The sequence below is a fragment of the Spirosoma agri genome (genome assembly GCF_010747415.1).
GTDB lineage: Bacteria > Bacteroidota > Bacteroidia > Cytophagales > Spirosomataceae > Spirosoma > Spirosoma agri.
This window is the reverse complement of sequence record NZ_JAAGNZ010000002.1, coordinates 1-115,343: the sequence shown is the minus strand read 5'-3', so window position 1 is coordinate 115,343 and position 115,343 is coordinate 1. Positions and strand designations below refer to the sequence as shown.

General features: G+C 50.6%; 97 protein-coding genes and 2 tRNA genes (1 of these 99 running past the window's edge). 51 read left to right on the top strand and 48 right to left on the bottom strand.

Annotated elements, in window-relative coordinates:
- The 8 genes from rimO to GK091_RS17140 form a co-directional block, all read left to right on the top strand.
- A protein-coding gene (rimO, locus tag GK091_RS17175) for a 30S ribosomal protein S12 methylthiotransferase RimO (RefSeq protein WP_164041054.1) crosses the window boundary here: on the top strand, positions 1-981 show its 3' portion. The gene continues 330 nt to the left of window position 1, outside the view; only the last 981 of its 1,311 coding nucleotides appear in the window; its start codon lies beyond the left edge, outside the window; its stop codon occupies positions 979-981.
- Positions 982-1,077: 96 nt separating this feature from the next.
- The gene (gene bshC, locus GK091_RS17170) at positions 1,078-2,637 is read left to right on the top strand and encodes a bacillithiol biosynthesis cysteine-adding enzyme BshC (RefSeq protein ID WP_164041052.1); all 1,560 of its coding nucleotides are present in this window, start codon (positions 1,078-1,080) and stop codon (positions 2,635-2,637) included.
- Positions 2,638-2,673: 36 nt separating this feature from the next.
- A complete protein-coding gene (locus tag GK091_RS17165; RefSeq protein WP_164041049.1) occupies positions 2,674-3,258 on the top strand; it encodes a 5-formyltetrahydrofolate cyclo-ligase in 585 nt (194 codons plus the stop codon).
- Between the two features lie 109 nt (positions 3,259-3,367).
- Positions 3,368-4,381, top strand: a complete 1,014-nt coding sequence (locus GK091_RS17160) for an aspartate-semialdehyde dehydrogenase (protein WP_164041046.1) — start codon at positions 3,368-3,370, stop codon at positions 4,379-4,381.
- A 174-nt stretch (positions 4,382-4,555) separates the two neighbouring features.
- A complete protein-coding gene (locus GK091_RS17155) occupies positions 4,556-5,326 on the top strand; it encodes an ABC transporter ATP-binding protein (protein WP_164041044.1) in 771 nt (256 codons plus the stop codon).
- Between the two features lie 70 nt (positions 5,327-5,396).
- Positions 5,397-7,064 (top strand): hypothetical protein, encoded by a 1,668-nt coding sequence (locus GK091_RS17150; RefSeq protein ID WP_246202305.1) that lies wholly within the window; start codon positions 5,397-5,399, stop codon positions 7,062-7,064.
- 120 nt (positions 7,065-7,184) lie between these two features.
- Positions 7,185-7,820, top strand: coding sequence for an OmpH family outer membrane protein (locus GK091_RS17145; protein ID WP_164041041.1), 636 nt, complete (start codon positions 7,185-7,187; stop codon positions 7,818-7,820).
- A gap of 558 nt (positions 7,821-8,378) precedes the next feature.
- A complete protein-coding gene (locus tag GK091_RS17140; protein ID WP_164041039.1) occupies positions 8,379-8,558 on the top strand; it encodes a hypothetical protein in 180 nt (59 codons plus the stop codon).
- Between the two features lie 157 nt (positions 8,559-8,715).
- Here the strand turns inward: GK091_RS17140 and GK091_RS17135 are convergent, their stop codons facing one another.
- The 13 genes from GK091_RS17135 to GK091_RS17080 all read right to left on the bottom strand — a co-directional run bounded on the left by GK091_RS17135 (position 8,716) and on the right by GK091_RS17080 (position 24,044).
- Positions 8,716-9,864, bottom strand: coding sequence for a Gfo/Idh/MocA family protein (locus GK091_RS17135; RefSeq protein ID WP_164042858.1), 1,149 nt, complete (start codon positions 9,862-9,864; stop codon positions 8,716-8,718).
- 97 nt (positions 9,865-9,961) lie between these two features.
- Positions 9,962-10,918, bottom strand: coding sequence for a transketolase family protein (locus GK091_RS17130; protein WP_164041037.1), 957 nt, complete (start codon positions 10,916-10,918; stop codon positions 9,962-9,964).
- 15 nt (positions 10,919-10,933) lie between these two features.
- On the bottom strand, positions 10,934-11,791 hold the full coding sequence (locus GK091_RS17125; RefSeq protein WP_164041035.1) for a transketolase: 858 nt from the start codon (positions 11,789-11,791) through the stop codon (positions 10,934-10,936).
- 122 nt (positions 11,792-11,913) lie between these two features.
- The gene (gene xylA / locus GK091_RS17120) at positions 11,914-13,245 is read right to left on the bottom strand and encodes a xylose isomerase (RefSeq protein WP_164041033.1); all 1,332 of its coding nucleotides are present in this window, start codon (positions 13,243-13,245) and stop codon (positions 11,914-11,916) included.
- Between the two features lie 188 nt (positions 13,246-13,433).
- A complete protein-coding gene (locus tag GK091_RS17115) occupies positions 13,434-14,135 on the bottom strand; it encodes an NUDIX hydrolase (protein ID WP_164041031.1) in 702 nt (233 codons plus the stop codon).
- Between the two features lie 180 nt (positions 14,136-14,315).
- Positions 14,316-16,076, bottom strand: a complete 1,761-nt coding sequence (locus tag GK091_RS17110) for an ATP-binding protein (RefSeq protein ID WP_164041029.1) — start codon at positions 16,074-16,076, stop codon at positions 14,316-14,318.
- A 940-nt stretch (positions 16,077-17,016) separates the two neighbouring features.
- Entirely contained in the window at positions 17,017-17,862 is an 846-nt protein-coding gene (locus tag GK091_RS29445) for an ATP-binding protein (RefSeq protein ID WP_212592981.1), read from the bottom strand.
- Positions 17,863-17,901: 39 nt separating this feature from the next.
- Positions 17,902-18,690 carry an ATP-binding protein gene (locus tag GK091_RS29440; RefSeq protein WP_212592980.1) on the bottom strand — a complete coding sequence of 263 codons (789 nt, stop codon included), beginning with the start codon at positions 18,688-18,690 and terminating at the stop codon, positions 17,902-17,904.
- A 216-nt stretch (positions 18,691-18,906) separates the two neighbouring features.
- Positions 18,907-18,990: transfer RNA gene (locus tag GK091_RS17100), tRNA-Leu, on the bottom strand.
- A gap of 82 nt (positions 18,991-19,072) precedes the next feature.
- Complete coding sequence (locus tag GK091_RS17095) at positions 19,073-20,410, bottom strand: dihydroorotase (RefSeq protein WP_164041026.1); 1,338 nt, start codon at positions 20,408-20,410, stop codon at positions 19,073-19,075.
- Positions 20,407-21,378: a porphobilinogen synthase gene (hemB, locus tag GK091_RS17090; protein ID WP_164041023.1), complete on the bottom strand. Its 972-nt coding sequence runs from the start codon at positions 21,376-21,378 to the stop codon at positions 20,407-20,409. Before hemB ends, GK091_RS17095 begins: the two co-directional genes overlap by 4 nt.
- Before the next feature lie 6 nt (positions 21,379-21,384).
- Positions 21,385-22,095: a response regulator transcription factor gene (locus GK091_RS17085; protein ID WP_164041021.1), complete on the bottom strand. Its 711-nt coding sequence runs from the start codon at positions 22,093-22,095 to the stop codon at positions 21,385-21,387.
- Between the two features lie 41 nt (positions 22,096-22,136).
- Positions 22,137-24,044 (bottom strand): sensor histidine kinase, encoded by a 1,908-nt coding sequence (locus GK091_RS17080; RefSeq protein ID WP_164041018.1) that lies wholly within the window; start codon positions 24,042-24,044, stop codon positions 22,137-22,139.
- A gap of 212 nt (positions 24,045-24,256) precedes the next feature.
- On the opposite strand from GK091_RS17080, the gene GK091_RS17075 reads away from it, so the two are divergent.
- Complete coding sequence (locus tag GK091_RS17075; protein ID WP_164041015.1) at positions 24,257-25,069, top strand: T9SS type A sorting domain-containing protein; 813 nt, start codon at positions 24,257-24,259, stop codon at positions 25,067-25,069.
- A 180-nt stretch (positions 25,070-25,249) separates the two neighbouring features.
- Positions 25,250-25,498, top strand: a complete 249-nt coding sequence (locus GK091_RS17070; protein ID WP_164041011.1) for a hypothetical protein — start codon at positions 25,250-25,252, stop codon at positions 25,496-25,498.
- A 1-nt stretch (position 25,499) separates the two neighbouring features.
- Here the strand turns inward: GK091_RS17070 and GK091_RS17065 are convergent, their stop codons facing one another.
- On the bottom strand, positions 25,500-26,000 hold the full coding sequence (locus GK091_RS17065; protein ID WP_164041009.1) for a rhodanese-like domain-containing protein: 501 nt from the start codon (positions 25,998-26,000) through the stop codon (positions 25,500-25,502).
- A 276-nt stretch (positions 26,001-26,276) separates the two neighbouring features.
- Between GK091_RS17065 and GK091_RS17060 the strand changes: the two genes are divergently transcribed.
- The 7 genes from GK091_RS17060 to GK091_RS17030 all read left to right on the top strand — a co-directional run bounded on the left by GK091_RS17060 (position 26,277) and on the right by GK091_RS17030 (position 35,899).
- Positions 26,277-29,342, top strand: coding sequence for a glycoside hydrolase family 3 N-terminal domain-containing protein (locus GK091_RS17060; protein ID WP_164041008.1), 3,066 nt, complete (start codon positions 26,277-26,279; stop codon positions 29,340-29,342).
- Between the two features lie 229 nt (positions 29,343-29,571).
- Positions 29,572-32,712: an Ig-like domain-containing protein gene (locus GK091_RS17055; protein ID WP_246202304.1), complete on the top strand. Its 3,141-nt coding sequence runs from the start codon at positions 29,572-29,574 to the stop codon at positions 32,710-32,712.
- 101 nt (positions 32,713-32,813) lie between these two features.
- Complete coding sequence (locus GK091_RS17050) at positions 32,814-33,251, top strand: nucleoside deaminase (RefSeq protein WP_164041003.1); 438 nt, start codon at positions 32,814-32,816, stop codon at positions 33,249-33,251.
- Positions 33,252-33,308: 57 nt separating this feature from the next.
- Positions 33,309-33,923, top strand: coding sequence for a superoxide dismutase (locus GK091_RS17045; protein WP_164041001.1), 615 nt, complete (start codon positions 33,309-33,311; stop codon positions 33,921-33,923).
- A gap of 96 nt (positions 33,924-34,019) precedes the next feature.
- A tRNA-His gene (locus GK091_RS17040) sits at positions 34,020-34,095 on the top strand.
- A gap of 71 nt (positions 34,096-34,166) precedes the next feature.
- Complete coding sequence (locus GK091_RS17035) at positions 34,167-34,823, top strand: carotenoid biosynthesis protein (protein WP_164041000.1); 657 nt, start codon at positions 34,167-34,169, stop codon at positions 34,821-34,823.
- A gap of 197 nt (positions 34,824-35,020) precedes the next feature.
- The gene (locus GK091_RS17030) at positions 35,021-35,899 is read left to right on the top strand and encodes a MerR family transcriptional regulator (RefSeq protein ID WP_164040998.1); all 879 of its coding nucleotides are present in this window, start codon (positions 35,021-35,023) and stop codon (positions 35,897-35,899) included.
- Positions 35,900-35,940: 41 nt separating this feature from the next.
- Here GK091_RS17030 and GK091_RS17025 read toward each other — a convergent pair whose 3' ends face one another.
- Positions 35,941-36,912, bottom strand: coding sequence for a YheT family hydrolase (locus GK091_RS17025; RefSeq protein WP_164040996.1), 972 nt, complete (start codon positions 36,910-36,912; stop codon positions 35,941-35,943).
- Positions 36,913-36,964: 52 nt separating this feature from the next.
- Between GK091_RS17025 and GK091_RS17020 the strand changes: the two genes are divergently transcribed.
- A complete protein-coding gene (locus tag GK091_RS17020) occupies positions 36,965-37,411 on the top strand; it encodes a hypothetical protein (protein ID WP_164040994.1) in 447 nt (148 codons plus the stop codon).
- Between the two features lie 52 nt (positions 37,412-37,463).
- Here the strand turns inward: GK091_RS17020 and GK091_RS17015 are convergent, their stop codons facing one another.
- The 7 genes from GK091_RS17015 to GK091_RS16985 all read right to left on the bottom strand — a co-directional run bounded on the left by GK091_RS17015 (position 37,464) and on the right by GK091_RS16985 (position 45,604).
- Positions 37,464-38,234: a glycosyltransferase family 2 protein gene (locus GK091_RS17015; RefSeq protein WP_164040992.1), complete on the bottom strand. Its 771-nt coding sequence runs from the start codon at positions 38,232-38,234 to the stop codon at positions 37,464-37,466.
- 81 nt (positions 38,235-38,315) lie between these two features.
- Positions 38,316-39,272 carry a glycosyltransferase family 2 protein gene (locus tag GK091_RS17010; RefSeq protein WP_164040990.1) on the bottom strand — a complete coding sequence of 319 codons (957 nt, stop codon included), beginning with the start codon at positions 39,270-39,272 and terminating at the stop codon, positions 38,316-38,318.
- Positions 39,273-39,417: 145 nt separating this feature from the next.
- A complete protein-coding gene (locus tag GK091_RS17005) occupies positions 39,418-40,350 on the bottom strand; it encodes a glycoside hydrolase family protein (RefSeq protein ID WP_164040989.1) in 933 nt (310 codons plus the stop codon).
- A 71-nt stretch (positions 40,351-40,421) separates the two neighbouring features.
- Complete coding sequence (locus GK091_RS17000) at positions 40,422-42,101, bottom strand: hypothetical protein (protein ID WP_164040987.1); 1,680 nt, start codon at positions 42,099-42,101, stop codon at positions 40,422-40,424.
- A 61-nt stretch (positions 42,102-42,162) separates the two neighbouring features.
- On the bottom strand, positions 42,163-43,236 hold the full coding sequence (locus tag GK091_RS16995; protein ID WP_164040984.1) for an NAD-dependent epimerase/dehydratase family protein: 1,074 nt from the start codon (positions 43,234-43,236) through the stop codon (positions 42,163-42,165).
- A gap of 244 nt (positions 43,237-43,480) precedes the next feature.
- Positions 43,481-43,759 (bottom strand): hypothetical protein, encoded by a 279-nt coding sequence (locus GK091_RS16990; RefSeq protein ID WP_164040982.1) that lies wholly within the window; start codon positions 43,757-43,759, stop codon positions 43,481-43,483.
- A gap of 96 nt (positions 43,760-43,855) precedes the next feature.
- A complete protein-coding gene (locus GK091_RS16985; RefSeq protein ID WP_164040981.1) occupies positions 43,856-45,604 on the bottom strand; it encodes a M3 family oligoendopeptidase in 1,749 nt (582 codons plus the stop codon).
- Positions 45,605-45,768: 164 nt separating this feature from the next.
- Here GK091_RS16985 and GK091_RS16980 point away from each other — a divergent pair, with 164 nt between their 5' ends.
- Together GK091_RS16980 and GK091_RS16975 are read left to right on the top strand one after the other, a co-directional pair.
- Positions 45,769-46,137, top strand: a complete 369-nt coding sequence (locus GK091_RS16980) for a BlaI/MecI/CopY family transcriptional regulator (protein ID WP_164040979.1) — start codon at positions 45,769-45,771, stop codon at positions 46,135-46,137.
- 27 nt (positions 46,138-46,164) lie between these two features.
- Positions 46,165-48,318 carry a M56 family metallopeptidase gene (locus GK091_RS16975; RefSeq protein WP_212592979.1) on the top strand — a complete coding sequence of 718 codons (2,154 nt, stop codon included), beginning with the start codon at positions 46,165-46,167 and terminating at the stop codon, positions 48,316-48,318.
- A 107-nt stretch (positions 48,319-48,425) separates the two neighbouring features.
- Here the strand turns inward: GK091_RS16975 and GK091_RS16970 are convergent, their stop codons facing one another.
- The 3 genes from GK091_RS16970 to GK091_RS16960 all read right to left on the bottom strand — a co-directional run bounded on the left by GK091_RS16970 (position 48,426) and on the right by GK091_RS16960 (position 50,783).
- Positions 48,426-49,496, bottom strand: a complete 1,071-nt coding sequence (locus tag GK091_RS16970) for a ferredoxin--NADP reductase (RefSeq protein WP_164040977.1) — start codon at positions 49,494-49,496, stop codon at positions 48,426-48,428.
- A gap of 93 nt (positions 49,497-49,589) precedes the next feature.
- Positions 49,590-50,444 (bottom strand): N-acetylglucosamine kinase, encoded by an 855-nt coding sequence (locus GK091_RS16965; RefSeq protein WP_164040975.1) that lies wholly within the window; start codon positions 50,442-50,444, stop codon positions 49,590-49,592.
- Positions 50,445-50,534: 90 nt separating this feature from the next.
- Positions 50,535-50,783, bottom strand: a complete 249-nt coding sequence (locus GK091_RS16960) for a cytochrome b5 domain-containing protein (protein WP_164040972.1) — start codon at positions 50,781-50,783, stop codon at positions 50,535-50,537.
- Between the two features lie 108 nt (positions 50,784-50,891).
- On the opposite strand from GK091_RS16960, the gene GK091_RS16955 reads away from it, so the two are divergent.
- The 4 genes from GK091_RS16955 (at position 50,892) to bla (ending at position 54,332) form a co-directional block, all read left to right on the top strand.
- Positions 50,892-51,338 carry a hypothetical protein gene (locus GK091_RS16955; protein WP_164040971.1) on the top strand — a complete coding sequence of 149 codons (447 nt, stop codon included), beginning with the start codon at positions 50,892-50,894 and terminating at the stop codon, positions 51,336-51,338.
- A gap of 148 nt (positions 51,339-51,486) precedes the next feature.
- Complete coding sequence (gene thiL / locus GK091_RS16950; RefSeq protein WP_164040968.1) at positions 51,487-52,515, top strand: thiamine-phosphate kinase; 1,029 nt, start codon at positions 51,487-51,489, stop codon at positions 52,513-52,515.
- A gap of 83 nt (positions 52,516-52,598) precedes the next feature.
- Positions 52,599-53,486, top strand: a complete 888-nt coding sequence (locus GK091_RS16945; RefSeq protein ID WP_164040966.1) for a cyclase family protein — start codon at positions 52,599-52,601, stop codon at positions 53,484-53,486.
- Between the two features lie 96 nt (positions 53,487-53,582).
- Positions 53,583-54,332: a subclass B1 metallo-beta-lactamase gene (bla, locus tag GK091_RS16940; RefSeq protein WP_164040964.1), complete on the top strand. Its 750-nt coding sequence runs from the start codon at positions 53,583-53,585 to the stop codon at positions 54,330-54,332.
- An 8-nt stretch (positions 54,333-54,340) separates the two neighbouring features.
- Here the strand turns inward: bla and GK091_RS16935 are convergent, their stop codons facing one another.
- The 7 genes from GK091_RS16935 to GK091_RS16905 form a co-directional block, all read right to left on the bottom strand.
- Complete coding sequence (locus GK091_RS16935) at positions 54,341-54,877, bottom strand: hypothetical protein (protein ID WP_164040962.1); 537 nt, start codon at positions 54,875-54,877, stop codon at positions 54,341-54,343.
- A gap of 166 nt (positions 54,878-55,043) precedes the next feature.
- Positions 55,044-56,114, bottom strand: a complete 1,071-nt coding sequence (locus GK091_RS16930) for a mannose-1-phosphate guanylyltransferase (RefSeq protein ID WP_164040960.1) — start codon at positions 56,112-56,114, stop codon at positions 55,044-55,046.
- Between the two features lie 193 nt (positions 56,115-56,307).
- Positions 56,308-57,819: a TolC family protein gene (locus tag GK091_RS16925; RefSeq protein ID WP_164040958.1), complete on the bottom strand. Its 1,512-nt coding sequence runs from the start codon at positions 57,817-57,819 to the stop codon at positions 56,308-56,310.
- Positions 57,816-58,916, bottom strand: a complete 1,101-nt coding sequence (locus GK091_RS16920; protein WP_164040955.1) for an efflux RND transporter periplasmic adaptor subunit — start codon at positions 58,914-58,916, stop codon at positions 57,816-57,818. The genes GK091_RS16925 and GK091_RS16920 overlap by 4 nt, the downstream gene beginning before the upstream one ends.
- Positions 58,913-59,236 (bottom strand): DUF952 domain-containing protein, encoded by a 324-nt coding sequence (locus tag GK091_RS16915; protein ID WP_164040953.1) that lies wholly within the window; start codon positions 59,234-59,236, stop codon positions 58,913-58,915. The genes GK091_RS16920 and GK091_RS16915 overlap by 4 nt, the downstream gene beginning before the upstream one ends.
- A 17-nt stretch (positions 59,237-59,253) precedes the next feature.
- Positions 59,254-62,418: an efflux RND transporter permease subunit gene (locus GK091_RS16910; RefSeq protein ID WP_164040951.1), complete on the bottom strand. Its 3,165-nt coding sequence runs from the start codon at positions 62,416-62,418 to the stop codon at positions 59,254-59,256.
- Between the two features lie 169 nt (positions 62,419-62,587).
- Entirely contained in the window at positions 62,588-63,520 is a 933-nt protein-coding gene (locus GK091_RS16905) for an AraC family transcriptional regulator (RefSeq protein ID WP_164040949.1), read from the bottom strand.
- A gap of 399 nt (positions 63,521-63,919) precedes the next feature.
- Between GK091_RS16905 and GK091_RS16900 the strand changes: the two genes are divergently transcribed.
- Complete coding sequence (locus tag GK091_RS16900; RefSeq protein ID WP_164040947.1) at positions 63,920-64,366, top strand: peptidylprolyl isomerase; 447 nt, start codon at positions 63,920-63,922, stop codon at positions 64,364-64,366.
- A gap of 92 nt (positions 64,367-64,458) precedes the next feature.
- Here GK091_RS16900 and GK091_RS16895 read toward each other — a convergent pair whose 3' ends face one another.
- Both GK091_RS16895 and GK091_RS16890 read right to left on the bottom strand, forming a co-directional pair.
- Positions 64,459-65,265 carry a tryptophan-rich sensory protein gene (locus tag GK091_RS16895; RefSeq protein WP_164040944.1) on the bottom strand — a complete coding sequence of 269 codons (807 nt, stop codon included), beginning with the start codon at positions 65,263-65,265 and terminating at the stop codon, positions 64,459-64,461.
- A 106-nt stretch (positions 65,266-65,371) separates the two neighbouring features.
- Positions 65,372-67,372: an OmpA family protein gene (locus GK091_RS16890; protein ID WP_164040943.1), complete on the bottom strand. Its 2,001-nt coding sequence runs from the start codon at positions 67,370-67,372 to the stop codon at positions 65,372-65,374.
- A gap of 201 nt (positions 67,373-67,573) precedes the next feature.
- On the opposite strand from GK091_RS16890, the gene glpK reads away from it, so the two are divergent.
- Positions 67,574-69,073 (top strand): glycerol kinase GlpK, encoded by a 1,500-nt coding sequence (gene glpK / locus GK091_RS16885; protein ID WP_164040941.1) that lies wholly within the window; start codon positions 67,574-67,576, stop codon positions 69,071-69,073.
- 103 nt (positions 69,074-69,176) lie between these two features.
- On the opposite strand, the gene GK091_RS16880 is transcribed toward glpK, so the two are convergent.
- The 5 genes from GK091_RS16880 to GK091_RS16860 all read right to left on the bottom strand — a co-directional run bounded on the left by GK091_RS16880 (position 69,177) and on the right by GK091_RS16860 (position 76,623).
- Positions 69,177-69,806 carry a hypothetical protein gene (locus GK091_RS16880; protein WP_164040939.1) on the bottom strand — a complete coding sequence of 210 codons (630 nt, stop codon included), beginning with the start codon at positions 69,804-69,806 and terminating at the stop codon, positions 69,177-69,179.
- A gap of 115 nt (positions 69,807-69,921) precedes the next feature.
- Positions 69,922-71,031 carry a mechanosensitive ion channel family protein gene (locus GK091_RS16875; protein WP_164040937.1) on the bottom strand — a complete coding sequence of 370 codons (1,110 nt, stop codon included), beginning with the start codon at positions 71,029-71,031 and terminating at the stop codon, positions 69,922-69,924.
- Between the two features lie 98 nt (positions 71,032-71,129).
- Positions 71,130-71,489, bottom strand: coding sequence for a VOC family protein (locus tag GK091_RS16870; protein WP_164040936.1), 360 nt, complete (start codon positions 71,487-71,489; stop codon positions 71,130-71,132).
- Positions 71,490-71,631: 142 nt separating this feature from the next.
- Positions 71,632-73,122, bottom strand: a complete 1,491-nt coding sequence (locus GK091_RS16865; RefSeq protein ID WP_164040934.1) for a DUF1501 domain-containing protein — start codon at positions 73,120-73,122, stop codon at positions 71,632-71,634.
- 36 nt (positions 73,123-73,158) lie between these two features.
- Complete coding sequence (locus tag GK091_RS16860) at positions 73,159-76,623, bottom strand: DUF1553 domain-containing protein (RefSeq protein ID WP_164040932.1); 3,465 nt, start codon at positions 76,621-76,623, stop codon at positions 73,159-73,161.
- Between the two features lie 346 nt (positions 76,624-76,969).
- On the opposite strand from GK091_RS16860, the gene GK091_RS16855 reads away from it, so the two are divergent.
- From GK091_RS16855 to GK091_RS16825, 7 genes are all read left to right on the top strand, one after another.
- On the top strand, positions 76,970-78,229 hold the full coding sequence (locus GK091_RS16855; protein WP_164040931.1) for an efflux RND transporter periplasmic adaptor subunit: 1,260 nt from the start codon (positions 76,970-76,972) through the stop codon (positions 78,227-78,229).
- 44 nt (positions 78,230-78,273) lie between these two features.
- Complete coding sequence (locus GK091_RS16850) at positions 78,274-79,734, top strand: TolC family protein (protein WP_164042853.1); 1,461 nt, start codon at positions 78,274-78,276, stop codon at positions 79,732-79,734.
- 142 nt (positions 79,735-79,876) lie between these two features.
- A complete protein-coding gene (locus GK091_RS16845) occupies positions 79,877-80,566 on the top strand; it encodes an ABC transporter ATP-binding protein (protein WP_164040929.1) in 690 nt (229 codons plus the stop codon).
- A 4-nt stretch (positions 80,567-80,570) separates the two neighbouring features.
- On the top strand, positions 80,571-81,821 hold the full coding sequence (locus tag GK091_RS16840) for an ABC transporter permease (RefSeq protein WP_164042851.1): 1,251 nt from the start codon (positions 80,571-80,573) through the stop codon (positions 81,819-81,821).
- A gap of 76 nt (positions 81,822-81,897) precedes the next feature.
- Positions 81,898-83,052, top strand: coding sequence for an ABC transporter permease (locus GK091_RS16835; RefSeq protein ID WP_164040927.1), 1,155 nt, complete (start codon positions 81,898-81,900; stop codon positions 83,050-83,052).
- A 153-nt stretch (positions 83,053-83,205) separates the two neighbouring features.
- Positions 83,206-84,576, top strand: a complete 1,371-nt coding sequence (locus GK091_RS16830) for a sigma-54-dependent transcriptional regulator (RefSeq protein ID WP_164040925.1) — start codon at positions 83,206-83,208, stop codon at positions 84,574-84,576.
- The gene (locus tag GK091_RS16825) at positions 84,573-85,856 is read left to right on the top strand and encodes a sensor histidine kinase (RefSeq protein WP_164040923.1); all 1,284 of its coding nucleotides are present in this window, start codon (positions 84,573-84,575) and stop codon (positions 85,854-85,856) included. The genes GK091_RS16830 and GK091_RS16825 overlap by 4 nt, the downstream gene beginning before the upstream one ends.
- 30 nt (positions 85,857-85,886) lie before the next feature.
- Here GK091_RS16825 and GK091_RS16820 read toward each other — a convergent pair whose 3' ends face one another.
- The 7 genes from GK091_RS16820 to GK091_RS16790 all read right to left on the bottom strand — a co-directional run bounded on the left by GK091_RS16820 (position 85,887) and on the right by GK091_RS16790 (position 92,361).
- Positions 85,887-87,422, bottom strand: coding sequence for a c-type cytochrome domain-containing protein (locus GK091_RS16820; RefSeq protein ID WP_164040921.1), 1,536 nt, complete (start codon positions 87,420-87,422; stop codon positions 85,887-85,889).
- Positions 87,423-87,435: 13 nt separating this feature from the next.
- Positions 87,436-88,503, bottom strand: coding sequence for an NHL repeat-containing protein (locus tag GK091_RS16815; RefSeq protein ID WP_164040919.1), 1,068 nt, complete (start codon positions 88,501-88,503; stop codon positions 87,436-87,438).
- A gap of 169 nt (positions 88,504-88,672) precedes the next feature.
- Positions 88,673-89,116 (bottom strand): DUF4890 domain-containing protein, encoded by a 444-nt coding sequence (locus tag GK091_RS16810; RefSeq protein ID WP_164040917.1) that lies wholly within the window; start codon positions 89,114-89,116, stop codon positions 88,673-88,675.
- A 118-nt stretch (positions 89,117-89,234) separates the two neighbouring features.
- The gene (locus GK091_RS16805) at positions 89,235-89,717 is read right to left on the bottom strand and encodes a GAF domain-containing protein (protein WP_164040915.1); all 483 of its coding nucleotides are present in this window, start codon (positions 89,715-89,717) and stop codon (positions 89,235-89,237) included.
- Between the two features lie 75 nt (positions 89,718-89,792).
- On the bottom strand, positions 89,793-90,299 hold the full coding sequence (locus tag GK091_RS16800; protein WP_164040913.1) for a hypothetical protein: 507 nt from the start codon (positions 90,297-90,299) through the stop codon (positions 89,793-89,795).
- 72 nt (positions 90,300-90,371) lie between these two features.
- Positions 90,372-91,208 (bottom strand): rod shape-determining protein MreC, encoded by an 837-nt coding sequence (gene mreC / locus GK091_RS16795; protein WP_164040911.1) that lies wholly within the window; start codon positions 91,206-91,208, stop codon positions 90,372-90,374.
- Between the two features lie 127 nt (positions 91,209-91,335).
- Entirely contained in the window at positions 91,336-92,361 is a 1,026-nt protein-coding gene (locus GK091_RS16790; protein WP_164040909.1) for a rod shape-determining protein, read from the bottom strand.
- A 252-nt stretch (positions 92,362-92,613) separates the two neighbouring features.
- Here GK091_RS16790 and GK091_RS16785 point away from each other — a divergent pair, with 252 nt between their 5' ends.
- The 8 genes from GK091_RS16785 to GK091_RS16750 all read left to right on the top strand — a co-directional run bounded on the left by GK091_RS16785 (position 92,614) and on the right by GK091_RS16750 (position 102,023).
- On the top strand, positions 92,614-94,116 hold the full coding sequence (locus GK091_RS16785) for a GH3 auxin-responsive promoter family protein (RefSeq protein WP_164040907.1): 1,503 nt from the start codon (positions 92,614-92,616) through the stop codon (positions 94,114-94,116).
- A 3-nt stretch (positions 94,117-94,119) separates the two neighbouring features.
- The gene (locus tag GK091_RS16780; RefSeq protein WP_164040904.1) at positions 94,120-94,431 is read left to right on the top strand and encodes a nucleotidyltransferase family protein; all 312 of its coding nucleotides are present in this window, start codon (positions 94,120-94,122) and stop codon (positions 94,429-94,431) included.
- A gap of 28 nt (positions 94,432-94,459) precedes the next feature.
- Positions 94,460-94,858, top strand: coding sequence for a HepT-like ribonuclease domain-containing protein (locus GK091_RS16775; protein WP_164040902.1), 399 nt, complete (start codon positions 94,460-94,462; stop codon positions 94,856-94,858).
- The gene (locus GK091_RS16770; protein WP_164040900.1) at positions 94,851-96,023 is read left to right on the top strand and encodes a 1-deoxy-D-xylulose-5-phosphate reductoisomerase; all 1,173 of its coding nucleotides are present in this window, start codon (positions 94,851-94,853) and stop codon (positions 96,021-96,023) included. Before GK091_RS16775 ends, GK091_RS16770 begins: the two co-directional genes overlap by 8 nt.
- 165 nt (positions 96,024-96,188) lie before the next feature.
- Entirely contained in the window at positions 96,189-97,505 is a 1,317-nt protein-coding gene (gene rseP, locus GK091_RS16765; protein ID WP_164040898.1) for an RIP metalloprotease RseP, read from the top strand.
- Positions 97,506-97,535: 30 nt separating this feature from the next.
- On the top strand, positions 97,536-98,048 hold the full coding sequence (locus tag GK091_RS16760; RefSeq protein ID WP_246202303.1) for a DUF6702 family protein: 513 nt from the start codon (positions 97,536-97,538) through the stop codon (positions 98,046-98,048).
- A gap of 184 nt (positions 98,049-98,232) precedes the next feature.
- Positions 98,233-100,722, top strand: coding sequence for an endopeptidase La (gene lon, locus GK091_RS16755; protein WP_164040896.1), 2,490 nt, complete (start codon positions 98,233-98,235; stop codon positions 100,720-100,722).
- 98 nt (positions 100,723-100,820) lie between these two features.
- The gene (locus GK091_RS16750) at positions 100,821-102,023 is read left to right on the top strand and encodes an AGE family epimerase/isomerase (protein WP_164040894.1); all 1,203 of its coding nucleotides are present in this window, start codon (positions 100,821-100,823) and stop codon (positions 102,021-102,023) included.
- Positions 102,024-102,030: 7 nt separating this feature from the next.
- Here the strand turns inward: GK091_RS16750 and GK091_RS16745 are convergent, their stop codons facing one another.
- Positions 102,031-102,588 (bottom strand): hypothetical protein, encoded by a 558-nt coding sequence (locus GK091_RS16745; protein WP_164040891.1) that lies wholly within the window; start codon positions 102,586-102,588, stop codon positions 102,031-102,033.
- Positions 102,589-102,682: 94 nt separating this feature from the next.
- Positions 102,683-103,483: an N-acetylmuramic acid 6-phosphate etherase gene (gene murQ, locus GK091_RS16740; RefSeq protein WP_164040889.1), complete on the bottom strand. Its 801-nt coding sequence runs from the start codon at positions 103,481-103,483 to the stop codon at positions 102,683-102,685.
- Positions 103,484-103,608: 125 nt separating this feature from the next.
- Between murQ and ilvD the strand changes: the two genes are divergently transcribed.
- The 10 genes from ilvD to GK091_RS16690 all read left to right on the top strand — a co-directional run bounded on the left by ilvD (position 103,609) and on the right by GK091_RS16690 (position 115,293).
- A complete protein-coding gene (ilvD, locus tag GK091_RS16735; protein ID WP_164040887.1) occupies positions 103,609-105,309 on the top strand; it encodes a dihydroxy-acid dehydratase in 1,701 nt (566 codons plus the stop codon).
- Positions 105,310-105,395: 86 nt separating this feature from the next.
- Complete coding sequence (gene ilvB / locus GK091_RS16730; RefSeq protein ID WP_164040885.1) at positions 105,396-107,156, top strand: biosynthetic-type acetolactate synthase large subunit; 1,761 nt, start codon at positions 105,396-105,398, stop codon at positions 107,154-107,156.
- Positions 107,157-107,192: 36 nt separating this feature from the next.
- Positions 107,193-107,726 (top strand): acetolactate synthase small subunit, encoded by a 534-nt coding sequence (ilvN, locus tag GK091_RS16725; RefSeq protein ID WP_164040882.1) that lies wholly within the window; start codon positions 107,193-107,195, stop codon positions 107,724-107,726.
- A gap of 43 nt (positions 107,727-107,769) precedes the next feature.
- Positions 107,770-108,813, top strand: a complete 1,044-nt coding sequence (gene ilvC, locus GK091_RS16720) for a ketol-acid reductoisomerase (RefSeq protein WP_164040880.1) — start codon at positions 107,770-107,772, stop codon at positions 108,811-108,813.
- Positions 108,814-108,889: 76 nt separating this feature from the next.
- Positions 108,890-110,161 (top strand): threonine ammonia-lyase, encoded by a 1,272-nt coding sequence (gene ilvA / locus GK091_RS16715; RefSeq protein WP_394351881.1) that lies wholly within the window; start codon positions 108,890-108,892, stop codon positions 110,159-110,161.
- Between the two features lie 5 nt (positions 110,162-110,166).
- Positions 110,167-111,570 (top strand): 3-isopropylmalate dehydratase large subunit, encoded by a 1,404-nt coding sequence (gene leuC / locus GK091_RS16710; protein ID WP_164040876.1) that lies wholly within the window; start codon positions 110,167-110,169, stop codon positions 111,568-111,570.
- 12 nt (positions 111,571-111,582) lie between these two features.
- Positions 111,583-112,191: a 3-isopropylmalate dehydratase small subunit gene (gene leuD / locus GK091_RS16705; RefSeq protein WP_164040874.1), complete on the top strand. Its 609-nt coding sequence runs from the start codon at positions 111,583-111,585 to the stop codon at positions 112,189-112,191.
- A gap of 44 nt (positions 112,192-112,235) precedes the next feature.
- Positions 112,236-113,312 carry a 3-isopropylmalate dehydrogenase gene (gene leuB, locus GK091_RS16700; protein WP_164040872.1) on the top strand — a complete coding sequence of 359 codons (1,077 nt, stop codon included), beginning with the start codon at positions 112,236-112,238 and terminating at the stop codon, positions 113,310-113,312.
- Between the two features lie 260 nt (positions 113,313-113,572).
- On the top strand, positions 113,573-114,712 hold the full coding sequence (locus GK091_RS16695; protein ID WP_164040870.1) for a 2-isopropylmalate synthase: 1,140 nt from the start codon (positions 113,573-113,575) through the stop codon (positions 114,710-114,712).
- 119 nt (positions 114,713-114,831) lie between these two features.
- Positions 114,832-115,293, top strand: coding sequence for a hypothetical protein (locus GK091_RS16690; RefSeq protein WP_164040868.1), 462 nt, complete (start codon positions 114,832-114,834; stop codon positions 115,291-115,293).
- Positions 115,294-115,343: the final 50 nt, after the last annotated feature.

Here is a 115,343-nt window from a genome sequence, read left to right as displayed (position 1 = left end):
GGCACGAACGAACTACCCCGGATGCTGAAAACGCTACGGGCCGATTACAAACACGAACTGGTTGGTGAGCGACTCCTGACGACGCCCGCGCACTACGCTTACCTCAAGATTGCCGAAGGCTGCGACCGTCCCTGCTCGTTCTGTGCGATTCCGCTGATGCGCGGAGGACACGTATCGCGCTCGATTGACGAATTGCTCACCGAAGCCCGTTCGCTGGCCCGACGTGGTACGAAAGAATTGATTCTGATTGCGCAGGACCTGACCTACTACGGTTTGGATCTGTATAAAAAGCGGAACCTCGCCGATCTTGTCAACCAACTGGCCGACGTTGAGGGCATCGACTGGATTCGGCTGCAATATGCTTACCCATCCGGTTTTCCACTGGAGGTGCTGGACGTTATGCGCGACCGGCCAAACGTGTGCAATTACCTGGATATGCCTCTGCAAACGGGCTCTACCGAGCTGTTAAAGCTGATGCGTCGGGGGATAACGCGGGAACGAACCGAATCACTGATTTACACGATCCGGGAAAAAATACCCGATATTACCCTTCGTACAACGCTGATCGTGGGTCACCCCGGCGAAACAGAAGCCATGTTCGAAGAAACCTATGACTTCGTGGAACGGATGCGTTTTGACCGACTGGGTGTGTTCACGTATTCACACGAAGAAAATACTCATTCGTTCTCGATGCCCGACAATATTCCGGCCGACATCAAGCAGGAGCGCGCCGACGCACTGATGGAAGTACAGCAGGGTATTTCGCATGAACTGAACCAGAAAAAAGTCGGTCAGACCTACAAAGTGCTTTTCGATCGGAAGGAAGGCGGCTATTTTATCGGTCGTACGGAATCTGACTCACCAGAGGTTGACAATGAAGTACTTATTCCAGCCACGCAGTACGTTCGCCTAGGCGACTTCGCCAATGTACGGATTAATCGGGCTGAAGACTTTGATTTATACGGAGAAGTTGTCTCCTGAGTTTTTATAAACCCGCAAGGTTCAGGCTCGCTCAGAACGATTGAGCCCGAACCTTGCGGGTTTTTCCATTGTTGAGCCGAATAAATCCCAACCTGCATGGACTGTCAGTACCTGCCACTAGCCTCAACCGGCCAGTTCTCTCAACTATTCCTCGATTACATCAACAAAAAAGATACAGTACAGCCCTTTTACAGTCGTTTCCCCGAGCGATCAGCTTTTCAGGAACAGATAAAGGATAAGGTGTTTGACGATGCCAAACGCCGGGTATTGGTTGATGCACTCGATCGGCAGTACGCACAGCTTGCGAATAAACCCGATTTTTCGATACTCCTCCAGCCGAACACGTTTACGGTTACGACGGGGCACCAACTGAATATTTTTTCCGGTCCGCTGTACATCATCTACAAGCTGATCACGACCATCAACCTGGCGCGTCAGCTGAAAGAAGCCTATCCAGACTATAATTTCGTGCCGGTCTACTGGATGGCTACCGAAGACCACGACTTCGCCGAAATCAATCACTTTTCGTTTTTCGGTCGACAGTATGCCTGGACAACGGAGCAACGTGGCGCTGTTGGGCGCATGAACCCGCAGGAACTGGAAACGCTCTTCAACCAAATTCCGGAAAAACTGACGCTGTTCGAAGAAGCCTATCTAAAGCACGCGACCCTGGCCGATGCCGCCCGGTATTACGTCCATGAACTGTTCGGAGCCGAGGGACTGATTTGTCTCGATGCCGACGATGCCGCGCTGAAACGCGTTTTTGCTCCGGTTATGCGGGACGAACTTGTCTATCAACGGGCGGGTGAATTAGTGGCGGAACAAACCAAACTACTAGAAGATCTTGGCTACAAGACCGTAATCACACCCCGCGACATCAACCTGTTTTATCTGGATGAGCAACTCCGCGAGCGCATCGAACAAACGGAAGATGCTGTGCAGGGTAAAACGTACCGCGTGCTACATACTAAACTGCGGTTTACGGAAGCGGAATTGCTGACGCTACTCGATGAACATCCCGAACGGTTCAGCCCCAATGTCGTCTTGCGCCCCTTGTATCAGGAAACCATCTTGCCCAATTTGGCTTACATCGGTGGACCGTCGGAAGTGCCGTACTGGTTGCAGTTAAAGCCGGTCTTTGATCATTTTCAGACGACCTTTCCAATTTTGATGCCGCGCAACTTTGCCATGTACGTACCCGCGGTGAATGCAAAACGCATCCGCAAACTGGGTCTGACACCCGAAGAGTTGTTCAAAGATACACTGCTGCTGAAACGGGAATACGTCGAAAACCACGCTCGCCATACACTTAAGTTCGACAACGAAAACAAGGTCGTCAACAAAGCGCTGGACAATATTCTTCATAAGGCACAAATGGTTGATCCTACGCTCGAACGAGCCGTGCTAGCCGAAACAAAGCGATTTGCCAATGCCATAGCCCGGCTGGAGAAGAAGATGCGTCGGGCCGAAGAACACAATCAGGAAGTGGGCGTTCGGCAGTTGCTCACCGTTAAAAATGAGCTGTTTCCGAACGGTGGGTTGCAGGAGCGGAGTGAAAACTTCCTGACGTTTTACCTGAATGACCGGGAATTTCTGACGAAGATGCTATCCATGTTCGATCCGTTCGATTATCGGATGCAACTCTGTCTGGAATAAATCACGTCATTCGCGCCAGATCGTTTAGCTTCTCACATGACCAAAGCCGAACTGCGTCGCCAATACCTTGCGCTGCGAAAAGGATTATCAGCGGAGGTCGTCACCGAGCGAAGTCAGCAAATCTGCCAGCGTTTTTTTGAGCAGGACTGGCTGGATGGGGAAGATACAGTCCATGTGTTCCTTCCCATCCAGCGCCAGAACGAAGTCAATACGTGGCCGATCGTTCACCGGATCTGGCATGACTTTCCGCAGAAGCAGGTCGTTGTTTCCGTCACCGATCCCGAAGCGCATCGCCTTACGCATTACGCACTTACTCCCGACACGCGACTGATTGACAATCGCTGGGGTATTCCTGAACCTATTGCTCCCGAATCGGCAGCCATCAGCACCAAGCATATCGACGCTGTGTTGGTGCCATTGCTACTTTTTGACCAGTTGGGCCACCGCATTGGCTACGGTGGTGGTTTCTATGACCGCTTTCTGGCTGACTGTCGGCCCGACTGTTTATCAATGGGCCTGTCACTGTTCGAGCCAGTTGATAAAATTGAATCGATCGAGCCAACCGACGTACCGATGACGGGCTGTGTTACCCCGGACCGAATCTGGTTTTTTTCTAAATGACTATACTGTGCGTCAAACTTTTACCTTACTTTTGCACTCCAAAACGTAGTGCGGGTGCAAATCCCGTTTTTTATTAACCCGTTAACAGCGGATTCTCCGCATTGTAAAGATGAAAATCGCAGTCGTTGGCGCTACTGGCCTGGTCGGTGGCGAAATCCTGAAGGTTCTGGCAGAACGTAACTTCCCCGTGTCTGAGCTCATTCCCGTTGCTTCCGAGCGGTCGGTTGGTAAACAGGTTGAGTTTAAGGGTAAATCCTACACGATTGTTAGCTTCGAGGATGCCATTGCCGCCAAACCTGCCGTTGCGATTTTCTCCGCGGGTGGCAGCACATCGCTGGAACTGGCCCCTAAGTTTGCCGAAGCTGGTATCACCGTTGTCGACAACTCATCAGCCTGGCGGATGGACCCAACCAAAAAACTGGTTGTTCCCGAAATCAATGCCAACACGCTGACACCGGACGACAAAATCATTGCCAATCCAAACTGCTCGACCATTCAGATGGTTGTCGCGCTGAAGCCATTGCACGACCGGTTTACGGTTAAGCGGGTTGTCGTTTCGACCTATCAGTCTGTGACGGGTACGGGTAAAGCGGCTGTCGATCAGCTTTTTGCGGAGAGGAACGGTGACTCCAGCGTATCGAAAGTGTATCCACACCCAATCGACCTGAATGTGCTTCCCCATATCGACGTGTTCCTTGACAATGGTTATACCAAAGAGGAAATGAAGATGGTCAATGAGACCAAAAAAATCATGGGTGATGACTCGATCCAGGTAACGGCGACTACGGTTCGGATTCCGACCATTGGTGGTCATTCGGAATCAGTTAACATCGAATTTGAGAACGAGTTCGACCTGAACGAAGTCATCGATATCCTCAGCAACGCCGAAGGTATCATTGTCCAGGATGACCCAAAAAATAAAATTTACCCAATGCCGCTGACGGCGCACGGTAAGGATGAGGTTTTTGTGGGCCGTATCCGCCGTGATGAAAGCCAGCCTAAAACATTGAACATGTGGATTGTGGCCGATAACCTCCGGAAAGGAGCCGCCACCAACGCCGTTCAGATCGCCGAGTATTTACTGGCGCATAATCTGGTTGAAGCAGGTGAAGTAGCTGCATAACCGCCCTTCCCGAATAATTACCCAAAGTCCCGTTCGGCTTGCTGCCGGGCGGGACTTTTTGCGTACCTTGACGTATAAACACACGCCCTGCGGTTTCTTCCCAAAACAGGTAAATCTGTCCTTTCTGTAAAGAACTCTACGGTAAGGGCGGCCGCATTTATTTTCTAAACGAGCATGGACCCAGTCATTCAGCTTCAAACTATTCATAAATCCTACGGATCAACGCCCGTTCTGAAAGGTATCGATCTAAGCGTATCAGCCGGGCAGGTTGTTGGTTATATTGGCCCGAACGGTGCCGGGAAATCAACGACCATTAAAATCCTGATTGGTATGTTACCCGACTATTCGGGTGAGGCTACAGTGCTTGGTATGGACGTAAGAACCAACTCGCTCGACGTAAAGCGCCGGATTGGTTACGTGCCCGAAAATGCCGCCTTGTACGATACACTGACCCCTTTGGAATACCTGCAATTCGTTGGGCAACTGTACGAGCTGGACCCGAACCAGATCGATCGGAAAGCCCTCGAATTACTCCGACTATTTCAGCTCAGCGACCATGCCGATGCTCGGATGACCACCTTCTCGAAAGGTATGCGCCAGAAAGTATTGCTCATTTCAGGATTACTGCATAACCCGGATGTTATCTTTCTGGACGAACCTCTGTCGGGCCTGGATGCCAACGCGGTTGTGCTGGTGAAGGAGATTATCCGGCAGCTGGCTACGAGTGGCAAGACGATTTTCTACAGTTCACACATTATGGACGTTGTCGAGAAGATTTCGGATCGGATCATTATCATCAATCAGGGTCAGATCATCGCGGATGGCACATTTGCTGAATTACAGCACCAGCGTCCCGAATCGCTCGAACAGCTTTTTGCGGAACTTACCGGCAGCGAAGGCCAGACGGGCGTAGCCGAAGAATTTATTCATACCCTCAAACTTTGACTTACTGGATCATGGATTTGTTCGATACACGTCCGGCATTTACAGATCCAGTCTCCTGAACCTTATGCCTATGTTAATCCTCTGGCTCCTCGACCGTTGTCAACCCTTATGGCGAACGCTGGGCGCTGATTATGGGCAATTGCGCGCCATTGTACAGGTAAAACTGATGATGGATAACCGCCGGAGTACCATAACGCTCGGGCGATATGGCAAAGCGTCGGCGGAAAACAACAGTAATTTCACGCGTACGCTCGGACTCTATGCGTTCATAGGCGGGTTGATCAGCCTGGCGATGCTAGCCGCTCCCGACAAAGACAGGCTGTTCTTTCCGCTCACGCTTCAGTTCTCGTATATCATGGCCCTATGTGCCATGACGCTCATTTCTGATTTTTCGTCCGTCATTCTGGACTCATCCGACAATCAGATTATTCTGCCCCGACCAGTCAGTAGCCGAACGCTCTGGCTGGCTCGCGTCGTGCACATCACGAGCTATCTGTTTGCCATTGCCTTATCGTTGTCGGTCGTAGCGATCCTGTTTGTGTCGTATCGATTTGGGGCGCTGGCCGGCCTGTTATTTTTGGCGATGAGCCTCCTTTCGGCGGTGCTGATGGTCTTTCTGACCAATATTTTCTACTTGCTACTGATGCGGTTTACTAGCGAGGAAAAGCTACGCGAGGTCATTAATTATTTTCAGATTGTGATGGCGGTACTTTTCTACGGAGGCTATCAGTTTCTGCCACGCCTGATCGGGGAACAAACATTGAATCAGGCTTTTGCGCATCAATGGTGGCATTACCTGGTGCCACCCATGTGGATGGCCGGAACCGTTGAGGCTGTAATTCGACCTGTACTGGATTCAACCCATCTGGTTTTTGCGCTGCTGGCCGTCTTCACCCCGATCGCAGGCTTATGGTTTATGAACCGATTCCTGACCACCGATTTTACGCAGAAGCTAAGCAGTATCGATCAGGAAAGCCAACCGGCACAGACCACCCAAACAACCTTCTCTCAACGAACGCAATCGAACAAGGCAAACTGGGCCGAACGCTTATCGACCTTGTTTACGGGCAACACGCTCGAACGGGCCGCCTTTGCGTTCACCTGGCGAATCACCGGGCGCGATCGAAAATTCAAACTCAAGACGTATCCGCAATTGGGCTTTGGCTTAGCCTACGTAGTCGTGATGTCGTTTCGAGGGTCCAGCTTCGGCTCGACGGGGTTTTTCTACCTGTTCGCGCTGTACTTTGCGGGGTTGTATGTTATGGTGGCGCAATACCAATTAAGTATTTCGGATAGTTACCGGGCCTCCTGGATTTATGGCAGCGCACCCATCCAGAATCCCGGCGATGTGCTGGCGGGCTCTCTAAAAGCACTGATTGTCAAACTAATGACGCCCTTTTACAGCTTACTGGCCATCTACATCCTTTACCGGTATGGCATCGATAAAATCAGTGATGTTTTGTTGGCATTTAGTAACTCGCTCGTCATGTTATTGAGCGCAGCCTTGCTCTCGGTTCGTCACATGCCGTTTTCAGTTGCACAGGACGCCCTGAAGCAGAGTAATACCGCTCGTAGTTTACTCACCAGCTTTGTGCTGGGTATCGTTGGTTTCTCGCACTACGGCCTGACCTACATCCCCTACGGAACCTGGATTGCGCTTCCCTTTTCGATGCTCGCCTGCGGGGTTTTACTCCGGCAGTATAAGCAAACAGGTTGGGAACAGATTCGGATGGGCTAGTCTGAAAAACCAGGTCAGCGTCGTTAAAAATTGTTAAAGCTATTTTGGTATTAGCTATTGCCTTTACTTTGCATCGTTTACCCATAGCTTGGTAAACGTTAGCCATTTTTCTAGTCACTCATGAATAAGTCAATTACCTTATTTCGATTCTCTATCAATACGGCACATACTGCATTATGGTCAGGCCTATTCCTCCTTTTTTGCCTGAACACCCAGGCTCAGTCATTAAAAGTGGGCTTCACCCGAATCGATTATATTATCGCTCAAACCCCTGAAGCAAAAGCAGTATCGAATCAATTGTCGGTTCAGCAAACCCAGGTCGAGGGTGAGTATAAACGGATGCAGAAAGAATTCGACGAAAAATATGCAACGTACCAGAAAGGGTCGGCTCAGATGACGGAAACGATCCGTAAAGACAGAGAAACGGAGCTGCAAAATTTACAAACCCGTATTCAGGAATTTGGCCGCTCGGCCCAGGAATCGCTACAGGCTAAGTATAAGCAGTTGATGGGTCCGGTTTTGAGTAGAGTCCAGCAAGCTATCGATACCGTTGCGAAGCAGAAAGGGTACGCGTTTGTGTTGAGCGCCGGCGCGGGAAACTCGTCGAACATCCTTTACGCATCGGAAGAGAATGATGTTACGGACGCTGTTCTCAAGCAATTAGGTATCGTACCGGGTCAAGTCACAAAAGCACCGGAAAAGCCGGCTAAAGCGCCAGCAAAGCCTGTGAGTGCTGGTACTCCCAAAAAGAAGTAAATTAACGTCGGCCAAACTCGTTTTGTCAGTACCACTGTCGTAATTCAGGCACGGCTGACAGGTCTTGGCGCAACGAACTGACTTTGCGCTTTCTTCGATAACCGATGAATAACGCATCTGACGGCATGCACGGCAGTTGAGCGACTAGCAGGAACACACCAGCATTTTTCCAACCAGTTTGCCTGACCCATCATAATCAACCTGGTAGTAGTGCGTCTTGGACTGGAATATGTTCCCCGTCACTGATCGAACCTGAATTGATTTACCTTCTACAGTAATTCGAATAGGAAATTTTCTGGGACGTGGCATTCTAAATGACAATGTGTATTTTATACATATAGTCATTTAGAAACGCCTTCGTACGCCCCGTGTTTAAACATTCATTTAATAGTACTATACATCCTTCTTTACTTCTAGATTTAGCGAAAATAGGTCTCTTGTCCCGGTCAACTTAATCGTTTCGACTTTTGTACGATTTACCGTTGGGTTGGTTTCTATACCAACTCTACGTATTCGTCAGTTATAGTAGTCTAATCAACGTTGTCGATACATTAAGTTATGAATTATAAGTCCATTATAATTCGAGAGCGCACAGTAGACGGTATCAAAGGAAAAGTAGTAGCCTATGAACTTGTTGATCCCACTACGGGTCACACACTGGGTCTTTATGGAAGCCTGGAACGAGCAAAGCAGATAATCGATAAAAACGGCCAGCGCTGGCTAAAATTCGGAAGCTAGTTCGACAGCGGCCACTAGTCGGTGAGTCTGTTGTAAGAAGCCTGATTGACGTTCTATGTACCTCTGGAAAACGGCCGAAGCCAGCAAATTTGCTGGCTTCGGCCGTTTTCTTACCAAAAAACTATCTGTGAATTGTTCCAGTGCAAGGTCAACTCACTTACACCGTGAAGGCGGTCCACTTTTCAGTGCTTTGATGGCTTTTCACCACGTTATCAATAAAGGCCATTCCCCGGATTCCTTCATCAACCGATGGGTAATCCAATGCTTCGGGAGACGGTGTTGTACCATCGATACGAGCGGCCAGCGTGAGCGAAAAATTTCGGTACAAGTTGCCAAAGGCTTCCAGATATCCTTCGGGGTGTCCACCGGGCGTACGGCAGTTCTGCAACGCGTACGACGACAGCGTATCTTTGTAGCCTGTACCGGCGCGGTAGATCTGCGTTGGTTTATCATACCATTTCACCAACAACGTGTTTGGCTCCTGCTGTGCCCATTCGACCCCTCCTTTTTCGCCATAAACACGAATTTTCAGCGCATTTTCTTCACCAGCTGCTACCTGAGAAGCCATCAAGACACCCGTAGCGCCGTCTTCGAATTTAAGGAGTACGTTGCCATCGTCATCTAGTGCGCGTCCTTCTACCATAATTGACAGATGGGCACATAAGTCAGTAATTTTCAGGCCAGATACATATTCGGCCAGGTGAGCCGCATGTGTTCCAATATCACCCATACAGCCACTTTTGCCGGATCGCTTTGGGTCAGTTCGCCAGGCCGCCTGCGCGTTACCCTCCCGCTCGGATAGTTGACTCAGCCAGCCTTGTGGGTATTCAACCCAGATCTTGCGGATCTTACCCAGCTCACCCGCCTGAATCATTTGACGCGCCTGCTTCACCATCGGGTAACCCGAATAGGTATGCGTAAGCAGCAGCAACTGTCCCGTTTCTTCTACTTTTTGCTTTAATTGTTTGGCCTCATCAAGGGTAAAGGTGATGGGCTTTTCGATCACTACATGAAATCCCTTTTCCAGTGCCAGCATAGCCGGGGCGAAATGGGCGAAGTTCGGGGTTACGATCGTCACGAAGTCCATGCGTTGATCGGCGGGCAGCGCGCTTTCCTTTTCCAGCATTTCCTGGTAGGTCAGATAGGTCCGATCGGCGGGTAGAAACAAGGACTGAGCGCTGTCCTGAGCAACTTCCGGGTTGATACTAAGTGCACCACAAACTAACTCAATGGCGCTATCCAGGTTAGCCGCATGCCGGTGAATGGCGCCGATGAAGGCATCCTTACCCCCACCAATCATCCCCATTCGCAATTTTCTGTTCATAATGTCTACGCGTTTTTAGTCGACCTGTTGGGTCTTAAGTAGGCAGACCATCAGGTGATGGCCCAAAGTAGGGTGTAATTTATTTCTTTCGCTGGATAACCGACAATACTTTCGCAACAATCGAAGCGGCTGTCAGGCCATATTTTTCCATAAGCTGTTCGGGTGTGCCGCTTTCCCCGAACGAATCGTTCACCGCTACCATCTCCAGCGGAGCCGGATGGTTCAACGAAAGAAGCTGCGCTACGCTATCGCCAAGTCCACCATTCATCTGGTGTTCCTCCGCCGTTACGACGCAACCCGTTTTGCGAACAGATTTCAGAATTGCCTCTTTGTCCAGTGGTTTAATGGTGTGGATATTAATAATTTCGGCATCTACGCCCTGCTCGGCCAGCATCTTACCCGCTTCCAGGGCCTGCCAGACCAGATGACCGGTCGCAATGATCGACACATCGGCCCCTTCGTTCAACAAAATAGCTTTTCCGATTTCAAAAACCTGATCAGCCGGGGTAAAGTTAGGCACAACGGGACGGCCAAATCGCAGATAGACAGGGCCTTCGTAGTCAGCAATAGCGATGGTAGCCGCTTTGGTCTGGTTGAAGTCGCAGGGGTTAATGACGGTCATACCCGGCAGCGATTTCATCATACCGATATCTTCCAGAATCTGGTGCGTAGCCCCGTCTTCGCCCAAAGTCAGTCCTGCGTGAGATACACAGATTTTGACGTTCTTGTTAGAATAAGCTACTACCTGACGAATCTGGTCGTACACACGGCTCGATCCGAAGTTAGCGAACGTGGTAGCATACGGAATTAACCCGCTCAACGTCAGGCCAGCCGCAACACCAATCATGTTGGCTTCGGCAATGCCGCATTGAACAAAGCGCTCCGGATTTTCTTTGATGAACGCGTCTAATTTCAACGATGCCACCAGATCAGCACATAGGGCAACGACATCCGGATTCGAGCGGCCCAACTCGGCCATACCCGCACCAAAGCCGGAGCGTGTATCTTTTTTTTCGGTAAACGTATAGGTTTTCATGGTGTTTCAGCCTGATTAATAATCGCCAAGGGTTTCGTCCAGTTGCGCTAAAGCAGCACTTAGTTGCTCATTGTTGGGAGCGGTTCCGTGCCATTTGTGTGTATGCATCATAAAGTCGACACCCTGCCCCATTTCCGTTTTCATGATAATGCAAACAGGAACGCCGTGACCGCTTTTCTGCTTCGCGGTTGCCAGCGTGGCCACAACTTCTTCGGTGTTATTGCCGTCCATGTGCAACACAATCCAGCCGAAGGCTTCATATTTGGCCCCTAAATCCCGGTTATTCAGGACGACATCCGTTGGGCCATCGATCTGCTGACCATTGAAATCTATGATGGCAATGAGGTTATCCAGTTTCCTGTGCGGGATGAAGGCAGCCGCTTCCCAAATCTGACCTTCCTGCTGTTCGCCATCGCCCATGAGGCAATAGACGATGTGTTTGTCTTTCCGGATTTTTTTACCGTGAGCAGCCCCGGCGGCTACCGAAAGACCCTGCCCTAACGACCCCGACGCCATGCGGATACCCGGCAAATGTTCGGCTGTGGCGGGGTGGCCCTGTAGGCGGGAATCCAGCTTACGGAACGTACTAAGTTCACTCACCGGAAAATAACCCCGTCGTGCTAACACGGAGTACAACACGGGCGAAATGTGCCCATTGGACAGGAAGAACATATCCTCGTCCGTGCCACTCATGTCGAACACCACCGAATCCTGATCGTCTTTTTTCAACCGCATGGTCTGGAAATAAAGGCTTACCAGTAAATCCGTACAGCCCAGTGAGCCACCCGGATGGCCGGATGCCACGCCGTGCACCATGCGCACAATATCCCGCCGAACCTGCGAGGCCACGTTAGTTAACTCGTCTGTTTTCATGTCTTTTTTACTTTGTGTAGCTATATATTCCCTCCCAGCAACGGCCGACCGTCCCTGCACTTCTCTCGTTGCGGAAGAGGAGCAGGGTACAATCGGCCGTTGCCGGGAGGAGATTCACTAGTCTAGATGTATTGATTAATGATGCTTTCGAGCCACTCCTGGCGACCGCTGCGGAGTTGTGGTTCGCCGTTTGCCAGCGTATAACTGCGCAGATCTTCCAGCGTCAGTTTACCCTCTTCGAACGCTTTGCCCTGACCATTGTCAAACGATGCATAGCGATCGCTGCGGAACTTAAGGTAATCGGAATCCTGCAGAATAGCATCGGCCACAATAAACGAGCGGGCAAAGGCATCCATACCACTGATATGCGCGATAAATAGATCTTCAGCATCGGTCGAGTTACGGCGCACTTTCGCATCGAAATTGATACCGCCCGGTTTAATACCGCCCGCCTGGTGAATGACCAGTGCCGCTTCAACCAATTCGTAAAGATTAATGGGGAACTGGTCGGTATCCCAACCATTCTGGTTATCACCCCGGTTTGCATCAATGCTACCCAGCATACCGGCATCGGCAGCTACCTGTAACTCATGGTCGAAGGTATGACCGGCCAGTGTCGCGTGATTGACTTCAATGTTCAATTGGAAATCCTTATCCAAACCGTACTGCCGAAGAAAACCAATTACCGTAGCGGCATCATAATCGTACTGGTGTTTGGTCGGTTCCATAGGCTTGGGTTCGATAAAGAACGTACCCGTAAACCCTTGCTTACGCGCATAATCGCGGGCGATGGTCAGGAACTGGGCCAGGTGCTCGACTTCCCGTTTCATGTTGGTGTTGAGCAGCGACATATAGCCTTCCCGACCACCCCAGAATACGTAGTTTTCTCCGCCCAGGGCGATTGTCGCGTCGATCGCATTTTTAACCTGCGTACCAGCGTAGGCCAGCACCGAAAAATCCGGATTCGTCGACGCTCCATTCATATAGCGTGGATTGGAGAACACGTTAGCCGTGCCCCACAGAAGTTTCACTCCGCTTTCTTTTTGCTTCTGCTGTCCATACTCAACGATGGCTTGCAGTCGCTTTTCGTATTCGCTGGCCGTTGGTGCTTCGTCGACTAAATCGATGTCGTGAAAACAGTAATAAGGCGCACCCATTTTAGTAATGAATTCGAAGGCGGCATCCATTTTCATTCGGGCCCGAACGTTGGCATCATTGTCCTGATCCCAGGGAAAGACGCGAGTTCCGGGGCCGAAGGGATCACCACCAGCACCGCAGAAGGTGTGCCAGTAGCTGATCGCAAAACGTAGTTGCTCGCGAAGGGTTTTGCCACCCAGAACCAGATCAGGATTGTACCATTTGAATGCTAACGGATTTTTTGATTTAGGGCCTTCGTAGGCAATCGTGCCGATGCCTTTGAAGTATTCCTGATCGCCTAGTGTGATCGTCGACATGAGTTGGTTTATTGTTATGTGTTGATTAACCGACTGTTACCAGCCGTAAAAGACTGTCATTTATTTTTGATGTAAAAATGACACTTATTTTTTTAATGTCAATATGACACCTAACATATTTTATAAAAACTTATCCGTTTAATGCTACTACGGCTAAGCGAACTTGATTTAACGGAGATTTCGTGCAGCTAAATTCCCAATTCAGAGTTGGGAATGAAATTTAGGAAGGAGTTGGTTATTGCCCGGTATTTCGAGTTGTCAACCTGATAGAAATAAGCACCTCGTTTCGAAAAGCCCTTTTGCTTCTCCTCTAGCTTGATCAGCAGATTTGTCGACAGAATCTTTCGGCTGAAGTTTCGTTTGTCGAAGTCTGTGTTGTAGATGGCGTCGTACAACTTCTTAAGTTGCGGAATGGTAAATTTATCGGGCAGCAGTTCAAAGCCGATGGGATGCTGGGCTGCTTTATACCGCAGCCGCTTAATGGCTAATTCAACCATGTCGGCATGATCAAACAGCAATGGCGGAAGATCGTAGATGGAAAACCAGTTTGCCTTGTATAAATCCGACGTTTTCGACTCGTAATCGGCTATTTTCACCAGCGAAAAGTAAGCCACGGATATCGTTCGCACGATGGGGTCGCGATGCGGGTCGCCAAACGCGTACAATTGCTCCAGATAGACATTGGTGAAACCTGTTAGATCAAATAAGATTCGTGCCGCAGCCTGTTCCAGCCCTTCGTTGGGCTGAAGCCATCCGCCCATCAGTGACCAGGTTTCATCTTCCACCCCCCGCTTGACGAGAAGAACTTTCAGGCTTTCTCCATCAAAACCAAAGATAATTGAATCTAAAGCCAGCAAGTAAGGATGTTGCTGTTTGTATTGATCTAACATGTAAGCTATCCGAGGAATTTATCCTGCCCGAAAAAGACAGAATTACATTGGTTTCCGAAGGTAAGGCGAATTCGGCCATTTTTTGAGTAAGATGCCTTTTCAATTCTGTATACCGCGCGGTATAAGCATACCACACGGAAGGCGATCGCATGGATTGCCGGCTGAATTGACGCAGCTGCTCTACACAGGTAGATAGACAGTAAAGGTTGCCCCCTGGCCGGGTTGGCTACTGGCCGTGATAGCGCCCCCATGATTGGCAACTACCTTCTCACAAATGGCCAGCCCAATGCCCGTACCCGAAAATGAGCCTCTGCCATGCAACCGCTGGAAGACCTGGAAGATGCGATCCAGATATTTCTCATCGAAACCAATCCCGTTATCAATCACATCAATCCGATGATAAGCGATTGCACGCCGAGTTGGTTTGACTCCCAATGGCAGATGATCCGAAGACAGCCAACGGCTCGTTATACGAACGTGAGGTCTGGTGTTGGTTTGACGAAACTTGAGCGCGTTTCCAACCAGATTTTGAAAAAGCTGCCCCATTTGGGAGCGGTCGCCTTCTATGGTTGGTAAATTATCTACTTCGATTAGGGCGTCCGTCTCCTCTATAACTAACTCCAGATCGACGAGTACCCCTTGCACAACCGTTGCCAAAGCGATAGGAACGCTGGATTCTCGCTGGGTGGATATGCGGGAGAAGCTTAACAGGTCTCTGATCAGTGTCGACATCCGGCTGGCCGCTGACTGCATCCGATCCAGATAAACCAACTCCTCCCCTGTTGTGTCGGGATAGCGTTTCTTCAGCAGATCGCTGAACTGCTGAATCTTACGCAGAGGTTCCTGTAAGTCGTGGCTGGCCACGTAAGCAAACTGCTGAAGGTTTTCGTTAGAGCGAACGAGTAACCCGTTTGATTCCTCTAACTTATCGTTGATGGCGGCATACTCTTCATTATTGACGGCCAATTCTTTATTGGTGGCTTCCAATTCTGTGGTCAGAAAACGATACTGCTTCTCACTTTCTTCCAGCGTCAGGCGGGCCAGCACCTGTTCAGAAACATCGATAGCTATGACCACAATATCAACACGGCCATGCTCATCATGGATTGGCGCATAAACGAAGTTTATATAGGCCGTTTCGGCCACTCCATTCCGAATGAAGACAGCTGGCTGTTCCTTACCACCGACGGGTAAGCCAGTACGACGTACCTGATCCAGTAATTCTTCCAGGCCAATTCCAGCTATACCGGGGAATGCCTCGAAGACGGGTCTGTCGAGCACTGATGGCTGATCGGGTGAGAGCTGCCAAATAGCATACAGGCTCTCGTTCGCTAGTCGGATGCGGTACTCAGGCCCTTCCAGTAACGCGATGGCTACGGGGGCTTGTTCGAAGATGTTTATCAACCAGTTTCGGCTCCGCTGAAGTTCCTGATTGGCACGCGTCAATTCCTGAGTACGCTGCTTAACCTGCTCTTCCAGGTCAGCCAGCAAAAGCTGGTATTGTTTTGCGTTCTCTTCGGCTTCTTGTCTGTCACGTATCTGCTGGCTCACATCCTGAGCTACGCCTGCAAAGCGAGTTATTGCGCCTGTCTCATCAAAATAACTTCGACCCATTGAGCGTATCCAGCGCTGATTTCCATCCCCCATATCAATTCGGTACGTAACGTCGTAATTCCCTTCAAACTCGGGATTCATTGCTTGCTGGATTGCCTGATTCACCCGGCTTACGTCTTCGGGGTGGATATAGGCAAGCGTTCGCTCATAGGGAAATTGGTTAGTAGCCTTGGCACCAAAAAGCTTACGACATTGATCATCCCACAGAACTTGCTTTGTTTTCGGATCAATTTCCCAGACCCCAAGTCCGGCCGCTTGCATTGCGAAACTTACATCCAGACGCTCGTTGAGTGCCTTCTTGTCAACGGACTTATTGGAGTCAGTCATTGGATAAGAGGAGTAGATCGATTCATAAAGTGAACGGCAGGAGCGAAATAATAATGACTACATAGCTAAGGAAAATGTTCATGTATTAACAACGAAGCTACTCTGATGTAGGTCGCGGGCAAGTTCGCTGGCTTGCCAGGGGTTGCATCGTGAGCAATAAGGTTAATTGAGGTATATTGAGCTATTCAGGCTTTTGTAGTTTCTCTAAGATACAGGAAAAGTAATATAATCAGATCAGCGAACAGGCTGAGACGTTTTCAGAATCAGGTATGGCAAGGGATGATCTGGAAACAGCGCCCTGGTTGGCGGAGGTGAACGAGACGCATGATAAGGCATGCCAAAAGGGACCAGGTAGTACTACATAGGCGCCGATCACGACAATGTGCAGGATTTTCTAGAGTGACAAAGAGCCTACTTATCAGCTCTCAACCATTGAAAAGGCAGCTACCGAATAGGCTCTAATAACAAACAAAAAGTCACAAACAACTGACTAACAGCTAATTGGGACTTTAATATGTGCCGAAGGCGAGATTCGAATTACCATATCCCGCAGTCAAAAACGACCATAAAGGAGTCACTAGGGCATTTTTGACTGCCATTCTCTTGTCATTTCGGAAATTCATTATTGCCATTTTCTTACCACCTTAATATTACAACCCTTATTATACTTTAACCCCGGAATTTATATAGATTCATAAGCAAAGATCAAGCTTATAAGATATACATTCCTGTAAATATAGTCACTAATCCTAACTCATTATTGCAACATAAACCGCCTAATCGCCGTCTAAAGCTAACAAACAAATACAAAGCTAGACGGCTCATTTTCAATAATTTACACAAAGGAATGTCATCTAAAATCGTCTAACGCCGTCTAAACTCGTCTAAAGCCGTCTAGCGTCTCTTCTAGAACATTCTAAACCGGTCAAACCCACCGAAGCTAGTTGCTTAATCCACGTCTCTCAAGACGCCATTCCCTATTATCATCCACATATATTAAGCCATCTAAACGCAGCGATTGTAGCAAATTTTTCACTTTATGCTGTTTCTGATCCTGATTGAGTGATTCTGGCAGCTTTTGTAGAATCATTCGTTCGATGTCATTGCGATTAGACTTACCAAATTGTTCTAAATGCTGCAGAATCATCCTTTTATAATACTCATCATCCATACCTCTAGCTAACGAGTATTCTACTTCTTGGCCCGTTGTTTGAGCCACTTGCTTAGAAATGTGTAAGTTGTTTCTCCGACCTTCGACTAATCCTTGTTTCTTTAATATTCGTACCTCATTGTCATTTAAAGGTTTGTGCTTTTGTAGCTTATCTAGCATAATTATCTCCAGCAGTCCAAGATTGGGGTTACGAGCCAGAACTTGCGCATAATCCATATCTAGTACTCTACCTGTTAGCGTAACTTTTACTCTGCCGTTAGTTAGGTCATAATCCGGCATTGGAAAGAACTTTTTCTTCTGGTTAATAAATATTCGACGAATGCCGCTCCCAATGGTATCTATCATTTTTAGGTTTACCATAGCTTGAGCTAAAAAGGGATTGCGGTAATTTTCGGGTGGTGAGTCGTCCAGTAGTACTTTTTCTACAGATCCAGGAATGAACTGGCCTAGGTTACTAAAGATTAAATAGCCATCTTCTCTTTCAACTATATTTATCTTACCCCCTCTGGTGTAATCCTGATGAGCAATACAATTATTTAAAGCTTCTCGAATATTGAAAGGATCGTACTGATCAACTATATCAGGAAGTAGTCTAGTCTCATCAGCGTTATACATGTACCGTAAGTTTCGAATACTTTGGTACACCTCCTGTACTTATAAAAGATATGGACAGCTAAAATGTTGATAGCTTTGCTCTACACCGTCACGATCCTTTAGCACCCAGGTAATCTGAGCTACTGCTGGACTCAAAAAATGGCTTGCTTCTGTCTTGCCTAGAAGTAATATTGCTGTGCGAGTAATCTGCCCTTGAATGGTCAGTTTCGCTTTGTTCAAAAAAGTTTGAGCGTCCCAACTATCAACTTCATCAGATAAATGGGGGTTTTTGTTCTTATAGTTTTCTCTCGCTTGGTTAATAGCTTCAGGATCTAGATCAGACAAAGTAGCTTCATGATATACAACTGCACTCCAGTCCAGATCAGCCGCTTGGTTTCTAATACGTTCAATTTTTTCGAGATTTAAGGGACATTGTTCTTCACCATCTCGTGCATAATAGTGACCTTCCCATGCTAATGGTAAACCACGAGGTGCTGCAGGTATTTGGAACATGACTACTCTCCCCCCTGGCATTACAACTTCGTATATTTCAATAAAAGTTATACCATTCGTTGTCTTTTGAGCTATTTCACCCTTCAAGTGGTCTAAGTCAGGTCTATTTGAGCGATATGAAGACCCAACAACAGTTCTGTTCTTATCCTCGACACCAAATACTAGCCACCCTTCTCGAACATCCTTCAAATTTGCTTCATTGCTGATAGCTGAAAAATATTTACCTATCTTATTAAAGTCAAAGTTATTCTGGGCAGCTTTGAATTCGACAATTTCAGTTTCTGCAGGTAAATTAAGAAGCTCATTCAGCTTGTCAACTATCTCAGACTGATTCATTAGTTGTAGAATATTAGATTGTTTTAAAGTCAACTGGGTCAGTGAGTAACATAAGCATTAAATACTTATTATTTTATTGTCTGATTCTTAAATTTAGGAATAACTCCCTGAATCATAGCACTATTGGGATTAGCAGTGTTAAAATTAACACTGCTAATCCCAATAGTGCGAAATAGCAAGAGCCTGTAAATCAACGATTTACAGGCTCTTTTTATGTGCCGAAGGCGAGACTCGAACTCGCATGTCCGTGAAGACACACGCCCCTGAAACGTGCGTGTCTACCAATTTCACCACTTCGGCAGCACGCTTCCCCTTATTTGGGAATGCAAAGATACAGAGCTTGACGCTGTCTACGCAAGATTTTTACCATATTTTTTTCAGCCTATCGGTTGAACATCATCCGCTGGCCCGCTCGATCCGTTAGAAATTCGCCCTCTCTGTAAACCAACTCACCTGACACGATCGTGTGCGTGATACTGGCCCCAAACGTGTGCCCCTCTATTGGCGACCAACCGCATTGATAGAGAATGTTTTTCTTCGAGACCGTCATCGGCTGTTCGGTATCGACAAGGACCAGATCAGCCCAATAGCCTTCACGGACGTAGCCGCGCCGGTTAATTTGAAAGCAATCAGCGGGAGCATGGCACATTTTACGCACCATTGTCTCAATCGATAGTTTACCCTGCGTCACAAAATCGAGCATCAACAAAAGCGGATGCTGCACCAGTGGCAATCCCGATGGTGCCTGCCAGTAGGGTGCCTGCTTCTCAGCCCAGGTATGTGGAGCATGGTCCGTAGCAATAATGTCGAGCCGATCATCCAGCAGACCAGCCAATAGCGCATCCTTATGGTGTGGTGCTTTAATGGCTGGGTTGCATTTGATCAGATTGCCTAAGCGCTCGTAATCATCGGCGTCGAACCAGAGATGATGCACGCACACTTCCGCCGTGATGCGCTTTTCGGTTAGTGGCTTGTCGTTGCTAAACAATGCCAGCTCGTCAGCCGTCGAAATGTGCAGGACGTGTAACCGGGCGTTGTGCCGCCTAGCCAGTTCAACGGCTAACGACGACGATTTCAGACAGGCTTCTTCATTCCGGATTAGCGGATGAAGGCTGGCCGTAGCGTTGTCGCCATAGTCTGACCGGTAGCGTTCGGTATTTGAGCGAATCGTGGCTTCGTCTTCGCAGTGGGTGGCAATCAGCATCGGACTTTGCCGAAACAGACCCTCCAACACCTGCTCGTTATCGACCAGCATATTACCCGTCGATGACCCCATGAAAACTTTGATGCCACAAACCGTTCCGGGGTCGGTCCGCAATACCTCATCGAGATTGTTGTTCGAGGCCCCCATGAAAAACGAGTAGTTTGCCAATGAGGTCCGGGCGGCAATGGCGTACTTGTCGGCCAGTAGTTCCTGTGTTAGGGCATTCGGTACGGTGTTGGGCATCTCCATAAAACTGGTGATGCCCCCGGCTACGCCCGCCCTGGATTCCGAATGGATCGTAGCTTTGTGGGTAAGACCGGGTTCCCGAAAATGCACCTGATCATCGATCACGCCCGGCAACAGGTATTGCCCTTTCGCATCAATAGTTTGCTGGACACCTGCGTCAGAAAGCCCCGATTTTATCTGGGCGATGAACCCATCTTCGATCAGTACGTCTGTTTCCGTGATACGTCCTTCGTTGACCAGACGCGCGTTGCGAATTAAAAGTTTACTCATAAAAGTCGAGCGGCTTCTTTCGCAAAATACGTTAAAATTACACTGGCACCGGCCCGTTTGATGGACATTAGCGACTCCATCATCGCCCGTTCGCCGTCGAGCCAGCCGTTTTGCGCAGCCGCCTTAATCATGGCATACTCACCACTGACGTTATAAGCCGCGATGGGTAAGTGAAAATTATCGTTCAGCAATTTGATGATGTCCAGATAGGCTAGGGCGGGCTTGACCATCAGGAAATCGGCCCCTTCATCAAAATCGAGTTGGGCTTCGATGAGTGCCTCCCGGCTATTGGCGGGGTTCATCTGATAGGTTTTCTTATCGCCGAACTTCGGTGCCGAATCGAGCGCATCACGGAAAGGACCATAGAAGGCGCTGGCATATTTAGCCGAATACGACATAATAGCCACCTCATGGAAACCGCCCTCATCGAGTACCTGACGCAGATAGCCCACACGTCCGTCCATCATATCGGACGGGCCAACGATGTTGGCTCCTGCCTGGGCCTGGGCCAGTGCCATCTTGCCCAGCACTTCTAATGTCGGGTCGTTCAGGATTTTTCCGTTCTCGACAATACCGTCGTGACCATCGGAGCTGTAGGGGTCCATAGCCACATCGGTCATGACCATCACATCAGGAAACCGATCTTTTATCGCACGAATTGCCTGGAGGTACAGCCCGTCCGGATTGTAGCTTTCGGTAGCGTATTTATCTTTCTTCGCTTCGGACAGGTTAGGAAACAGGTCAAATGTCTTGATGCCCAGATCGACACACTCCTGTATCTCCTCAAGCAGTAGGTCCAGTGAGAAGCGATGGATACCCGGCATTGAGGACACTTCAGAGCGGGTATGCTGCCCTTCCATGATGAATACGGGCAAAATAAAATCGGTGACAGACAGGCGCGTTTCCTGCACCATGTCCCGAATGGCAGCGGATTGACGACTCCGGCGCGGACGACGTATTAAATTCATTCGTTGTTAAGCAATCAGTTTAAATCCTTCACCGTGTACGTTAACGAGCTGAACACTAGCATCCTCTTTGAGGTATTTGCGTAGTTTCGTTACGTACACGTCCATGCTGCGGGCATTGAAATAGGAATCATCGCCCCAGACCATTTTAAGCGCAAAGCTACGGCTGACAGGCTGATTCAGGTTCTGCGCCAACAGCTTTAATAACTCCGATTCCTTACTGGTTAGTTTCTGCGACTGCGATTCTATTTCGCCATCCGGCTGATTTCCGGCTGACCGGCTTAGCAATTGATGCGGGTAATCGAATGAGAACGAACCGATTTTGTACAACGTTGGCTCGGTGGACTCGGACGAACGCTGGTAGCGACGAAGAATCGCCTGAATTCGCAGCAACAGTTCCTCCATGCTGAACGGTTTGGTGATGTAATCATCGGCACCGACCTTGAATCCCTGGATGGTATCTTCCTGCATGGATTTGGCCGTCAGGAAAATAATTGGCACTTCCCGTTGCGCCATTCGAACCTCCTTGGCGAGTGTGAAGCCGTCTTTCTTGGGCATCATCACATCGAAAATGCATAGGTCGTAGGTATCCGCCATAAACTTTTGCAGTCCCTGATTGCCATCGGTGACGCGGTCGGTAGGGTATCCTTTCATGGTCAGGTATTCCTGCACGAGCAGGCCCAGATTAGGATCGTCTTCAACGAGGAGAATGGTAGGCATAATTGACAGGTGAAAAGGAGAAAGGTAGACAAGCGTTTTTACTAGTTCGCTCGTTCGCTACTGTTATATGGTAAAATCACTTCGAATGAACTGCCTTTGCCTAACTCGCTCTCAACGAGAATCTGGCCGTGGTGTTCATCAATCATTTTTTTGACATAGCTCAAGCCAAGGCCAAAGCCTTTTACATCGTGGCGGTTGCCCGTCGGAACGCGGTAAAACTTCTCGAAAATCCGGCTCACCTGATCTTTGGACATTCCCAGACCGTGGTCAGTAACGGTGATACTCACGCCTTCGGGCAGACTACGCGTAACGAGGGTAATGTGCGGGCTCTCGGGCGAGTATTTGAGTGCGTTGTCGAGCAGATTATACAGGATGTTCGTCACGTGCACCTCGTCGGCTTCGATGATTTCTCGGTCTGCCTCGAATTGCAGATCCAGTTCGCCACCGCGCTGCTCAATTTGCAAGCTCATATTATTCAGCACTTTTTCGATGACATCATGCACATTGACCGACGACAGCTTGAGCTTGATTTCGCCCCGATCCAGCAGGGCCATCTGAAGCACTTTCTCCACGTGAGAACCCAGTCGCCGGGTCTCATCACGGATGATACCCATGTAGCGCGAAAGGCGTTCGTTTATCGACGACTCATCAGAACCCAGTCCAGCCATGGCGTGCGGTTGACGCACCTGTTCCTGCGCCATTTCAACAGCCAGCGAAATGGTCGAAATAGGTGTTTTAAACTCGTGCGTCATGTTGTTAATGAAATCATTTTTGATGTCAGCCAGTTTTTTCTGTCGCACGATAGTGCTGATGGCAATGTAAAAACAAGCCAGAATAACCAGAATCAATACTGCCGATGCACTAAACGTAAACCATAACTGACTCAGAATGAATTGCCGCTGGGTTGGGAAATAGATATAGACGTAATTACCCGTTTCCATCATATTATTCGGAAATAGGGCTGCTTTATAGCCACTTTCCCGAAACTGACGGGGGTCCATACCCAATGACGTAAACAAAAAGGCTGGCTGCGATTTGGTACGGACGCCAAACGCGAAGGGGATACTAATGCCGCGCTCCTGCAACGATTGCCGCAAGAGGGTGTCCAGCGCCAGTCGGTTAATCCGATCCTCGATGGGACGATCAGAAAGTAATAACCCTTTCAGCACGGTTTTGATCATGTCTGACTGTTCACCTGCTTTGTGGGGACTGTAACTGGCGGGGGCGCTTATGGCCAGGTCCATTTTCGCGGAGTCCTTCAGGGCAGCCTGACGCAATTTACGTTGCCGGGTGGCTTGCCGAATCCGGTTTCGGGCCGCTTTCACCCTCGCCAGCGAATCCTGCCGACGGGCGGTTGCGACCTGTCCGTTAATTTCATTCAACTCATTGACCAATATCTGGTCGACCCACTGATTAAATTGCTGCTGTTGGGCCAGTTGCGTCTGCCAGTCACCGACGGCCATCAGTTCATCCTGCTGCCGAAAAAACTCTTCCACCACAGCCATCTGTTCAGCAGAGAGCGGATGCGCGACTGGATGCAACACATCGGACTGCACAACCACCGATCCAACCGGCGCCATTCCATAAGGTATACGCTGCGCATCAGTTTGCGTGCTCGTCGACTTTGGACGGGCAGCAGCCACTAATCGATCCGTAATCTTCTTCGTCAAGACCGGCTCATCGGCAACCTGCGTTTTCCCTTCCTTTTTGGCAATGGCCATTAAGCCCTCTTTCTGCTTATGGGCCTGAATGCGCTTTTTGGTCAGGTACATGATTTCCTGTCGTTCGAGCGTCCGGACGACTTCCTGCATAGCATCGGTGACCTTATAATCAAATTGCTCTTTTTGTAAATGCAAGGCACTACTGATCCAGTACGATTGCAGACCAACCAGGCCAACCAATCCTACCGCCATCAGGGCAACAATCCATCGTATGCGTTGTGTCGACATTTTTTTCGGCCCGTATGCAACCTTCGGCCTTTTTTTTCATCTATGGATAAACAAGCTGATCGAAACTAGTTCCAATCAGTCAACTTCCAATCGGGCAATCCGTAAAAGTACGAACGGCAATAACCAGTCATTGAGCGTTTAACAAACTTTAACAGCCCGATTCTCAATGCGTATCAACCCAGCCGATTAGTCATCTATTAATGCCTAATACTATGAAAAAAACAGTAATTATGCTCCGCCGGTTCGTTCCGGTCCTGTTCATCGCTGGCAGTATCAGTGGTGTTGCTACCGCCCAGACGGCAGGGTCGTCGTCAAAGCACGATGAAATAAATGTTCGCGTTATCGAGCGTGATGGAAATGACGTACGTGAAACCGAACGAACCTACCGCGTCAATGGTCTGACTAACCCTGAGCGCGACCGCCTGGTCATGAAACTAGTCGACTCCCTCAAAACAGCGCGAAAAGACAAAGGCGGCAAACGCCAGATGACAATCATTGTAGACGAGAGCGAGGGCAACCGGGTCGTAACCCGCGAGCGCATAACCCCACGCTCACGGAAAGCACCGGGCGATTTATACGTACAACGCGGCAAACTACCCCGTTCGCAGAATGATTCGCAAACGTGGCAGTATGAGTTTCGCCGGGGAGCCGACTCACTGGCCGATCGGCTGAACCGGTTCAGAGTTCAGATTCCACGCGACTGGGATCAGCAACTCGCTCGTCCTTTCGAAGACTGGTCGCGCAATTTTAGCAGTAAGCCATCGACAATTCGCGGACTGGATGCCTATCCTAATAATCCCGATCGTGGTCAATTGAATGTTCGTTTTACCGCTCCGGCAAAAGGCGATGTCACCATTGTTGTTACAAACTCCAAGGGGAAAGAAATAGCCAAACGGGAAATAAATGACTTTTCGGGTGAATTTGTCGGCCAGATTGATTTGGGCAAAAACACGACAGGCGCTTATTTCATTACCGTCACGCAGAATGAAGACGGCGCCGTTAAACGCGTAGTCCTTGATAGCTAAGCAATTGATGGAAAAACGGGGTAAGTACGTATTCTCTTGCTTATCCCGTTACCATTTGCATACACTGCTCGTCTTACTAGCTTGATAGCAAAAAAATAATTCAAAAAATTTAGTACTATGTATTGCAAGATACCAAACTAAACCTATATCTTTGTGATGTTAATACTAAGCACTGAAAACATGAAGACTTTACTGATCGTCGGAACGTTACTGGTTGGCATGAGCGGACAGGCTATGAGCATGGGACATCCGCACAACATTTTTGCCGCCCGGAAACAGATGCGGGCTAAAGCATCGGCCATGATTCACAAAGCAAAAGTATCATCGACCACACCCGGCTGGCAGCCGTTGGTGCAGATGAACAAAGCAGAAATCAGCAAACGGTTGTTGACCGCGCTAGCCAGTGTGACCCCATCACGGGCTTACTAAGTTATTCGTACACTTTTTCTCCGCGTTGCAGCCAGACACCCCACAGTCGCGAATAGGCATGAACGCGCTGCGTAGGCTTCCCCTGATTGTCTACGACCGGGTTTCCCTCGTTAACCCACTCAAACAGGCTACCATACAGGTTATGCACATGCTGATAGCCAGCCGCCAGTAACTTCTCCCCTACGCGTTCGCTCCGGTAGCCAACCGAGCAGTACAGCACCACATTCGCCGTTTTAGGAATAGCCTGTACCCGCTTCAATTCGAAGTCGTCATAGCCAACCCAATGCGCATTTGGCAAGTGGCTCACATCAAATTCCGCCTTACTTCGCGTATCCAACAGCACCGTTTCGGGCATTTTCTTCAACTCGGTCACGCTCACAAAAGGGACTGATTTTTTATACATGGCCTCCAGCATGGTTTTATAGGCCCGGCTGTTCGTCTGCGCTGAACCAGTAAGAGACGTTGCTAGTGTCGCATAGAAAAAAAGCCATAGTTGTTTCATGTTCATCGTCGCGCTGCTGTCCTAACTCATCTTTTTACACACCGATTGACCCCTTGATTGTCAGGAGATTTTTTATTTTTCAGCCTGTGAAGATAACCATTCGTTCGTTTTAATTTTGTATTAATCTCAGTAGCGAAACAATTGACGTACATTATTTCGTTAAAAAGTTAGATAATTCAAACATCGGCTATTGTTTTCGACGGGCTTTGGCTACTTTTATGGTTTGGTGCTAAACTACCGATGGCTGGCTGTACCTTTTTACCCACTTGAGTACCCATGCGGAACAACATTATACGGCCGATTCTGCTCATCGGTCTGCTGTCCGTCAGTTTATTTACGGCGTTTGGCTTAACGAAGCCAGGGCGTAATTTATGGATCCGGCTTGCTCCGTCGGGGCATGCTCATAAGGCAAAAACCAAACGGGTAGTAGCCCCTGTTGCCCGAGTGTATCCGCATGCGAGACCCGTTGAGGTTTTCACGATGTCGGATAGCGGCCAGCACTGGGTCGACAGCGTTTTTCACACGCTTACACCCGAGCAGAAAATAGGACAGTTCTTCATGGTGGCCACCTTTTCCAATCGCCACGATAATCATTATCAGTACATTGATCACCTCATCCAGACGAATCATATTGGCGGTCTGATCTTTTTTCAGGGCGGCCCCTATCGGCAGGCCGTACTGACGAACCGATATCAGGCATCATCAAAAGTACCGTTGCTTATCGGAATTGATGGCGAATGGGGACTCGGCATGCGGTTAGACAGTGCTATGGGCTTTCCCAAACAGATGGCCCTGGGTGCTATTCGCAACAACGAACTGATCTACCGAATGGGTGCCGAAATTGGCCGTCAGTGTCAGCGGCTGGGTATCCACATCAATTTTGCGCCCGTCTCCGACATTAACAGCAACCCGGCAAATCCGGTCATTGGCGTTCGTTCATTCGGGGAATCGAAAGAAAATGTGGCATTCAAGGCATCAGCTTACATGCGTGGTTTGCAGCAGGAACACGTCATTGCTACCGCCAAACACTTTCCTGGTCACGGTGATACCAATGCCGATTCGCACCACACGCTGCCAACCGTCAGCCGGTCGTCGGAGCAGATGCGTGAAATCGATCTCTATCCGTTTCGTAAACTTATTGCCGATAGCCTGATGGGTGTTGTTACCGGTCACCTGCACGTACCGGTAATGGATAATACGCCCGCCCTGGCCGCTACGTTATCCGAAAAAATCGTCACGGAATTGCTGAAAAATGAGTTGGGTTTCCGGGGCTTGGTGTTTACCGATGCGCTGAATATGGGGGGTATTAGCCGTTCGCCCAAAGCCATGGACGTTAACCTCCGGGCCCTGATGGCCGGCAATGATATTCTGCTTTATCCGGAAAACGTACGGGAAGCGGCCCAGAACATTCAGAATGCAGTTCAGCAGGGCGTTATATCGCAGGAGTTCATCGACGAAAAGGTCAAAAAAATTCTTCGTGCCAAATTCTGGGCGGGCCTGAACAAGTACAAACCCATCAATCTGGCGGGCTTATCCGCTGAACTGAATTCGCCGGAAGCACAATTGCTGAAACAGGAACTCTGCGAACAGTCGGTCACCATTGCGACCAACCGCGAGAATTTACTGCCAATTGGTCGGTTAGACACCGTGCGTTTGGCTTCTATTGCCATTGGCGCGGATGTCGATAATGATTTCCAGAAAACGCTCAGCCAGTATGCTCCTTTTCAGACGCTGGTCTATCCCAACAAGCTCGTTTCGGAAACGGAACTGAACGATGCGCTGGCTCAGGTCAGTACGGCCAATACCGTAGTCGTCAGTTTCCACAAAATGAGTGAGTCGGCTGTCCGGAAATTTGGCATCACAAAGACATCCTTTGATCTGGTAACCCGCCTGAAACAACGGGGCGCTAAAGTCATTGTTACCGTTTTTGGTTCACCCTACAGTCTTACCCAGTTTTCCGATGCAGATGCCCTGGTGTGTGCGTATCAGGAAATGGACGAGATGCAGCGCGTTGTTCCGCAAATTATCTTTGGTGCCTTAGGTTCGCGTGGGATGTTACCCATCTCAACGGGCGACCTGAAGGTAGGACTTGGTGAAATGCTGAATCCTGAAGGTCGGCTATCTGCCGGTTCGCCGGAGAGTGTGGGCATGAAATCGGCTACGCTGGCCAAGATCGACGCTATCGCGCAAAGTGCGGTTCGGGATCGTGTCGTTCCGGGTTGCGAAATTCTGGTTGCCCGAAAAGGTAAAGTTGTCTACAGCAAAAACTTCGGCGCGTTGACCTACAGTCCCGGTGCCGAAAAGGTAACCGACGAAACCCTGTACGATCTGGCATCGCTTACCAAGGTACTGGCAACGCTCCAGAGCGTCATGGTCCTCTACGACCGGAAGCAGATCGATCTGAGCCAGAAGGCTTCGTTTTATCTGCCCGAACTGAGAGGAACCAACAAACAGAATATTGTTATTCAGGATCTGCTGTGGCATCAGTCCGGGATGGTGTCGTTTTATCCGACGACCTGGGATCGGACGCGAACACCGGGTGGTGGCCTGAAAGCGGACTATTATAGTGCCACGCACGATACATTGCATACGCTGCAAATAGCACCGACGCTCTGGGCTACACCGGCCCTTAAAGATTCGGTCTGGAAATGGGTCATTCAATCGCCGATGTCGCGCAAGATGGACGAGTCTGGCAAACCGGCCTACGTATACAGCGATCTAAATTTTCTGACGTTACAAAAGATCGTTGAGCGTGTCAGTAAACAGTCTCTTGATGTGTTCGTCACGGAGAACGTGTACAAACCATTGGGTCTTCATCAACTTGGTTTTACTCCCCTTCAGCGGCTAAAGAATCCGCATTGTGCGCCAACGGAGCAGGATACGTACTACAGAAATCAGTTGCTGGTGGGTACGGTGCACGACCAGATGGCCGCTGTTCAGGGTGGTATTTCGGGCCACGCCGGGCTTTTCGGGAACGCCCACGATATTGCGACGCTGCTTCAGATGAACTTACAGAAAGGCGCTTATGGCGGTGAGCGGATTTTTCAACCAATGACGGTTCCATATTTTACGCAAACGCTGAGTAACCGCAGCCATCGGTCATTGGGTTGGGATAAGCCCAATCCGGAGAGCTCCAGCAGCGTTTATCTGGCCGAACAGGCTTCGGCCAGGTCATTTGGCCATACCGGTTTCACGGGTAATATGGTCTGGGTCGATCCCGATCAGGAACTGGTGTTTGTGTTCTTGTCCAACCGAATCTACCCAACGGCGGGCAATAACACAATCAACACAACCAAACTGCGTCGGCGTATTCACGAGCTGATCTATAGTGCTGTTCAATAGCTAGTTATTCTACCAGGATCGTTTTGTTTTTCAGATGCCACCTTAAAAAGTGGCATTTTTATTGTAGCGGTGACCTAGTAAAAATGCTCATTCTCTTTCCGGAAACTACCGTTGCAAATTCGTTACCTTTAGGCTCTTAACGCTTTATCCAGTAAACTGTATGAATGGACGTATACTCCGTTTTTACCTCTTCATTTGTTTGTGTATGACCGGTCCTGCGATACATAGCATGGCTCAGACGATCGCGACGAATAGCTTGTCTGTCAGCATAGTATGTACCGGATCGAGTCGTACGCTATCCATTCCGTTTTCAACCACAGGTACCTTCGCGTCGGGGAATGTATTCATTGCGCAACTCTCGGATGTCAACGGCACATTTTCCGGCACGGTCGCTACCATTGGTACATTAGCGGCCACTCCTTCCGGCACGTACACAGGTGCCATCAGCGCGAGTATACCAACAACGCTGACCGCCAGTGCCAATTACCGAATCAGGATTATTGCCAGTGCCCCCGCCCGGACCAGTACGAACACACAATCGTTTGTTATTCAACCGACACCCGGCCTACCCAGCGTAACCGTCCCGTCGCCCTATTGTGCCAGCGACCTTGCCAAACCATTGACCGCCACAGCCACAACGGGGGGGACGCTGAACTGGTACGGAACAAACGCGTCCGGTCTACCCACAACGACAACCTCAACACCTGATACCAAGCTTATCGGAACGACTCCGTATTACGTCAGCCAAACCGTCAATGGGTGCATCAGCGAAAAGGCCGCCATCCCGGTCGTTGTGAATAGTCGGCCAAGTGTTCCGGTGATCACGAACAAATCGTATTGCGTAGGCGACGTCGCCAGCGCCTTATCTGCAACGGGAATTTCCGGAGCAACCTTAAACTGGTATGGTAGTCCAGTTAGCGGAACTGCCTTGTCTACTGCACCGACGCCCGGTGTCGCTGTTGCTGGCTCTACGGCCTATTATGTCAGCCAGACGATCAATGGGTGCGAAAGCAGCCGTGCCACGCTTGTTGTCTCGGTCAATACCAGACCAGCAGCCCCCCGAACCGTTACCCCGACGCCCATTTGCCAGGGAGCCACGACGCCAGCCCTAACCGCAACAGCCTTGTTCGGAGCCACTCTGCGGTGGTGGGGAACGAGTTCCAGCGGGGGTTCCTTCTCAACGACCTCGCCCACTCCTACCACGCAGACCAGCGCGACGTATTACGTAAGTCAGGTATTGAACAACTGCGAAAGCCCCCGGTCTGCCATCGCGGTAACCATAAACCCAACGCCAGCCGTGCCGGCGGTTGTATCATCGCTTAGCTACTGCCAGAATATAACCGCCAATCCGCTATCGGCGACCGCTTCGTCCAACGCGACCCTGAACTGGTACGGCGCCAATCAGACCGGAGGCACGGCATCGTCTACTGCAACAACGCCCGGCACTGGCACCAGCGGAACGACGATGTATTACGTCAGTCAGACGAGCGGTAACTGTGAAAGTCAGCGAGCCAGTATTTCCATCCAGGTCAGACCGAGCCCGACGGCACCAACAGTCACGAGTCCGGTTATCTACTGTCAAAACCGACAGGCAACCCCGTTGACGGCCTCGCCGACAGCGGGTGGCACACTAGTCTGGTATGGCACGAATGCAACCGGCGGGACAGCATCGGCCACCGCGCCAACACCTACGCTCACGGCTACAGGTTCGACCACGTATTATGCGAGTCAGACTCTTGGCGGTTGCGAAGGGCCCCGCGTCGGTTTTGTTGTCACGGTTAACCCCACGCCGGCAGCACCGAGTGTCGCTAATCTAAGCTATTGTCAGGCGCAGAAAGACCAGCCCGCTCAGGCAATACCCGCTTTGACAGCAACCGGTCAGAACCTTCGTTGGTACAATCCAGACGGAAATACGTATGCCAGTGCCCCGACACCACCTATATCGCAAAGTGGGACCTTTAGTGTTCAGGTCACACAAACGGTAAACAACTGTGAAAGCGATAAAGCCACGATTCAGGTTGCCGTGCAGTCAGTAGCCGCCCCGACAGTGCCTAAATCGGTAGTCACCTATTGTGTCGACGGAAAATCAGTTCCTCTGGAAGCTACCGGCCAATCGGGTAATATCCTGCACTGGGTTGATCCCTATGGGCGTGATATGACGAGTGCCCCAACACCGCCAACCCTGAACGTAAACGTGCAGCCGGGCGGTGACAGCTACTACGTGTATCAAGTCAGTCCCACGGGTTGTTACAGTGCGCGGTCAACGATACGAGTCATCGTGAATGCTATACCGACATTATCGTTGACGGGCTCGACTGCTATTTATCTAGGACAGAAGGCTCCCCTGCGGTTAACATTCACGGCTAATCCACCGTTCAGCTACACCATAACAGGTGGTTATACCGGACTATCGAACACAACGGATACAACCATTTTCGTCTTGCCCCGAGGGGCCACAACCACCTATCAGGTCAGTGCCGTAACGAACAGTTGTGGACTGGGTCTTCCCGGAAATCCGGCCACAGCTATAGTCACCGCTCAGGTACCGACAATCACGACCAGCGCCGTCAACGCGACTACTTTGTGCGCAGGAACATCGCTGGCTGTCCCTTTCACAACAACCGGTATTTTTATCAACGGTAACGCCTTTAAGGCGGAGTTGATAAGCGTTGCTGATACGAGCAAAAGATATGAGATCTCTTCCGGCACAGCGGCTAGTCCTATCACGGCAACGGTGTCGGGCACACTGGCTTCGGGTCGGTATTACATTCGGGTCAGCGGATCGAATCCAGACATTGGTATTTTGGGATCGATCAGCCCAACGATCCTCACAATACGATCAAAACCAACCGCCACGTTGACCGGCAATCAATCCGTAAACCTGGGCGCCCCCGCTAAGTTAACCATCGCATTCGGTGGCGATAGCCCCTGGGCGGTCACCTACGCGGACAGCGTTCAGTCTTATTCAGCCTCTACGTCGGTCAACCCTTACATGGTGGAGGTACGGCCTACCCGCACCACAACTTACAAGCTGGTTAGTGTAAGCAACGGTTGCGGTTCAGGAACCATTTCGGGTACGGCAACTATAAACGTTATGACCGTATTGGGCGTTGAGGATACGACACTCGACCCGCTGGTTCAGGTCTACCCGATTCCAACAGCGACGACAGTGATGGTGGACATTGACCTGCCGTTAACCCGTGATCAGGCAGTGTTGTCCATAACGACTATGCGCGGGCTACCCATTCGTCAGCTAACGACTCGTACGCATCACACGGAGATCGACCTCAGCAACCAACCGGCTGGTATCTATTTGCTCCGTATCCAGATCGGTGACCGACAATCCGTTCGAAAAATCGTCAAGCAATAAGTGTAGCGATCCGGTAACGGAGATAACTGGTTGCCACTGGTGAGAATAGTTTAAAATATCCGTTTACTCGATCAACTCCGTCACCTATTCCCCGTCAGCCAATGTTTTCCGACGAATACTTCATGGACATTGCACTCGGACTCGCCGAAGAAGCGGCAGAGGACGGTGAAATTCCCGTTGGCGCGGTGGTCGTCTGTCAGAATCGGATCATCGCCAAAGGGCGTAACCAGACTGAGCAGCTTACCGATGTTACAGCCCATGCCGAGCTGATGGCCATCACGGCTGCCGCGCAGTATTTGGGGGCCAAATACCTCAGCGATTGCACCCTTTACGTAACACTGGAACCCTGCGTGATGTGCGCAGGTGCCCTATTCTGGGCGCAGGTTGGCCGGCTGGTCATTGGCGCACCGGACGCGAAGCGAGGCTACAGCCGGATTAATCCGTCCCTTCTCCATCCAAAAACACGGCTCGAAACAGGTATCCTTGCCAGCGAAAGTCAGGCCTTACTGGCTAAGTTTTTTCGACGCTTAAGAACATAAACTGACAGAGCCGTGTTGTTTTAACCGAACTATCATCCATCTTAACTATTTAGTCCAATGGCTTTTGTATTAGACCCACTACCTTACCCCAGCGACTCGCTCGAGCCAAATATCGATAAGCAGACCATGGAAATTCACCATGATAAGCACCACAATGCCTACGTTACAAATCTGAACAACGCCATTGCGGGAACAGAGCTGGAAAATAAATCAATTGAAGAATTGCTCCAAAACGTTAGTCAGGCTCCCGTAGCCGTTCGCAACAACGGGGGCGGTCATTATAACCACACGCTATTCTGGAACACGATCTCCGGCAGTGGTGGCGGTCATCCTACCGGCGAACTAGCCGAAGCAATCACAACGAAATTCGGGTCACTTGACGCGTTCAAAGAAGAATTTACGAAAGCCGCTACGACCCGCTTCGGTTCAGGCTGGGCATGGCTTATTGTGACGCCAGAAGGCGAATTAGCCGTCACGTCAACCCCTAATCAGGATAACCCACTGATGGATATTGCTGACGTAAAGGGCTTCCCAATTATTGGCCTCGACGTATGGGAACATGCCTATTATCTAAAGTACCAGAACCGTCGCCCCGAATACATTGCGGCCTACTTTAACGTAGTGGACTGGAATGCTGCTGAAAAACGTTTCCAGCAGGGCAAACAGGCATAGGTTTCGTCGTGAATGATGAATAATGAAGTGGCAAAAAAAAATGTCATTTGTTAGTCATCATTCACCATTAAACTTTATCTTTGCAGTCTCAAAAACGGTGATTGTAGCTCAGTCGGTTAGAGCGTCGGATTGTGGTTCCGAAGGTCGCGGGTTCGAGCCCCGTCTTTCACCCTACTTAAAAGCCTCCCGGTCATCCGGGGGGCTTTTTACGTTAATAGCCTCCAATCCTCTGGTAGCTCGTCTATGTCCGTAACCATTCCCGTAGCCGTCCGATACCATTCTACCGTGCGCACGGTTCTCGTTTTGAGCTACATGGCTGGAATCGTCGGCCTGCAATCGCCTTCCCTGGCGGTCTATTTCAGACCGTTAAGCCCAGTTATTCTTTTTTTCTCTTTATTGGTCCTGTTACTCTATCATACTGACTGGCAACCCGCTTTTTACGTGTACCTGATCCTAACGCTCGTAACCGGCTATTTCGTTGAAGTGCTGGGCGTCCATACAGGATTTGTTTTTGGCCATTATGCCTACGGTGAAGGTCTCGGTCCTAGCGTGTGGTCCGTTCCACCAATTATTGCCGTCAATTGGCTCCTTCTGACATACGGCTGCGGTTCCGTGTGTAGTCATCTTACCATTCCGGTATGGCTTAAAGTACTGGCAGCCGCCACGCTGATGGTGGTGCTGGATCTATTCATTGAGCCGGTAGCCGTTCAACTGGACTTCTGGACCTGGTTTAATAAACCCGTTCCTTTACAAAATTACCTGGGCTGGTGGCTCATCTCGATCGTGTTATTCACGATCTGGTATGCTTTACCCTTTGACAAGGAAAACCGGCTGGCAAAGTGGTTGGTAATACTCCAATTCGTCTTCTTCCTCAGTCAATCTTTGTTCATGTTTTTATAGATAATCATTAAACAAAGTCAACATTTTGGTGTTATATTCGTACAAATTAGCTGATCGATCAAGTCTAGAATCAGCATTAATTCGTACCTACTTAATTGAGAACGACTAGTCCTTCAGGAGCCGGAATGGCAATTGGCGGATAATATAGTCGGTCGAAATTCTTTTTTTGTCCTTCTTCACACGTAATAGATTTGTTCATGAGTAGTTATTCCATCAAGGATTTAGAGCAACTTTCGGGCATTAAGGCCCATACGTTGCGAATCTGGGAACAGCGCTACAGTATCATTTCTCCCAAACGGACGGATACCAATATTCGCACGTACGACGATCAGGATCTTAAGTTAGTGCTGAACATCTCTCTGCTGAAAGATCATGGGTATAAGATCTCTGAAATCTCGAAACTGTCTATCGAGGATATGTTTCGTGAAGTGATCAAGATATCGGATCGGCAACTCAGTTATCCGGACCAGATTCATGCGCTCACGATTTCGATGATCGATCTGGACGAAGAACGTTTCGAGAAAATCATCAGCACCAACATCCTTCAGTTCGGTTTCGAAAACACGATGATTCATATCATCTATCCCTTTCTGAGTCGAATTGGTACGCTTTGGGTAACAGGCTCGGTTGGCCCGGCGCAGGAACATTTTATCTCGAGCCTGATCCGGCAGAAAATAATCGTTGCCATTGATAGTCAGCCAAATAAGCAGGGCCCTACTGGCAAGAAGTACATGCTGTTTTTGCCGGAAGGTGAGCTTCATGAAATCAGCCTGCTCTTTAGCAACTACATTATTCGGGCTCGCTCAAATAAAGTTATTTATCTGGGGCAAAGCCTACCGTTCAGCGAGTTGGTCTTTGCTTACAACGTTCATAAACCCGACTATCTGCTTACGGCGATCACGTCCGTACCTGCCAATCACGAAGTTCAGCCATTTGTCAACCGGCTCGTTAAAACGTTTCCCGATGCGCACCTGCTGATGACTGGTTATCAGGTGGTAGGGCAGGATATCGATATTCCCGAAAATGCGACGATCATCAATCAAATCGAGAACCTGATGCGAATTGCCACCACATAGTTTCGGGAATGGGATGTACGTATCGGAACGGATATTGTTCGCTACTGACCGATGATACCCTGCGCGAAGGCCAGCGCCCGCCGTTCGGCATAGGTGTATGGATCGCGGGCAACCATGAACCCAACGTGACCTCCGGTTGCTGGTGTTTCCAGAAAGACAAGCGGGTGCGATTCGGCAAGCCAGCCCGGCGAACACTCCGGCGACAACAGGGGGTCGTTCTTTGCGTTGAGCAACAAGGTAGGTACCGCAATATTCGGCATAAAATGGACAGCGGATGCCTGATCGTAGAAGTCCCCGGCATCTCGGTAACCATTGACCGGGGCTGAAAAAAAATCATCGAAATCGCGCCACTGCTTCACCTGACTTAGTTTCGTCATATCCAGCCGCCCCGGAAATCGATCCGCTTTCTGGCTCAGTTTACTGACCAGTTTTTTCATGAATCGATTGCGATAGAACCGATTCGACGGTTGGTCGAGCAGCGAAGCACTGGCTCCTAAGTCTGTCGGGGCTGAGATCGCAATACCGCGTTTGACCGCATCCGGGCGTTGTTTTCCATGAACACCGAGGTACTTTAGAATGATATTGCCGCCCATGCTATACCCCACCAGCACGACCTCTTCATACGGCTTCGTACGTAGCGCATGGGCAATGACCTCGGCAATATCCCCGATTTCCCCATGATTGTAAAGCCGGAATGCGCGGTTCATTTCCCCGCTACACGACCGGCAGTTCCAGGCCAGCACATCGAAACCTTGTTGCGAAAAAAGCCGGGCGGTGCCAAGAATGTATTGCCGTCGACTATCACCTTCCAGCCCGTGCGTCAGAATAACCAGCCGCTTACTGCCCGTATCGAGCCAGTCGAGGTCCAGAAAATCGTCATCTGATAGGGTCAACCGTTCGCGTTCGTAGGCGACACCCGTTACCTTACGCATCAAACCGGGGACGATCGTTTGCAGATGACCATTGTAGAGGTAAGCCGGTGAACCCGAGTACGATGAATTTAGCAGTGGCATATGCTGAACAACAGCTACTTTTAAGGCGTTGTTTCAGGAGACCTTTCTTTTTATGCACACTGCCTTATACCTTTCGGTGATCATTGCCAGCACCATCAAATTTGTCGGAGGGCCGTTGACGGGCGCTACTCTGGGCTTGTCCTGGATTGAAACAGCTACCTGTACAGCAATGGGCATGATGATCAGTGTCGTGACGATTACCTACGCCGGTGCTGCCATACAGAAACTGGTCGACCGTTTTCGCAAACAGCGGCCAAAACGGTTTACGAGTCGGACCCGGCTGGCTGTTCGTATCTGGAAGCGCTTCGGTCTGGCGGGCATTGCGTTCCTGACCCCTCTGCTGCTCACTCCCATTGGGGGCACTGCGTTAGCCGTCTCGTTTCGGGTTGGTCGTGGTCGATTGGTGCTGTATATGCTTTTGAGCGCCATTTCCTGGGCGGTTGTTCAGAGCCTGGCCGTTTATCAAATTCCGGGTTTGAAAGGGCTTATTACACGATGAGCCAACCAGTATACTGATCGGCTCATCGACAAATGTATAGTCAGCTATTGGCTTAGCGGCTCACCGTTTGGGCAACGGGCGTAACTGGTTTTTTGTTGAAGTCTCCGCGAGAGAAGTACTTTTCGATCAGACAGTACATCAGAATGAAGAAATAACGACTGCCCATCTCCTTGATCTTCAGTTTCGATTCGCCATACTTCCGGTTTGTCCAGCTATTAGGCACTACGGCGTAGCTATAGCCACGCACCATTGCTTTCAGCGGTAGTTCGACCGTCAGATTGAAGTGAGGGGCAAGAAATGGCTTGATTCCTTCAATCGTCTCCCGCTTATACAGTTTGAAGGCGTTAGTGGTATCGTTGTATTTGATGCCCATCACCATCTTCACGATGAAGTTGGCAACCCGATTGATGTATTTCTTAAGTGGTGGATAATCAATCACTTTTCCACCCTTGCCCCAACGCGACCCGAACACGGCATCGACATTCGTTTCGAGCATTTTGTTGTAGAACTTCACCAGATCTTCCGGATCGTCGGACATATCGGCCATAAATACCGCGACGCAATCGCCCGAAAAACGCTCCAGACCGTATCGAACGGCATAACCGAACCCATTGGGACCGAGATTGGTGAAGGGTACCAACGTCGGAATCTCATTGGCGGCCATCTCCTCCAAAATCCGCAATGTTCCGTCTTTCGAGTTGTCGTTCGTAACGCAGATTTCGTGTGGAATACCGTGTTTCGCCAGTGTCTGGTACAATGCCCGCAACGTGGGTGGCAGCGACTCTTCTTCGTTATAGGCCGGTATGACGACGCTTAATTTCATAACTTCATGTACGGATTCTGGCCCGTGGTTTTATGGCTGATTTCCGAGCTTACGTCCTCATTGACTCAGCTCCTAAAAAAATTACCGATAAGGCAGCAACCGAATCGTACTGTAAAGTTTGGCTAACGGCTGTGGAACAATATAATCACGAATGACAAGTTTCGCCTTATCCCAGCCGGGTTTTCCCAGATAAAGGTATTTTACGGCGAGCTGAGCCCGCCGAAAATAACTATTCTTATATTGTTTAGCATCAAGCATCATCCGATAATAGCGGGCAATATTCCGACGCAACAAGTGATCGTATCGATAGTCAAGCTCCTTATTGATATCACTGTACATCTGAATGCGGTTGCGCAAAAACGTTTCATCCGCATAATTGTCCGCGAAGCTGGCTCCACCCCGATTCTTCCGGTAAACGGACATCACATCCGGAATGTAGCCGATCTTCCCAAGCTTAGCCTTCAGGATCAACCGGGGAATATCACCGCTCGACGACTCACTAAACCAGGCCGGATACTCCTTTATATTGTTCCGGAACATCGTACTCGACGTAGCCATGAACCAGATTTCATCCTCGCCGATCAGGTCATCTAGCTCATAGTAAGGCTTCATGACCAGACCATTCAGCAAATGCGATGGCGTACCATCTTCGTACGTGATCAGGGCATTATTGAAAACCGTCGAGTAGTCAGGGTGCGCATCCAGCAGGTCGGCCTGCTTCTGAAGCTTGAGCGGATCGGTCCAGTAATCATCACCATCCATTAGAGCCCAGTACTCGCCTTTAGCCAGTTTCAGCGTTTCCAGGCAGTTTATACCGCCGTTTTTGCCCATGTTATGCGGATGCAACACACCGATTACCAGACCAGGATGCTTTTGCTCGTATTCCTGGATAATTTCGCGGGTACCATCCTTCGAGAAGTCGTCACCAACCAGAATTTCTATGGGAAACGTCGTTCGCTGCGCAAGGGCACTGTCGATGGCTGCACGAATAAATTTATGCTGATTGTATGTAATAATCAGAACACTGACTTTTACCATGGATACCTGAGTGATGATTTCGATTTACTGTTCAGCGTCTAGCTTCATGACCAAACCTGGTCAGCCATTGATCGTCAACAACAAATCTAAACAATTCCTTTCCAATAGGCGTTCCGGGCCCATTGAACCGGGCGCTTTCCGCCCTTTATTTTAGGATAGGCTGGGTCGCATAACCGAATCCCGATGCGCCAAATCCGTTGCCGTTGTAGAACATAACCCACTCATCCTGATTTGGAAAGATGTGGCAGTAGTCCATCATCAACGAATCCCAGCCTTCGGGCGAGCGTTCAATACCGGCCTGCTCATCCTTCCGCTCCCACACGATTCCGTCTTTCGATTCGGCGTAACCGATGCGGTAACTACGCTGCACATCCGTGCGGTAATTGGTCGCGTTGCGGTATGAGAAATACATTTTGTACAAATCGCCGTCCTTATACACCGTCGGGCGTCCGATCGCATCCGTAAATTCGTCGTAGCCCACACAGACCTGACCCGTACGTTCCCAGTTGATCCCGTCTTTCGATTCGGCGTATTTGACATCGTAGAACGGCTCCGGATGGCCGTTGATCACTTCAATTTTCGTGCAGGACAGGTACCACATCCGCCACGCATCGCCCTCGCGAATGATACACGGCTGAGCCACCCACACCTGATCGTAAATAGACCGATCGAGCAGAGGGCCATCGTATTTACGCTGGAATGTCAACCCGCCGTCGCGACTGATGGCCAGACCGATGGCAAGCCGGTAACTGGCCGTTTCGCTCTTGTTCCAACCGGTATAATACAGCCAAATTTCGTCACCAACGGGCAAAAACCACGAAGGCATTGTACCCGTTTCATCGAACGTGCCAACGGCTCCTTTCGTGAGGCAGGGCTTATCGTGGATGTACGTAACCTCGGATAAATTGGCCGGATTGAGTTCAACGAAAGAAACAGCCGAGGCTATGGTTTCGTCGCGCGTCGAGAAATAGACCCGCAATTTATCGCCCATCGGATACCCGAAAGGAACCTGTGCATGCGTAAGACTGAATGCTTTTGACCCGTCGGGTTTGTAGATAAGTCCTTTTTTTGTCCACATAAGAAAGCTGGTTTGGCAAATCGGGTTCAGGCTGGCTAGCCAGGCCAAAACATACGATTCAGTTTAGTGATTCAATCAGCAACAGGTTGGTTACTAGCGGCTAATCCGCCAACCCGGTCGTTGCGAACGTAAATTCTGGTATCGTTGACAAGGCCAACGTAGGTATAATGAGATGCAACGAACTGGCCCATTGGTTTGATCAGTTCATGCCCCTGCGTTTTACGATCATTCATCCAGAGGTTCTGGCTCCCGACAGCATCCACAAATACGGGCGGAGTCGAGCGCATAAAGTCACTGGCGTATCGCTTCTGGTAATCGGCCAGCATAGGGTGATCAAATGCACTTCGGATGGTGTGGTTTTCGGCAACACCCTGCGGCATCTGCGTCTGCACGTAATAATCACACCGCCACCCCCAGACAGCCAGTTTCTCGCCCGGACGTGCATATTTTCTCACCTCGGCAGCGACCGGCGATTGCGGAACGGCCCAGCCATTCTGCTTCTCGGATGAGTACAGGTTTACGGGTATTTTGTTAATAAATTTCGGGATGGTCTGCACACCGAATAAAGCCAGAAAAACGGCGGTCGCGCCCACAGCCAGCCAGTATCCCAGACGGTTGGGTTCCAGAATCTGCTTCCAGCCAAAAGCCAGTAAGAAGAGCAAGGGACCCGTCAGGAAAAAGAGATAATGGACGTATTCGGAGCCGGTGCGCGTAATGGCAAACAAGGTGGCAATCAACAGTAAGCCGATAAAACCACCCACCTGCATGGTATTCACGCTCAAGTGAATCTTACGACGAAAGGTCATGACCAGACCAGCTACGCTTATCAACGCCACAAACTTGACGAGCCAGTCGAATTCACTACCCTTCTGAAAGAATTCAGGCAATCGAAGCAGGCTCTGTACTTGATCCGTGTTACCAGCGTAGCGGAAATTACCGATGATGTAAAAGGTCACAAAATCGTCGTAAACGCCGTTACTGTAAGTCAGCAAAACGACCAGCAATGGAAACGCCAGTGCACACAACCCTAACGTGACAATACGGCCAATTTTAGCCGAAATCGCCAGATTTGGCCGTATCAGAACGTCGATACCAACAACCAGACCGACAACAGCCGCTAGTGGAACAGCCTGTAATTTTCCGAACGGCACCATGCCCAACAACAAACCGATCAGTCCGATTCGGAACAACGACGGTTCTTTCTGACGCAGTAGTGTCGCGTAGAGATAATAACTCCAGCTCAGTAGCAGCAGCGCGATCAGCTCACTGTTGTAGTGCAGAAAATCACCATTCTGCGTGAGGCCAAGCATGAAGATGAAGGGCAGCAGGGCAAGCCGGGAAGCCGTTTCGCCAAACCAGCGGGTTGCCGTTCGATACAGCAGCCACAAGCACACAGCGATCAGGCCGAAAGCAGTCAGGTGGGCAGTTATGTAGTCGAAGGGCAGGCCAAAAAAGCTGGGGACGATCAGGAAGTAACTATCCAGAGGTCCGCCCGTTGTACCATCCACCGACCGGAAGTAGACCGGATCATGCCGAAGCGTAAGCGCCTGCGTAATCATCTGACTCTCATCGGGATTGATCTCGTAATCGAACACGATGCTCGGCAACCGAAGCAGGAACAGCATAACTACAGCCAGCGTGACGAAGAGCCGACCGTTAATCTCCGGCCGGATCGCCAACCACAGCAGCGCCCAGCAGAGCGCATACACAGGAAACCAGTACAGTGTCGGAAAGCTATCGAAACTAGGCATGTATTGACCACTAAAAATGCCAGTCGCATGGGCTGGCATTTTTAGCGCAAAAAAGAAAAGACTATTTCAGAACGGATAACCGGGCAACCATGCTGTCGTGAATCTGAGTCATCGTCTGCTCAAGATCATACGTCCAGTTCCAGCCCGGATAATGCTCCTTAAACTTGTTCAGATTCGAAATGTACCAGATATGGTCACCGCTCCGGTTTGTTTCCGAATACTGGTAATTCATTTTATTGCCCGAGATTTGCTCGCACAAGGCAATGGCTTCCAGCATCGAACAGTTGGCATACCGGCCACCACCGGCGTTGTATACTTCGCCCGGACGTGGATTCTGGTAAAAATGCCAGAACATGTTCACCAGATCCCAGCTGTGAATATTGTCCCGAACCTGCTTGCCTTTATAGCCGAAAATCGTGTACTGGTTTCCGGTAATCGCACATTTCATGAGGTAGGACAGGAACCCGTGCAACTGAGCGCCTGAGTGGTTTGGCCCCGTCAGGCAGCCACCCCGGAATACGCCCGTGTTCATGCCGAAGTAACGACCGTACTCCTGCACCATAATGTCAGCCGCTACTTTCGATGCGCCAAAAACCGAGTGTTTCGTGTGGTCAAGGCTCATGTACTCGTCGATACCATCCTTGAAGTAGGGGTGGTTTTCGTCGATTTCCCAGCGGGTTTCGGTCTCAATCAGGGGTAGGAAGTTCGGATTATCTCCGTATACTTTATTGGTTGAGGTGAAGATGAAAACCGCTTCCGGGCAGTTCAGGCGGGTCATCTCAAGCATATTGAGCGTACCGACCGCATTAACGCCAAAATCAGTGAAGGGTTCACGAGCTGCCCAGTCGTGCGAAGGCTGAGCCGCCGTATGAAGCACTAACTTGATGTCGGTGCCATATTCCTTGAAGATGGGTTCCAGCTGCGACACTTCCCGAATGTCAGCGGTGTAGTGTTTATAAGAAGCGTAGGACTCAGACAGGCGATTCCGGTTCCACTCGGTCGAACCATCGGCCCCGAAAAAGTATTGACGCATGTTGTTGTCAACACCGATAATAAGGTCGAATTTATCAGCAAAAAAGGCAACTGCTTCGCTTCCGATAAGTCCAGCCGAGCCTGTTACTAATGCAATATTCATAGCGTCTAAGCTGTTTGTGACGATTTACTTATTCAAAAAGTACTATAAAGTTCTGTGTTTCAATCAGACAAAGTAAAGCAAAAAAACTAGATACTACTACGCCTTACGCTCAAAAGCGACGCACTGGTCAAGTTGACCCATGCGTCGCTCTCACTATCTGTTTAGACTGAACCGCTCAATTGTTAAGATTAATCACTATTTGTATCAATCCTTAGCAATAAAAGTTACTGCTTTATAAAAATTATTAAGCTCCCTGACCGTTAGTACCGGGTCCAAATAATTTCTGACGAATTTTATCGGTCCGCTGATCCAGATCTGGGTTCGGGGTATATTTATATTTCGTTTGTACAGCAGCCGAGTCTTTGCCCGCTCCATATACTTCAGGGTCACCCGCCCGGTAACCAGGGCGAAAATCGCCTGCCCGGTAGTCAGCCTGACGGATCGTGTTATTTTTCTGATAGTCACAGGATGCCAGCGACAGCACGGCGGCTACCATTAATCCTGCACTGAATACGCGTTTCATAGCCACTTGATTACGAATTGATTCTGCAAACTTACGAAAGAGTCGCTAGTCGTAGGCGCTTGCCCGGTAGTTTTTTACTAATTATCTCGTAATCGCTTACTTTTTAAGCCGCTCGATTTCTTCCCACACAAATTCCATAAGCTCACGGATGTACTCGCGGGAAAAATCAAACGGGACATTAGCCGCTGCGTAGATCTCGCGAATGGGTGTTTTATAACCCAGACTAAGCGCGTTTTTGTAACCCGCCAAACCCGCTTCAGGATCACGACGATAATTGCGCCAGACACCGATGGCCCCTAACTGGGCAATCCCGTATTCGATGTAATAGAACGGCACTTCATACAAATGCAATTGCCGTTGCCATAGGTAGGTCTTGACTGGCTCCAGTTCCGCCCAGTCCGTGATGTTGTCCGCGAATCGGGTATAGATCGAAAGCCAGTTTTCACGTCGGTCGGCCACGCTGTGTTTTGGATTTTCGTAAATCCAGTGCTGAAACTTGTCGATCGTTGCTACCCACGGCAATGTTTCAATGATGGATTCGAGATGTTGAAGCTTGGCCCGGCGCAATTCTTCGGGATCGTCGAAAAAGACGTCCCAATGGTCCATAGACAGCAATTCCATGCTCATCGACGCCAGTTCGGCTACTTCCATCGGCGGATTCCGGAAGGCTTTCAGCGGCAATTCGCGCGTAAGGAACGAGTGAATGGCGTGGCCTCCTTCGTGAACCATCGTCACCAGATCACGCAGACTCGACGTTGCGTTCATGAATATAAAGGGCACGCCAATTTCCTCGAGCGGATAGTTGTAACCGCCGGGTGCTTTCCCTTTCCGCGATTCCAGGTCCAGATGGCCCATGGCACGCATGATGCGCAGGTCATCGCCCAGCGAACGATCGAGCCGGTCGAAGCAGGTGATCGCTTTTTCGATGAGTTCAACACCCGTATGAAAGGGCTTCAGCGGTGGCCGTCCTTCTACGTCTACTTTCATGTCCCACGGACGCAGCTCATCAACACGGAGTCGATCCTTCCGATCCTGAGCCAGTTTGTCCAGCAAGGGAACGACGGCATCGGCCACGGAGTCGTGAAAATTGAAACAATCTTCCGGCGTATAGTCGAACCGACCCAGCGCGGCAAACGAATAATCGCGAAAATTAGCAAATCCGGCATTGACCGCAACCTGATGGCGCAGATCCCGCAACCGGTCGAATAACTCATCGAGCGCGTCATGGTCCTTGTACCGCCGTTGCCAGATCGTGCGCCATGCGTTCTCACGTACGGCCCGGTCCGTAACCTGAAGCAAATCGCTGGCTTCGGGCAGAGTCATTTCATGCCCGTTGATGACCACGGTCATAGCACCGGCAATGGCACCGTATTTTCGCTCTTCGGTCTGAATTTCCGTTTGAAGCGGAATATTTTCATCCCGGAAAATCTCGATGCCCTGTTTGATGCCCCGAACCATCACCGCGTAGCCTTCGTCGGTCAGTTGGCTCAGGTACGGGCTATTGATGGTCTTGATATCAAGATCGTTTCCGTATGAAGTCATGGGTGGCTGAATTTCGGCGATAAAGAAGTTCAGCCGATTCACCAGCTCTTCATTGGCCGTGTCGCAGGTCATCTGAATATAGCGCCACGCAAAGTTTTCGGACAGATAGGATTCCAGTTCGCTCCGATCCAGCAGCCATTGCTTTAACTCGTCGGCACTGTCAAGAGGGCGGTTCAGCAGTTCATCGTATAGCGGCTTCACATCATCCCAGCTTTTCAGGTCCGTACGATCGTTGAACCGGTCTTCACCGATGAACTGACGGGGTGGACGATTGGGAATAACTAAGGTTTCGTTTGGGGTCATAACAAAGAGCCAGGTAGCCGTTCTGATAATTAGTTCACGTTTTAACAAAGCAAGCGGCTTTCCGGTCACCTTACAACTAAGTCGCTGTAAAACTTTTTTGTTTAGTTGCTTGCATCTACGAAAACCTTCGTATATGTTTACTACGAAATTATTCGTAGATGCTTATGAAGCCAACAGATGCTGAACTGGAAATACTACATGTGCTCTGGACCAATGGGCCGAGTACGGTTCGTCAGGTGCTCGACCAGTTGAGTCAGAGCCGTGACATCGGCTATACAACCGCCCTGAAACTGATGCAGATCATGCACGAAAAAGGGTTGCTTCGTCGCGATGAGGATGCACGCTCACACACCTACTCGGCAGCCGTAACCCAGGAAGAAACCCAGCGGGGGCTGGTCGATCGATTTGTCGAGACGGCCTTCCGGGGATCGGCGTCCAAACTGGTGATGCAGGTGCTTGGCCAGCACAAGACATCGCGCGAGGAACTCGATGAGATCAAGCGATTACTGAATGACCTGAACCGGGACCAATAGACCTTACCTTCTTAACACGACTTTGTCATGAACACGATCACCTATCAGCTGTCAAGTCCGGTTATGTATTCGCTGGGCTGGACCTTATTCCACGCACTCTGGCAGGGATTTGCCCTGGTTTTATCAACAGCCCTGGCTTTGCATCTGCTACGTAACCAGTCGAGCGTAGTTCGTTATCGGGTGGGTGCGCTGGCACTGTTCGTTCAGTTGCTCATCTCGGCGGGTACCTTTGGCTGGTATTACGAACCGGTTTCGTCCATACTCAATGCGCCCGCTCCCACCCTGCCGATGCGCTCGTTTGCTATTCATTGGCAGACCGTTTCGCGAACAGTGCCTTGGCACAAACAGGTACAACTCTTTCTGGATGAACACCTAAGTCAGTTTGTACTGATTTATCTGCTCGGTGTGCTTCTGTTTGGACTTCGGCTCACGGGTGGCTGGCTTTACCTGCAACACCTCAGTCGAACGGCAACCAAACCCGTATCCGATCAGTGGGCCGAGTTGACCAACCAATTACGATCGACGCTGGCCATCCGGTCGATCATCCACGTACGGGAATCCGCCCGGATCGCGGTGCCGATGGTGGTAGGCGTGCTGAAACCGGTTCTGCTGCTCCCGCTCGGACTGGCAACCAATCTGTCGATGCGTGAAATTGAAGCCGTACTGGCTCACGAACTGGCGCACGTCAAACGGCATGATTATGCCGTGAATTTACTTCAGTCAGTTATGGAAGTGCTTTACTTTTTCCACCCGGCTATCTGGTGGCTATCGGCACGGGTTCGGGAAGAACGCGAACATTGCTGCGATGACCTGTCGGTGCAGGCTTGCGGGGGAAACGGGCGAATTCTGGCGCAGGCACTGGCCCGCATTGAGGAATTACGACTGGCGCAATCGAACCTTACGCCTTCGCTGGCGATGGCTCTGACATCAAAGCGGCAGTTGCTGCTCCAGCGAGTTCGGCGTATGTTGGGCGTACCAACACGTCCGGTGGTATCAAACGGCAGTCTGGCCGGATTGACATTGGCCACGCTGTTACTGGTTAGCGCATCGGTCTACGCTGTTCAACAACAACCCAAACCCGCCAAACCAAAACCGCGCGCTTCACGACAGCACAGCGTGGGTAACGGGACCAAGTTTGGCCTGTCAGATAATAACAAGGTGGAGTACATTATCTGGAAAGGGCAGAAATTACCGGCAAGTCGGGTTAAGCGGCTACAAAGTCAGTTGGATCAGGTGATGACGGGTAAACTCTCGCTGGATGATGTTCCGCAGGCCGACCGTGATATTCTACTCACGATCATCGAAACAACCCATTCGCTGGGTGATGGCATGAATGCGCTTAATGAAGGATTAGGGCAAATCGACTACAGTACGATCGTCGCATCAGCGATGGATAACATACCACTCAGCCCCGATGGCACGGTGGAGGGACTAGCCAATGTGAATTATGACAGCATCATCCATGACGCCTTTACCTCTCTTCATGATGCCCAGGCCGTTGCCGACACGATCATTCAGGGATATGCAACCCAAACACCTGATTTCGATGGGTTGGCCATGCTCCGCAGACAAGACAGTATTGCCGACCAGCAGGAGCTGAATAAAGGAAAAGTAGCCTTACTTCGGGCGCAGGCTCAGTCGCAGCAGTTTACCGTTGAATCGGTTGAGCGCGTTATCGAACGAATCGAGCGGCAGAAGTCCGTTCTCGAGCAGAAACGGTTCTTGCTGACAACCAATCAGCAAAACACGATCATGAAAAGTGGTTTTGCCCGTACCGATTCAGCGCAAGCCACTTTGACCAAACAAATAGAAGCCGGGGAGGCTGGCATCCGGAAAATTGAAGCGGAGATCGAAAAGCTGAATCAGCAACTGATCAGTACCCAATCTGAGCTTGAGAAGGCCGAGAAGCCGCTCCGCGAAACGGAACTACAGATCCGCAAATTAGGCTATACAAACTATCTGTCGGCCTGGAGTCATACGGGTATGGGTGCGTCGGCTCCACTTATGCGCGGACGGGCTCAATCTATTGGCCCCATTGGGCCTGTGGGTCCGGCCCGGTTACAAAGAGCAGGAGTACCTAACCTACCAGCCGTACCACCTGCCTCTTCGAAAGCCGTGCCAGCCCGACCAGCCGTACCACCTACCTCTCCAAAAGCAGCACCAGCTCCCAAGCAGGATTGAAATTAGTGTAGCGTGGACGGTCGGCCGTTGCCGCGAATATCCGAGATCAATAGTTATGGCTACTGGTCACGGGTTTCTGCGGCAACGGCCGACCACCTACCCCAGGTTTACTCGATTTCGATGACCACATCCCGACCAATGGGGTGGGCAACGCAGGTTAGCACATAGCCGGCCTTTAACTCGGATTCGGATAAGCCATCCTCTTCGTCCAGTTTCACCTTCCCGGATATACAACGGCCCAGACAAGCCGTACACATCCCCGCCTGGCACGAATAAGGCAAGTCTATATCCAGATCCAAGGCAGCTTCCAGAATAGTCTGGTGGGGTGCTACCGCAAATTTATATTCGCTGCCTTCGTACAATACCGTCACTTCGGGCGACCCACTGTCTCCGGCGGTTACCGGTTCTTCGATCACCTCGCCAGCTGCGACAGGTGTTGTGATATAACTCTCCTTAAAGACGCGGTCGTTCGGAATATGCACCAGCGACAGGGCCGAACGTGCTTCGGCCATCATACCATCGGGACCGCACAGATAAAAGCTCGCATTCTGACGATCGGCAGCAGGCAGTGAATCGATCAGCTTCGTAATGGTATGCTGATTCAAACGCCCTTCGAGACCCGTCCAGCTACCCGTTGGCTGACTAAGCACGTGCGTTACCTTAAAGCGCGATGCTCCGTAGGCCTGTTCCATGGCATCCAGATGCGGTTTGTAGATGATCGTATGCTGACTGCGGTTTCCGTAGATGAGCCAGATGCGGCTGTCCGGTTCTACGTGTAGTGCCGATTTAGCCATCGAGAACAGGGGCGTAATACCGCTCCCGGCCCCAATCAATACAATGGTCCGCCGATTCTTTGCGTCCAGCTTGGGCACGAAATTACCCATTGGCTCCAGCGTCTCAAGAATATCGCCCGACTTAACATTATCGTATAAGTGATTGGAAACCAGCCCTCCGGGTACTCGTTTCACCGACACTGCCAGCGACACATCCACATGCGGAGAAGACGCCATTGAATAGGATCGTCTTACCTTCTGTCCGTTGATAGTCAGCAGAAATGTTAAAAACTGACCGGGCTGGTAACGCACTTCCTCGTTGAGCGGGTGCCAGAATGTGATCGTTACAGCGTCCGGCGTTTCCCGAACAACCTCTTTTACTTTTAGAAAATACCGATTTGCCATTACTATTCAGGTTGTTGTCAGCTTATCGCTCGCAGGGTGTTGATTACGCAGGTAGTGACCGCAATCAAACGATAAGCCGATTGCAAAGGTACATCACACAGCCTGTTGATGAAAATCAACTAACCGGCTAGCGGGTGCTTTTACCACATGACCCATAATCAATCCCGTTTGTTTGACGGCTTTATGCAACTGGTCAGCAAAATAGTAAGCAATCGATCCCACAAAATGAACCGGCCATTGAGCCGCTTCCGGAAAGCGCACAACGTAGGTTGACAGAAACAGTACGAACGCATCGGTCACCAGTTTGTCCACGTACGCATCGGTGATGTGTTCCGACAGGAAAGGCGTGAACGATGCGAAATACCGATTGGGGAACGGTTTTTGGTACGCGTTTTCCAAGAGCGTTGCCCGGTCGAGTGCGTATCGCTCTCGGAAGGCCTTTGTCAACGGGATGGGTAAGCGTTCCTGGAAAAAATCTCGGACCAGCGTTTTGCCCAGATACCCTCCGCTCCCCTCGTCGCCCAGCCAGAAGCCCAGCGTTTGACTACCGCGCGAAATCGCATTGCCATCGTAACAGCACGCATTCGATCCGGTGCCCAGAATGCAGACAATACCCCGCTCATGGCCCGCTGCGCCCCGTGCCGCACCCAGCATGTCGCTCTCGACATCAACAACAGTCAGGTTAGGTAATACCGCCCGAAGCGCATCGGCTACGATGTAGTTTACCGATGGCCCACTGCACCCGGCACCGTAGAAAAACACAGCTTTTATAGATGCTTCGTCCAGTTCAGGAAGCAGCTGAGCCCGTAGCGTGGTACTAATCTGTTCCGTCGTTTGATAATAGGGATTGAAACCATTCGTTTGAATAGCGCGGGTACTACCATCGGCACGAATAAGCCGCCAGTCGGTTTTGGTCGAGCCGCTATCAGCAATGAGCATACTGGTCATGTTCAGACTGTGTGATTTGTTGGCTAAGTTTTTGTGGAGAAAACCGTAGGCTATGCCAGAGCGGCTTACCGACCGGCGTATGACGACCCGTTAGACCAGTCGTCCAACGGCCGAAAATTTGGAAAACACCCAGTCAGCGTGGGGTGCATCGCGTAGTTCGTCGGTGAGGTCCTGCCCTGCCCAGTGTTCGTAATGCTTACCGTTTCGCCAAAGCCGTGAGGCCGAAACGTCGTAAATAATACCGGCATAAGCACACCAGATTTCATCACGATCGGTGCCATTACGAAGGGCCAGCTGTGCGCGGGAGTATTCTTTTAGTAAAACCGGATCAGTAGCCATTAATAATCCGTTAAGTCAAACCACGTGATTATTGAGGGTTTGAAAGTTGCGGGTGACAACAAAATTAGCGTAACTTTAGCCACTTCAGTTTATACACAACAATTTACAATGAAAAAGACTTCCCTCATCGCGTTTCTGTCGGCAACCTTGATTGTCGGTCTGTTGATGGGTTGCGGTGGTGACAAAACTCCGCCCGTTTCCGAGCGTATTGCCAAAGTCTGGACGGCCCGTTCTGTCAATGAAGATAGTCAAACGGTTTACACCAAAGGTGGAACCACCAACTCTCGGGACTATACCAGATTCCAGCTCGATCTGAGCAATCCGCCCACAGTTAAATACACCGACTACGATAATATTCAGGTCACCGGTCAATACTCTGTGCCGAGTGATACCCGACTTGTATTGAGCAACTTAAGCCCTGCTCCTTCGGGCACGGGAGGTACCATCGAGTTCACAATTAATTCAATTAGTGATTCGGAGCTGGTGTTAACCCGGAACACACCAAGTCAGAAAACAGGCAACACAACCAACAAGTATACCTTGTCGAATCCGTAAGGTTGGCAAACCATTTTTTCAGTTAAGCCGTTCCGTAGGTCAAGCGGAACGGCTTTTTTGGTTACCAGTCAACCGCAAACGACAGGGTCATTCAGCCACGTGGCTTTTGCCCTGCTACGCATCGGTTGGCTGTTACCGGTTCATTATTATGACTGATCTTACTACTATTGGCGAAATTGGCCTGATCGAACGTATTCGTCAGGCAACGCCCCCTCCCCTTCATTCAGAAACAGTGCAGGGCATTGGTGACGATGCAGCTGTTTTCGACTGGGGCAACGACTATGGCCTGCTGGCTACCGACATGCTTGTCGAAGGCATTCATTTCGATCTTGGGTATGTCCCGTTAAAACATCTTGGCTTCAAGGCCGTAGCCGTCAATGTGTCGGATATAGCGGCCATGAACGGGTTACCGGTCCAACTTACGGTATCGATTGGCCTGAGCAGCCGCTTTCCGGTCGAGGCCGTCGATGAACTGTACGAGGGCATCCGGGCAGCCTGTGCAGCCTATAACGTCGATCTGGTTGGTGGTGATACGACGGCTTCGCGGTCGGGACTGATCCTGTCGATTTCGGTGCTGGGCAAGGTGCCCAAAGACCTGGTTACGTATCGAAGCACGGCCCAGCCGAACGATGTGATCTGCGTCACGGGCGATTTGGGAGCGGCTTACCTCGGCCTTCAACTGCTGGAACGCGAAAAACAGGTTTTCCTGGCTGATCCGAATATGCAGCCCAACTTGTCTGAAGAACGGTCTTACCTGATCCAGCGTCAACTCCGGCCCGATGCCCGCACCGACATTGTTCACGAACTGCACGATTTAGGTATTCGACCTACGGCGATGATCGATGTGTCGGATGGGTTAGCGTCGGAGCTATTGCACATCTGCCGGCAATCGGGAACGGGCGCGGTAATTTTTGACGAGAATATCCCAATCGACGATCAGACTCACCTGGCCGCTGACGAATTTAGCATCAGTCCGGTAACCGCTGCCCTGAACGGAGGGGAGGATTACGAATTACTCTTCACCGTTCGTCCGCAAGAGTTCGATAAGCTGGCGAACAACGCCCGTATAACCGCCATTGGCTATCTGACCGCCGACCCAAAACAGATTATATTGGCCACGAAAGCCGGTCAGCAAACGCCGATCAGAGCGCAGGGCTGGGAAAACTTCATGAAGTAAGTAACTGGAAGACGGGGCTATATCCGTCTTCCAGTCGGTTGCTTTTGGTAACCTTGCTGGTTGTACCAACGTAGAGACAGTATATGCAAAAACGAGTAAAATTCGATTTCGAGATCTACTTCACTAATGGTGGAAGTCTGAAAGGTGACGATTTCAGACTCGATATTACTGGTGACGATATATCAGATCAGGAACTGATTGATTCGATCATTGCCGATCTGCGCTTACTTATGGTTGGCAAAACCCGAATTCTGAACAAAGAAATTCTGATAGAAGCCCATAAGCGAACTCCAGTAAACAGCGATGGCAAACGGAGTCGGTTGATCGACCTGAGCCATACGATTGAAGACGGACTTGTTACGTACAAAGGTTTACCCGCGCCCATAGTCTGCGACTACCTGAGCCGTGAAACCTCACGTCAGTTTTATGAGGAGGGGACCGAATTTCAGATCGGAAAGATTGAGATGGTTACCAATACCGGTACGTATCTGGACTGCCCTTTTCATCGGTATGAGCAGGGAAAAGACCTGTCTGACGTGGAGCTGGATGCGTTTACCGATCTGGAAGGTATTGTCATTCACGTACCCCATACGGAAACGCTAGCCGTCAGCGAAGCGCATTTACGAAACTACGAGATCAGAAATCGCGCCGTTCTGATTCATACGGGATGGGCTGACTTCTGGAATACCGAAACCTACTATGAAAATCACCCGTTTCTAACGGCTGATGCGGCCACTTACCTGCGTGATTGTGGTGTCAAACTCGTTGGAATTGACTCACATAACATCGATGACACACGGGGTAGACATCGTCCGGTCCATACGATACTGCTGGGGGCGGAAATTCTGATCGTTGAGCACTTATGCAATTTATCAGCCCTGCCAACCGACGGTTTTATGTTCAGCGCCACCCCGCCTAAGTTCAAGGGGGTGGGTACCTTCCCCGTTCGGGCACTGGCCAAAGTCGGTTGACATACACCTTTCAGCCGCTCGGTTACCGGAGAAAACAATCTTTTTTGCCAAGTTTACATTGGATAGCAACCGAATACATTAAAACTAGATTGTTCCATGCGCTACGGAGGTATTGCACTCGTTGCCTTTCTGATTCAGCACTGGGTATACGCCCAGTCCCCTACGTTAGCGGTTAAGTCGGTTGCTCCTTCGGTTTACGTTCATACCTCTTATAACACGTATAACGGTCAATTATTCCCGTCAAATGGTCTGATCGTTAATACGAAAGAAGGAGTCGTGTTGATCGATACGCCCTGGGATACGGCTCAGACACGGCAACTGATCAACTGGGTTCGTGTTAACTTGAAGCGTTCAGTCGTCCTTACCCTTGTTACGCACTCCCACGAAGATCGATTGGCGGGCACGGAACTGCTGAGAAACCACGGAGCACGGGTAATTAGTACACCCTTGACCGCTAAACTAGCCAAAGAACAGGGAGCACCGATACCAGATGCCATCTTACCAAACGATACGACGTTCTCGATCGGTGGCACACCTATCGAAACCTACTTTCCCGGCGCAGGCCATGCGCCCGATAACATTGTTGTGTGGTTACCTGAACAGAAACTGCTTTTTGGTGGCTGCTTCGTAAAAAGTGTCGAAGCCAGTAGTTTAGGCAATATTGCCGATGCCAATTTGACCGCCTGGCCTGCATCGATCCGTCGCGTACAGAAACGCTACCCGAAGGCTAGCCTGATCATACCGGGACACCAGAGTTGGACGACAACAGCGTCATCGAATGCGCTTCCGTTCGGTCATCCGGCCCTACAACGTACCCTAAATCTCCTCGAACGAAAAGGCGGTTAATCAGCGTATCAGCGTACCCGAACCAGTTTCAGGTAGCAGTTGCCATCGCATTTGGGTTTGAGGAACAGCGTATCCTTCTGAAACGCGACGCCCTGCCGAAAGTACTGGTTAGCCCCGTTGGTGCTAACGTATAAATTGACACCCAAACCATCCTGGCTTGTTGAGTCGACGCGAAAATACTTGGTCGAGCTGTAGTAGGTCATTTCGTCGCCACTGGCTGTTAGCTTACCGTCGGAAGCAAACGTGAGCGTTTGTCGGGGATTGCTGCTGTAGGTACGTTTGGCAAAGAAAGACGTGTCGCGGGGAACAAGCGTTGAGTCTAAGACAACGCGCACCTGTTGCTTGTCGACAATAACAACGCCGTACGTATAATTTTTGGCATACAGCACCGAATCTTTGGGGTACTGCCGCTCCCGAAGCTGCCAGGTGCCCGCAATTCGCTGATCACCGGGAGCGGGTGAGAATTCCTGGTACGACCCTTTACAGTCGGCGAGAAAACCAACCAGCGATAGGCAGATAACGAAGGGTAGTAAATTTTTTTTCACAAGTCAGTCGGTAGTTCGGAAAACTAACGAAAGCACTTTCGATCTGATTGCCCGGATAGGCTAGTTTTTATCAGCCTGATCGGTGTAGTCTACCAGCAAGCATACAGAAAAGAGCGATGTCAACTGGCTAAGCCGGTATCAACATCGCTCTTTCCGTAGTTAGTGATTAGACGAAATGATTGCCCCGTTCTTTCGCGTCGGAAACGAACGCTTTCACTTTCTGCTCGTCTTCTTTCCGGCAGATCATCAGCACGTTGTCGTATTCCGCTACGATGAAGCCATCCAGCCCGTTGATTGCCACCAGCCGATCTTTAGGCGTTTTGATAATGCAGTTTTTTGTATCGTACAGTAACACATGCCCGTCGATCACGTTGAAGTCGTCGTTCTTGTCGGACACTTCGTACAATGACTTCCAGGTACCCAGATCTGACCAACCAAAATCGCTCAGAACGACATACACGTTTTCCGCCTTTTCCATGACACCGTTATCAATTGAGATGCTCCCGGTGAGCGAGTACGCTTTGTCGATGAACGCAGCTTCGGCGTCGGTATAGTAAGCACCTTTACCTTCCTCAAAAATCTCGGCGACTTCGGGGAGGTATTTTTCGAACGCTTTGATGATAGATTGTACGTTCCAGACGAAAATACCCGCGTTCCACACAAATTCGCCACTTTCCACAAACTGTCTAGCCAGTTCAAGATGTGGTTTTTCGGTAAAGGTCTTTACTTTCTTAATCGTTTTATCCGACTCGGGAATGTACTGAATGTAGCCATAACCCGTATCAGGCCGGCTGGGCTGAATACCAAGCGTTACCAGAATGTCCTGACTTTGCGTTGCGTCCAGCGCGGTACGGATTGTCCGCTGAAACTCTTCTTCTTTCAGGATAATATGATCGGCGGGTGCCACCACAATATTGGCTTCCGGGTCCTTCTGGGCAATTTTATAACACGCGTAGGCAATACAGGGGGCTGTATTCCGGGCGATTGGTTCGCACAAGACCTGATCGTCGGTTAGCTGTGGCAACTGCTGCTGACACAAATCCTTGTATAACGAACTGGTAACGATAAAGATATTTTCGGGTGGACAGACGCCATCGAAACGGTCGGCTGTCTGCTGAAGCAATGTCCGGCCAGTGCCCAGAACATCGTGGAACTGCTTAGGATAACTGGTTCGGCTAAAGGGCCAGAAACGCGTTCCGACACCCCCTGCCATAATGATAACGTAGGTATGGTTCATTGATAATAATCTTGATAGAATAGAGGGTACTGTGACAAAGTTGCTACTATCTTACCTAAAAAAATCCGAATAGTTTAGGATTCTTAGTGAATGAGAAGCAGCGACCTATAGTCGACAAACAAAAATAATCGGATAAACAGCTAATCCGCTATCCATACGATCATTTTTGTTACTCAACCTCATTTTTTCTTAACTACCAATCACCACCGACAGCCCGTAAAAGTGCTACGGCATATTGTGTTTCTTGGCTTCTGAGTTGCACCAACTGTTGTTCTGTCGTCAATATAGTACGCTGTGCATCAAGCACTTCCAGATACGTTGCCAGACCACGCAAATACAATTCGCGGTTATATTGCTCGGTACGACGGGCCAGCGTCAGCGTTTGTCCCTGCAAATCAATTTGCTGCCGTAAAATCGTCAAATTATCTAAAGCCGTTTCGGCATCACGCTGAGCCAGTTGCAACGCCTGCTGATAGGTCTGCTGGTTCGTCTGCACCAGTTGCCGGGAGAGTGCCGTATTCTGACGTGCCCGATGGCCCTCGTACAAAGGCACCGATGCGTTGACGCCAACAATGTACGTGGCACTACTGGGGGTGAACCACGGACCGATCCGGCCCGACAATAGCCCAGCCGATCCAACCAGTGTTACTCTTGGCAACGTGCTGGCTTGTTGAAGTGTGACCTGCGCAGTCGCTATCTGATTCTGACGCGTGAACTGTAATAAATCCGGGCGACGCTGAAGTTGATCAATCTGCACAGCGGCATATGGGTAACTTGGTACCGTAGCTGGCAGCGTTCCTACCGGGACCGAAAACTGCGATGGGTCCTGCGCACACAATTGAGCCAGTCCATTGACGAGTTCCGTACGACCCCGCTCAAGTCCTTTAAGTGTCACCTGTAACGTAGCATAGTCCGTTTCGGCGCGTTGTACATCAATCTGGTTGATCAGACCAACGCGGAAACGTTCGCGAATGATGGATAACGTCGTATCGCGGGATTGGATATTCCGGCGAAAAACGGCCTGCTCTGCGTCATTTCCACGAATCAGCAAATACGTCCGGGCAATGTCCGAAGCCAGCGTAAGCCGAAACGACTGGTAGTCGGCATCACTGGCCTGCGCCTGTAAATCGGCCACGGCAATGCTGCTCCGAATCCGTTTAAACAAGTCAACTTCGTAACTGGCATCGATTGGCAGAAGCTGGAACGTGTTCAGTTGAAAACGTGGCAGTTGATCGGCCTGATTAGGCACAGATAGCGGGCGACGTTCCGATAGGCTCTGCGTTGTCACCAGCAGCGAACTCCGCAGCGAGGGCGACAAGAACGACTGGGCAATTTTAACCCGGATGCGGGATTCTTCCAGGCGACTAAGCGCAGCTTTCAGGTTAGGGCTGTTATCCAACCCTAACTGGATAAACGATTCGAGCACCGGATCGCCGAAGCGCTTAAAGCCAGTAATGGTCAATGCCGGAACCGGCGCATTCGGATCGGGGGCACCAACTGACGATGTTGTTACGCCACCAGCCGCTCCGTTTACGGGTGCCTGCGGTTGAACCGAACCCGTTGCTCCAGCTGGTGCGGCACTCGGCTGAACCGTTACGCCCCCGCCGGGTGCGTTGAGTGGGGTCGTCTGCGCGTTTACGATTGACCAACAAATCGGTGTGCTGACCACAGCCAACAATACACTATAAATAATACGTTTCTTCATCGTTGCGCTACAGTTTTTTCAGCGACAGGTTTACGAAAGCGGACTTTCTGTCCATCACGCAGCCGGTCATTTGGGTTGGTCACGACACGCTCCAGGCCGGTTAGCCCGCTAGACGCTTCGAGAGTGGTGCCAAAATCCCGACCCAGTGTGATGGGAACAAATCGTACACGCTGATCTGCTTCGACGACCACGACGCGAGCGCCTTCCGCTGTCATTTGCAGGGCATTAGCCGGAATGAGAATGGGCGAATTCGCTGCAATCATGTTAAATTTCACTTGGTTGTACAGTCCCGACGGCAATTCCTGCTTTGGGTTCGGAATCGCTACTTCGGCCAGCAAGGTACGCGAATCGCTCCGCAGTGTTCCCGATGTCCGAACGACTTTACCCGCAAAAATGCGATTTTTTAGCTCCGGAATAACGACCGTTGCCGGCATACCAACCTTCACGGAGCGATAATAAGTTTGCGGCACATCCACAAATACCCGCAACATACCCAGCTCGGAAATCGTGAACAGGGGCTGTCCGGAACCCGGTGAAACCAATGTACCATTCTCAGCCGTCCGCGCCGTGATCACCCCCGTAAATGGAGCCCGCACCTGCTGTAAATCTTTTAATGCCTGTAAACGACCCAGTGCAGCCTGCGCAACCGCTACTGCCGACTGTCGGGTATCGATATCCTGCTTAGCCACCGCGCCCGGCAGTTGAACGCTCTTCAGGCGATCCAGATTTGTCTGGGCCAGTTGCTGATCGGCTTTCGCCCGCATGATGTCCTGATCAAGTTCGGGGGCGTCAATAGTTGCCAGCACCTGCCCCTGCTTGACCTGCGCGCCAATATCCACGTACCAGCGACGCAGAAATCCCTGTGTCCGCGCGTAGAGTGGCGTTTGACGATACGGCTGAATCTGGCCGGGCAGCGTGAGACCTGTCGTATCAGATGAATGCTTGAGCGACACGACGTTAACAATCGGTTCGCGGTTTCGCTCCTCGGTGGCCGCAGCTTTTAGCTCCTGGCTGTTCCTGATGCGGGGCAGTACCCCCGCAAAGACAAACAGCGCGATCAACAGCAGCAAGGGAATAATCACTCGTAGTGCTTTCATACAGGTTGATTGATAGGTACTTGTGTCAAGCGTTCTACGGTTACTACGGCGTCCTTATTGAGCGGGCCATAGAGGTGCGGAAAACGTTCGTTATTGGTCGAAACCTCGTATTTCAATTCGTTCACCAGACGGTCGGGGTCAACGTGTAGCAGCAGTAAATCCGGTACGTTCCGATAATACCGATCCAACACGCCGTTGACCTGGTTGCTGGTCGATAAATGGATAAACCCTTCTGTCCGTAGACTATCGGCTTCGTACATCGACGCTGTTTCGTACGTCGCCCAGACCGAAGCCGGAACAACATGATAAAGTAAGCTCATTCGCAGGCTTCTAAAGGTTAACTGACTTTCGTGGTTTTGCGGACCAGATAGCTAAAGACTACAGGCACGAATAGCAACGTTGTAAACGTAGCCAGAATCAATCCACCGATCACGGCCCGACCCAATGGCGCATTTTGCTCTCCGCCTTCGCCGATACCCAGCGACATGGGCAACATCCCGATAATCATGGCAATGGCAGTCATCAGAATGGGCCGAAGCCGCGTCCGACCCGCTTCCAGAGCCGCAGCATAGGCGCTACCACCTACTTCGGGCAAATGATCCTTGGCAAAACTAACCAACAAAATACTATTCGCCGTGGCAACGCCCACGCTCATAATCGCCCCCATCAGCGACGGGATACTGAACGTAGTCCCGGTCAGGAACAGCATCCAGACCATGCCGCACAACGCACCCGGCAGAGCGGTGATGATGATGAACGGATACCGGAACGACTGGAAATTAACAACCATAAGCAGATAGACCAGCAAGGCGGCAAAGACGATCCCTAACCCAAGTCGGCTGAAGGCGCTTTCCATACTTTCGACCTGTCCCCGAAGCGTAATGGTATTGCCGGGTTTAAGCTGGGTTTTGTAGTCGGCGGTGAGTTTTTCCAAGGCCTTCGCTACCGAACCCAGGTCCGTTTTTTCGACCGACGCGTAGACATCGTAGCTTGGCTGCGTGTTTACCCGGTTGATGATGACCGGCGCGGTAGTGCGCTTCACCGTCGTAACGTTGCTCAAAAGTTGGGGGGTAACCTGACCGGGTACGATGGGCGTACGAAGCAGCTTATCGTACGAATCCAGTTTATAAGGGGGTGTTTGTACTGCGATCAAGTAAGGAAATCCCGTGTTTGGATCGGGCCAGAAGTTCGGGCGGGTCTGCCCCGTACCGCTCAAGGAAATGTTCAGGTTCGACGCGATGCGTTGCTCGGTCAGACCAAATTGCCCGGCCCGTTCGCGGTCAACATCCAGGAACAGTTCGGGCGCGTCCAGCACCTGATGCAGATGTACATCGACAGCGCCAGGAATCTGAGCGATTTTATCGCGCATATCGCGAGCAACTTTTAAATTATTCGCCCGGTCGAACCCCGACACTTGCACGTCGATGGCAGAGGTCAGACCAAAATTCAGGATCTGGCTAACGATATCAGCAGGCAAAAAGAAATACGTAACATCGGGCATTTCGTCCCGCAAACGCGCCCGTATCTCCCGCACGTAGTCGTCAGTGGGCCGCGACCGTTCTTCGCTGAGCGAAATCAAGAGTTCGGCGTCCGACGCACCGACCGATGAGTTGTCCGTAAAGATGAAATTATAGCGTTCGGAAGTCAGCCCGATGTTGCTGATAATCGAGCCGACTTCCTCTTCAGGAATCACGGACCGAACGATTTCGGCGGTTTGGGCCGCTGCCTGCTCCGCCGATTCCAGTCGGGTACCAGCCGGTGCCCGTAAATGCAATTTGATTTGTCCGGCGTCAACCCTCGGGAAGAAATCCCGACCCACAAACGGCACCAGCACCAGCGTGAACGCCACTACTACCAGAAACAATACCAGCACCGCCCGGCGGTGGTTAAGCACCCATTCCAGCGCGCCCATGTACCGGGTCTGAAACCGATCGAAACCGCGGTTGAATCCGTTGTAGATTTGCCCGAAGAATGACGCTCGTTTCTGAGTTCCGTGCGCGTTGCTTTCCGCACCGTGCGTTTCCCCGCGTAGCATCAGATCAGCCAGCGCCGGAACCAGCGTCCGCGAAAGCACATACGATGCCAGCATGGCGAACACAACGGCCTCCGCCAGCGGACCAAACAGGAACCGGGCCGGACCTTCGAGAAAAAGTACCGACGTAAATACGATACAGATCGTCAGCGTCGACACGAGCGTTGGCGTGGCAATCTGCTGTGCCCCTTCCAGAATCGCCTGCCGCAGCGGCATGCCCAGTTCTTCGTTCCGGTGAATGTTCTCAATCGTCACCGTCGCGTCATCCACCAGGATACCGATAGCAAGCGCCAGTCCACCCAATGTCTGGATATTCAATGTTTCGCCCAGCAGGTAGAGCGTAATCAGCGACGCCAGAATGGATAACGGAATCGAAATAGCAACAATGAGTGTGCTCCGCCAGCTGCCCAGAAATAGCAGAATCATAGCCGCCGTTAGCAAAGCCGCGATCAGGCCCTCAACCAGTACACCCTTGATCGATGCCCGAACGAAAACCGACTGATCGAACAGTTCCTGAATCCGTAGATTCGACGGGGCCGCAGCCCGAACCGTGGGTAGTATCTGGTTCCGGATTTTATCGACAATCTCGGTGGTAGACGCATTACCCGTCTTCACAATGCTCATCAGAACGCCTTTACTACCGTCCTGCTTCACGATATTGGCCTGTACCGCCGATCCATCGTGCACGTTGGCAACGTCACGCATGTGTACGGTCGATCCACCCACATTCTTGATCGGCACGTCATTCAGGGTCGTAATGACATCGGGCTTGGAGTTCAGCCGGACGTTGTATTCGCGCTCGCCCAACCGCAGCGAACCGCTCGGCAGGGTCAGGTTCTGATTGGCCACGGCACTCAGCACTTCTTCGGGCGTAACGTTGTACGCAACCAGTTGATCCGGCTCCAGATCGACCATAATCTGGCGGGTCTTACCGCCGAAGGCCTGCGACAACCGGCTTCCCGGTACCGTCGAAATCTGGGGCCGCACGCGCGTTTGGGCATAGTCGGTAATCTGAGGTTCCGTCAGGCTATCGGACGAAAGTCCCAGTTGCAATACCGGAACGTCGGTGGCATTGTAGCGAACTATAAGGGGCGGTTGCGTGCCCGGCGGCATCCGAACCAGAATCGTTTGCGAAATGGCCGTAACCTGCGCAATGGCTTCTTCGATCTTAACGGTCGGCTGGAAATAGATTTTTAGGACAGCGGTGCCGTTATACGTTTGTGATTCGAGCCGCTGAATGTCACTAACGTTGTTGATGATAGACGTTTCGGAGAAGTTCGTAATCATCTTCTCCATTTCGTTGGTCGACAGACCGGTGTAGCCCCACAGTACGGATACGACCGGAATGTTGATCTTGGGAAAAATGTCGGTCGGCATTTGCGTAACCGACAGCCCGCCCATGATCATGATCAGCAACGCCATCACGGCAATGGTGTATTTCTTCTCTAGTGCTAAGCGAACAATCCACATGATGAGGCTGGCAAATAAGGAACAAACACCGAATCAAGCGTTACTCGATCGGATAATGAACTCAAAAGTAGCCGCTTACCCTATGTTAAAACAGGTAGGTTTGGTAGATTCACTGGTAAAAAATGCAGATTCCTGAAATTAGGTCTACCCTAAATACCATTTATTCAGACTATGCGGCAATTGCGTAGCGCTGTTCGCGGTAAGCACGCGGTGTTATGCCGGTTATACTCTTGAAAAATTTAGTGAAGTTCGAGGGGTCGTCAAAGTGCAGCTGATACCCGATTTCGGCTACGGTCAGGTCGGTATTCCGGATCAGGTTCTGAGCCTCGAAAGCTGTTCTTTCGCGAATATGCTGGAGTGCCGTTTTACCCGTATATTTTTTGAGAATATCGCTTAGGTAATGCGGATGAACGTGTAATCGATCGGCGGCTTCATGAACAGTCAAGACAAGGGGTGTCTCCTGATTCGGGTCCGGCAAATAATACATTTGCAGTAAACTCTGGAAGCGTTCGACCAACGATACGGGCTGCGAGTATTCAATGGCCGAAAGCGTTTCCCGGTATATGTGCCGACTTTTGATCAGCAACGCCTGCAACAGATGATACACCAGATCCAGCCGATCGGCTTTAGCGCGGGTTGGGTGACCTAACTCCGCAGCAATGAGCGCAAACTGCGAGTAGAGTTCGTTTGTCTCCTCGGGTGCAATGTGAATCAACGGTTGTGAACCCTTCCGATAAAAAGGGTACTCACGCATGGGATCAGTCAACACCGACCGTTTGGCGACGTATTCTGAGGTAAACATCGCTACATAACCACGCCACTGATTCTGTTTGTGAATGGCCCGAACCGTCCAGGGTCGCAGGAAATACAACGTTCCCGGCTGAATCTGATACGGTACGCCGTCCAGATGGATTGTGCCTGTACCTTCGGTCACGATAGCGGCTACGTAGGTACTGCTCCGGAAAGGGGGTATCGTTTCGCCCGGTCCACCAAATTGCTCGAACGGGAAAATACCGAAACACCGATTTGTCGCATCAATCGACTTTACCACTTTCAAGAAATCGGGCAAATTGTCGTAGTAAGGAATCGGTTGATTTTCCACAGCGGCTGAATAAAAAAACAGACACAACAAACCCGTAGCAGGCACCCAGTACAAGTACCGGAGTATTACTACTTAAGAACGAAAGAGCCGTTGAGTAAAATTGAACAAAAACAAGATAGTAGCAAGCAACCCTTTTCACTTCTAGCTTACTGTCAGGCAATTTAGTCGTATTACGCTAAAAAACCGAATGAACCCTATTGACTTATTTAAAGAATAAATTTACCGCCTATTGATTAGTTTACGATGCGCGTCATGCGTCAACAAATGGATTTATAGCGATACAGTCTACGGTTCACTCCTGCTTCTGCGTTAGCACCATCGCCCCGGCCAATAGGACAAGACACCTTTGTATCAGAATTCGTCGTAATTTTACGGCCACAACGAAAACTGATTCTGGTCATGCCAAAGGCAAAAATGAATACCGACAAGGGAACAATGCTGATCGAATTCTTCGACAAAGACGCCCCTAAAGCGGTAACTAATTTTATAACGCTTGCAAAAAAAGGATTTTATAACGGTATCACCTTTCACCGTGTTATTCCTAACTTCATGATTCAGGGCGGTGACCCAACCGGCACGGGCGCTGGTGGACCAGGTTATACGATTGATTGCGAACTAACCGGCGACAACCAATACCACGATAAGGGTGTGTTATCCATGGCGCACCGTGGTCGTAACACGGGTGGTTCACAGTTCTTCATTTGTCATAATCGCGAGAATACGCAACACCTTGACCGGAACCATACCGTTTTCGGGAAAGTTGTGGAGGGTCTGGACGTGATCGATCAGATTCGGCAGGGCGACAAAATCACCAGCATTGAGGTACTCGAAGACGAGCAAGCCTAAATCAATGAGTTCAACAAAAAGGGGATGCTCTGCGCAGAGCGTCCCCTTTTTGTTGTGAAAAGAACGAAACACCGTTCAGCGAGCGGCCATAGCTACGAATAGCTTGGCGTTTTACGCGAAAAGAATCCCACGATGGCCAACACAACGGCAACAACAGCACCCGCCCCGGCCACTAATGGTAGTTGGCCGTTTTCCTGCTGTTCTACAGCGATGGCCACATACGCCCACGCAAACACCAGGATGTAAGCCACGCTCCGATACCGATTAAATACAATAGCGCCGACAACCAGACCAACGATCAGGATAGAAACGGCCCAGGTTTGTTCGCTGAGGCCCATCAGGCTAAAATCCGTCGCTTTCAGAAAAACCGCCACGTTCAGGATAGTAGCCACCGTCAGCCAACCGAAGTAGATCGAAAAGGGGATTCGGGCAATCCAGGTCTCAGTAGCCGATGCTGGTAATTCCGGCAACGTCGCGTCGGGATCAGTCGACAGGAAGGGAACGTGTGGTCGAGCGAGCAATCGCTGCTTAATGACAACCAGCGAAAACAACATAACCAGAATAACGACTAAGGCCAGTCCGATGCGTTCATTGTTGAACAGGGGGCTCCAGATCGCATTACAGAACGCATTCAGCACAACCCACCAGCCAACGGCCCGAAAGCGTGGGTTCGTCCGTTGCGCGGCTGTAGCCTGATAAATGGCAAACGCCAGAAGGCCCAGAAAGATAATTCCCCAGATAGAGAACGCGTACCCGGCGGGGGTGATCAGTGTATGGTATTTAGCGGATATATTGGCATTCGTGCGTCCCCCGAAAGCACCTGTATTAGACAAGTAATTCATCACGATCAGCGCTATAATGCTGAAAACGACGAGAAATTGACGGACTTTATCGTTCATGGCGGTAGAATGGTTTAACTAGCTAAAAGGGTAATTGAGAAACGTGTCAAATTGTTATGACAGCGGATTCTCAATTACCCTTTCAGCAGCTTACCTGATCGCCAATCTACAATTCCAGAATCTTGATTTCTGTTCGGCGATTGCGCTGATGTTCTTCCTCGGTCTTTGCGTTTTTAACGACAAGCTGGGTTTCACCATAGCCTTTGGCGACCAATCGATCAGCCGATATTCCCTGAGATACGATGTAATCAACAGCGGCCTTCGCCCGGTTCTGAGATAGCTTCATGTTATAGGCATCGGATGAACGGGTATCCGTGTGCGAACTCAGTTCGAGTTTGAGCGTTGGGTTATCCTTCAGAATGACAACGATCTTATCGAGTTCCGGCGAGGCATCGGCCCGGATGTTGTATTTATCCAGATCGTAATAAATATTTTCGAGTACGAACGTCTTGTTGAGCACTGACCGATCCAGCAGAATGGCTACGTTGAAGGTCGTATCCGTTTCGGGCTTGGTCAGGAAGATCTCAGGAATGCTCTTGCCCTGCATCGTGAACTGCTCGCGACGCGTCAGGTAGCCTTTACGTTCGGCCAGAATGGTGTAGTCTTTCCCCTCCACCAAAGGGTATTTGCCAAATGTTCCTGGTTGGCCCGTTGTCACCTCTGCAATGGGCTGTCCCGTGGCATCGTCCAGAATTCGGACACGCGCCGAATCAAGCGGAGCGACCGGCGTTTCATTAGCCGATACCGTTCCAGCCAGGAAGTAGCGAACTCGTTTAGGACCGCCACGCTTGTTCTGCACAATGGTCGTCGTGTCTGCCGCCGGGCCTTCCTGGAAGAAATAAATATCGTCGTCACCTTTGCCACCAGCTCGGTTCGACGCCAGGAATCCTTTTTCCGGAGCCGTATAGATCAGGCCAAAATCGTCGGCGGGCGAGTTAATGGGTTGACCCATATTTTCGACGCGCGTAACTCCACCCGAACGGGTAGCTACGAAAACATCCAGTTTACCAAGTCCCGGATGACCATCCGACGCAAAGTACAGTTTCGCATCCGGACCAACGTACGGGAACATTTCGTCGCCGGGCGTATTGATATCACGGCCCATGTTCACCGGGCGGCTGAACCGTCCCGATGCGTCAATACTGGTCCGGTACAGATCGATACCACCCGCACCACCCGCGCGATTGGACGCGAAATAGAGCGTTTTACCATCCGCCGAGAAGGCAGGTGAACCATCCCAGGCCGTTGAATCACTGATCGGTAACCGTAGCGGCTGACTCCAATTGTTATTATCGCCCAAACGGCTTATGTACAGATCAACGTCCAGACCACCTTTGCGTTTGCCGTTGTTGCCGCGAGCCAGAATCATCGTTTTTCCGTCTTTCGAGAAAGCCGGTGTTCCTTCGTTCACGTCGCTCTGAAACACATTTTGGCTGAACTGTTCAGGACGGTCCGTCGGTACTGTGCTACCCGTCTCGTCCGGGTTTTGGTTCAGCTTGGTTTTGTACAGACCCAGCATTGGCAGACCATTGTTTTTGTAAACCTGATCTTTTCGCGACGCCGTAAATACCAGTTCCTCACCCCGCACGACGGGCGCAAATTCCGTTCCGGGCGAGTTAAGGTTGCTCATGTTCTTGAGCGTAATGAGCGACTTGTTTTTCGCAATGGCGTCGATCGCTTTCAGCGTTTCGATTTCGCGTTTGGCCTTATCGAGTGTAGACTTAGCGGTGGTTCGGGGCGCATTGGCAACGTACTGCTGCAATTGCTCCAGCGCAGCGGGATAATTTCCCTGCGATTTCAGCGCATACGCGTAGTTGAAACGTGCTTCGGGCTCCGTCGTGTTAGCTTCGACGGCTTTCTGGTAGAACGGAACAGCCTCGCCAAATCGGTTCGACAGGCGGTAGGATTCGGCCACGTAGTAATTCAGTCGAGCCGGCTCAATATTTCCTTTGGCTGCCTTCTCAAACTGGGTCAGGGCTAAATTATATTCCCCGGCGTCGTAGTGACGAACGCCTTTTTTGTACGCCTGCATGGCCGAGTTGCAGCCCGCTAGTCCGGTAGCTAAACCCACGGCTACCAGCAAAACAGACAACGTATTGATTCTCATATAAATAATAAAAGCAGAGGCATTTTTACGCCCAAGATAGGCAAATTTGGACGAGTCTTACTTTTAACGAATACAATGCCGATTTATTGAAGATTGTTCAAGAACGAAAATCATTGGTTGCGGCTCGGGCAAGTTACAAAACGTTACCAGTAAATTACCAGCCCGAACGTATTTATGTGTTACTGACTATCACTACCCCTTATGCCCACTTACGTAGTTGCCATTGATCAGGGCACAACCAGCACCCGCTGCATCGTGTTCGACCGGCAGGGCCAGATTGTATCGCTGGCTCAGAAAGAACACAAACAGATTTATCCCCAACCCGGCTGGGTCGAACACGACCCGGAAGAGATCTGGCGCAACACGCAGGAAGTCATTGCACTAGCCCGCATCAAGGCCAAGCTCGCAGCCCACGACATCGTAGCCGTCGGTATCACGAACCAGCGCGAAACGACCGTTGTCTGGAATCGCCGAACCGGCAAACCCTACTACAATGCCATTGTCTGGCAGGACATGCGCACCGCCGATCTGGTCATCGAATTTGCGGCTACGGGTGGACAGGATCGCTTTCGTCCCCAAACGGGCCTCCCACTGGCAACTTATTTCAGCGGGCTAAAACTCAAATGGCTGCTGGATAACGTACCGGGCTTGCGGGAAGATGCCGAACGGGGCGATGCGATTTTCGGGAACATGGACACCTTCGTTGTCTGGCACCTGACGGGCGGCATTGACGGTGGTCAGCACATTACCGACGTAACGAACGCCAGCCGGACCCAGCTTATGAACTTGCGCACCCTGAACTGGGACGATGAATTACTGGATACCTTCACCGTTCCCCGCATCATGCTTCCCCGTATTCGGCCCAGCAGCGAGGTGTACGGAGCCGTTGTGTCGGAGGTGCTACCGGGTGTTCCGATTGCGGGTATTCTCGGTGACCAGCAGGCGGCTCTCGTCGGTCAGACCTGTTACGAACCAGGTCAGGCGAAGAACACTTACGGCACGGGTTGTTTTTTGCTGATGAACACCGGCACCGAGCTACGCGAATCGACGTACGGCTTGCTAACGACCGTGGCTTACCAGTTTCAGAACGAGCCGGTTCACTACGCGCTCGAAGGTAGCGTTGCTATCACGGGGGCGCTTGTTCAGTGGCTTCGTGATAACCTGGGCATCATCAAGAAAAGTACCGACATCGAAACGCTGGCCCGTTCGGTTGACGATAACGGCGGAGCTTATTTCGTACCAGCTTTTTCCGGCCTCTACGCACCCCACTGGAAAGCCGACGCCCGGGGTATCATAGCCGGTCTGACGCGCTTCGTCAACAAAGGACATCTGGCGAGGGCCGTTCTGGAAGCTACTGCGTATCAGACCGTTGATGTGGTGCGGGCGATGGAACAGGATGCCGGTGTATCGCTCAAATCACTGCGCGTGGATGGTGGAATGGTCGGCAATTCGTTGCTGATGCAGTTTCAGGCCGATGTGCTCAATGGCCCGGTTGTTTGTCCGCGCATGACCGAAACCACGGCGCTTGGTGCGGCTTACGCGGCTGGCCTAGCCGTTGGTTACTGGCAGAATCTGGATGACCTACGTCAGAATTGGGGTGTTGCCCGTACGTACGAATCGACGATGGAGGATGTGCAGCGGAAACGACTCATGCGCGGCTGGCAAAAGGCCATTGAGCGGTCGTTTGGCTGGGAAGAGTGATAGAAGGCGGAGTAGTAGCCTTGTTGAAAGAACTGGTCATTTTGGCGTCAGATGTAAAAAGTTTACCGTTTACACCTGACGCCAAAACGGCCAGAATGATTGTTTAGAAGCGATAGCCGGCACTTAAGCCAACCGTTGCCAGTGTACCCAGCAGCGGTTCACGACCGTTTGCGGGAAGTAGGTTGCTGACGAGTCCCGCTCTGGCTCCCACATTGATTCGTGGCGTAATGGCAACTTCGTATTCACCCCGCAGATTTAGCCCCAGGTTGGCGGTATGCAAATAACCGCGCGTAAACGACACACTAGTTATATCTTGATAACCAGGCGCTAATTCTATACTCAAATCGTTTACCAGGCTATTTCGCTGGTACCATACGGATGGCCCGGCACCCAGCCGAAGCGCATGACGCCTACTCTTCAACAAATTCACGTGCAACAGGAAATCAGCTACGAAACGTTGAGACCGACCGCCTTTAAAAGTGTAGTAAAACGCAGACAATTCTTCTCGTTCAAAATAATTGATATAGCCCAGACTCCCTTCGAGCATCCAACGACCAGAGGTCAATTGCCGGGTGTAACCAACCGAATACTTAAGTGTGGGTGTCTGCCGATCGTTGTCAATACTATGAACAGCCTCCACAGCAACCTTTACCGAATGCTGGAAGGTAACAGCTTGCGCCTGAACAAGCCAGGGGGCCATAGAGAAAAGTCCTGCAACAAGTAAACGTTTCATACGCTGAATGGCAAAAATCTATTTGAACGTGACGATCCAGCAATAAAAGTTAATATAGCGTTAGATTTACCTGTACTTAGTGTAGAACGTTACCTCTATAGCTTAAACTACTACCTTACACTTCCTTAGGGCGCATTTCTTCAGCCAGCACCAGACGCGTTTGTGGCAGACTTTGCGGGTATTCGTCGCGGATGAACGTGATCAGATGTTCGCGCATGTGACACCGTAGGTCGAACGCGGATGGGGCATCGGGTGCAGAGATCAGCACCCGGACCTGAATACACGTTGGCGTGGTGTCAGTCACCTGTACGGCAAAACTTTCACCCGTCCAGAGTGGGTCATTCTCCGCAATTTCACGCGCTTTTGCCCGCACCTTCTCAATTGGTACGTTGTAATCCAGGTAAAGAAAAATAGCGCCTATAATCGATGCATCGGAGCGGGTCCAGTTCTCGAAAGGTGTTTCGACAAAATAGGTGATGGGCAAAATAAGCCGACGACGATCCCATAGCCTGACGATAACGCTGGTCAGGTTGATTTCTTCAATGCGTCCCCACTCCTTTTCGACCACAACGGCATCGTCCAGACGAATTTGCTGATTAAACGCGATCTGTATACCTGCCAGTAAACTAGCCAGCGTTTTCTGTGCGGCAAAACCCACGACAACCGATACAACACCGGCTGATGTGAGCACGCTCAAACCGACTTTCCGGCTTCCCTGAAACGAGATCAGCAAGAGTGAGACGCCTACGATAATAACGCAGATAGCCACCAAACGGCGGACAAAACGCACCTGCGTCACAAACTTTCGTTGCGACAAGTTGACGTCTTTGGTCGTGTCGTATTCCCGAATCAGGAATAACTCACCAAACTTCAACAGCTTGATGATGAGCCAGGTGGCCGTAATCAAAAAGAGAACTTCAGCCGTTTTATCCGCAATGGGGTGTCGACGCAGAAACCGCGCGGACTGAATATTGGTGGCAAGGAGGAAAAACAGGGATGGTGTGAACAACCAGAATGCCCAGCGAACATGAATTTTGAGGAGATTCAGCGTTTGAAATGTTCGGCGACGGCCAATGAACCGGCTAACCTGTGTAACGACAACATCAACGGCCAGGCCCAGCACGATTGCGATGGTGAGTAATACCCAACCGGACAGATCACGATTAGGCACATACCCAAACCAGCGGACCATCGCCCGTATCCATGTCTCAATTTGTTCCTGCATTAGTTAGAAAGATGCTCCCCTTGATTAACTGATTTGCTCGTGGTTCTTCTTTTTTCGGGTGAAATATAGAGGAAATCGGTTTAAGGGGCAGCCTCTTATTACGGCAAAAATTCCAGAAACTCGATCCGGTTACCGAACGGATCGCGAATAAAGAACCGCTGTCGCCCGTCAATCTCCGACGAGTATTCGATTGAGATATGCTGCTGTTCCAGCTCTTGTTTGGCTTGCTCTAGCTGACTAACCTCGAACGCCGGATGACGTTTTGAGCGTTGACGTTCACCCGCTTCTTCGCGAAGGTGTAGCTGTATATCGGCGATCTCGAACCAGATAGCACCACCCGGATGGTTGCCCGGAATTTCGGTCAAGCCCAATACACGCGTATAAAATTCACGAGCCGTTGCGGTTTCGCCTTCCGGAATTGACACCAGGATGTGGTCTAATCGCCTAAACTGAATCATAAGTTTTCGTTTGCCGCTATTCGTTTGAGTCACCAAAGTTACTAGTACAAGAGAGTTCTGCCGAACAGCATTCGATACGCCGTATCTCCAAGATACGGCGTATCGAATGCTGTTCGGCAGAACCTCCGAAAATACGACTAGATTAGGCTAGCAACGGTTTTACAACTTTTCCGTGCACATCGGTCAGACGGTAACGTCGTCCTTGGCTTTTGAAGGTAAGCTTCTCGTGGTCAACGCCGAGTAGGTGAAGGACCGTCGCCTGAAAATCGTGTACGTGAACCGGATCTTTAATGACGTTGTATCCAAATTCGTCCGTTTCACCATAGACCAATCCTTTTTTCACACCGGCCCCAGCCATCCAGACCGAAAAAGCACGCGGGTGGTGATCGCGCCCGTAATTATCCCGCGTCAGCTTTCCCTGCGAATAAGCGCCCCGACCGAATTCACCTCCCCAGATCACGAGCGTATCGTCCAGCAAACCGCGTTGCTTCAAATCCATGATCAACGCAGCCGATGGCTGATCGACGCTCTTTGCCTGAATCTTAATATCATTCGGTAGGTTGCCATGCTGATCCCAGCCCTGGTGGTACAACTGAACAAACTTCACGTCTTTTTCGATCAGCTTGCGCGCCAGCAGGCAGTTGGCCGCAAACGTGCCGGGCTTACGGCTTTCGGGACCGTACATATCGAAAATATAGTCCGGCTCTTTCGATATATCCAGCGTTTCGGGCACCGATGTCTGCATCCGATAGGCCATCTCGTACTGCGCCATCCGGCTATTGATTTCAGGATCTAGTACGTGTTTATTCTGCTCCTGATGCAATTTGGTCAGATAATCGAGCATTCGGCGACGGCTGGTTTTGTCGATACCGGGCGGATTATTGAGGTAATAGACCGGGTCCGGACCCGACCGAAACACGACGCCCTGATGCACGGACGGTAGAAACCCGTTACTCCAGAGCTTGGCGTAAAGCGGCTGATCACCACTGCGCCCTTTGGACAACAGTACGACAAACGCCGGTAAATTCTGATTGTCGGACCCCAGACCGTAGCTGATCCATGACCCAAAACTCGGGCGTCCAGCCTGCTGACTCCCCGTTTGAAAAAACGTAACGGCAGGATCATGGTTGATGGCTTCGGTATGGAGCGAGCGAACAAACGTCAGATCGCCCGCGACACGAGCCGTGTGCGGTAGCAATTCACTAATCCACATTTGGCCGGGACCATGTTGGGCAAATTTGTATTTCGATGCCGCTAGTGGAAAATGACTTTGACCCGCGCTCATTCCCGTCAGCCGTTGGCCATTCCGTACGGATTCGGGTAAATCCTGGCCCCACATGGCTTCGAGCTTGGGCTTGTAATCGAACAATTCCAGTTGCGAGGGCGCTCCACTCTGAAACAGGTAGATGACCCGCTTCACCTTCGGCGGAAAATGTGGTTTCCCCACCGCCGGATTTTCGCCCGGTGTGGACGCGCCCGGCATGGAGTTGCCCGGTGTGGACGCACCCGGCCCACCGAATAAATTTGTCGGATTTAACAGTGACGCCAGGGCAATAGTCCCCAGTCCGGCGCTGGCCCGACCAAGAAATGTACGGCGACTCTGTTGATCGTGTAATTCGTCCTGAATATCCATACTAAGAAGTCAGCAATTCGTGCCGGGCACGGATGACTATCGTTTTATAATCGCTTCATCAAAATTCAGCAGTGTACTCGTCACCACTGTCCAGGCCGCCAACTCAGCTGCGTTCAGCGTTTTTTCAACGGGGTATTCGCCAACGGCCAGTAACTCGGCAGCTCGTTTCGGATTCTTCTTAAAATCGGTAAGTTCCTCGGCGTAGAATTGCTTCATCAGCTTGACCTCTTCGGGCCGGGCTGGTCGGCTAATTGCGGCTTTGAACATCGCCTGCACAACAGCATCCGAAGCCGTTGGCGTCACCTTTTCAGATGGGGCCATTCTGGTTACGACGCGTTGCGCCAGCACCCTGGCCGCTTCCACAAACTGCGGGTCGTTGAGCGTGACGAGTGCCTGTAAGGGTGTACTGGTCTTCTGCCGCTTCACGATACAAGTGTGTCGCTCGGCAGCATCGAAATTGAGCATCATGGGTGGGGGCGAACTCCGTTTCCAGATGGTATACATCGAACGCCGGTACAGGCTATCGCCATGATTTTGCTCATATTTTACGGCATTACGCGTAGCGAGCGCTTCCCAAATACCGGACGGCTGGTAAGGACGCACACTCGGCCCACCAATTCGCTGGTTCAGGAGTCCACTGGCAGCCAGTGCATTATCTCGAACCTGTTCGGCCGATAGTCGATAACTTGGCCCTCTAGTCAGGAGACTGTTATCAGGATCAGCTTCGCGCGCTTTCTCCGAAACGGTCGATGACTGGCGGTAGGTCGCCGACATCACAATCAGTTTGTGCATCGCTTTCACGTTCCAGCCCGATTCGCGGAATCGTACGGCCAGATAATCCAGCAATTCCGGATGGGTTGGCAGCGCGCCCTGATTCCCGAAATCATCGCTGTTTTTTGCCAGTCCCTGCCCGAAATACTGCTGCCACATCCGATTGACCATCACCCGACTGAACAATGGATTTTCGGGCAACAACAGCCATTTTGCCAGACCAAGGCGGTTTTTGGGCCACTCGTCAGGAATGGGTGTCAGGCTATGCAACACGGCGGGTTTTACCACATCGGCGGGTGCGTCGTAAGCTCCTCGTTTCAGCAAGTGCGTTTCCCGTGGCACAGACCGCTCCTGCATCACCATCACCTGATCCGAATTCGTGTAGAGCATGAGCTGTTCACCCCGCAACGCCATCGCCTTAGCATATTCAGCACGATAAACGGGGTCCTGCGTTGTCACGTAATAGGTGTATAAACCCGTCCGTTGCGCCGGGGTGCGGTTCGCAATCGGTGTACGCAGGGCAGCCATCAATGCATCGGTCTGACCAGCCAGTTTAGGCAGTTCCAGTGGTGTCAGGCAACGGTCATAAATGCGTAATTCATCGACCGCAAAATCTTTATAAAAATTATCGTGCATCCGGCCCACATAGAACGTGTGCTGTGCCCAGTGGGTCCGATCTTTCCCATACACCATACTATGAATGAGGTTATCGGCCACTACTTTGGTTCGCATCGGTTTTCCGTTCAGGTAGAGCGTCAGATCGTTCGCTTTACCCATACCGTTGTACGTAAACGCTACCTGAAACCATTGATGAACAGGCACTTTATCCACTGTTTCAACGTCGATAGCATTGGCAGGCCACACGTGATTGAAGGTAAGTTTTAACCGTCCGTCGGCCAGCAGATCAAGCTGGTAACCACGCTGTCCATCCATGGGGCCGGTAGTACGACCCATGAGCGTAAGTCCCATGTTAGGCTTTGCCAGATTGAACCAGCTACTCACCGAAAAGGGCTGATTCTGCTCGAACGCGCCAAATCCCCACGGTAACTCGATAAAGCTGTCACCGGGCAGGAACCGTGCCTTTCCGAAACGACCGGGTACGGCGTAGGGTACTTTATCGGAATCACCACCGAGCCGGGCCGGGAGCGTATCGTTCACGGTGTTGGTAAACGCATTACGCGGATCTTTCCAGAGTTCTTCCTTCGTTTTTCGCTTGGCAACCTCCTTCTTTTCGGGCTTTTTCTCGTCAGGCTTTTTACTTTTTGCGTTGGCTTCTTCCTCCTTTTTACGCTTTTCGTCTTCCAGTTTCTTCTTCTCGCTCGCGGCTTTCACGAAGGCGCTGATATTGGTCCGGTCGGCTTCGTCGAAGGTGTAATGCGCAATAAGTCCAGAATCCGTCGACGAGATCGGGCGGTACTGTGCGCTTGCCATCCATTGCCCAAATCGTTGCTGGTAATCAGGCCGGTTCGGATTCAGCTTCTGCGTCAGTGGAGTGAGTTTTTCGCGAATAAATTTCAGCTTGGCGTCCGCTTCCGGCTTCGTGAGCGTGATGGTCGGTGCAGCTTCACCATTGTACGGGATCTGTCCGCGTTCATTATTGCTGTTGAAGAAGGCAAACAGCGAGTAATAATCTTTCTGACTGATAGGGTCGTATTTGTGATCGTGACAGCGGGCACACTCGACCGTGAGCCCCAGCATTGCCTTCCCAAAGGTGTTGGCCCGGTCAGCTACGTACTCGACCCGATACTCCTCGTCAACGATACCGCCCTCCTGGCTTTGCTGGTGGTTACGATTGAAGGCCGTGGCAATAAGCTGGTCCCGGTTCGGATTTGGCAATAAATCCCCCGCTAACTGCCAGGTAACGAACCGGTCGAAGGACAGGTTACGGTTGTAGGCCCGAATCACCCAGTCGCGATAAGGCCACACTGTTCGCAGGCCGTCATCCTGATACCCATGCGTATCGGCATAACGAGCCACATCGAGCCATTCGGCCGCCTGCCGTTCGCCATAATGCGGGCTGCTCAGCAACCGATTCACGACTTTTTCGTAGGCATCGGGCGATTTGTCAGCCAGAAAGGCATCAACCTCGGCGGACGTTGGCGGCAGTCCCGTCAAGTCCAGACTAACGCGACGAAGCAGCGTTGTTTTCTCAGCTTCGGGAGCGTGTTGCAACGTTGTTTTGGCCTGAACGAACCGGTCGATATCGTTTTTGACCCATTTTTCATCGGTAGCCTTAGGCACCTCGGGCATTGTTGGCGCAATGAGCGACCAGTGTTGTTTGTATTCGGCTCCCTGTTCAACCCACCGGATGAGCAACGCTTTTTCCTCGGCGGTCAGTGTCAGGTTCGACTTCGGTGTAGGCATCACCTCATCGGGATCGGTGCTGATGATCCGGCTAACCAGTTCGCTCTTTGCCGGATTGCCCGGTACAATGGCTACATGACCACTTTTGGCTAGTGCTTCGTAGGCACCTTCGGGCGTATCTAATCGTAAACCAGCCTGTTGCTTGGCCTGGTCAGGACCGTGACAGGCGAAACAGCGATCCGATAAAATTGGCTTAACGTGCAGGTTGTAATCAACTTTTTCGGGCAGATGCGCTTCGGCAGCGATGATCTCAGCGGGCTTCTCGACCGATTTTTGACAAGCCGTAAGCCATACAGACGCGCTGAACAGACCAACCGTTGAACTGAGCAGAATGTATCGGAACCGTATGTCAGACCAGAAAGTCATACAAACGAACGAGTTGAATCTAGTTTATACAATTTTACAAAGTTATAGAATACCCCGGCAAGCCTACAGTACTATTTTACCCGGTTATCGTTCAATTTTAACGTTCGAAACACAGAATACATTCCCAGTAAGTCTATCATTATGTACTTGACTTACTGAAGACACGCTCTGCTTACTGACTAGTCGTACTTGTAGCAACGGAGGAAGCCATACATTTTGTGCAAATCCGCACCAGTTGTGCGAAATCGCACAGCCTAACAACGCTCGATTTATATAAACTGCTGACAGTCAGACTCACTAATTCTGGTACATTGTTTGACCTACTACTGGGCATACATAACTTACTATGGATCGCGAATTAGCTCCCGAACTTGTTGCCCGAACCCGACGAAAAAGCTGGCTACTTGGTGTTGCCGTTCTTGTCAGTCTGGCCGCGGGTACCTTCTGGTTTAAGAATGTGCTGAAAACGTCGGTCGAAGCCAGTACGATCCGATCGTCAGTAGCGCAGACCGGTTACGTAGAAAATACGCTGAATGCTACGGGTGAAGTTATTCCGGCTTACGAGCAGATCATTACCAGTCCGATCCGGGCCAGTATTCGCCGGGTACTGCTCACACCAGGCACCCGCGTTCGACCCGGCCAGCCCATTCTCGAACTCGATAAGTCACTGACGCAGATCGAATACGATAAAATTGCCGATCAACTCGCGCTCAAACAAAATGGCATTGATCAGCTTCGGTTGAAACTGAACAAAAACCTGTACGATGCGGACGTAAACGATCAGATTAAATCGCTGACGATCAACAAACTCAAAGCCGAACTTAATGATGCCAAACGACTGCTGAAAGTGGGAGGCCAAACACCCGATGATGTTACCCGCGCGGAGAACCTGCTGGAAATCGCCCAACTGGAGAAAAAACAACTGGAAAACGATCTGACCTACAACCGGCAGTCGATGAGCGCCAGCCTAAAGGAATCGGAACTCCAGGCTCAGATCGAAGCGACCAATCTCAAGGTGTTGTCCCACCGACTCAGGCAGGCCGACATCCTGACCGACCGGGCGGGCGTACTGACGTGGGTAAACGAGCACATCGGCTCAGCGGTGAACGAAGGGGAAATGCTGGCCCGTCTGGCCGATCTGGGTAGTTTTCGGATTGAAGGGTCGTGCGCTGATGTCTATGCCGAGCAAGTAAAAGTGGGACTTCCGGTCATTGTAAAGGTAAATGAAACCTCATTACGTGGTCAAATTACCCAGATAAAACCAGCGGTGCAAAATGGCGTCGTGCAGTTCGCAGTGGATCTGGACGATAACCATCACCCTTCGCTTCGGCCTAACCAGAAAGTGGAAGTATTCATCGTCACAAACCGGGTTGCGCAGGCGGTTCGGGTCGCGAATGGCCCTGCTTTCAAGGGTAAACGTAAGCAATTTGTTTACGTTATGACCAGCCCGACGCTAGCCACCCGACGCGAGGTACAGGTAGGTTTGTCTAATTTCGATTGGGTTGAGATCAAGAGCGGGTTGCAGCCGGGCGAGCGCGTTATCCTGACCGACCTAAGCACGTATGAACACCTCGAACAGTTAACCATTACGCCTACCAAGCCCTGATTATGAGCAAGTTTTTCATAAAATCGGGTGCGTTACTTCGTCCGATGATCCGCTGGAGTATAGGTTTATTTTGCCTGGCAATAACGCATGTAACCGTGGCTCAAACCCAAAAACTCACCCTTAGCGACGTGATACAAGTGGCTCGTGAGCAGTCGATTGCGGGGAAACAGGCGGCTACGCTGAAGAAAACCAATTACTGGAAATACCGGACGTTTCTGGCCGACTTTAAACCGCAACTCAGTCTCGATGGCTCCTTGCCCAGCTTTACCCGTTCATTCGTTCAGGTAACGCAGCCCGATGGCACGATTGCCTTTCAACCCGTATCGAACAACAACTCGATTCTGAACCTATCCCTGAGTCAGAACATTGCGTTGACCGGTGGTTCTATTTATGTCCAGCATCAACTACAACGATTCGATAACTTCCTGAATAATAGCACACTATACAATGGCATTCCCTTCGCCTTCGGATTGACGCAGCCTCTATTCCGGTTTAATCAGATGAAATGGGATCGCCGAACCGAGCCATTGCGTTACGCCGAGAGTAATCAGCAGTACATCGAAGCGCTCGAACAGGTTGCTTTGGATGCGACAGGTCTGTATTTCGATTTGCTGGTCGCGCAGGTGAATTTACAAATCGCCGAAACGAACCGCGCCAACAACGATACACTTTTTAAAATAGCGGGGCATAAACTGGAACTAGGAAAAATCTCGCAGAACGACCTGTTGCAGTTGCAACTGAGCGTTTTGAACGCCCAGAAGGATCTGGCCTCCGCCCGTCAAACCGCCGAGGTAGCCTCCCTTAAACTTCGGTCCTACCTGAATGCCCGCACGAACGGGCAGGGTCAACAGCAGCAATTCGATTTAGTCGTGCCTACGCAACTCAGCGCGTTTTCGATAGACATTAGTCAGGCATTGGCCGAAGCGTTTGCCAACCGATCCGACGCCATTGGTTTCAGCCGGAAATTACTGGAAGCCGACCGCGACGTTGATAAGGCCCGCAAAGAGAATGGGCTGAACGCATCCCTCAACGCAGCTTTTGGCTTATCGAATCGGGGCAATCGACCGAGCGACGTATACAACCGCCCACAGGATCGAGAATTTGTAGAAATTCAGTTCGTGCTGCCGATTATGACCTGGGGTCGTGCGCAGGCCCGTACGGAAACGGCTCGTGCTAACCAGCAACTGACGGTGCAAACGGTAGAACAAGCGAAGCGGACGTTTGAGCAGCAGATTTATACCCAGGTAACATTACTGGACATGCTTCGCCAGCAGGTTAAACTGACCGCCGAAGCGGACCAGATTGCCCAAAATCGCTATCAGATTGCGCAGGATCGCTTTAAGCTCAGCGACCTGAGTGTTACTGACCTCGGTATTGCAACCCAAGACAAAGACCGCGCCCGTCGCGACGCGATCCTGGCCCTGCGCGATTACTGGCAGGCCTTTTATACGATTCGGCTACTGACTTTGTACGATTTTGAAACGAACCAGAAAATAAACTATTAACAGCCCCGGCCCTTTACCCTCACCCCCGGCCCCTCTCCCAGAACGGGCGAGGGGAGTGTAACTACCCTATTTTGCACCCCTCTCCCGTTTTGGGAGAGGGGCCGGGGGTGAGGGAATAGGGAAATGGATAAACTCAAAGACCATGATCACACTCAAAAACATCGAAAAGGTCTACCGGACCAGCAGCATCGAAACACTGGCGCTGACAAACATTAACCTCGACATCCGACCCGGCGAATTTATCTCGATCATGGGTCCGAGCGGTTGTGGCAAATCAACACTGATGAACCTGATGGGGTTACTGGATGCGCCCAGCCAGGGAAATGTCGAAATTGGCGGACAGGCCGTGACGCATTACCGCGACAAGGAACTGGCGCAGCTTCGCAATCAGAAGATTGGCTTTATTTTCCAGAGCTTTCACCTAATCAACGACTTATCAGTACTCGATAACGTCGAAATCCCGCTGCTCTACCGCAAAGGGGACTCAACTGGCCTATCACGGCGGGAGCTGGCCAAACAAGCCCTCGAACGAGTCGGCCTGAGCAACCGCATGAAACATTTTCCCAATCAGCTGTCGGGTGGACAAAAGCAGCGGGTCGCCATTGCACGCGCCATTGTGGGACGCCCGGACATTATTCTGGCCGATGAGCCAACCGGTAACCTCGACAGCGCCATGGGCAATGAGATCATGGCGATCCTTCAGCAACTTAATGCCGATGGCAGCACGATTGTGATGGTGACCCACGATGAATCGATGGCCAAAAAGACCCATCGGCTTGTGCGGCTTTTCGATGGATCAATGGTTGGTGATTCGGTACTTCAAACGGTTTAACACGATGCTGACAAACTACATAAAAATCGCCTGGAAGGTATTGCTCCGACACCCATTTTATACCTTCATTACGCTCTTCGGCATCAGCCTGACGTTGACTGTCCTGATGGTGCTGACCTCGTTCCTTGACCACCTGATCGGGAGTCATTATCCTGAAACTAAGCGGGATCGAATGCTTTACGTCATGCTGATGGTTCAGCGCGACTCGGCCAAAACCGGCAGAAGCTCAGGACCGATGAGTTTCAAGTTTCTGACGAACTACGCCAAAACGTTGAAAACACCCGAGCGGGTGACTATTTTTTCTGCCTTTAATAGCTCCAATGCGTATGTGGGTTCGCAGAAAATTAAATTGACTACCAAATTTACTGATGCTGATTTCTGGCAGGTTATGGACTTCAATTTTCTGGAAGGTAAACCCTACAACCAACAAAACATTACCAACGGTGATCACGTAGCAGTCATTACGGACGAGTTCAGGAAGCACTATTTTTCCGACGAGACAGAATCGGTTATTGGCAAAGACATTGATATCGAAAACATTCACTACAAGGTGATTGGCGTCATAAAAGGCAGTCCTGTTACCCGACCGGTCACCTACGCCGATATTTATTTTCCGTATACGACGCCTAAAAGTAATTACCAGCGGGATGGTATGCGGGGCGGTTTCATGAGCATTCTGCTCGCTAAGGATAAATCGGACCTGCCAGCCATAAACAACGAATTTCAGAGCCGAATCAGCCAGATTCCATTACCGGGGATCGAAAATGGGTATAAGTATGCTACCCTGGAAGCAAAATCAGACCCTTATGCGGAGAACTTCGTCGGGCAGATTCTGGATGGTAATGCGGGGATGAAGGCCATCTTTTTCGGAGTCATTGGCTTTGTGCTGTTCATGCTGATGGGGTTGCCGGCCATTAACCTTGTCAACGTCAATGTCAGTCGTATTATGGAACGAGCTTCCGAAATTGGTATCCGGAAAGCGTTCGGAGCACCCGTAAAAACGCTGGTCTGGCAGTTTATTGTCGAGAACATTTTCATTACGCTCATCGGCGGTTCCATTGCCCTCGGCTTAAGCCTGATTGTCATTTACCTGATTAACAGCAGTGGTATAATTGCCTATGCTGACCTGACGATCAATTTGACGGTGTTTCTGGTCAGTGTGCTGGTTTGCCTGCTGTTCGGGTTACTATCCGGTGTATTACCCGCCCTCCGCATGTCGAAACTGAACATCGCCGAAGCCCTAAAATCAACGTAGTGAATGCATACTGGCGTGCCTACGATTCGCAGGCTATTCACCCAAGTACTCCTTCACTCGATTACTCCTTAAAACCATGCTAAAACATCTGTTTACCCTGATCTGGAACAAGAAAAAAGCACACGCGCTACTAATCGTCGAGATCTGGGCCTCGTTCCTGGTGCTTTTCGGATTGGCGACGCTCATTGTTGTGAACGTCCAAAATTATACGGAACCGATCGGCTTTACGTATGAGAACGTCTGGGCCATAGGGCTTAAAAATAACCAGGACACTGTTGCCCTCCGCGAAAAACTCCAGCGGGTTACACAACGACTAAAGTCCTACCCGGACGTGGTTTCGGTATCGCGCATGAGCAGTAACTTTCCCTTCTCGGCCAACTCCATGAACAATGGTGTCGAGTACAACAAACGGAAGGCACTATCGGATCTTTACGCAACCGACGAGAACTTTGCCAACACGCTCGGCATCGCCGTAACCGAAGGCCACTGGTATCGGAGCGCGGACAGTGTTGGTAAATATAGCCCGATTGTCATCAATCAGAAATTGAAGGAGAAACTGTTCGAGAATGAAAATCCATTGGGAAAAATCATCGATAAGCGATTTAAAGTGGTTGGCGTTGTCAATACCTTCAAAGCCAAAGGCGAATTCATGTCCGACAAACCCGCCTTGTTCGAGTTGTTCAAGCCTGATGCGACCTGGAACGATACGGTCCTTATTAAGGTGAAGCCGGGCACCGATGCCGTCTTTGAAGCCAAACTGGTCAAGGAAATTGCGGCCATGCTGACCGGCTGGAACGTGGAAGTCGACTACCTGACCGATTCGCGAAAAAACCAGCATAACCTCGTTCTTGTCCCGATCATCATCGCCCTGATCATTTGTAGTTTCCTGCTGATCAACGTAGCCCTCGGTTTGTTCGGGGTGTTGAACCTAAGCATTGCCAAACGTCGGGGCGAAATTGGCTTACGACGGGCCTTGGGGGCTACCGGTAGCGGAATCTCAACGCAATTCATCGGCGAGATATGGGTTTTGGCTACCTTCGCCTTGTTGATCGGGCTATTATTTGCCGCTCAGTTTCCGTTGATGAATGTATTCGACCTCAAAGCGGGCACCTACGTAACGGCCATTATCCTCGCAATGCTTATCATCTACGGCATTGTCACCCTTTGTGCCTTGTTCCCAAGTCGACAGGCGGCAGGCATTCAGCCGGCGACGGCATTACACGAAGAGTAGAGACCGGTCGGAATGCCGCATCACCGCCGGTGCGGCAATCCCTTGCGTCTCATAACCGGATGGTTTTGCTGACCAACAGGCGAGGTTTGCTGACCAACAGATGAGACGCGAGGGCCGGTCCGCCGGTGCGATCGCGTCTCTACATCAAAAAATATGCTGTTAATCATCGACGACGATATCGCTATTCAAACCTCCCTTTCCTTACTATTCCGGAAAGAAGGGTTTACGGTGCGCGTTGCTGACGGACCATTCGACACGTTCGAGATTCTACGCGTCGAAACGCCGGACGTAATTTTGCTGGACATGAATTTTTCGGTCGATACGTCCGGTGATGATGGGCTGCGGCTATTACGCCGGATTCGGGAGCAGTTGCCAGCGGTGCCGGTTATCCTGATTACGGGCTGGGGAAGCATTGATCTTGCCGTGGAAGGTATGAAAGCGGGGGCTAAAGACTTCATCACAAAGCCCTGGCAGAACGACTACCTCGTGCAATCGGTTCGTACGGCCATGAACCTCGCCCAGTCAGAACCCGTATCGCTCGACCGGCAGAAACTTGACCAGCAATTTTCGTTCGATAACATCGTCGGAGAAGACCCAAATCTACTCAGCGTTCTGAAAACAATTGGCCGCGTTGCGCCGACCGATGCCCCGGTGCTAATCACGGGCGAGAGCGGAACGGGTAAGGAACTCATCGCCGAAGCCGTTCACCAAAACAGCCCGCGTCAACGCCAGCCGTTCGTCAAGGTCAACTTGGGCGGTATCTCATCTACGTTGTTTGAAAGCGAACTGTTTGGCCACATCCGGGGTGCGTTCACCGATGCCCGAACCGACCGGATCGGACGGTTTGAACTGGCTACTAAGGGCAGCATATTTCTGGACGAAATCGGCGACCTCGATCCGGCCAGCCAAGTAAAACTACTGCGGGTGTTGCAGGATCGAACGTTTGAGCCGCTGGGAAGCAGCAAAAGCCGAACGGTTGACGTACGCGTGATTTGTGCCACCAACCGGAATCTGGAAGAAATGGTCAGTAAGGGGCTGTTTCGGGAAGATTTGCTGTATCGTATCAACCTCATCACGGTTCGGCTACCGGCGTTGCGCGAACGACCGAACGACATTCCGCGACTGGCTACGTTTTTTGTCAACAACTTAAAAACGCTGTATGGCCGGCCCGGTCTGCACATCAGCAAAGAAGCCATGAGCTGGCTCAGAACGCTGTCGTTGCCGGGAAATATTCGTCAGTTAAAAAACGTAGTTGAACGAACGGTCCTGTTAGCCCACAACGACGCATTGACCGTTACCGACTTTGAGCAGAACCTAACGCCAACTGTCACGACAGTCCCGCGCGGACCGCTACCGCAGGTGGGTGCCATGACGCTCGAAGAAATGGAATACCAGATGATTCAACAGGCAATGGCTTTCCATAACAACCGGGTTACCAAAGTTGCCAGAGCGTTGGGTATCACGCGTTTTGCACTCTACCGCCGATTGGAGAAATTTGGCATTCCTTACACCTCCGAGGAATGAACCTACGCCTGCGAACCCGTTATCTGATCTACATCGTTGCCCTGCATCTGGTGCTGATCGCACTGATTGGCTGGGAGCTACGGGAGAACAAAGCCTTGTTTATCGCTTCCGAAGTGCTGATGCTGCTCTCGATTTACGTAGCGGTGCGTATTTACCGGTCGTTTCGGCAACCGTCAACGTTTATTGCGTCGGGCATCGAAGCCATTCGGGATAAGGACTTTACGATCAAGTTTGTGCCGACCGGAAACCGGGAAGTCGATGAATTGATTACGGTCTACAACCTGATGATCGATCAGCTCCGACAGGAACGTACCCGGCAGGTGGAGCAGCAATTCTTTCTGAACAAACTCGTTGACGCAGCCCCCATTGCCATCCTGATTTTTGATTTCGATGATCGGATTGCCTCCGTCAACCCACGCGCCTGCCAGTTGCTGGGTATGCTGCCCGAAGCCATCGTCACCAAACGATTGGAAGAACTTGGGTATTCGTTGCTGGCTCACATTGCTGATTTGGCCGACGGTGAATCACGCGTAATGAAACCGAATGGTATCGAAACGTACAAAATACTACGCTCGAATTTTGTCGATCGGGGCTTCAGACGATCATTCCTCATGATTGAGGAGCTGACGCCGGAAATTCTGGCCAGCGAAAAGAAAGCGTATAGTAAGGTCATTCGGATGATGGCGCACGAGGTCAACAACTCCATCGGAGCCGTCAACTCCATTCTGACCATTACCGAATCCGAACTGCCCGACTCCGAGCTGAAACAGGCCGTTCGGGTAGCCATTGATCGCAACGACCGGCTCAACCGCTTCATGCGTCGCTTTGCCGATGTGGTGCGGCTCCCCCCGCCTAACCTCACACCCGGCGACATGGCGGCATTAACGCACAACGTTGTCCGACTCATGCAGCCACAGGCCGAAGCGGCTACCATTGCGCTCACCATTACAACACCCGATACGCCCGTCATACAGTCCATCGACGAAGGGCAGTTAGAGCAGGTGCTGGTCAACATTGTCAAAAATGCGCTTGAAGCATGTGAACCGGGCCACCGCGTTGAGGTGCTTCTTTCGGCTCGCCAATTACTCATTCGCGACAACGGGGCACCAATTCCCGAAGCCGTTGCCATTCATTTGTTCAATCCGTTTTTCAGTACCAGACCCAGTGGACAAGGTATTGGCCTCACGCTAACGCGGGAAATTCTGCTGAATCACGGGTTCACCTTTTCGCTCCAGACCGAGCCGAACGGCTGGACCGTTTTTGCCATTTCGTGGGCGTAGAGTACGTAGCCCGAGCTAGGTGAAGACTTATCAATTCTTTTTCGATTCGTCCGCTTTGTCATCCGCCGACGTGGCTTTGGCGAACTCGGCAACCGCTTGCTCGCTGATACCACCGATGATCTCCAGCGTTGGCCGTTCTTTCTTCAAGGCTGCCAGTCCCTGCGCCGTTACGTTGGTTTGCCAGAGATAGACCGTTTTAAGATTTTTTAGACGCACCAGTTCAGTAAGTCCGGCATCGGTAATGGCCGTTCCGTAGAGGTTCAGATACTCCAGATTGGTTAATCCGTTGAGCTGTTTCAGACCCGCGTCGGTTATTTTCGTTTGTTCGAGGTGTAGTTTTTGCAGGTTTTTCAGTTTGGCAACCTGTGCCAGTGCTGCATCAGAAATTTCGGTGTCGCCCAGTTTCAACCAGACAATTTGGTCGCTGAGTTTATGCAGCAGAGCGGCCTGCGCATCTCCATACGTCCGGGCGTTGACCGCGCTGACCTCCAACTGGTTTTGTTCTTTGGAAAGCGGCAACACCAGTAAGCCTGTTTTCTTTACCGCTTCGATCACCTTCGGATCGGCAGCGGGTACCTTCATGGTCAGGACGGGTGATTCGGGAGCAGGTCCCGCAGCGACTGCGCCACCCGCCGAAGCAGTAACCGGACCACCACCGCCCAGCGACGCCAAAACCGGTCGAATGGCATCATTGACAACCAGTTGCGACACCTTCTTATCAAACGAAGCTCCCTGATCGATCCACCACGTCAGTAGCGCAACCTGACTCTCGGTGAGTTGTGGCTTCCCTTTCGGCGGCATATGGTTGTCATCGTCCTCAGGCAATAAACAAACCTTCACCAGTTCGCTCGTGCTACTTTTACCCGCCACCAACACCGGGCCATCTTCGTATCCCTTTTTGATCATATCCGGATTATCGAGCCGAAGACCCGCTTTCGACTTATCGGCATTGTGGCACTGAACGCAACGGGTCTGAAGAATCGGGTTAACGATCTGCTGGTAGACCATCGCCTGATTCACGTCCGTGATTGGCTCGATCTTCACTTCCTTCTGTTTCGGCGCTAGACCGGCCAGCGTTCGCAGGGGCGTTGGTGCATATTGAGTCAGGTAATCAGAACCGTGGGTTAAGTTACCGCCCTGATGACCAGCTGCCAGCAGCAACAATAGCGACACGAAAAGAGCCGGCAAATACACAAGCTGCGCAAACGGAATGATACGACCCAGATTCTCGGATTTTACGGACCAGGCAATCCAGGCAAACGCGGCCACACCAATACCCTGCCATTTGTGATCGCTGAGCGTTTCGGTATCATAACCGCCCCCCAGTGAGAGCATGTAGCCGAATACACAGGCCATCGTTGCACTAACCGCCGACCAGAACAGAATCAACGTAATGGTGTGCGGACTAACCGACTTGCGCCGGGTCAACCGATCGAGTTCAAGAAGTCCCGCAATGAGCAGAAAACCAATGGGCAAATGGACAAGAAGCGGATGAAAACGGCCAAAGAACAACACCCAATCCGATGGTTGAGCCGCATTCGCCTGTAGAAAAATCAGTCTAGTCATAGTCAGTACCGATTCAGGCGACCCGTTCTAATTTGACAGGATACGTTTTCCTGGAACTCCACTGGGCAACGTAGATGCTGTCATCGGCGTCGACCAGCACATCGTGCGGGTGCAAAAAAGCGGAGATACTCCGGTCTTTGCGTTGTTCAGCCAGTTTACCATCCTGATAAACCGGTGCCGATCCGCCGGGTGTCGAAACGACCTGATCGTTCTTATCCAGAATCTGAATATAGCCCGAATCCGGGTAACTATCCGACGTGCTTCGGAAAACAGCTCCGTAGATGTTGTCACCGTGAATAACGGGTCGACAGATGTATGAACCCGGTAAGGCGATGGTCGAAACGTATTTTCCGTCGAGCGTAAACCGTTTGAGTGCATTTCGCCGTCGGTCAGTGATGAGCAGGGTTGGGTTGCTGGTTCGCCGATCTACAACAATGCCATGACAGCAATCGAAGGTGTCGTTGGCCTCCCCTTTACCACCCCAATAGCGAATAAGCTTCCCGGCTTTGTCATACTGCATCACATAGTTCAGGCCATACCCATCCACGACATAGATATCTCCATTGACCGGATTGACAGCCGTTTCGGTCGGTTTGAACTGCGACGGGTAGGCGTAAACACCCGTTTCTTTCGGATAGTCCAGCTTCATCAATTCACGGCCTTTCAGATCAGTTTTGATCACCTGATGCCGGTCCGTATCGGTAATCAGCAGAAACTGTTCATTCCCTTCCCCGCCGAGTGTCAGGCCGTGTCCACCAGGGTAATCGTGTCCCCACGTTTCGAGTAGCTTGCCAGATTTATCGTAAATGAGAATGTTGTTTTTTGTCTCGTTGGTCAGCAGCAGGATTCGCCCTTTGGCATCCTGCACCATTTCGTGGCAGTCATTGACCGGATTTTTACCCGCATCCAGCACACCCCATCCCGGCACGACCCGGTAGCGAAATCCATTATGGCCCAGAATCGATGTTTCGGCCTTGTGCGGATTTGCTTTAGCCGAGATTATGGTTGGACCTGTGATGCCTGCCGCTGCGATGAGCGATGCCTGCTGCATAAACAACCGACGCGAAACCGAAGAAGACATAGTTTTTCTGACTATTTATCGAAAAAGGAATCGAGGGATAAACTTTACTGCTAACGCAGTAGCCAGACTCGAACCGCGTCCCATTGCCGCTTGCTTTCCAACGCAAGAGGCCCAATTTTCCAGTAACTGGAAAATTGGGCCTCTCACTTGTACGTTGACTGTTCAGTTGTTATTTCTGCCCGTCTTTGTCACCGTCATTATTACCACGACCTCTGCCCATACGGCCACGCATCGATTCGAATTTAGCAAACTGGTCGGGCGTTAAAATGCTTTGCAGTTTACTCTTGTATTCGTCAGCGTTCGCTTTCAGGGCTTTTCCTTTCGCTTTGTTATCGTCGGTACCTTTCTGAATGGCATCGACTTTTTCGGCGCGGGCCAGTGTTACATCGTACACTTTTTTGGCTGAAGCTTCATCCAATCCAAGTTGCTTCGTCATGCGATCCGTCATTTTACGGGCGCGTGTCGCTGGATCACCAGCCTGATACGCCTGCATGCCCCGCCCTCTACCCCGTTGGGTTGTAGTGGACGCGTTTGGCGCAGTGGTTTGCTGAGCCAGCAGTGGCAACGACAGTAGCGAAAGCATCAATCCGCCAAATGCTAGTTTCTTAAACATGGTTCGTGATTGTTTTATCCGAACCTAAGACGGGCTATGATGCCGATAGTTTAAGCCACCGAACGAATTTAACGGTTTCTTAACGAAATCAATCAAGCGATCAATACTACGGTTCAGCTTAGAGGGCGGTGATCAAGGCAGCAATTCGTTCCAATCCGTCAGCGTCAATCTGGCTGAAATCGTTCAGCTGGTCACTATCAACATCCAGCACCATACTGACCGCTCCGAACCGATCGAAGACGGGTACAACGACTTCGGATTTCGATGCAGAACTACAGGCGATGTGTCCGGGGAATTGCTCGACATCCGGAACCAGAATCGTTTCGCGTCGGGTATAGGCAGCTCCGCAGACGCCCTTTTCAAAAGCAATACGCGTGCAGGCAATAGGTCCCTGAAAGGGTCCCAGCACCAGTTGGTTCTCTTTTTTGAGATAAAAGCCGACCCAGAAAAAGCCGAACGCTTCTTTCAGCGCAGCGGCAATATTGGCCAGATTAGCGACCAGATCCGGCTCGCCGTCGATCAGCGCGGCAATTTGCGGTACGAGGCTATCGTACATAGCCCGCCGATCGGATGTTTGTGGAATAAGCAGTGTTTCGGCCATGTGAGGAGCGTTGAGGTTCCGTTCGTATGATGATTGACAACCATATTCTGTCGAAAATCAGTCACTCGTGCATTTTTAATTTCGGGTGAAGAACTGGATCAGTACGATGCTGACTGTCGTGAACAAGGTGCTGGCCCCAACCCGGATGAGTGTCGGAATAAACAGTGCCAGGCTACTGGCTTCAATGAAAAACAAGGCACTGTGATGAACAAGGGCCAGTATGAAGACGTACCGAAAGAAAGCGCCTACCCCTAATTCTTTCAGCGAAAATTCGAGTCGGGACTCCATGCCCGGCACATCAATCTGTGAGCGCACAACCAGTGGCCGACAATACGCCATAAGAACCGTTGCCGCTGCGTGCATCCCAAGCGTGTTGTAGAACGAATCCACTATGATGCCGGTCACGAAACCGATTAACAGGAGCCAGGTCAGGCTGGTTTCGTTCGGTAAGAGCAGGACACAGGCGATGTAGACAAAACAGAAGGCGTAATCAAACAGCACCAAATTCCGTACAAGCAGGATTTGCAATATCAGGTAGAGCAAAAACAACAGCACAGTAGACAGAATCTCGCGTAAGGTCATCTCGTAGTGGGCGGTGGGCAGTAGCTGGGTCGCAATCGGCTATAGAAACCGGTCATGCCCATCCAGTGCTTACTATTTCTCTTTTTCGACTTGTTTTTCTAACTGCTCCTGCTCGGCCTGCAGGCGATTTTCGACGATGTAAACGAAAGACAGATTACTGAAATTCGTTGCCAGATCGAGCGTAATGTCGTGAAAGGTCTGGTTTGACTGAACCCCTACCGTACGCACCCGCCCTACCAGAATACCCGGCGGGAAGGTTGAGTTAAACTCCGACGTTACAGCGGAGTCGCCCTTATTCACGGTCTTGTAGCTCGCAATCGCGTCCAGTTTCATCAGGTGTGGATCAATTCCGTCCCATTTTGCGGACCCGATCTCATTCGCTTTCGTCAACTTCGATGATACCAGAAACTCCGAATGTAGAATCGACGTAACGACCGAAAAATGCCGGTTGCAGACCTTGATCTTACCCACAATGCCCGTTGGCGAAATCACCCCCATACCCGGATGAATGCCATCATCGGTGCCTTTGTCAATGGTAATGTAGTTATTGGCAAACTGCGTTGTATTATCGATCACCTTGGCCACCGTATACTTAAAACGATCGGCAAAGGCTGAATCGGCCTGGTATTCGGCGGGGGAAGCTGGTTTGCTCTGGAGAAGTTGCGTCAGCCGGGTATTGAGTCGCTGGTTTTCCATAGCCAGATCGGCGTTGACCTGACGCAGGCGCGTATATTCATTGGCCGCGTTCGACCACGCCAGCACCTGAGCCGCGTACCGGTTCGATGTGTTGAAGTAGGTCACACTCCAGTAATTGCTCGTGTTGATGATAAAGTAAAAACAAAGTACTTCCAGCAGTACAAACAAAATGAAGTTTCGGCTTCGAACAAAAAAGTCGACTAACTCTCCCATAAAATGGAGTAAACTAAATAGCCTGGATTGTCGATTCGAGAAGCCGAAGGCTAGATGGCAGAGCAAATCATTGTTCTATCACGTAGTTTTCGGCTTCCCGAACCAGCGGTCCAGGCTACTTACATACTTAACTAATCAATACGGACCGGTACATGTCCAGATTTTTAATGACCTCACCCGTACCTTTCACCACCGCTTTGAGCGGATCATCGGCTACGTGAATCGGCAGCTTGGTTTTAGCACCCAGCCGCTTGTCGAGGCCGTGCAGCAGCGCACCGCCCCCCGTCAGGTGAATACCATTCGTGTAAATGTCGGCCGACAACTCCGGTGGCGAAATTTCCAGCGCCTTCATGGTCGCTTCTTCGATTTTGGAAATCGATTTGTCTAACGCATAGGCAATTTCACTGTAGGTAACCTTGATCTCTTTCGGGATACCCGTCATCAAATCGCGACCCCGGATTTCGTAATCGGCGGGAGGATTGTCGAGTTCTGGAAGCGCCGAACCGACTTCCATTTTAATTTGCTCGGCCGAACGTTCACCGATAAGCAGGTTGTGCTCCCGACGCATGTAATCGACAATATCGCGGGTGAACACATCACCGGCAATCCGGATCGATTGTTCACAAACGATACCAGACAAGGCAATGACGGCAATCTCTGTAGTACCCCCACCAATATCGACGATCATCGTACCATTTGGCTGGGTGATATCGATACCGATACCGATCGCAGCAGCAATCGGTTCGTGCACCATATAAACTTCTTTCGCTCCGGCATGCTCGGCGGAATCTTTAACGGCCCGCTTCTCAACTTCCGTGATCCCGGATGGTATACAAATAACCATTCGATGCGAAGGTGAAAACAGTTTGCTACCCGTATCAATCATCTTGATCAGGCCCCGAATCATCAGCTCAGCGGCTGTAAAGTCGGCAATGACGCCGTCTTTCAACGGGCGAATTGTCTTAATATTTTCATTGGTCTTTTCGTGCATTTGCATGGCCTTATGACCAATGGCCAGCACTTTACCGCTGACTTTGTCCATTGCAATAATCGAAGGCTCATCCACCACAATCCGATCCTTGTGAATAATCAAGGTATTCGCCGTGCCCAGGTCAATCGCAATGTCGCTGGTTAAAAAATTGAAAAGTCCCATTCCAGGTTAGCTGTTGTGCCTTTTTGCAAGTCTTGTTTTCAAAGGTGTGCAAAAATATGGATTATTCAAGAGAAACAACGATAAAATCCAAATACAGTATTGTATTTTTTATATGAGTATCAGAATAGTTAGCTAAATCCAGCCAGTGGTTCAGGGCTTGTCACCGGCACTACGTATACCATTTTTTGGCGTGCTGACCGTTATAAACTCGCTGCTGAAGACTGCCAACTGTTTTCGTAACTTTGCGTCATTATGGGAATTCGTTCAGTCGTTAGTAAGCCACTGGCTAAATTGGTCGTAGAGCGACAGCAAGCGTGGATGTACCAACCCGCCGAAGCGCAGCAGCGCTGGCTGCGGAAGCTGTTGGAGGGTGGCCGCAACACCGTATTTGGCCTCAACCATCACTTCCGGGATATCCAGACGGTCGACGAATTTCGACAGGCCGTTCCCATTCGCGACTACGAAGATCTCAAACCCTACATTGAACAGATTTTAGCGGGCTCTTCGGACGTGCTCTGGAAAGGCAAGCCGCTTTACTTTGCAAAGACGTCGGGCACTACCTCGGGCACGAAATACATTCCTATCACCAAAGAATCCATCCCGAACCATATCAACTCGGCCCGCGACGCCCTGCTGAACTACATCAACGAAACGGGCAACAGCGCCTTTCTCGACAAAAAGCTCATTTTCCTGTCCGGCAGCCCTGAACTCACGCAGAAAGCAGGGATTAATATCGGGCGGCTGTCGGGCATCGTCAACCACCACGTTCCGGCTTATCTGCGCAGCAATCAACTGCCCAGCTACGAAACCAACGTCATCGACGATTGGGAAACCAAGCTGGAACGCATCATCGACGAAACGTTGACGCAGCCGATGTCGCTGATATCGGGCATTCCACCGTGGGTGCAGATGTACTTCGACCGGATTCAGGAACGAACCGGCAAATCGATCAAGGACGTATTTCCCGATTTTTCGCTGTTCGTCTACGGCGGTGTCAACTTCGAGCCGTATCGGGCCAAACTGTTCGAGAGCATCGGGAAGCGAATCGACTCGATTGAAACCTATCCGGCTTCGGAGGGCTTCATTGCGTTTCAGGATTCGCAGACCGAAGAAGGCTTGCTAATGCTTCTGGATAGTGGCATCTTTTTTGAGTTCATTGCTGCCGACGACTACTTTACCGAAAACCCGCGCCGACTGACCATTGACGAGGTCGAATTGGGCCGAAACTACGCTGTCATTATCAACAACAACGCTGGCTTGTGGGGTTACTCCCTCGGCGATACGGTTAAATTTGTTTCGCGCGAGCCGTACCGCTTAGTGGTGACGGGCCGGATCAAGCATTTTATTTCGGCTTTTGGCGAACACGTCATCGGCGAAGAAGTTGAGAAGGCATTACAATATGCCATGCAGCTGCATCCCGAAACGGAAGTCGTTGAATTCACGGTCGCTCCAATGGTCAGCCCGAAAGAGGGGTTACCGTATCACGAATGGTTTATCGAATTTGCGACGCCCCCCAACGACCCGGCGGCTTTCGCCCGTGATGTTGATAACCGATTGATCGGATTGAACGTCTATTACGACGACCTGATCACGGGCTCCATTTTGCAACCGCTCAAATTGAACAGCCTTCCGCGCGGGGCATTTCAGCGGTACATGAAATCGCAGGGTAAATTAGGTGGTCAGAATAAAGTCCCCCGCTTAGCCAACGACCGAAAAATTGCAGAAGGATTGCTGGAGATAGGCCAAAACGTTTAAGCGATGGAAGCTGTAGCCGTTGACAAAGAATTTATTTTGAATACGCTGAGTGCTAATCGTGAACGACTGCGCAAGGAGTTTGGTATTGTCCGCATTGGGCTATTCGGTAGTTTTGCCCGGAACGAACAGACCCAGAAGAGCGATATTGACTTGGTATACAATCTAGTAGATGGTCACCATTTGTCTTTAGTGGATAGGGATCGTTTACAGCGATTACTCAAGAAGCAGATGCGCCGTAAACCAGACCTGATCAATCAGCAATACATGAATCCGTTCACCAAGTATACTATGCTGAAAGATGTAATTTATGTATAACACAAAGAATCTTTCATACATATGCACGATGCTGGAATGTATAGAAAAGATTTTCTTGTACAGTAGCCCGTTTGACACGGTAGAAGAATTTATCTGGGCTAATGATCAGCTGAACTACAATGCAAGCTGGGGTCTGCTGCTGGCAATAGGCGAAGAATCAAAACGGCTTGATGCTGGCCTGAAAAATGAGTTCCAACAAATTCCCTGGCGCAATATCGCTGGTATGAGAAATTTTCTAGCGCATGATTACCGTGGTATTGACTATGATTTACTATACGAAGTTATCAACAAAAATCTGCCAGTACTGAAAGAGGCCCTTATGGCTATGGTAGACAAAGTTGATTATGAGAAAACCCTATTGGCAACGGTATTAGAATCTCCTTACTACAAGCACATCTTATACCTACGCGAGAAACTACATGACTGACACAAAAAAACGCCATATCGCCATTCTTGGCTCGACCGGCTCCATTGGCACGCAGGCGATTGAGGTGGTCAAGGCACACCCCGACAAATTTCAGGTTGAGGTATTGACAACGAACAACAACGCCGAGCTGCTTATTCAGCAGGCCGTCGATCTGAAACCAAACGTCGTTGTGATCTGCAACGAGGATCGCTACGAGCAGGTATTCGCGGCCCTCGACCCGCTCGATATCAAAGTCTATGCCGGGGCTAGCTCCATTGCGTCGGTGGTCCAGATGGATACGGTTGATATGGTCCTGACGGCTATGGTTGGGTACGCGGGTTTGTTGCCCACCATCAAAGCCATTGAAGCCGGGAAGTCGATCGCGCTGGCTAATAAGGAAACGCTCGTGGTGGCGGGTGAGCTGATCACTCAACTGGCGGCACAGAAAGGTGTCAACATTTACCCGGTCGATTCTGAGCATTCGGCCATTTTTCAGTGTCTGGTTGGCGAGTTCCACAATCCGATCGAGAAAATCATTCTGACCGCTTCGGGGGGGCCATTCCGGGGCAAGTCGCGGGAGTATCTGTCGACCGTCACCAAAGCACAGGCGCTTAAACACCCGAACTGGACGATGGGGGCTAAAATCACAATTGATTCGGCCACGCTTATGAATAAAGGCCTGGAAGTGATCGAAGCCAAATGGCTGTTCGGACTGACGCCCGATCAGATCGACGTAATCGTTCATCCGCAGAGTATCATTCATTCGCTGGTTCAGTTTGAAGACGGCAGCCTAAAAGCACAGATGGGCCTGCCCGATATGCGGCTGCCAATTCAGTTTGCCCTTGGTTACCCGAATCGGCTGCCATCTACGTTCCAGCGTTTCAATTTTATGGATTATCCGACGCTGACGTTTGAGAAACCGGATCTGGAAACGTTTCGAAACCTGCAACTGGCTTTCACTACCCTGGAGCGGGGCGGTAATGCCCCCTGTATCATCAACGCAGCCAATGAAGTAGCCGTCGATGCGTTTCTGCATGATCACGTAAGTTTTCTGGAAATTTCGGAAATTATCGAGTCGTGTTTAGCGAAAGCAACCTTTGTTCAGAATCCGACGTATGAAGATTATGTCCAGACCGACGATGAAGCTCGGCGATTAGCTTCGGAGCGAATTAAAAGTTTAGTTTGAGTGTTTGTACCGTATCCACACAGTCGAACGTTTTTATTCACAGGATCGGCTAGTCCGGTCTTAGTGACGTCGTTTCTGGTCGTATTTTTGATACCCGTGTTTTTGAGATGCGACCCGTTTTAGTACCCTAGTTTATCAATCAGCGAAATTACAGTTCAAGATTAGATGGAAATTTTAGTTATGGCCGGACAGCTCATTCTGGGTCTGTCCATCTTGGTAGGATTGCATGAGTTAGGTCACCTGCTGGCCGCCAAAGCATTCGGCATGCGGGTCGAGCAATATTTTATTGGCTTTCCACCCAAAATATGGAGCATCAAACGGGGCGAAACCGAATATGGTATCGGTGCCATTCCACTTGGTGGCTTCGTAAAAATTTCGGGTATGATCGACGAATCGCTCGATACATCTCATACCAATGCAGAACCAAAGCCCTATGAGTTTCGCGCGAAACCGGCCTGGCAACGACTCATTGTCATGCTCGGCGGCATTATCGTGAACGTTATCGTCGGTATTCTGATCTTTGTTATTCTGACATACAAGAACGGAAATACGTATCTGGCGGCAAAAGACGCGAAATACGGTATCGTTGCCTATGATCTGGCCAAAAGCATTGGCCTACAAACGGGCGATAAGATCGTTAAGGTAAATGGCAAACCCATTACCGACTTCAATGAGATCCGGAGTTCGGACGTATTTCTGGGTGACAACAGCTCCTATACGGTCGATCGGAACGGGAAACTGGAAGACATTTTCATTCCGAATAACTTCGTCGACAAGTTAGCCGATAAGAAAGCCGCCGGGCAGTTCATTGAGGCCATTGAGCCTTTTAAAGTAGGTGAACTGGTTCCGGGTCAGCCTGCCACGAAAGCAGGGCTTAAAAAAGGCGACTTCATTACGAGTGCGAATGGTAAACCAATCAAGTTCTACCACGAGTTTACGGAGGTCGTAAAACCGCTGAAAGGTAAATCGCTGGCGCTGGGTATTAGCCGGAACGGGCAGCCGCTCACGCTCAATATGAATACCACAGCGGAAGGAACGATCGGATTCTACCCCGAACTTTTGCTGCCCGTCTCCCACGAAGACTACACATTCGGTCAGGCACTATCGATCGGTACGAACAAGGCATTCCAGGTTGTATTCGACAATATCAAAGGATTCGGCAAAATTTTCCGGGGTGAGGTATCCGCGTCGAAAGCACTGAGTGGACCGATCGGTATCGCTCAAAATCTGTTTGGTGGCATCTGGGTCTGGGATCGATTCTGGACCGTTACGGGCTTGCTGTCGATGGCATTGGCCTTCATGAACGCGTTACCCATACCCGCCCTTGATGGTGGTCATGCCACTATTCTGGGCTATGAAATTATCTCTGGCCGTAAGCCATCGGACAGTTTTTTGGAAGCCGCTCAGAAAGTTGGTATGGTGATTTTGCTCGGTCTGATGGCTTTCGCTATCTTCAATGATGTCTTTAAAGCCGTTTTTTAAGCATTGAAATCGCCTAGGTTTTTAACGCCATTGCTTTTACTCGTGGCCGGTTGCCTGTCTGGCAGTCGGCCGCTTGCCATTTCTCAGTCGACGCTTCATGATTTCCATGCCAGCGTTACGCAAATGCAGTACAATCCTAAAGAACGGACGTTCGAAATAAGCATCCGGATCTTCACAGATGATTTTGAAAAAGTTCTCTCTCAGGAAACCAATACCAAAGTCCATTTGACGGGTACCACTAATCAGCCACACGATAAAAATAATTCAATCATAGAGAAATATATTCATGCTCATTTCTCGTACGTAACTACCCAGAAGCAGACCAAACCAATTGAGTATGTGGGGTATGAGACAGAAGCTGATGCGCATTGGATATATCTGGAGATGCCCTATACGGAGCCATTCAAGGGTGGATTATTGAAACAGAACGTGTTGATGGATATGTTCGATGACCAGGTAAATATGGTCAACATTCAATATCAGGGGCAGAAAAAAACGTTTGTCTTTCGCAAAAGTCAGCCCGTTCAGGATGTTTCGTTCTGAATAATAAATTTATTGTCAAAGTCCGCCCCCTATTTAGTTACTTTTGCAGGAGAGCCTAGTGACCTGCCGTCTCGTCATGGGTCAACACTGTGGCATGACTGTTGCAAATAGCTCATACCCTTGTCTTTCCTCGCGAATAAGACACCTACCATATAATGAAAGCTGTCAATTTGACAGTTCACATATGATTTCAGAAAAAGAATTAGCCACCCGTTTGTTGCTGGCCGATTTCGACTCGGACAATCTAGAAATTGTACCGCTCGGATCGCCGGAAGGGTTAGATGATGATTATGAATTACCACCGAACCTGCCTATCCTGCCGGTTCGCAATACCGTATTGTTTCCAGGTATGGTCATTCCCGTTACCGTGGGGAGGGCTAAGTCGATTCGGCTGGTAAAAAAAGCATACAAGGGTAATCGAATTATTGGTGTTGTTGCTCAACTGAACCAGCAGAAAGACGAACCGACCGCCGATGATCTCTATCGGTTTGGTACGGTAGCCTACATTATCAAGATGATCACCTTACCCGATGGTAATATCACCATTATCATTCAGGGGAAAAAACGCTTTGAAGTTGAGCAGATTCTTCAGGAAGAACCTTTCATGACGGCGCAGGTTCGCCAGATTGAAGATTCATTTCCGAACGTGAACAAAAAGGAAGGTAAAGCCTTATTGCAATCGCTTAAAGATTCGGCTTACAAAATCCTTCGTCTTAACCCAGAAATACCGCAGGAAGCGCGCATTGCACTCGACAACATCGAGAGCCCGACGTTCCTGCTTCATTTTTTATCCTCGAATATCAACGCGGAAGTAGGCGACAAGCAGCGTCTGCTGGAAACGCTTGACGGGAGCCAGCAGGCAACGTTATTGCTCGAATACATGCTTCGGGAAGTGCAGTTGCTCGAACTCAAGCGCGAAATCCAGTCCAAAGCGTCGTCAGATCTCGACCAGCAGCAGCGTGATTATTACCTGCGCCAGCAAATGAAGGTCTTGCAGGACGAATTGGGTATGGATAATCCGGACCGTGAAATCGACGAGCTGCGTTTAAAGGCCGACCGTAAAAAATGGCCGAAAGAAGTACGCACCCATTTCGATAAGGAGTTGACCAAACTGCAACGGATCAATCCAATGGCACCCGAGTACCCGGTGACTATGAATTACGTTGAGCTGATGGTTGACCTGCCCTGGAATGAGTATACCAAAGACAACTTCGATCTGAAGCGGGCCCAGAAAATTCTGGACGCCGACCACTTTGGACTCGAAAAAGTGAAGGAGCGGATCATTGAGTATCTGGCCGTTCTAAAGCTAAAAAACGACATGAAAGCGCCGATCCTTTGCCTTTACGGCCCTCCGGGTGTGGGTAAGACCTCCCTGGGTAAATCGGTGGCCAAAGCATTGGGACGGAAATACAGCCGTATGGCATTGGGTGGGGTTCATGACGAAGCCGAGATTCGGGGGCATCGCAAGACCTACATCGGGGCCATGCCGGGTAAGGTAATCCAGAATATCCGGAAGTGCGGCACATCAAATCCCGTCTTCATTCTGGATGAGATCGATAAGGTCAGTTCCGATTTCCGAGGTGATCCTTCATCAGCTTTGCTCGAAGTGCTTGATCCGGAACAGAATTCGACGTTCATGGACAATTACCTCGAAACAGAATTTGACCTGTCGCGGGTGTTGTTCATCGCTACGGCCAACTCGCTTGATACCATTCATCCTGCCCTACGCGACCGGATGGAAATCATCGATATTGCGGGGTATACGGTCGAAGAGAAAGTCCAGATTGCCAAAAAATACCTGATTCCCAAGCAGCGTAAAGATCACGGCTTGAAACCGAAGGATCTGGTCTTTGACGATAAAGCGGTACTTCGCATCATTGAAGGCTATACGCGTGAATCAGGCGTCCGGAACCTGGAGCAGAAAATTGGTGCGCTTGTCCGTAAAGTAGCCAAATCCATTGCGATGGAAGAGGAATACAATCATACGATTCGGGCGGTCGACGTACCTAAAATGCTGGGTGCCGAGATTTTCGATAAGGAACTCTATGCCGACGACGACATCGCCGGTATCGTAACGGGACTGGCTTGGACACAGGTAGGCGGTGAAATTCTGCTGATCGAGTCGAGTCTGAGCCGGGGGAAAGGAGTTCTAACCTTATCGGGGCAGTTGGGTGATGTCATGAAAGAGTCGGCTATAACGGCCCTCTCCTACCTGAAAGCACATGCCGACGACTTAGGGATCGACTACCGGATCTTCAGCCATTACGATCTGCACATTCACATTCCGGCGGGTGCTGTTCCCAAAGATGGCCCTTCGGCGGGTATTACGATGCTAACGTCCATGACCTCCATTTATACCCAGCGTAAAGTCAAGCCGTATCTGGCCATGACGGGTGAGGTTACGTTACGGGGCAAAGTGTTACCGGTTGGCGGCATCAAGGAAAAAATCCTGGCGGCCAATCGGGCAGGGATTAAAGAGTTAATTCTCTGCTCGAAAAACAGGAAAGACATCGAGGAAATCAATGCGTCCTATATAAAAGATCTCAAATTCTACTACGCAGATACTGTCGATCAGGTGCTTGAGATAGCGCTGTTACCCGGTAAAGTCGGCAAACCGATGAAATTCATCCTGCCTGAAGACAAGGAACAGCGCGAAGTAGAGCGCGTTTATTAAGGACAAATAAGAGCGCGGCTCAAACGAATTTTATCGATCAAGCAGAGAATCTGTTTAAATCGTAACATTCGTTTGAGCCGCGTTTTTATCTTTACACTGTGCTCGATTTCAATAGACTCTCCGCCGATTACCAGCAAGCGCTGCTACGACAGGTTGTGCCGTTCTGGCTCAAAAACAGTCGCGACGAGCAATGCGGAGGGTATTTTGATTATTTAACAACCACGGGTCTGGTTATCGAAGGCGACAAATGCGTCACGTCACAGGCTCAGCAAACCTGGGCTTTTGCCTGGTTGTATAATACACTAGACGGTCAACCGGCCTGGTTTGCCCACGCACAGCACGGGGCCTCTTTTCTGAGTCAGTTTGCCCACGATGACAAGCTAGTTCACTACGATCAGCTCGATCGCCGGGGCCGCCCGCTTACTCAGTCAACCAATACAGTCGCGGGCAGTTCGTTGGTTATGGCTTATGCACAGCTTCATCGCGCTACCGGAAACGACGAATGGGCGCTGCTGGCCCGGCAGATGTGGACAACCCTGTTTCAGAACTGGTTAAACACGCACGCCGAACAGGCACAGGCAGTCGGTGGCTTACGTCAGCTTAGGCACCTTAGCGAACCCGCATTGCTGCTGAAGGCGTTGCTGGACATACAGCCCTTATTGGATGAAGAAACGTGGAAAGAGAATGTAGAACGCATTCTTCACACATTGCTGCGTGAGTTCCTAGACCGCCGTACAGATACGCTGCGTGAACATATTTTATCTGAAGGCTCCTTCATCAATACCCCCGAAGGCCGACGCCTAGATGTTGGCCTTATCTTTCGGACGGCTGGCTTTTTACTTGACTTCTGCGCTGAATCAGGGAATCGTAAGTTAGCGATGCAGGTTACCACATGGTGCATTCGCCTGTGCGACATTGCCTGGAATGACCTGACGCAGGGGCTCAATCAGTATGCCGATATGAAGAACCAGCCCTCCATTTTTCCGGACGGAACTCAGAAGTGGGCCTGGGTGCAGCTTGAAGCGATTTCGGCGCTGACAAAAAGCTATTTCCAGACGCGCCACCCCGAATGCCCGAGGTGGGTAAAACGCATTCACGATTTCACCTTTCAGCATTTTCCGGATCTGAAACATACGGGGTGGCATCTTGCCATCGGCCAGGACAATCAACCACTGCTTGATGCCAAAGCCATTGCCCCCATCGGTTGCTTTTCGCTGATTCGATGCCTTGCCGAAACGGCCCAGACACTGACCAAATGTGCCCAGCTACAGCCTGTCGGACGCCCTACACGCGTCAGTTGATCCGAGGTTACAATGTGATTACGACTAACTCCCGGTTATCAACTTCAGCCGTGAGAAAATGGATGGTACCTTCGTTAATGGACATACGATCGGCGACGAACAAATGAGTACCCGCTCCAACTGATTCAGCAACCAGTGTCCGCTGCGTCGTAGTATGAATTTCGTCCAGTTGGTATAGATCGATTTTTAACTGGCAGGACGTTGACACAGAAACCAGAATCTCAGGCTGTTGAAAGCCGAACTCCGTCAGTACATTTTCCTCCGAAACAGATACAGATAAGGCAAGGCTTATTTGCCGAGTCAATAAAGGGATTACTGGTGCAAGGCCGTCGACAAACAAAATACCAGGATTTTGGGCCCTGAAGTCGGCTCGAAGCTGCCGGTTTGTCACCGCATCAACGCCCCGTCCGAAAGCGACCAGATCAAATTTAGCCGCGTTAAAATTTCGACTGGCCTGTTCGACGAAACTGGTTGTCTGAACCAGTAACCCCTCGTTCGTTAACGCATCCGCCAATTTTGACAGAACAACGGGGTTTCGCCCCACCAGCAGCACCTGTTTCCTCATCGTTCTCTAACCATGTCCAAACAGGTAGTCGTTATTTGTGGCCAGATATTGTACGGAAATGCAACTTTTTTAAGTGCATAGCCGGCGCTCGTATTCAACCGTTGAAATTATCGATTGCCCCCCGCACGTTGCCATACTTCGTCAGCAATTCCTCTGCCACTTCCCGGCTGACGCCGATTTCGCTCATGACCATTTTAGCCGCCCGATCCTGTAACTTAATATTCGTCAATTGCATATCGACCATTTTGTTGCCCTTCACTCGACCCAGCTGAATCATGACAGCCGTTGAAATCATATTCAGCACAAGTTTCTGAGCGGTGCCGGCCTTCATACGCGTGCTGCCCGTAACGAATTCGGGGCCCGTAACTACTTCAACAGGAAATTCAGCGGCCTGCGCCACGGCGGAACCCGGATTACAAACAACGCACCCGGTTAAAAGCCCAGCTGACCGCGCCTGATTCAACCCGCCAATCACATACGGTGTCCGGCCGGAAGCGGCAATGCCGATTACCGTATCGTGTTCATCCGGATGATAGGGAGCTATGTCTACCCAAGCCTGTTCGGCGTCATCTTCGGCAAATTCAACCGCCTTCCGAATGGCCCCATCGCCCCCGGCCATCAACCCAATCACCAGATCATGCGGCACCCCGTACGTGGGCGGACACTCCGACGCATCGACCACGCCCAAACGCCCGCTGGTGCCCGCTCCTATGTAGATAAGGCGACCGCCCTGTTTCATTCGTTTCACAATTTCCGTAACCAATGCGTCAATTTGAGGAATAGCTTTTTCGACGGCCAGAGGTACAGTCTTGTCTTCGTTATTAATAGTAGTCAGCAAGTCATGGACTGACATCTGCTCTAAATGGTCGTAATGCGACGTGGTTTCTGTTATCATAACTCAAAAGTAATCAGTCATCATTTTAACGGACAAATAATCCGTTTTTTCTTGCCTTTCAGAAAAACTTCATCTTAATTTACAGCGTTATTACACTGTCAGCGAAATTTCGCTAATTGTTTAAGATGATCGCCGAACCACAGACCACCAAACTAAATCGTTTCAGTCGCACGCTAACGCAGGAGATTAGTAATCCAGCTGCAAAAGCCATGCTTTATGGCGTTGGATTGAGCGAAGACGATATGCAGAAGCCCCAGATTGGCATTGCCAGCACGGGCTATGAAGGAAACACTTGCAATATGCACCTCAACGGGCTTTCCGTGTACGTGAAGCAGGGCATTCAGGCGAGTGGTTTGGTAGGATTGATTTTTAACACCATTGGCGTATCGGACGGGATGACCAATGGCAACGACGGGATGCGGTATTCGCTGCCCAGCCGTGACCTCATTGCTGATTCAATTGAGTCAGTTGTAGCAGCGCAGTGGTACGATGGCGTTGTAACCGTGGTCGGTTGTGACAAAAATATGCCCGGTGCCATTATGGCGATGGCTCGTCTCGATCGGCCCGGTATCATGGTTTACGGCGGTACGATCCGTTCGGGCCACTATAAAGGACAAAAATTAGATATTGTTTCGGCTTTCGAAGCACTCGGCAAAAAGTACGCGAACAATATCTCCGACGAAGATTACGAAGGAGTTATAAAAAATTCGATTCCCGGTGCAGGTGCCTGTGGCGGTATGTATACGGCCAATACCATGGCCAGTAGCATCGAAGCAATGGGCCTGAGCCTGCCATTCAGCAGTAGCTACCCGGCCACGCACGAAGGCAAGCAAGAGGAATGCAAAAAAATCGGCGCTGCCATGCGCGTGCTGCTCGAGCGGAACATCATTCCCAAAGACCTGATCACCCGCAAGTCGCTTGAAAATGCATTTACCATCGTAATGGCTCTTGGTGGCTCGACCAACGCCGTTCTTCACTATCTAGCTATTGCTCGCGCTGTCGATATTCAATTGACACTCGATGACATTCAGGCGATCAGTGACCGGGTGCCGTTCCTGGCCGACCTGAAACCCAGTGGTAAGTACTACATGGAGGATATGCTGGCCATTGGCGGTGTTCCGGCCGTGATGAAATACCTCTACGAGCAGGGAATGATCCACGGCGATTGCATGACCGTTACGGGTAAAACCGTAGCCGAAAACCTGGCCGACATTCCTTCGCTGAACTTTGAGACGCAGCAGATTGTACGACCCATAAGCAACCCAATCAAGAAAACCGGACATATCCAGGTCTTACGCGGCAATCTTGCTCCTACGGGCTCGGTAGCTAAGATCACGGGCAAAGAAGGGCTACAATTTGACGGTACGGCCAAGGTATGCGAGCACGAAGGTGAAGTAATCGACGCGCTTCAGAAGGGTGAAATCTTGCCGGGTCAGGTAGTGGTCATTCGCAACGCTGGTCCCAAAGGTGGGCCGGGCATGAGCGAAATGCTGAAACCAACCTCAGCCATCATGGGGGCCGGTCTGGGTGATAAAGTGGCCCTCATTACGGATGGTCGCTTCTCCGGTGGCACGCACGGGTTCGTAGTCGGTCACGTTACCCCCGAATCCTTCGAAGGTGGCCCGATTGCCTTAGTCCACAACGGTGACCGCATCACCATCGACGCAACCACCCGCGAACTGACGCTGCACATTTCAGACGAAGAGATGGCGCAACGCAGAAGCGAGTGGAAACGACCTGCTCCATCGTTTACGAAAGGCGTACTGGGCAAGTACATCCGGAACGTAAAATCAGCAAGCGAGGGTTGTGTAACCGACGAAGCGTAATCACTGCTCGCTCGTCTACCCTTGCTTAGATAAGCCACACAATTTAGTAAGCCAACAAGCTAACGACCTTAAAACGACTACACGTCATGGAAGCAATCGCCAGTATTACATCGGACGTTATCGAGACAACTCCGTCAGCATCCCCTGCGGCTCCAACCTTAATCAATGGCTCTCATGCCCTGATGAAAGCACTCGTTGCCGAAGGTGTCGATACCATTTTCGGGTATCCCGGCGGGGCTATTATGCCTGTCTACGATGCATTATATGACTATCAAGAGCAACTGAATCATATTTTGGTACGGCACGAGCAGGGAGCAGCTCATGCCGCCGAAGGATACGCTCGGGTAACGGGTCGGGCGGGGGTATGCCTGGTCACATCGGGTCCCGGCGCAACCAATCTGGTTACCGGAATTGCTGATGCGCTAATCGATTCGACACCAATGGTTTGTATCGTCGGTCAGGTGGCCAAGAAGTTGCTGGGTACCGACGCTTTCCAGGAAGCCGATGTCATGGGCGTGACCATGCCGATTACAAAATGGAATTACCAGATAACGGATGCCGATGAGGTGCCCGAAATACTGTCGAAAGCCTTCTACATTGCGCAGTCGGGTCGGCCGGGACCGGTGCTGATCGATATAACGAAAAGCGCTCAGCTGGAACTCATGACCAAACCGTTTGTGTATGAACGCTGCCGAAGCATGGTCAGCTATCGGCCACGCCGGATTCCGAAGCAGGAACAGGTTGAAGCCGCTGCCCGGCTGATAAACAGTGCGAAACGGCCTTATATCTTCGTAGGCCACGGGGTGCAGATTGCTAAAGCGGAGAGTGAGTTGATTGCGTTTGCCGAAAAAACAGGCATTCCGGTCGCGACAACATTACTGGGTCAGTCGACAATTTCAACGGATCACCCGCTGTATGTTGGCTGGTTAGGCATGCATGGCAATTATGGCTCTAACGTGATGACCGATAATGCCGACGTGATCATTGCGATCGGTATGCGGTTCGACGACCGCGTGACGGGGGATGCCAGCAAGTACATCAAGCAGGCTAAAGTCGTTCATATCGAGATCGACCCATCCGAAATCGACAAAATTATTCGCGCCGATGCACCCGTCGTTGGTGATGCCAAAGAAGCACTGAAAGCGTTGCTACCCCTTGTTGACCCCAACGATCATACCGTATGGCGCAACGAATTCAGAAAATACGATGCAATCGAGAACGAAGCCATCACGGTCCCTGTCCTGACCTCGACCGAAGGCAAAATCCGGATGGGCGAGGTAATCGATATGCTCTCCAAGAAGACAAAGGGTGAAGCGATTCTGGTCACCGATGTTGGTCAGCACCAGATGATGTCTTCGCGTTATTACCAGTTTCGTAAACCTAACAGCCTGGTTACGTCGGGCGGTATGGGCACCATGGGCTTTGCGCTACCGGCGGCCTTTGGCGCGCAGGTTGGTGCCCCCGATCGGCAGGTTGTCGCCATCATCGGTGATGGTTGTTTCCAGATGACGTTACAGGAACTGGGCACCATCGTTCAGAACAAACAACCCGTTAAGGCGATCATTCTGAATAATAACTTTCTGGGTATGGTTCGTCAGTGGCAGCAATTATTCCACGAGCGTCGGTATTCATTCGTTGAGCTGCAAAACCCGGACTTCATTACGATTGCACGAGGATTCGGCATGAGTGGCCAGACCTGCGACGAGCGCGAAAATCTGTCGGATGCGCTGGATACGATGCTGAATCACGATGGTCCGTTCCTGCTCGAAGTTATTGTCGAGAAAGAAGAAAACGTATTCCCGATGGTTCCTGCCGGAGCCAGTGTTTCGCAGATACGATTGAAATAAACGTGTGTCGGGCTTACCAACGAGACACCAAGAGATATGACAGATTACACCATTTGCATATTCACCGAAAATACCATCGGGCTGCTGAACCGCATCACGATTATTTTCACGCGCCGACGCATTAATATCGAGAGCCTTACCGTTTCGGAAACGGAACGAAAAGGTGTTTCCCGCTTTACGATTGTCATCAAACATGAGTCGCGGGAAGAAGTTGAGAAGCTCGTTCGTCAGATTCGTAAGATCGTTGAAGTGATGGCGGTGTTCGGCTACCTCAACGACGAGATCGTCTACAACGAAATTGCGCTGTTCAAAGTATCAACGCCATTGGGCAGCAAACCGCTGGACGTTGAGACCATCAATAAAGAGCATAAAGCGTGGGTCGTTTACTGGGGCCTTGACTATGTGGTGATCGAGAAAACCGGGAATGACACGGAGATCGTAGACTTTTTTACCTACATCAACCAATACGAGATTCTGGAATTCGTCCGATCCGGTCGCGTCGCCGTTGGCAAAACGGAAAAAGGACTGGTCGAATACCTGCCCGAAGCCGAATGGGCCTATTATCTGTAACTTTTTTTTAACCCCCAAATACGAGTACCAAAACCAATTAAACATGGCAACGATTAATTTCGGAGGAGTTGAGGAGCAAGTTGTTACACGGGAAGAGTTCCCGCTGGAGAAAGCCCGCGAAGTGCTGGCAAATGAAACGATCGCTGTTATCGGTTACGGTGTACAGGGTCCGGGCCAGTCGCTGAACATGCGTGACAACGGTTTTAACGTGATCGTTGGACAGCGCAAAGGCAAAACGTATGACAAAGCCGTGGCCGATGGCTGGGTACCGGGCGAAACGCTCTTCGAGATCGAAGAAGCGCTCGAAAAAGGTACGATCATTTGCTTCCTGCTTTCCGATGCAGCTCAAATTGAACTTTGGCCAACTGTGAAAGCAGCCCTGAAGCCTGGCAAGTCACTGTACTTCTCACACGGCTTTGGCGTTACCTATAAAGAGAAAACAGGTATTGTTCCTCCCGCTGATGTTGACGTGTTCCTGGTTGCTCCGAAAGGATCAGGTACGTCGCTCCGTCGCTTATTCGTAGAAGGTAAAGGGCTGAACTCCAGCTTTGCCATTTATCAGGATGCAACGGGTCAGGCACGTACCAAAGCGATCGCGATGGGCATTGGTGTTGGCTCCGGCTATCTGTTCGAAACCGATTTCTACAAGGAAGTAACCTCCGATCTGACCGGCGAACGCGGTACGTTGATGGGAGCTATTCAGGGTATTTTTGCCGCTCAGTATGAAGTGCTGCGCGCTAACGGTCACAGCCCGTCCGAAGCGTTTAACGAAACGGTTGAAGAGCTGACGCAGTCGCTGATGCCACTGGTTGCTGAAAACGGTATGGACTGGATGTACGCCAACTGCTCAACCACCGCTCAGCGTGGTGCGCTCGATTGGTGGAAACCTTTCCATGATGCTACCAAACCCGTATTCGAACAGTTGTACAACTCGGTTAAGTCGCAGGAACAGGCGGAAATCAGCATCACGCGTAACTCGCAACCAGACTACCGGGAAAAACTCGAAGTGGAACTAGCTGAACTGCGTGATTCAGAAATGTGGCAGGCGGGCAAAGCCGTACGGTCATTACGCCCGGAGCGTAGTTAATCACGGAGGAACACGGATCCATCGTTCGATGATCCGTGTTCCTGTCCTATAGTTTGCCTAATTTTACAAGATGAGCATGGTAGTCGAAGCAGACAAGAAACTAACATTTCCCGACCTCGATAATATCTATCTGGCGGCTGAACGGCTTCGGAATGTAGCCACGCACACGCCACTTCAGGAGAATCTTAATCTGTCCGATCGCTACGGCGCTACTATTTTCCTGAAACGCGAAGATTTGCAGGTTGTCCGGTCGTATAAGCTACGGGGTGCCTACAATAAAATGGCCAGCCTTCCTGCCGAAGCGCTGACGAAAGGGGTTGTCTGTGCCAGTGCCGGGAACCATGCCCAGGGCGTGGCGTATGCCTGCCGTAAAATGGGCGTTCAGGGCACGATTTTCATGCCAACGACCACACCAAATCAGAAAGTAAAACAAGTCAAACTGTTTGGTAAGGAATTTGTAGAAGTCGTGTTGATAGGCGACACCTTCGACGATGCCTATTCGGCTGCCATTGAGTACGTGAATACCCACGATTGCACGTTAGTTCACCCATTCGATGACTTGCAGGTCATTGAAGGGCAGGGCACCGTTGGGCTGGAGATTTTTAAAGACTCGAATTTCAAGATCGATTACCTGCTGATGGCGATTGGCGGGGGTGGCTTGGCCTCGGGTGTTTCGACGGTTTTCAAGCAGCTGAGCCCGAAGACGAAACTTATCGGTGTGGAGCCGCTCGGATCGCCATCCATGAAAGTATCCATTGACGAAGGGCGTGTTGTTACACTCGATGAGATCGATAAATTTGTCGATGGAGCGGCCGTTAAACGCGTTGGTGAAACGACCTTCGAAGTTTGCCAGAAATACCTTGATCGCGTTGTCCTGGTTCCGGAGGGAAAAGTCTGCACGACAATCCTCAAACTCTACGACGAAGATGCCATTGTCGCCGAACCCGCGGGAGCCCTTACCATTGCCGCGCTGGATCTGCTGAAAGATGAAATAAAAGGGAAGAACGTGGTTTGTCTGGTCAGCGGTGGCAATAATGACATTACCCGTACCGAAGAAATCAAAGAGCGATCTCTGCTCTACGAAGGGCTAAAACACTACTTCATTATCCGGTTTCCACAGCGGGCGGGTGCCATGCGGGAGTTCCTCTCCGGCGTTCTCGGCCCCAATGATGACATTACGCTGTTCGAGTATTCGAAAAAGACGAACCGCGAACGGGGTCCTGCACTCGTTGGCCTGGAACTGAAGTCCAGAGCAGATTTCGAACCGTTGCTAGCCCGAATGCACGAAGCCAAAATTCAATTTGAGTACCTCAACGACAAGCCCGATTTGTTTGAGTTTTTGATTTGATAGTTATGAACCAGCCAAACACTCTTTTTGATAAAATCTGGGATGCCCACGTTGTAAAAAGCGCCGAGGGTCATCCGGATGCTGTGTTTATTGATCGCCATTTTATCCACGAAGTAACCAGTCCACAGGCTTTCGACGGACTCCGTAAACGCGGTATTGGCGTCTTTAACACGTCCCGTACTACGGCCACCGCCGATCATAACGTACCGACCAAAGATCAGCATCTGCCCATTCGGGAAGCACTCTCCCGGCATCAGGTCGAGACGCTACGTAAAAACTGCGACGAATTCGGTGTAGAACTTTATGATCTGGGTCATCCCTTTCAGGGTATCGTTCACATTATCGGCCCGGAGCTGGGCCTGACCTTGCCCGGTATGACCATCGTTTGTGGTGACAGTCATACAAGCACGCACGGAGCCTTTGGTAATGTTGCTTTCGGTATCGGAACGAGCGAGGTGGAACAGGTACTGGCCACACAGTGTATCCTGCAAAACAGGCCCAAACGGATGCGGATCAGCATCAACGGTCAGTTGACAAAAGGAGTGACTTCGAAAGACATTATTCTATACATCATCTCGAAAATCTCAGCTAGTGGCGCTACCGGCTATTTCGTCGAATACGCGGGTGATACGATCCGTGGCTTATCGATGGAAGCCCGAATGACGATCTGCAACATGAGCATCGAGATGGGTGCCCGCGGTGGCCTGATCGCGCCCGACGACGTAACGTTTGACTATATCCGTGGTCGTAAGTTCGCTCCGCAGGGCGATGCATTTGAGCAGGCCGTTTCCCAATGGCGTGCCCTTAAAACCGACGACGGTGCTGTTTTCGACCGTGAACTGGTGTATCAAGCCGAAGACATTCAGCCAATGATTACCTACGGTACAAATCCGGGTATGGGCATTGGCATTGGCGAACACATTCCGAACCTGAGCGAAATTCCGGCGCAGGAACTGGTATCGTATACAAAATCATTGGCCTATATGGGGTTAGAACCCGGTATGGAGCTACTCAACAAGCACGTCGATTACGTATTCATCGGCTCGTGTACCAATGCCCGTATCGAAGACCTGCGCGCTGTCGCCGACTTTGTCAAAGGCAAACAGAAGGCCGATGGGGTTGAGGTTTGGATTGTTCCGGGCTCGGTTCAGGTCTCTAATCAGGCGAAGGCCGAGGGATTGGTCGCGGTGTTCGAAGCCGCTGGGTTTGAACTCCGGGAGCCGGGTTGCTCGGCCTGCCTGGGTATGAATGAAGATAAAATTCCTGCCGGTAAATACTGCATCAGCACATCGAACCGCAACTTCGAAGGTCGCCAGGGACCGGGAGCCCGCACCTTTCTGGCCAGTCCGATCATGGCTGCCGCAGCAGCTGTAATGGGGCGCGTAACAGACGTTCGGGAACTGGTGTAACTAGATAAGATAATGAGCAAAGAAACGTTTCATACCCTCACGACGAAAGCCGTTCCGCTACAGATCGAAAATATTGATACAGATCAAATTATTCCGGCGCGTTTTCTAAAAGCAACTACCCGCGAAGGTTTCGGTGAGAATCTCTTTCGCGACTGGGCTTACAACCCAGATGGCACCAAAAAATCGGACTTCGTTTTGAATGATCCGCGTCATTACGAAGGTGAACACAGTGCGCAGATTCTGGTAGCCGGTCGGAATTTTGGTATGGGTAGCAGCCGCGAACACGCAGCGTGGGCCATTCACGATTTTGGGTTTAAAGCCGTTGTATCGAGCTTCTTCGCCGATATCTTCCGGAATAATGCGTTAAATACCTTCGTGCTACCCGTTCAGGTATCTGATGAATTTCTCAACACGTTGTTTACGGCGCTGGATAGTAATCCCGATCTGCTGATCACGATCGATCTGCCTTCCCAGACGATATCCCTTGAAACGGGCGAACACGAATCGTTTGAGATCAACACCTATAAGAAAACATGCCTTCTGAATGGTTACGATGACATTGATTATCTGCTGAGCCTTCAGAACGAGATTAAACAGTTTGACCTAGCCCATTCAAATTAGTGAGGCAGCGATTAGTTATAGATCGCTCGTTCCTTTAGTTAACAATGAAGAAACACATTATCGTTATTGCCGGAGACGGCATTGGCCAGGAGGTTACCGCTGTTGGCAAACAGGTTCTTGAACTGATTGCGGATAAATATAATCACGAGTTCACGTTCGATACGGCTCTGATCGGCCACGCGGCCATCGAAGCAACCGGAAATCCATTACCCGACGAAACCGTTACCAAATCGAAGGCATCGGATGCCATTCTTTTCGGAGCGGTAGGCCATCCTAAATACGATAACGACCCTTCGGCCAAAGTACGACCTGAACAGGGGCTTTTAGGCATTCGCAAGGCTTTGGGTCTCTATGCAAACTTACGACCAATCAAGTTATTTGATGAACTTCTAAGTGCATCGAGTATCAAAGCCGAAATTTTACAGGGAGCGGATATTTTGTTTTTCCGTGAACTCACCGGCGACGTTTACTTTGGTGAGAAAGGGCGGAGTGACGATCGGAATACGGCCTACGATACTATGATTTACAGCCGGTACGAGATAGAACGTATCGCTGTCAAAGCATTCGACGCAGCGATGACCCGGCGTAAAAAGTTATGCTCCGTTGACAAAGCGAACGTACTTGAATCGTCGCGGCTATGGCGGGAAGTCGTTCAGGAAATTGCCCCCCGTTACCCCGAAGTTGAAGTGGAACATCAGTTCATCGATGCAGCTGCCATGCTTCTAATCAAGGATCCCAAACGCTTTGACGTTGTTCTGACAGGAAATCTGTTCGGGGATATCTTAACCGACGAAGCCAGTCAGATCGCGGGTTCGATGGGTATGCTGGCTTCTGCTTCTGTTGGCGACACAACGGGATTGTATGAACCAATTCATGGCTCGGCTCACGATATTACAGGAAAAGGTATCGCTAATCCACTAGCATCCGTTTTGTCGGTAGCGCTTATGCTCGACATCTCATTTGGCCTGAAAACGGAAGCTGAAGAAGTAGTGAGTGCGGTTGATGCAGTACTGAAGGCAGGTTTCCGTACTCGCGACATTGCAGACAAGAGCACTCCGTCTGAAAATGTCCTAGGTACACAACAAATGGGTGACGAAATACTAAGGCAATTAAAAGGCTGATTTTTAGATAGCCAGCCTTATTAAAATTTCGATATCTTGCTTGCAGGTTTTACAAAAAGAGCTACTTTTGTAGCGTATTTACGCAATCAGCGAAATTTCGCAGGAAACTATGCCCTTCTTTTGTTTGATCGATCGACTGCAAAAATTAAACGTTCTATAAACGGAGAAGGATATTCCATGCAAAGCAAGCCCTTTCTCAATCAGGAAGGGCTTGCTTTTTTTCAACCAATGAATCACTAACTGTACAATCAATACCGGGTATGAGCCAACGAGTTTATATTTTCGATACTACTCTGCGCGACGGCGAACAGGTGCCGGGCTGCCAGTTGACTACCGACGAGAAAATTGTGGTAGCTAAAGAGCTAGAGCGTATGGGCGTTGATGTCATTGAAGCGGGTTTTCCGATATCCAGCCCCGGTGACTTCAAATCGGTGGTCGAAATTTCGAAATCAGTTACTGAACCCACAATCTGTGCCCTTAGCCGCGCCGTTAAAGGCGATATCGATGCGGCTGGCGAAGCATTAAAGTGGGCGAAACGCGGCCGGATTCATACAGGGATTGGCTCATCAGATATTCACATCCGGAATAAATTTGGCAGCACGCGTGAGAAGATTCTGGAACAGGCTATCGCAGCGGTAAAGCATGCAAAAACCTACGTCGAAGACGTTGAATTTTATGCTGAAGATGCAGGGCGGGCTGATCTGGCCTTCCTCGCCCAACTCACCGAAGCGGTGATCAATGCGGGTGCCACCGTTGTCAATATTCCGGATACAACGGGCTATTGCTTACCGGATGAGTATGGTAAAAAGATTGCTTACATCTACGAGCATGTAACAAATGTACATAAGGCTGTCATATCGATTCACTGCCACAATGATCTGGGCTTGGCCACAGCTAACACCTTGGCCGGCGTTATGAACGGAGCGCGGCAGGTTGAAGTCACTATGAATGGTATTGGCGAACGAGCCGGAAATACATCACTTGAAGAGGTGGTCATGGCGTTGAAGATCAAAAAAGAGTTGGGTTTACATACGAACATTGACTCCACACGGTTGTTTCCCGTCAGCAATCTCGTGTCGCAAATGATGCGGATGCCAGTACAAGCTAATAAAGCCATCGTTGGCCGCAATGCTTTTGCCCACTCATCGGGTATTCATCAGGACGGTTTTCTAAAGCACTCGGAGAATTATGAGATTATGAATCCTCATGACGTTGGCGTACCCAAATCATCTATTGTCCTCACAGCTCGCAGTGGCCGCCACGCATTGAAACACCGACTTGAGTTGCTAGGTTACCGGTATGACAAACCAACGCTGGATGGCATTTATACACGCTTTCTGGATATGGCCGATATTCGAAAAGAAGTGAATGATAAGGATTTAATGGAATTAGTTCGATAAAGTAAAGCCTGCCAATCGGTGGGCTTTTTCAATAGGCAAAGGCGAACAAAAGCCAGAAACAGTCTGTTCTCCGTTAAAATAGAGTAACTTACTTATTCATTAATCAACTAAGCGTAGTAATGGCACGTCCAACTCCTGAATTAATTGATGCGCTGCGAAGAACGGCAGCTAATCTTAAAAACGGTGCACATTACCAGTGGGGCCATATGGGAGGCTGTAACTGCGGTAATCTTGCGCAGGAGCTAACCAAACTCTCTAAAGATCAGATCCACAGGTATGCCATGCAACGACATGGTGACTGGAATGAGCAGGCTGAAGATTATTGTTCGACGAGCCAGATGCCAATTGATGTCATCATAAATGAGATGTTAAGTGCAGGTTTAACGCTTGAAGATCTGAAACATCTCGAAAAACTTGACGATAGACAAGTTTTGCTTCATTTTCCGCTTGAGAAAAGGCATCTGAAGCACAATGTTCGCGATGACGTTGTTGCTTACATGCGGACTTGGGCAGACTTACTGGAAGACCAATTGCTGCAAAAAATCACGTTACCAACCTTTGATGAATTGGTGTTATCCTAATCAGAGGCTTTTGGTTCGATATGAATTATCTTACAAGTAAATGTAAAATG

Bases quoted from the DNA above. Each gene is read 5' to 3' on its own strand.
- GK091_RS17095 (WP_164041026.1), bottom strand. From the start codon at position 20,410: ATGAGTAAACTTTTAATTCGCAACGCGCGTCTGGTCAACGAAGGACGT.
- ilvD (WP_164040887.1), top strand. From the start codon at position 103,609: ATGATCGCCGAACCACAGACCACCAAACTAAATCGTTTCAGTCGCACG.
- GK091_RS16875 (WP_164040937.1), bottom strand. From the start codon at position 71,031: ATGCAGGAACAAATTGAGACATGGATACGGGCGATGGTCCGCTGGTTT.
- GK091_RS17045 (WP_164041001.1), top strand. From the start codon at position 33,309: ATGGCTTTTGTATTAGACCCACTACCTTACCCCAGCGACTCGCTCGAG.
- GK091_RS16770 (WP_164040900.1), top strand. From the start codon at position 94,851: ATGACTGACACAAAAAAACGCCATATCGCCATTCTTGGCTCGACCGGC.
- GK091_RS16910 (WP_164040951.1), bottom strand. From the start codon at position 62,418: ATGTGGATTGTTCGCTTAGCACTAGAGAAGAAATACACCATTGCCGTG.
- GK091_RS17000 (WP_164040987.1), bottom strand. From the start codon at position 42,101: ATGCCTAGTTTCGATAGCTTTCCGACACTGTACTGGTTTCCTGTGTAT.
- GK091_RS16980 (WP_164040979.1), top strand. From the start codon at position 45,769: ATGAAGCCAACAGATGCTGAACTGGAAATACTACATGTGCTCTGGACC.
- GK091_RS17165 (WP_164041049.1), top strand. From the start codon at position 2,674: ATGACCAAAGCCGAACTGCGTCGCCAATACCTTGCGCTGCGAAAAGGA.
- ilvB (WP_164040885.1), top strand. From the start codon at position 105,396: ATGGAAGCAATCGCCAGTATTACATCGGACGTTATCGAGACAACTCCG.
- GK091_RS16785 (WP_164040907.1), top strand. From the start codon at position 92,614: ATGGGAATTCGTTCAGTCGTTAGTAAGCCACTGGCTAAATTGGTCGTA.
- GK091_RS16945 (WP_164040966.1), top strand. From the start codon at position 52,599: ATGCAAAAACGAGTAAAATTCGATTTCGAGATCTACTTCACTAATGGT.
- ilvC (WP_164040880.1), top strand. From the start codon at position 107,770: ATGGCAACGATTAATTTCGGAGGAGTTGAGGAGCAAGTTGTTACACGG.
- GK091_RS16855 (WP_164040931.1), top strand. From the start codon at position 76,970: ATGGATCGCGAATTAGCTCCCGAACTTGTTGCCCGAACCCGACGAAAA.
- GK091_RS16815 (WP_164040919.1), bottom strand. From the start codon at position 88,503: ATGTCTTCTTCGGTTTCGCGTCGGTTGTTTATGCAGCAGGCATCGCTC.
- GK091_RS16850 (WP_164042853.1), top strand. From the start codon at position 78,274: ATGATCCGCTGGAGTATAGGTTTATTTTGCCTGGCAATAACGCATGTA.
- GK091_RS16890 (WP_164040943.1), bottom strand. From the start codon at position 67,372: ATGAGAATCAATACGTTGTCTGTTTTGCTGGTAGCCGTGGGTTTAGCT.
- GK091_RS16690 (WP_164040868.1), top strand. From the start codon at position 114,832: ATGGCACGTCCAACTCCTGAATTAATTGATGCGCTGCGAAGAACGGCA.
- ilvA (WP_394351881.1), top strand. From the start codon at position 108,890: ATGGTAGTCGAAGCAGACAAGAAACTAACATTTCCCGACCTCGATAAT.
- GK091_RS16930 (WP_164040960.1), bottom strand. From the start codon at position 56,114: ATGAACCATACCTACGTTATCATTATGGCAGGGGGTGTCGGAACGCGT.
- GK091_RS16775 (WP_164040902.1), top strand. From the start codon at position 94,460: ATGCTGGAATGTATAGAAAAGATTTTCTTGTACAGTAGCCCGTTTGAC.
- leuB (WP_164040872.1), top strand. From the start codon at position 112,236: ATGAAGAAACACATTATCGTTATTGCCGGAGACGGCATTGGCCAGGAG.
- GK091_RS16835 (WP_164040927.1), top strand. From the start codon at position 81,898: ATGCTAAAACATCTGTTTACCCTGATCTGGAACAAGAAAAAAGCACAC.
- GK091_RS16925 (WP_164040958.1), bottom strand. From the start codon at position 57,819: ATGAAGAAACGTATTATTTATAGTGTATTGTTGGCTGTGGTCAGCACA.
- GK091_RS16860 (WP_164040932.1), bottom strand. From the start codon at position 76,623: ATGACTTTCTGGTCTGACATACGGTTCCGATACATTCTGCTCAGTTCA.
- GK091_RS17055 (WP_246202304.1), top strand. From the start codon at position 29,572: ATGGCTCAGACGATCGCGACGAATAGCTTGTCTGTCAGCATAGTATGT.
- bshC (WP_164041052.1), top strand. From the start codon at position 1,078: ATGGACTGTCAGTACCTGCCACTAGCCTCAACCGGCCAGTTCTCTCAA.
- GK091_RS16895 (WP_164040944.1), bottom strand. From the start codon at position 65,265: ATGAACGATAAAGTCCGTCAATTTCTCGTCGTTTTCAGCATTATAGCG.
- bla (WP_164040964.1), top strand. From the start codon at position 53,583: ATGCGCTACGGAGGTATTGCACTCGTTGCCTTTCTGATTCAGCACTGG.
- GK091_RS17110 (WP_164041029.1), bottom strand. From the start codon at position 16,076: ATGACTGACTCCAATAAGTCCGTTGACAAGAAGGCACTCAACGAGCGT.
- GK091_RS16870 (WP_164040936.1), bottom strand. From the start codon at position 71,489: ATGATTCAGTTTAGGCGATTAGACCACATCCTGGTGTCAATTCCGGAA.
- GK091_RS17155 (WP_164041044.1), top strand. From the start codon at position 4,556: ATGGACCCAGTCATTCAGCTTCAAACTATTCATAAATCCTACGGATCA.
- GK091_RS17125 (WP_164041035.1), bottom strand. From the start codon at position 11,791: ATGAAAACAGACGAGTTAACTAACGTGGCCTCGCAGGTTCGGCGGGAT.
- rseP (WP_164040898.1), top strand. From the start codon at position 96,189: ATGGAAATTTTAGTTATGGCCGGACAGCTCATTCTGGGTCTGTCCATC.
- GK091_RS16745 (WP_164040891.1), bottom strand. From the start codon at position 102,588: ATGAGGAAACAGGTGCTGCTGGTGGGGCGAAACCCCGTTGTTCTGTCA.
- GK091_RS16820 (WP_164040921.1), bottom strand. From the start codon at position 87,422: ATGACTAGACTGATTTTTCTACAGGCGAATGCGGCTCAACCATCGGAT.
- GK091_RS16995 (WP_164040984.1), bottom strand. From the start codon at position 43,236: ATGAATATTGCATTAGTAACAGGCTCGGCTGGACTTATCGGAAGCGAA.
- GK091_RS16900 (WP_164040947.1), top strand. From the start codon at position 63,920: ATGCCAAAGGCAAAAATGAATACCGACAAGGGAACAATGCTGATCGAA.
- GK091_RS17035 (WP_164041000.1), top strand. From the start codon at position 34,167: ATGTCCGTAACCATTCCCGTAGCCGTCCGATACCATTCTACCGTGCGC.
- GK091_RS29440 (WP_212592980.1), bottom strand. From the start codon at position 18,690: ATGAATCAGTCTGAGATAGTTGACAAGCTGAATGAGCTTCTTAATTTA.
- GK091_RS17020 (WP_164040994.1), top strand. From the start codon at position 36,965: ATGCACACTGCCTTATACCTTTCGGTGATCATTGCCAGCACCATCAAA.
- GK091_RS17015 (WP_164040992.1), bottom strand. From the start codon at position 38,234: ATGAAATTAAGCGTCGTCATACCGGCCTATAACGAAGAAGAGTCGCTG.
- GK091_RS16880 (WP_164040939.1), bottom strand. From the start codon at position 69,806: ATGAAACGTTTACTTGTTGCAGGACTTTTCTCTATGGCCCCCTGGCTT.
- leuC (WP_164040876.1), top strand. From the start codon at position 110,167: ATGAACCAGCCAAACACTCTTTTTGATAAAATCTGGGATGCCCACGTT.
- GK091_RS16965 (WP_164040975.1), bottom strand. From the start codon at position 50,444: ATGACCAGTATGCTCATTGCTGATAGCGGCTCGACCAAAACCGACTGG.
- murQ (WP_164040889.1), bottom strand. From the start codon at position 103,483: ATGATAACAGAAACCACGTCGCATTACGACCATTTAGAGCAGATGTCA.
- GK091_RS17070 (WP_164041011.1), top strand. From the start codon at position 25,250: ATGAAGACTTTACTGATCGTCGGAACGTTACTGGTTGGCATGAGCGGA.
- ilvN (WP_164040882.1), top strand. From the start codon at position 107,193: ATGACAGATTACACCATTTGCATATTCACCGAAAATACCATCGGGCTG.
- GK091_RS17025 (WP_164040996.1), bottom strand. From the start codon at position 36,912: ATGCCACTGCTAAATTCATCGTACTCGGGTTCACCGGCTTACCTCTAC.
- GK091_RS16845 (WP_164040929.1), top strand. From the start codon at position 79,877: ATGATCACACTCAAAAACATCGAAAAGGTCTACCGGACCAGCAGCATC.
- GK091_RS16805 (WP_164040915.1), bottom strand. From the start codon at position 89,717: ATGGCCGAAACACTGCTTATTCCACAAACATCCGATCGGCGGGCTATG.
- GK091_RS16790 (WP_164040909.1), bottom strand. From the start codon at position 92,361: ATGGGACTTTTCAATTTTTTAACCAGCGACATTGCGATTGACCTGGGC.
- GK091_RS16960 (WP_164040972.1), bottom strand. From the start codon at position 50,783: ATGGCTACTGATCCGGTTTTACTAAAAGAATACTCCCGCGCACAGCTG.
- GK091_RS17050 (WP_164041003.1), top strand. From the start codon at position 32,814: ATGTTTTCCGACGAATACTTCATGGACATTGCACTCGGACTCGCCGAA.
- GK091_RS17150 (WP_246202305.1), top strand. From the start codon at position 5,397: ATGTTAATCCTCTGGCTCCTCGACCGTTGTCAACCCTTATGGCGAACG.
- GK091_RS16800 (WP_164040913.1), bottom strand. From the start codon at position 90,299: ATGACCTTACGCGAGATTCTGTCTACTGTGCTGTTGTTTTTGCTCTAC.
- GK091_RS17130 (WP_164041037.1), bottom strand. From the start codon at position 10,918: ATGAAAACCTATACGTTTACCGAAAAAAAAGATACACGCTCCGGCTTT.
- GK091_RS16865 (WP_164040934.1), bottom strand. From the start codon at position 73,122: ATGGATATTCAGGACGAATTACACGATCAACAGAGTCGCCGTACATTT.
- GK091_RS16825 (WP_164040923.1), top strand. From the start codon at position 84,573: ATGAACCTACGCCTGCGAACCCGTTATCTGATCTACATCGTTGCCCTG.
- GK091_RS17030 (WP_164040998.1), top strand. From the start codon at position 35,021: ATGAGTAGTTATTCCATCAAGGATTTAGAGCAACTTTCGGGCATTAAG.
- GK091_RS16840 (WP_164042851.1), top strand. From the start codon at position 80,571: ATGCTGACAAACTACATAAAAATCGCCTGGAAGGTATTGCTCCGACAC.
- thiL (WP_164040968.1), top strand. From the start codon at position 51,487: ATGACTGATCTTACTACTATTGGCGAAATTGGCCTGATCGAACGTATT.
- mreC (WP_164040911.1), bottom strand. From the start codon at position 91,208: ATGGGAGAGTTAGTCGACTTTTTTGTTCGAAGCCGAAACTTCATTTTG.
- GK091_RS17080 (WP_164041018.1), bottom strand. From the start codon at position 24,044: ATGTCGACACAACGCATACGATGGATTGTTGCCCTGATGGCGGTAGGA.
- GK091_RS17075 (WP_164041015.1), top strand. From the start codon at position 24,257: ATGAAAAAAACAGTAATTATGCTCCGCCGGTTCGTTCCGGTCCTGTTC.
- GK091_RS17005 (WP_164040989.1), bottom strand. From the start codon at position 40,350: ATGTGGACAAAAAAAGGACTTATCTACAAACCCGACGGGTCAAAAGCA.
- GK091_RS17135 (WP_164042858.1), bottom strand. From the start codon at position 9,864: ATGGGGATGATTGGTGGGGGTAAGGATGCCTTCATCGGCGCCATTCAC.
- glpK (WP_164040941.1), top strand. From the start codon at position 67,574: ATGCCCACTTACGTAGTTGCCATTGATCAGGGCACAACCAGCACCCGC.
- hemB (WP_164041023.1), bottom strand. From the start codon at position 21,378: ATGAATTTAATACGTCGTCCGCGCCGGAGTCGTCAATCCGCTGCCATT.
- GK091_RS16830 (WP_164040925.1), top strand. From the start codon at position 83,206: ATGCTGTTAATCATCGACGACGATATCGCTATTCAAACCTCCCTTTCC.
- GK091_RS17085 (WP_164041021.1), bottom strand. From the start codon at position 22,095: ATGCCTACCATTCTCCTCGTTGAAGACGATCCTAATCTGGGCCTGCTC.
- GK091_RS17160 (WP_164041046.1), top strand. From the start codon at position 3,368: ATGAAAATCGCAGTCGTTGGCGCTACTGGCCTGGTCGGTGGCGAAATC.
- GK091_RS17060 (WP_164041008.1), top strand. From the start codon at position 26,277: ATGCGGAACAACATTATACGGCCGATTCTGCTCATCGGTCTGCTGTCC.
- GK091_RS29445 (WP_212592981.1), bottom strand. From the start codon at position 17,862: ATGTATAACGCTGATGAGACTAGACTACTTCCTGATATAGTTGATCAG.
- GK091_RS17065 (WP_164041009.1), bottom strand. From the start codon at position 26,000: ATGAAACAACTATGGCTTTTTTTCTATGCGACACTAGCAACGTCTCTT.
- GK091_RS16985 (WP_164040981.1), bottom strand. From the start codon at position 45,604: ATGACCCCAAACGAAACCTTAGTTATTCCCAATCGTCCACCCCGTCAG.
- GK091_RS16780 (WP_164040904.1), top strand. From the start codon at position 94,120: ATGGAAGCTGTAGCCGTTGACAAAGAATTTATTTTGAATACGCTGAGT.
- GK091_RS16920 (WP_164040955.1), bottom strand. From the start codon at position 58,916: ATGAAAGCACTACGAGTGATTATTCCCTTGCTGCTGTTGATCGCGCTG.
- GK091_RS17010 (WP_164040990.1), bottom strand. From the start codon at position 39,272: ATGGTAAAAGTCAGTGTTCTGATTATTACATACAATCAGCATAAATTT.
- GK091_RS16810 (WP_164040917.1), bottom strand. From the start codon at position 89,116: ATGTTTAAGAAACTAGCATTTGGCGGATTGATGCTTTCGCTACTGTCG.
- GK091_RS16955 (WP_164040971.1), top strand. From the start codon at position 50,892: ATGAAAAAGACTTCCCTCATCGCGTTTCTGTCGGCAACCTTGATTGTC.
- GK091_RS17115 (WP_164041031.1), bottom strand. From the start codon at position 14,135: ATGTTAGATCAATACAAACAGCAACATCCTTACTTGCTGGCTTTAGAT.
- GK091_RS16970 (WP_164040977.1), bottom strand. From the start codon at position 49,496: ATGGCAAATCGGTATTTTCTAAAAGTAAAAGAGGTTGTTCGGGAAACG.
- xylA (WP_164041033.1), bottom strand. From the start codon at position 13,245: ATGTCGACGATCACACTAGGCGATCAGGAATACTTCAAAGGCATCGGC.
- GK091_RS16990 (WP_164040982.1), bottom strand. From the start codon at position 43,759: ATGAAACGCGTATTCAGTGCAGGATTAATGGTAGCCGCCGTGCTGTCG.
- GK091_RS16975 (WP_212592979.1), top strand. From the start codon at position 46,165: ATGAACACGATCACCTATCAGCTGTCAAGTCCGGTTATGTATTCGCTG.
- GK091_RS17140 (WP_164041039.1), top strand. From the start codon at position 8,379: ATGAATTATAAGTCCATTATAATTCGAGAGCGCACAGTAGACGGTATC.
- GK091_RS16915 (WP_164040953.1), bottom strand. From the start codon at position 59,236: ATGAGCTTACTTTATCATGTTGTTCCGGCTTCGGTCTGGGCGACGTAC.
- GK091_RS16695 (WP_164040870.1), top strand. From the start codon at position 113,573: ATGAGCCAACGAGTTTATATTTTCGATACTACTCTGCGCGACGGCGAA.
- GK091_RS17145 (WP_164041041.1), top strand. From the start codon at position 7,185: ATGAATAAGTCAATTACCTTATTTCGATTCTCTATCAATACGGCACAT.
- leuD (WP_164040874.1), top strand. From the start codon at position 111,583: ATGAGCAAAGAAACGTTTCATACCCTCACGACGAAAGCCGTTCCGCTA.
- lon (WP_164040896.1), top strand. From the start codon at position 98,233: ATGATTTCAGAAAAAGAATTAGCCACCCGTTTGTTGCTGGCCGATTTC.